The following is a 115,343-nucleotide window of genomic DNA, read 5'->3' as shown; positions in this document are numbered from 1 at the left end:
ATTTCGTTTCTAATATGAACAAAACAAAAGCTGGATTATACATTTCCGGCACAATTAATGATTTTAATTTTAAGGAAGATTGTACCTATTTTAAAGGCCATGCCGTTACACATTTCATCCCCATGTTTAATTTGTATGAATTGAATGAAACTCAAGAAAACCACTGTCATTTTTTAAAAAAAATTAGATCGGGAGAGATTGTATCTTTACTCGGTTTCAGAGAGCTTATTTTTTCAAACAAAGCCTTTATTCCTTATCTTATTGATTATGCGAAAGATTCGCTTGCAGCTAATGAGGCAAAAGAAATAGTGGCTCTCTTTCCGTCTAGTGAAGTATTAAACCCTTCGAATGTTGTCTTATTTCATGATGGTGATTTTGTACTTAAACCAGCAGAAGGATATGGTGGAAATGGCATTGTTTGTAGTTGGATGTGTCAACAGGAAGAATGGCTAAAAGCTTTAGACGATGCTTTATCTGACGATAATTTATGGGTCATCCAAGAAAGGATAATTGGTGAGTTATCGTATATGCAATCTGTTGATCGCAATGGTAAAGTAAAAGAAGGTCTGTCATCGGTCGTTCATGGATTAATAACATTTAATGGTAACTTGATAGGAAATCTTACTCGCGCTGCCATAGGGGTTCAGCAACCAGGAGTTATAAACGCTCATCAGGGAGCTGCATTCGGATTATCTGGCATTAACTTACACTTTGCAGCAGAGTATTTGTATGATTAAGTTAAAAAAAGTATGTGATATGTGTGGATGTATCAGCGATATTGATTCTATCGAAACTGAAATAGACATTATCAGTGCTGAATATATTGAAGGTGATGTACATTACAACTTGGACATTTGTAAACGGTGTTTTTTTTCAATTTTCAAAGTTTATGCTCGTCCGACATATTCAGCGTTGGCGCCATCATTAGAAAACACCTTCAGTAACATTAAATTCAGGCGCAAGAGGTAAGGCATGACTAAATTTAATAAAATAGTTCCAGACGACTTTAACGTCCCCATGTATGTAAATGGTGAATTTTTCATCCTTCGTCCCCTTAGCCCCGTCTATTCGAATTTAGATTACGATGCTGTAATCGCAAGTAAAGAAATATTAGGAGACATTTTCTCTGACAATTGGCCTGAAGGCATAAATAGTAGAGAAGACAATCTTCGTTATATATTAGAGGACTATCAAGACTTTCAAGATCGCATAGGATTTTCTTATATCATATTGGATGATGAAGAAAGCATCTGTATTGGGTGCGTTTATATTTTCCCATCTTTATATGAAGGTAGCGATGTCGCTATTTATTATTGGTTTAATGTAAAATTTGCTGGCACTTATCTTACTGTTAAAATAGAAAATTTTATTCGTAGCTGGGTTGTTGAATTTTGGGGCATAAAAAAACCTGCATATCCAGGTCGCGACATACCGTGGAGTGAGTGGTTAACACGCCCGAGAAAAAAATTCACTGATTGATTTGAATTTAAAGCCGTCTCCCCCTACGCTTTCTGCTTTTAGCATCTACCTGGCCTAACAGAACTGCCTTCTCATACTTTACTCGTTCTTCTGTAAGCATCCCGGTAAACTTTTCTCCTCAGCCTTTCTCTTTTCACAGGGATCGATGTTATTGGCAATTTGTTGTCTGGCTTCTGATAGTGAAACCTCTGGATAAACGCTCAGTGAGAGGGTTTTCTGTTTGCCACCGAAGCGATACTGAACACGCCAGTATTTTGAACCGCTTGCGGTGATCAATAGATGCATACCATTACCGTCTGTCATTTTGGCAGGCTTTTCAGCAGGCTTCGTATTTCTCACTTTTAACTCAGTGAGCGCCATATTAAAAACCCTCCGCTGATGGTATATGCATTATCGAACTAAACATACCAACATATGTACCAACAAAACAGCGTGGATTTCCAGGGGCCGTGATAAATCTGAGTAGGCTATAAAAAGGAGATAATTGTTTGAAAATAATGAGTTAACTAGACTATGAGATACTTCGGTAGGCTAACATTTGGCGTCCCCAGCAGGAATCGAACCTACAACTAGCCCTTAGGAGGGGCTCGTTATATCCATTTAACTATGGGGACTTATAGCGGGGGTATTATACTCATTTTTGTCGTGAGAATAAGCGCTTACCCGCGCGTTTGCTTAAACTGTCAGCAATCCGCCTCTTTTTCTCCTTCAGACTGTCGCATTTGCTTTTCCCGTTTTTCCGCTTCCATCTTGGCTTGTTCACTCATATCGCTACGGATCTGTGCATGGCTCATCAGTGCAAAAATAAACGTGCCGCCGATGATGTTGCCCGCCAGCGTAGGGAGGGCAAATGGCCAGACAAAGTCCTGCCAGGCGATTTCTCTGACAAATACCAGATAGAAGATCTCAGAAGCGCCAGCGACAATGTGGGTGAGGTTACTGAAAGCAATCATCCAGGTCATGATGATGATGACTGCAATCTTGGCCGCCCCCGCACGCGGAAGCATCCAGACCAGGGTGGCGATTACCCAACCTGAAACGATGGCGTTGGCGAACATCTCCTTTGGTGAGTTTTTCATGACTTTCATGGCGATATCGATTAGCGCTTTCCGAGTTTCGCCATCAAAAATCGGCATGCAGGTGAAGGACAGCGCGGCTAATGCGGTGCCAGCCAAATTGCCAATTAAGACAATGCTCCACAGCCTGAACAAGAGATAGAAATTGTGACCGACAAGCTTATGCATCACCGGCAGGACTGCCGTCACGGTGTTTTCGGTAAACAACTGCTGACGCGCCATAATCACGATGACAAAACCGATGGTATAGCCGAAACTTTCCAGCAAAAATCCACCGGGGACGCCAACCAGATTGATATGCAGCATGCCGATGGCCATAAAGGATGCCCCCATCGACAGGCCGGCAGCGAGGGCTGACCAGAATAAGGCCATCGCATCCCGTTGCAGCTCTTTTTGCCCTTCATGACGCAGTGCCTCATGAATGGCGGCGGCGGGAGAGGGCAAAATCTTCTCATTTACCTCAATCGCTTTGCCCTGCGTGTTTTCTTCGTTCTTGACTTCCCTGCTGTCACTATGGGGATGATTTTTTTCTTCATTAACCGTGTTTTTCTCATTGGGCTGATTCATAGACGTTCTCGCTAACTTCTCTTTTCTTATTATAAGCGTAGTTGCTTTCAAAACAGGCGTTAGCGTCTGTCACGTCACCCGTTTATGCTATGATCGAGTGATATCCGTAAGGTGTGCTGAGACAGCTCATTCAATCAGCCTATCGGGTCGGTTTCATCATTCCTTTCAGCTCTGAGAATAATCTGGTAAGCATCTGAAAAAGTAGGAATGCATAAGCCAAAGTAGAAGCGAAACCATAAAATGGTAAACTATCGGCTATATACCGCTCTGTATTGACATTCTCCTGGGCCGGCAGGGATTGGGGAATGGCTATTCTCAGCCGTGGGGCATAACGCAATATAATCAGGGAGAACAGATATGAATTACCGCCTGACTGGAGTGGTGTTTGCCAGCGTAATACTTATCGGCTGCGCCAGTTCCGGGGATCGCTCTCAAGAAGGGCGGGCTGATCCGCTTGAAGGCTTTAACCGTACCATGTTCAGCTTTAACTACGACATGCTGGACCCTTATCTGGTGCGGCCTGCGGCGGTCGTCTGGCGCGACTATGTGCCAAGACCGGCACGTAATGGCCTGAGCAACTTCTTTAGTAACCTGGAAGAACCCGCTTCTATGGTGAACTATTTTGTTGAGGGTAAGCCCTATAAAGCGATGATTCACTTTAATCGCTTCTTCCTGAATACCTTACTGGGTATGGGCGGCCTGATTGATGTGGCGTCCATGGCCAACCCCAAGCTGGCAAAAGAAGAGTCTCGTCGATTCGGCAGCACATTGGGCAACTACGGCATGGGCTACGGGCCTTATGTGGTGCTGCCGGCCTATGGCAGCGCGACGTTGCGTGAAGATGGCGGTGGCGTAGTGGATACGCTGTATCCGGTAATGAGCTACCTGACGTTCTGGATGTCCGCAGGAAAATGGGCGATAGAAGGGCTGGAAACTCGCGCTCAGTTGCTGGATTCCGATGGCATCCTGCGCAACTCTTCCGATCCGTACCTGATGATGCGTGAGGCGTATTTCCAGCGGCATGATTTCCTGGCCAGCGACGGTCAGATTACTCCGCAGGTCAATCCGAATGCAGCGGCGATTGAGGACTCACTCGACGAAATTGACGCCGAGTAACGTTTAAACCTCTTAATTGACTTTCCCTTCTTAACAATAAAGGTACCTTCGGGTGCCTTTAGGTTTTATAAAATGTTGCTAATATTACCTTTTACGTTGTTTCTGTTTTTTTTGTTTCAAAAAAGTTATTGCATTGTTGTTCATTTATTTATTTACTTACATAAATTTATTTTAATCCTTCAGATAATAATAATGTTGCGGCTTAGCGTATAGCCAGGATGTTTTGGTGCACATCTTATAAGTCAGCAAGCTGATTTTTTTGTTAAACACTGTTTAACAAAAAAAGATCATAACAATAATTTCTTGTTGTACAAGAAGGATCAATATCATTGTCAGCGAAGGGATAAGTCAATTTGTTACCTGCAATGATAAAAACCATAAATAGAGAGATAAGCATGAAGAAACTACTTGCTATGCTCTTTTGTCTGAGTGCATTGGGCATTTCCCAATCTGCTCTGGCTGAAGAGAACAAAACCGCAGAAAAAACCACCGATGTAGTGTTGATCGGCGGCGGGATTATGAGTTCTACACTGGGTGTTTATTTGCAAGAACTACAGCCGGACTGGTCGATCGACATGGTCGAGCGTATGGATAATGTGGCGGAAGAGAGCTCAAACGGCTGGAATAATGCCGGTACAGGCCATTCTGCTTTTATGGAACTGAACTACACGCCTGATAACGAAAATGGTCCTATTGACATCAGTAAAGCGGTGGAGATTAGTGAAGCATTCGAGGTTTCTCGCCAGTTTTGGTCCTATCAGGTGAAGAACGGTGTTCTTCACGATCCGAATTCATTTATTAACAGCGTACCGCATATCAGCTTCGTCTGGGGAGATGAAAACACCCGTTTCCTGAATCGCCGTTATCAGGCTATGCAGCACAGCACGCTGTTCCGCGGTATGGAATTTTCTGAAGATCCCAACATCATCAAAGAATGGGCGCCGTTGGTGATTGAAGGGCGCGATCCGGCGCAGAAAATCGCGGCGACCCGCATGCCGATCGGGACTGATGTCAACTATGGCGAGATCACCCGCCAAATGGTGGATTCTCTAAAGAAAAAGCAGAATTTCTCACTGCACCTTAATGCTGAAGTTCGCGATATTAAACGTAATGCGGACAATACCTGGAGCGTGACTTACGCTAATCTGAAGGACGGCGAGAAAGAAAGCGTTATCAAAGCCAAGTTTGTCTTCATCGGCGCGGGCGGCGCGGCATTGCAACTGTTACAGAAATCCGGCATTCCTGAAGCCGATCTGTACGGCGGTTTCCCAGTTGGCGGTGAATTCCTGGTGACGGAAAAACCTGAAATCGTGAAACGCCATATGGCCAAAGTCTATGGTAAAGCCTCTGTCGGTGCACCGCCGATGTCCGTTCCACATCTGGATACCCGCATTTTTGATGGTAAGCCGGTACTGTTGTTTGGGCCATTTGCCACATTTTCCAGTAAGTTCCTGAAGAATGGCTCACTTTGGGATCTGATTAGTTCGGTGACGCTGTCTAATATCATGCCGATGACTCACGTTGGTCTGGATAATATCGATCTGATTAAGTACCTGATTAGCCAGGTGATGATGAATGATGACGATCGCTTTGCCGCGTTGCAGGAATATTTCCCTAACGCGAAAAAAGAAGATTGGAGACTGGCCGTTGCCGGTCAGCGCGTACAGGTTATCAAGAAAGACGAAGATAAAGGCGGCGTGCTGAAATTGGGTACTGAGATTGTCAGCTCAAAAGATGGTTCGATTGCCGCGCTGCTGGGCGCTTCACCGGGCGCGTCGACCTCCGGGCCGATTATGTTGAGCCTGATGGAAAAAGTGTTTAAAGATAAGGTTGTCACCCCAGAATGGCAGGCCAAGCTGAAGGAAATCATTCCGTCTTATGGTCAGAAGCTGGATGGTAATATTGAGTTGACCAATAAAATCCGCAGTTATACCAGCAGTACCTTGGAGTTGAATTATATTGAAGTGAAACCGGAATAATGGTGAAGGAGGCCGCGAAAGCGGCCTTTTTTACCTCTGCCATTTGTGCCAATGGCAGAGGTAAAAAAGCAGGTAAGAGCGAATTACCTGCCTGTGCTGAAACCAACAGACGATGTCAGAACGCGTAGTTGACGTTCACGCCATATAGCCAGGCTTTGCCATTTGAACCGTATTCATAGGTGGCGTCGCCGAAAGGTGCCGGTTCAGTAATGCTGACTTTCTTTCCGTGCATGTAGGAGACGCCCACATCGACCGAGGCGTCTTTGTTGAAAGCATAGGTCGTCCCGGCGCTCAACCAGAAACGATCCTGATCCGGTATGGAAATAGAACGTTTGTCGGCGGGAACCGGGCTGTCATCAAAGGCGATACCGCCACGAAAAGTCCAGTTATCGTCATAATAATAGGTGGCGCCAAGCGCGAGACGGAACGCATCGCGGAAGCTTTCTTCTTTCTCGAACAGGGTCTGACCGTTATTGCCGGTCGCTTTCAACTCCTGGAATTGACTCCAACTGGTGTAAGCCAGGCTGTAGTGAACCGCCCATTTCGGGGCGACGCGGTGGTAGGCGGAAGCTTCCCACATTTCCGGCAGATTCAGCGTCAGCTTGCCGGGGATCGTTGCCCCCCCTGTTCCACCAGCAAAGGTTGGGATGTCATTACTGTAATCGCCATTAAAATCAACATCGACTTTAGACTTGTAGGTCAGGCCGAAACGGTTATTTTCATCCACTTCATACAGAATACCGGCGTTCCAGCCGTATCCCCACTCTTTGCCTTCCAGACGGGATATTTCAGATGACGGTTGTAAACCGAGGGCTGGCGGCAATGCTGAAGACAATTCACCCGCGTGGCGAACGATTTTTGCATCTGAATAAACGGCATTCACGCCCAAACCGAAGCTGAAGTGCTGATTCAGACGGTATGCGGCGCTAAGATTGACGTTGGAAGTCACCAGGTCGGTATCTCCGCCGATAGACCCTGCAACATAACTGTCGCTGAAATCGGTTGCCAGACCATAGTGGGTGACAGCCGAGGCGCCGATAGCCCATTGCTCATTGAGCGGCATAATAAAATGCAGGTTCGGAACCCAGGCATGGGGCGCAATATTGTTGGCGTCGGCGTTTTGGCCTGATGAACTCGAACCGTTCAGATCAATATCGGGATTGATATAGGTAACGCCACCGGAGAAAACAGGGCGATCAAACAGGGTCATGGTCGCTGGGTTACGGCTGCCAGAGGTTGCATTGTCAGCCACCGCACCTTCGCCTGAAAACGCACGTCCCAGTCCTGATGTTGAATATTCATTAAGTTGAAAACCCGCAGCGTACGCGTTTGCTGAAACCAGTGCCGCTGTAACCGCAATTGCGGATTTTTTTGACAGGTTTTTTGGGTTCATGACCAAAACCTCTTTATATATTTGTTATTTACTTTTTTGTTACACAGGTAACAAGGGACGCGCATTGTAGGGGGCGCATTCGGTCTGACAAATCAGACCAGTTGGCAAAGTAACAAGAGGTGGATATCAACATGCTTAAACTATGTATATAAAATGTTGATAAAAAGATGCATAAACAAATCTTGTTAACAGTTTGGTCGATTTCAATGAGGGGGTTTTATGAAAGTTTTACTCGGGTCTAACAAGGGGGTATGTGACGAATGTCATTCATTACCCCCGAGGACAGTAAATTCTAGTCCTGACGTAGCCCGACGAGTAAAATAGATGGGGATAGAAGATTTTTCACCGGATCAAATCGGCTGCTTATTGCCCGCAAGAGGAAAGAACGATGACAAATGCGATAAACAAATGTAGTGCTGAAGAAACTGCCGCCTGTTGCTGCGTCGATGTTGGCACGGTAATGGATAACACCGACTGTACCGCTTCTTACAGCAAAGTTTTCACTGAGCGTGCCGAGGCGGAATCCATGCTAGGTTTGTTAACCGAAAAAGCCCGTACTGTAGAGTCCGAGCCTTGCCTGATTGAAAGCAAGATTGAGGCTGTTGAAGGCGGGGTGAAACTGGATATTAATTTTACATTCAGTTGTCAGGCTGAAACGATGATTTTCCAACTCGGCCTTCGTTAATGCCTTTGACCCTATCGGGGGCTGAACGTCAGCCCCTGAAACGCGGTTCCTAAAACGCCGCTTCCTGAAAGGAAATGAGCACACCTTACTGTTGTCATTATCATATCGATGACGTCTAGAGAGATTTCTCTCCTCCTGCGCGTATCCCCGCTTTACCCTGTGGTTCCCCTGTTGATATTCACGTTTTTCTGCTGTACTGGTTTGCGGAATGTAACTATCTAGTAAACAATAAGTTCAGGTCCGACCTGTTGTGCATGGGCTGTATTCTCTGTCAAACAGGAGCATTTATGAACAAGGCGTTACCGCTGAAAACTTGTCATGGCGATCGCGTGGCGATTGTTAATGGGTTACGTACCCCATTTGCTCGTCAGGCGACAGCGTACCACGGTGTACCCGCGATGGATCTGGGGAAAATGGTGGTGAGCGAGCTACTCATCCGCACCGGAGTGAATCCTGAAAATGTGGATCAACTGGTGTTTGGTCAGGTGATTCAAATGCCGGAAGCGCCTAATATCGCCAGAGAAATTGTGTTGGGCACGGGCATGAGCGTCCACACCGATGCTTATAGCGTTTCCCGTGCTTGCGCCACCAGTTTTCAGGCCGTGGCCAACCTTGCCGAGAGCATTATGGCCGGCACGATTGAAGTTGGGATTGCCGGAGGGGCGGATTCTTCTTCCGTATTGCCGATTGGGATGAGTAAGCCGCTGGCCAGAATGCTGCTGGATCTGAGCAAAGCCCGCACCCTGGGCCGGCGACTTAAACTGCTGGCACGCTTGCGCCCCAGAGATTTGCTGCCTGTCGCGCCAGTCATCGCCGAGTATTCCACCGGGTTGCGAATGGGCGATACCGCCGAGCAGATGGCGAAAACCTACGGCATTACGCGTGAGGAGCAGGATGCCCTGGCGTATCGTTCACATCGTCTGGCCGCCCGTGCCTGGGAAGAAGGGAAACTGCTGGATGAGGTCATGACTGCCTATGTGCCTCCCTACCGGCAGGCGTTGCATGAGGACAATACTGTTCGCCACGATTCGTCCCCGGAACACTATGCCCGGCTACGGCCCGCTTTCGATAGCAAGCACGGCAGCGTCACCGCTGCTAACAGCACGCCTCTGACTGACGGGGCCGCCGCCATTTTGATGATGAGTGAATCTAAAGCCAAAAGTCTGGGTATCACGCCGTTGGGGTATCTGCGCAGTTACGCGTTTAGCGCCATTGATGTGTGGCAAGATATGCTGCTGGGGCCGGCGTATGCTTCCCCCCTGGCGCTGGAGAGAGCGGGGGTTACGCTCGCCGATCTGACACTGATCGATATGCATGAGGCATTTGCCGCTCAGACGCTGGCAAACTTGAAGATGTTTGCCAGTGAAGCGTTTGCCCGTTATAAACTGGGGCGAAATTCGCCGCTGGGTGAGGTGGATATGGAAAAGTTCAACGTACTTGGCGGCTCCCTTGCCTATGGACATCCGTTTGCTGCCACCGGCGCCCGGATGGTGACTCAGACGTTGAATGAACTGCGTCGTCGTGGCGGCGGACTAGGATTGACCACGACTTGCGCGGCGGGCGGACTGGGCGCCGCGATGGTACTGGAGGTGACGCCATGAACGAGCAGCAACCTTTATCGACCGTCTCTGCCGAAACCTCGGCTTTTTCTCTGACTATCCGGCCGGACAATATCGGTATTGTGACGATCGATGTGCCGGGAGAAAAAGTGAATACGCTGAAGCGCGAGTTTGTCGGGCAGATCACCCGCGTTTTTGAACGCGCTCAGCAACACGCGGCGCTCAGGGGGCTGATTTTGATTTCCGCCAAGCCTGATTCGTTTATCGCCGGGGCGAATATCGCCATGCTCGATAAATGCACCAGCGCCGGGGAGGGCGAAAATTTGGCAAAGCAGGGTCAGGAAATCTCTGCCCGTCTTTCATCATTTCCTTTCCCGGTTGTTTCTGCGATTCACGGCACCTGTCTGGGCGGCGGACTAGAGCTGGCGCTGGCCTGTGATTATCGTGTGTGTTCGCTGGATGAGAAAACCGAACTCGGTTTGCCGGAAGTTCAACTTGGCCTGTTACCCGGTTCAGGAGGGACGCAGCGTTTGCCTCGCTTGATCGGCGTGAACAAGGCGTTGGATATGATGCTGACCGGACGCCGCGTCCGCGCGAGTCAGGCATTGAGCATGGGGCTGGTTGACGACGCAGTGCCGCCCAGTATTTTGCTGGAGACGGCGATAACGCTTATCAGGAAAGGTAAACGCAAAGCGCCGGTGCTGGGATGGCGCGCCCGTTTATTGGCCAGTCCGGGGATTCGGCGTCTGCTGTTTAAAATTGTAAAGACGAAGATGCGGGCGAAAACACACGGTAATTATCCGGCGGTCGATCGGATCATTCAGGTGGTCCGACGCGGCATGGATAAAGGGATTGAGGAAGGTTACCGGCAGGAGGCCAGGGCGTTTGGCAAACTGGTTGTGACGCCGGAGTCTGCCGCGTTGCGTCACCTGTTTTTTGCCTCAACCTCCTTGAAAAAAGCGCTTAGCGTTTCGTCTGACGCTCAGCCGCTCCACCGGGTGGGCGTACTGGGCGGCGGACTGATGGGAGGCGGCATCGCCAGCGTGACGGCGGTTCGCGGCGAGTTACCGGTTCGGATTAAAGATATCAACGAGCAGGGAATTAACAACGCCCTGAATTATAGCTGGCAGTTGCTCACCAAACAGGTACAGCGCAAGCGGATGGAGCCCGCTGAGCGGCAGCGTCTGATGACATTGATTTCCGGTAGCACCGACTATCGGGGATTCGAGTACGCCGATATCGTGATTGAGGCGGTGTTTGAAGATCTGTCGCTGAAGCGGAAAATGGTTGCCGAGATTGAACAGCACGCGGCTCCCCATACCATCTTTGCCTCTAACACGTCGTCATTGCCTATCCACCAGATTGCGGCGCAGGCCAGTCGGCCCCAGCAGGTGATTGGTTTGCATTACTTCAGCCCGGTGGAAAAAATGCCGCTGGTTGAGGTGATTCCGCATACGCAAACCAGTGCGGAAACAATCGCCACGACAGTGTCGCTGGCGAAAAAACAGGGTAAAGCCGCCATTGTGGTTGCTGACCGCGCAGGATTTTACGTGAACCGTATTCTGGCTCCTTATATTAACGAAGCGGCCTATTGCCTGCTGGAAGGCGAACCGGTTGAGTCGATTGATGAGGCGCTGGTGCGTTTCGGTTTTCCTGTCGGTCCGCTGACCTTGCTGGATGAAGTGGGTATTGATATCGCCACCAAAATTGTCCCGGTATTGAGCGAGGCGCTGGGCGAGCGGTTTAAATCGCCGCCGGCGTTTGATGCCATTCTGAAAGATGGCCGCAAAGGGCGTAAAAACGCGAAAGGTTTTTACCGGTACAGCGAGAAACGCCGTTTCAGGCACGCAAAAAGAGAGGTGGACGACACGATTTATCCTTTGCTGGATGTGACGCCGAAGGCCCATATTGATCCCGCATTGATTAGCCAGCGCGGTGTCATGATGATGCTGAATGAAGCGGCTCGCTGTCTGGATGAAGAGGTGATCCAGTGCGCCCGTGACGGTGATATCGGCGTGGTCTTTGGCGTGGGCTTCCCTCCCTTCCTCGGCGGCCCGTTCCATTATATGGATCGCCTTGGTATGGCAACGGTAGTGAAAACCTTGCAACTGTTACAAAAGCAATACGGCGATCGCTTCGCGCCCTGCGAGCGTTTGCTGACCATGCTCGAAAATCAGCAAACTTTTTATCCCGCGGTGACGGATGAAGTGTCAGATGACGAGATGCCTGAACCAAACTGACGTTCCCTTCCTCTCCCGGGTAAAGTGATGCATTGATAATTGATATGTCGGCGATCAGGAGGCTTCTGTTAGTCTGAGCGTCACGCCGCGCGTAGCGGCGATTTGGAGAGCTAGGATAAAAACGCGCTTTAATTTCGGTTAAATTTACAGCAGTAATCTGTAATAATGGCGCCTTGCCTGGTCGGACGTAATAACCGGCGAAGAAGATAATTTAACTAACTTACTGATGATAAATGATTTTTATCAAAATTTTTCATCAACATAGCGGTGTGATATGCAAGTTTTGATAATGCGTCATGGTGATGCCGTACCTGACGCAACCAGTGATGCGCAGCGGCCACTGAGCGCTCGTGGTTGTGAGGAGTCGTGCCAAATGGCGTTTTGGTTGAATGATCAGCAGATAGACATTGATCATGTCCTGGTAAGTCCTTATTTACGAGCCAGGGAAACGCTGGACGTGGTACAGACCATTTTGTCCTTGCCTGAAGAGAATGAATGTTTATCTGAACTGACGCCGGGCGGCGACGCGCAGTTGGTCGCCGGTTATCTGCGAGCGCTGGCGAAAGAAGGGGCGGGGACGGCGCTGGTGGTGTCGCATCTTCCGATGGTCGGCTATCTGGTAGCGTCGTTATGTCCCGGTGAAACTGCGCCCATGTTTGCCACGTCCGCCATCGCCAGCGTCACTGTCGAGGCGCACGCTGGCAACGGCGTACTGGATTGGCTGGTCAGTCCGGCCCAACTGACGCTGAAATCTTAGCTGTCCCGCAGAGGCGCGCAAAGCGCCTCCGATCCCCGCTATTCCAGACTCGGTGCTTCCAACGCGACCAGCACCAATAACGCCGCATCGCCGCCAAATTCTTTGGGAGCCTGATGGAAAGCCAGCACGTCCGGGTGCTGTGCCAGCCATAACGGTGTTTGCTGTTTCAGAATGTGTTTGCCATGACCGTGCATGACGCAGGCACAATAAACATGTTCCCGGCGGCAGGCCGCAAGCAGAGCGCCCAACTCCTGCTTGGCCTGCAACTGAGTCAGACCGTGCAAATCCAGAAACAGTTCAGGGGAGTAATCGCCCCGGCGCAGTTTTTTCAGTTCGTAATGGTTGGCGCCGGGGCGCAGGTAACGTGTCGGCCCTTCGCTTTCCAACTGTGGCTGAAATTCGTCTGAAAAGTAAAAGCTGGCGTCAACCTGTTCCTGCAAGAGTCGTTTGGCTGGCGGTTCGCCGACCTTTCGGCGTTGTGGCTGATGGGTATAAGTATCCTGGCGCAATTTTTTAGTACCGGAAATTGACGTGCGGAAAAGTTGCAATTCCTCGTCATTCAGCGAATATTTATTATTCATCGGTTATTCACCCTGCATCAATATCCGGTCAGTTTACCTTGTCTCTGTTCCGCCGCTAAATAAAAGTCAGTATAACCATTAGTTCCACCCGTTATATCTGCTGATTTGTCGCGGGCTTCATGGCAAACTAAGCGCCGATTTTCTATTCCGATCTGTCTGCGGAGGCAAACTTGGACAAAATTTTCGTTGATGAAGCCGTCAGCGATCTTCATACCATTCAGGATATGTTGCGCTGGGCGGTCAGCCGGTTTAACGCAGCCAACGTTTATTACGGTCACGGTACGGATAATGCCTGGGATGAGGCTATACAGTTGGTGTTGCCCAGCCTGTTTCTGCCGCTCGATATCCCGGAAGATATTTATACTTCCCGCCTGACGTCCAGCGAGCGCCATCGCATTGTCGAGCGCGTTATCCGTCGCGTCAATGAGCGAATCCCGGTGGCGTATCTGACCAATAAAGCCTGGTTCTGCGGCCTCGAATTTTATGTTGATGAACGCGTTCTGGTGCCGCGTTCGCCTATCGGTGAATTAATTGACGATCATTTCGGCGATCTGCTGCCAACGTTGCCCAACGCCATTCTGGATATGTGTACCGGCAGCGGTTGCATCGCCATCGCCTGTGCGCAGGCATTCCCTGAAGCTGAAGTCGATGCGGTGGATATTTCCGGCGATGTGCTGGCGGTGGCCGAGCAGAATATCCAGCAGCATGGCATGGAGCACCGCGTTACCCCGATTCGTTCCGATCTGTTCCGTGAATTGCCCGCCATTCAATATGACCTGATCGTGACCAATCCTCCTTACGTTGATGAAGAGGACATGTCCGATCTGCCGCAGGAGTTCCGCCATGAACCAGAATTGGGGTTGGCGGCAGGTAATGACGGTTTGACGCTGGTCAGACGTATTTTGGCCAATGCGCCGGATTACCTCAGCGATGACGGCGTGCTGATTTGCGAAGTTGGCAACAGCATGGTGCATCTGATTGATCAATACCCGGATATTCCTTTCACCTGGCTGGAATTTGAAAACGGCGGAGACGGGGTATTTATGCTGAGCAAAGCGCAGTTAATTGACTGCAACGCGCATTTCAGCACTTATCGAGATTAAGCCGCGTGGCGAGCTACGCCTACGCTAAAACCCTATACGCATATGCTAAGGAGTCGTGATGGCAGGAAACAGTATTGGACAGTTTTTCCGCGTCACCACATTTGGTGAGTCCCACGGTATTGCCCTGGGATGCATTGTTGACGGCGTTCCGCCGGGAATTCCGCTGACGGAAGCGGATCTGCAACACGATCTGGATCGCCGTCGTCCGGGGACGTCACGTTACACGACCCAGCGTCGCGAGCCCGATCGGGTTCGTATCCTGTCAGGCGTGTTTGAAGGCGTAACCACCGGCACCAGCATTGGTTTACTGATTGAAAACACCGATCAGCGTTCGCAGGATTACAGCGAGATCAAAGACGTGTTCCGTCCCGGTCATGCAGATTATACCTATGAACAAAAATACGGTCTGCGTGATTATCGCGGCGGCGGTCGCTCGTCTGCCCGTGAAACCGCCATGCGCGTGGCCGCGGGCGCTATCGCCAAAAAGTATCTGCAACGGGAATATGGCGTAAAGATTCGTGGCTATCTGTCGCAGATCGGCGAAGTGACTTGCAAACTTAAAGATTGGGATCTGGTTGAACAGAACCCTTTTTTCTGCCCGGATGCCGATAAGCTGGACACGCTGGATGAGTTGATGCGCGGGCTGAAAAAGGAAGGGGATTCGATCGGGGCAAAAGTCAGCGTGGTGGCGGAGTCCGTCCCTGCGGGATTGGGTGAACCCGTCTTTGACCGGCTGGATGCGGATTTGGCCCATGCGCTCATGAGCATCAACGCGGTAAAAGGCGTTGAGATCGGCGACGGTTTCGGCGTGGTGACCCGGCGAGGCAGTGAGAACCGCGATGAAATCACGCCGGATGGTTTCCAGAGTAACCATGCGGGTGGCATTTTGGGGGGCATCAGCAGCGGACAGCATATTGTCGCGCATCTGGCGCTTAAACCGACATCGAGCATCATGGTACCTGGCAGGACGATCAATCGTCAGGGAGAAGCGACGGAAATAGTGACGCGCGGACGTCACGACCCGTGCGTCGGCATTCGCGCGGTGCCGATTGCCGAAGCGATGATGGCGATCGTGCTAATGGATCACCTGCTGCGTCAGCGTGCGCAGTGTGGGGATGTGGCGAGTCAGGTTCCCCGCTGGTAGAAAATGATGAGAAAAGGGTTGATTGGGGTTATCGCATTGACGTTTAGCCTGCCGCTGTTGGCGAAAACGGCGTGGGCGAAAACGCCCTGGCAGGAAATGACGCACCCGGTAACGGGTGCATCGCAGTCTATCGGCAGTTTTTCCAACGGTTGTATTATCGGTGCGCAGCCGCTGCCGTTACAGGCGCCGGATTATCAGGTGATGCGGGTCGATCAGCGGCGCTATTACGGCCACCCCGATTTGCTGGCGTTTATTCATCGTCTGAGCGTGAATGTGAAACGCCGCACCGCGGCCAATGTGTTGATTGGCGATATGGGGATGCCGGTTGGCGGACGCTTCAGCAGCGGCCATGCCAGTCATCAGTCCGGTCTGGATGTGGACATCTGGCTGCAATTGCCGAAACAGCGCTGGAGCCAGCAACAATTGCTGAATCCGCAACCGATAGATCTGGTGACGGCAAACGGTCGTCAGGTGAACCCGCGCGTCTGGCGGTCAGACATTACGACGCTGGTGAAGCTGGCCGCACAGGATAGCGGAGTCACCCGTATTTTTGTGAACCCGGCGATTAAGAAACAGTTATGCGCCGATGCAGGATTCGATCGTGACTGGTTGCGAAAAGTTCGCCCCTGGTTCGGACATCGTGCGCATATGCATGTTCGTCTACGCTGCCCGGCAGACAGCCTGGAATGTCAGGATCAGGATCAGCCGCCCGCGGGCGATGGATGCGGCGCCGAGCTGACCAGCTGGTTCCAGCTAAAACAACCGGGCAGCGAACCGCCGGCTAAAACCTCTCCCCCTCCTTTGCATCCCTCTTGCCAGGCGTTGGTCGACAAACATTTTGCTGCGGAATAATTCATGGACTGGTTTGCGGTTGGGCCCGAAATGTTGGGCATCTTGTTTTTGGTAGCAATACTGGCGGGTTTTATCGACTCCATCGCCGGCGGTGGCGGTTTACTGGGCGTCCCGGCATTGATGGCGGTTGGACTTTCTCCCGCGCAGGCGCTGGCGACCAACAAGCTTCAGGCCGTTGGCGGCTCCTTCTCCGCCAGCCTGTACTTTATCCGTCGCCGGGCGGTCAACTTAAGCGAACAAAAGCTGGCCATCGCGCTGACGTTTGCGGGATCAATGTTTGGCGCCTGGCTGATTCAGCAGATGCATGCTGACTTTCTGCGCCAACTGTTGCCGGTGTTAATCATCACCATCGGCCTTTATTTTCTGTTGTCGCCCAAAATTGGCGATACCGATCGGCAGCGCCGTCTTTCCGGCTTGCCTTTTGCGGTGGTCGCGGGCGGTTGTGTCGGGTTTTACGACGGTTTCTTCGGGCCGGGCGCGGGATCGTTTTACGCGCTGGCGTTTGTCGCACTGGGTGGTTTTAATCTGGCGAAGGCGACCGCGCATGCCAAAGTGCTCAATTTCACCTCGAATTTTGGCGGTCTGCTGTTTTTTATCCTTGGCGGAAAGGTGGTGTGGGGACTGGGCGCCGTGATGCTGCTCGGGCAATTTATTGGTGCCCGTATCGGTGCCAAAATGGTCCTGAACAAAGGGCAGAAGCTGATTCGCCCCATGCTGGTGATGGTTTCCGCCGTGATGAGCGGCAAGCTGATCTATGACAGTCACGGCACTGAGATCGGCGCCTGGTTGGGGCAATTTTTCTCATGACGATAAATAACGCGATGGAAACTCATCATTATCAGCAGTTAATCGAGATTTTCGATGGCTGTTTCAGCCGTGAATACAATACGCGCCTGATTAAAGGCGACGATGAACCTATCTATCTGCCCGCTGATGAACAGGTGCCGTATCATCGGGTTGTGTTTGCTCACGGCTTTTACGCCAGCGCGCTGCACGAAATTTCCCACTGGTGCGTCGCGGGGAAACAGCGTCGTTTGCTGGTTGATTTTGGTTACTGGTATTGCCCGGACGGGCGTGACGCGGCCACACAAAGCCAGTTTGAAGTGGTTGAAATTAAGCCGCAGGCTTTTGAGTGGCTATTCTGCGTGGCGGCGGATTTTCCGTTTAACGTCAGTTGCGATAATCTCAATGGCGACAGCGAGCCGGATCGCATTGATTTCCAGCGTCGCGTACACGCGCAGGTGATGACGTATTTACAGCAGGGAATCCCCCCGCGTCCCGCGCGCTTTATTCGTGCCTTACAATCGTTTTACAATACGCCGCCGCTGACGGCGGAATGCTTTCCGTATCCGGCCGATCTGAGCTGAATACGAAGGAACAGATTAACTGAGGGTAATAAATGATCGCAGAATTTGAAGCGCGCATTCTGGCGCTGATTGACGATATGGTGGAGCATGCCAGCGACGACGAACTGTTTGCCGGTGGCTACTTGCGCGGTCATTTGACTGTGTCCGTGGCGGAAGCCGAAGAAAACGGCGAGCATACGCTGGAAGCGTTAAATGTCCGCGTCAGCGAAAGTATTGATAAAGCGATAAAGAATGGCGAACTTTCTCCGCCGGATCAAATTCTGGTTAACCGTATGTGGGAAAACTTATTCCAGCAGGCGCAGAATTCACAAACGCACTAGGTGACGCGGCGCGGTGTTGGTCATGCCCGCGGGGGTGGGCATTCCTTCTTTAACGTTTCTGTCAGACCGGTCTGCCTTTCAACAATTTCCTGATCCAAAAGCGATTCGGGCTCAGCGCCGCCAGTGTTTCCCGGTCTAACGGCAGCGGTTCGCCATAAATCTGCGAGGCCAGTATTTCCGCTGACAACGGAGCAGAGCACAGTCCGCGCGACCCCAACGCGCCGATGATAAACAGGTTCGGATAGACGGGGGCGGACGGCAGATTTTGCGTGTCGCGCTGGCGGTGGAGCAGATCCTGATAAACGTCGAGCGTTCGGCGGTAATCAGGGACAGCGCCCAGTAACGGCAGGTGATCGCGCAATGCGCAGCGCACGCCCTGACGCGCCTTACGGCCACTGACATCGATTTGCGCCGTCCAGCCGGCGGCGGGCAGACAGCTCAACAGGCGTTGGCAATTTTCCTGCTGTTCCGCTTCCCGATAATCATTGCCGGTATCGCCGCGCCGGTAGCTGGCGCCGATACAATGCTCCTGATGCCGCGGACTGACGGGCGTCAGATAGCCGTCATAGCACAGCACCTGTTGCAGCCGCTGTAATGCCGGGGTGGTCGGGATATGACTGACCTGACCGCGTACCGGATAGCAGGGTAACCGGCGGGTTTGCGGCCAGTCGGAAAGCTGATGACCATTCGCCAGGATCAGCGCGGCATGGGTTGCCTGTTGCCCCTCGCCGAGCGTAAGTGTCCAGCCGTCATCCGTTGGTGCAATGGCGGCGACCGGGGTATTCATTCTGGCGATCAGCCCTTGTTTCTTAGCCAGCGTGATGGCCGAAGCGGTCAACTCCGCCGGACAAAGCCAGCCGCCGTCGGGGTAGGTCACGCCGCCCACGCCCAGAGCCAGACCGTTCTTTTCTTCCAACTGTCGCGCGGTGACGCCCAACACCAATTCCCTCGGCCATTTACCCCGCAGAATCTGTTCGATCTTGCGGGCGCTTTTTTCATCATAGGCGAGTTGACTGACGCCGCACCACTGATGTTCAAACGCCACGCCCTGCGCGGCCAGCGCAGCATACTGCCGGCGGGCGAAGGTGAAGGCGGTGGCGAAAAAGCGTGAAAGTGCATCATGCTTGTCGTTCAGCAATGGGTAGAGCGCGCCTTGTCGGTTGCCCGATGCGCCCATGGCGGGTTGCGCTTGCGCGCAGTAGAGCGTGATGGTGGCGCCGCGTCTTTGCAGGGCAAGAGCGGTTAATACGCTGGCGATACCGCCGCCAACGATCGCGATGTCATGGGTAGGCGTTGCCGCAGGACGCGCATACCACGGCATTGACGACGGGGCCGGGAGCGCGGCGGGAAGGATGCCACTCAGCATTTCGCGCTTCTGTCCAAATCCTTTGATTTTACTGACGCTGAACCCGGTTTGTTGTAACCCGCGCCGGACGAATCCCGCGGCGGTAAACGTGGCGAACGTGCCTTGTTCGCGGCACAGTCGCGCCATGGACTGGAACAGATTGTCCGTCCACATATCCGGGTTTTTCGCGGGGGCGAAACCATCCAGAAACCAGGCGTCAATCTGGTGATTTAATGAGTCATCTAAGGCGGGCAGCAGCGCATTCACATCGCCAAACCACAGATCAAGCGTGATTCGCCCCTCAGCCAGAATCAGCCGATGACAGCCCGGCAGCGGAAAAGGCCATTGCTGGCGTAGCGCGTCTGCGTAGCGAGCCAGTTCGGGCCACTGCGCGTGTGCGACGGCCAGATCTTGCTGCCGCAGGGGGAATTTTTCAAAACTGATGAAATGCAGACGCTGCAATGTCGTTTCTGACCATTGGGTTCTGAATTGGTCGAAGGCCTGCCACAGCGCCAGAAAATTAAGCCCGGTGCCGAAGCCGGTTTCCGCGATGACGCAACTGGCGCGCGGGTGCGTTAGAAATCGTTCAGGGAACTGATTGCCCTGTAAAAACACATATCGGGTTTCCGCTAACCCATCCTGATTGGAAAAATAGACGTCATCAAATTGTTGCGATACAGGTGTACCCTGTTCGTTCCAGTTTAATGATGCATGCTGGATGGGACGGTTGTTCACGGCAAATAACTCATTATTCAAGCGATGCGGCGATTCTAACGAGCAGAGTGCTAAGGCGCAAATTTAGCAAAAGTTCGGCTGATCGGACTTGTTCAGCTTACAACTGTACGCTAAAGTGCGATGCGAAATCCCAAATTTTATAAGTGGAAGAGGTATTGAATGAAACGTGCAGTGATTACTGGTCTGGGGATCGTATCAAGCATAGGTAATAACCAGCAGGAAGTTCTGGCGTCTTTGCGTGAAGGGCGTTCGGGTATTACTTTCTCTCAAGAGCTGAAAGATTCCGGCATGCGTAGTCACGTCTGGGGCAATGTCAAACTGGATACTGCCGGACTGATTGAGCGTAAGGTTGTACGTTTCATGAGTGATGCCTCTATCTACGCATACCTGTCAATGGAACAAGCCGTAGAAGATGCGGGTCTGGCTCCTGAAATGTATCAGTGCAACCCGCGTGTGGGGCTGATTGCCGGTTCCGGCGGCTCCGCCCGTAATCAGGTGTTAGGCGCTGACGCCATGCGCAGCTCGCGCGGCCTGAAAGCCGTTGGCCCCTATGTGGTCACCAAAGCCATGGGGTCCGGCGTTTCCGCGTGTCTGGCAACGCCGTTCAAAATTTTCGGCGTTAACTACTCCATCAGTTCCGCCTGCGCCACTTCCGCACACTGTATTGGCAATGCGGTCGAACAGATTCAGATGGGTAAACAGGATATTGTGTTTGCCGGCGGCGGTGAGGAACTGTGCTGGGAACTGGCCTGTGAATTTGATGCCATGGGCGCGCTCTCTACCAAATATAACGAAACGCCGGAAAAAGCGTCACGCACATACGATGCGGATCGTGATGGCTTTGTTATCGCCGGCGGCGGCGGTATGGTCGTGGTCGAAGAGCTGGAACACGCGCTGGCGCGCGGCGCGCATATCTATGCGGAAATTATCGGCTATGGCGCAACGTCTGATGGTTCCGAAATGGTTGCGCCGTCAGGTGAAGGCGCGGTGCGTTGCATGAAGATGGCGCTCCAGGACGTTAAAGCCCCGATCGATTACATCAATACGCACGGTACGTCGACGCCGGTGGGCGATGTGAAAGAACTGGGCGCGATCCGTGAAGTGTTCGGTGACAATGTGCCCGCGATTTCCGCCACCAAAGCGATGACCGGCCACTCACTGGGCGCCGCAGGTGTCCAGGAAGTGATTTATACGCTGCTGATGCTGGAACATGGTTTCATTGCGCCAAGCATCAACATCGATACGCTGGATGAACATGGGGTAGGGATGAATATCATCACCGAACCCACCGAGCGTAAGCTGACGACGGTGATGTCGAATGGCTTCGGCTTCGGCGGTACTAACGCCGCGCTGGTGATGAGCAAATTAGCGAAGTAATCGCGTTTGGCGCGGTTCCCCTTCACCCTGTAGACGTGATGTCGGCAGGGTGTTTTTGTTGGTGCCGCAGGCTGGCGACTAAACTAACACCCATAGCACAAAGACAGCGACGCAGACGCTGGCAATCACCAAAAACAGGGGTTTCTGGAACAGGGATTGCCAGTTAAGCGGCAGCGAAGCGATCAACGGATTAAACAGCGGTAGCGGATACAGCGGTAATGCCGTCTGCTCATTTTCCTGCGATCGCAGACGCTGTGTGAACAGGAACGTTAGAACGTCACTCATTTGCATGGGTGTGAGTGGCGTTTGTAATCCAACGTTGAAACGATTCTGCGTGTAATCCAGCAGCGTTTGCTGTTCGTCAGCCGCGAGGGGCGGTTGTAACACGCCTTGCAATACGGCGAGGTTGGATGCGGCAAACACCGCCGTCGTCTGCGCGCCGGGTTGTGATGTCGGCAGCGGCGCGTTGGCCGCTGTTTGCGAATTGCCAGGGGCGGCTTGCCCCGGTATGGCATTGTCCGCCGCGTTTGCCTGTGCGGGAGATTGCGGTAATGACGATGACGTTTGTAACAATGTACTCGTCTGCTGCAACGCCACTTGCGTTTGCAGAAACTGGGTCAGCAGTTGCAGATTTTTTAAGGGAATGGCGTCTCCCGCCTTTAAATTCTGCATGGTCATCAGCGTCGTCCAGATTTTGCCAGGCTGTTCTCCAGTTTGAGCCGCCAGGCGGTTCACCCACTGATTCAAACTGTTTTGCTCGGTGGGAAGCAACGGACGGTCAGACGCACTAAGCGCGGTCTGAGATACGTTTGCCGAGGTGGTCGATTGGACGATTTGCCCTTGTTGCACTAGCGTCACCACCTGTTGCAACTGCGCCTTGCTCAGTGAACCCAGTTCTGTATGACCGAACTGTTGGCGGATGAAATCACTGACGGCCTGACGATTATTCCCCTGCGGCAGCATGTCGGTCAGACGTTGCAGCAACTGCTGTCGTCCAGCGTTATCCTGAATTTGGGTTAATCGCGTTTGCAGCAGTTGCTCCGCGGGCTGATAGTGACGAGACTGAAGTTCACTGGTTTGCGTCAATCCCAGATCTTGCTTCACATTACTCCAGACTTCGTTGGCTTTTGCTGTCGTCAGCGCCGCCACTTTGAGCACCAGGTTTTCAAGCGTGATGCGCTGTGCCGGGGTCAGCGGCAGATCCCCGCCGCTGGAAGGGCCGACGGTGGATGGGGATGTCGTGGCGTTGACCGGGCGTTCGCCCGGCAGTGGGGCTCCCGGGCCGCTTACAGGTTGCATACTGGCTATCCTCACCGTTGGCGGTAAATGAAAGGGATCATAGCAAGCTCCATTCGGCTTCGATAGCCGCATTACGGCCAAAAAACGGCGTTAATCGCGAGGGGACCGCTTAAACAGAGGGCGCCGCAAACGCTGCGCCAGCACCACGCCCAGCAGCGTTATGCCGCCGCCAATCAAATGATAACCCTGCAATGATTCTCGCAAAAACATAATGGCGATGATTGCGGTGAATATCGGCGTCAGATTCATGAAGATAGCGGTGGTGCCGGCGCCCAGTCGCATCACGCCCTGAATCCACAGGTAAGGCGCCAGAATCGATGCCATGACCCCGGCGAAAATCACCAATGGCAAGTTCTGGCTGTTGAGCCGCACATTGTCGGTTAACAGGAAATTAGGGATCAGCAATATGACGCCAAAAGCGATTTGCACATAGAGCGACAACCAGTTGGGCAGTGGGATACTCCACCGTTTGGTCAACACGCCGTACAAGGCATAAGCGCTGGCCGCGCAGAACATCATGATTTCACCGGGACCGATACCCTGTTCGAGAATCTGTTCCGGGCGCCCCCCGCTGACAAGCCACACAATGCCCCCCAGTGACAATGCGCCGCCCAGCAAGATGCCGAGCGTAGGCGCAATGCGCAGTAGCGGAATACTGAGGATCACCGTCAGTAACGGCAGCAGCGACCCCATGATCCCCATCATCAATGCACTGATGGTTTGCGCCGCATAGTACGCCAGACTTTGATATAGCACCATGCCCAGCAGACCGAGTACCAGCAGTTTCCAGCCATATTGACGGATCGTGGCGATATGGCGCCGCACGCCCGGCAGCATGAAAGGGGTCATGACCGAAAAAGCCAGTAGCCAGCGATAAAAAGAGATCGCGGCAGGATCAATCACCGCAGCGGACAGTTTATTAACGATGATATTGATCGACCAGATCAGGACGGCAATGATGGGAAACGATGCGTTCAAATTAATACTTCTCATACAGCGCAGAAAAGCATCCAGTTTAACACCGCCGCTTTGAATGTGTTGAATGACTGCGTTTCCATCAGGCACTGATCAAACACATGACGGTTTATAGGGTCAATCATGATGCTTGTGAGGTATCGATCATCGCTTGCGGCGGGGGCGGTGAATAAGCCCTTGGGCATCCCCCTCATTCAGTGGCAAAATAGCCACCCTCTTTTTGACTGGGTAGCAGGTTACCGGGGAAACGAATGAAGATTCTGGTTGATGAAAATATGCCGTATGCCCTCGAGTTGTTTAGCCGTTTGGGTGAGGTGCGGGCTGTACCGGGGCGTCCTCTGCCGTCTGAAACCCTGAAAGGCGCCGATGCCTTGATGGTGCGTTCGGTAACGAAAGTCAATGCTGAACTGCTGGCCGGAACATCGGTGAAGTTTGTCGGCAGTGCAACGGCGGGCACCGACCATGTTGACCAGAGCTGGCTTGCCGCGAATGGCATCCGCTTTTCCGCCGCGCCGGGCTGTAACGCCATCGCGGTGGTGGAATATGTCCTCTCTTCCCTGCTAATGCTCGCCGAACGCGATGGTTTTCAACTGCGTGACAAAACGGTGGGGATCGTCGGCGTGGGAAATGTGGGCGGCAGGCTGAATACCAGGTTGCAAGCGTGGGGCGTCAAAACGCTGCTGTGCGATCCGCCCAGAGCGGATCGTGGCGATGATGAAGCTTTTTTGCCGCTGGCAACGCTGGTTCGGGATGCTGATATTCTGACTCTGCATACGCCCCTGTATGCGGAAGGCCCTTACCGGACAAAACATCTGGTTGATGCGGCCGTGCTGGATAACTTCGCCGACGGACGCATTCTGATTAACACCTGCCGCGGCCCGGTGGTGAATAATGAGGCGCTGCTGGATGCTCTGAAGCGCGGAAAAAAACTCAGCGTGATCCTTGATGTTTGGGAGCCGGAGCCCGCGCTGTCCAGCGAACTGCTGAAGCGGGTCGATATCGGTACGGCGCACATCGCGGGTTATACGCTCGAAGGCAAAGCCCGTGGCACGACTCAGGTTTTTGAAGCCTGGAGCCAGTTTGCCGGCAATCCGCAGCGGGTTGCCTTGTCCTCTTTACTTCCTGCGCCTGAATTCGCCGGCGTCACGCTGACGTCACCGCTGGATCAAGCGTTACTAAAGCGTCTGGCGCATCTGGTGTATGATGTGCGCCGTGATGATGCCCTGTTACGTCAGGCTGTTCATCAGGACGGCGGATTTGACCGCCTGCGTAAGCATTATCAGGAACGACGCGAATGGTCGTCACTCCATGTTATCTGCGCCGATGCCGCCAGCGCGGAATGCCTGACTAAGTTGGGATTCAATGCTAGCGCGGCGATCACACCGTAATCTCAATGGGTGTTGTATTCATAAATTGGGGAGAGAAACCACATGTTTGACGGCTGGAATATTGCTCTGCTTGGCGCAACGGGCGCTGTGGGTTCAGCGTTGCTGGAATTGCTACAGGAACGCGAATTTCCAGTGGGCGAACTGTATCCGCTGGCCAGTGAACGTAGCGTGGGCGAAATCTTACGTTTTAATGGGAAATCCTGCCCGGTCGAGGACGCTGCGGATTTCGACTGGTCGCAGGCACAACTGGCGTTCTTTGTCGCCGGTCAGGAAGCCAGCCAGCGTTATGCGGAAGAAGCCGGTAACGCTGGGTGTCTGGTGATTGACAGCAGCGGTCTGTTCGCGCTGGAGCCGGATGTGCCGCTGGTGGTGCCGGGGGTGAATAACCACGTACTGGCGGATTACCGCAATCGCAATATTGTCGCGGTGGCGGACAGCCTGACCAGTCAGTTGTTGGTGGCGATCAAACCGCTGACGGATATCGCGGGTCTGTCCCGTCTGCATGTTACCTCCATGCTGTCGGTTTCTGCGCGCGGCAAAGCGGCGGTGAGCGATTTGGCAGGACAAAGCGCGCGTCTGCTGAATGGTATTCCGCCGGAAACCGGCATTTTCCTGAAGCAATTGGCGTTCAATTTGTTGCCCCTGTTACCGGATAACGAAGGCAGTGTGCGTGAGGAGCGTCGTCTGGTGAACGAAGTGCGTAAAGTGTTGCAGGATGAAGGATTGCCGCTTTCCGTCACCTGCATTCAGTCACCGGTGTTTTACGGCCATGCTCAGGTCGTTCATCTGGAGGCCTTGCGTCCGCTATCTGCGGAAGAGGCGCGTAACGAACTGTTGACGGTGGATGAGGTTCAGATAAGCGATGAACAGGACTATCCGACCCAGGTGGAGGACGCCTCTGGCAATGTACAACTGAGCATCGGCTGTTTGCGCAATGATTATGGTATTCCTGAACAGCTTCAGTTCTGGTCGGTGGCTGATAACGTTCGTTTTGGCGGCGCGATAATGGCATTGGAAACGGCGGAATGTTTGGTGCGGGAGTATCTGGGGTAATGTCGGAACCGATGTTGGCGGCGGCGGTTCAGGGCGGTGATCGCGCCCCGCTGAAAATTGCGCTGGGAATTGAATATGATGGCAGCCGCTACTATGGTTGGCAGCGTCAGGCGGAAGTCGGCAGCGTGCAGGAATGCCTTGAGCAAGCCTTGAGTAAAGTGGCGAATGAGCCGATCGCCGTTTTCTGTGCCGGGCGTACCGATGCGGGCGTGCATGCAACAGGGCAGGTGGTGCATTTTGTGACGCGGGCGGTGCGTAAAGATGCCGCCTGGACGATGGGGGTGAACGCGAATCTGCCATCAGATATCGCGGTGCGCTGGGTGAAAAGGGTGGATGATGATTTTCATGCCCGTTTCAGCGCCACGGCGCGCCGCTATCGTTATGTGATTTATAATCATCGCTATCGTCCCGCGGTACTGGCGCGGGGCGTTACGCACTGTTATCTGCCGCTGGATGCCGAACGAATGGCGCGCGCGGGTCAAAGCCTGGTGGGGGAGAATGATTTTACCTCGTTTCGCGCGGTGCAGTGTCAGTCGCGTACTCCGTGGCGCAATGTAAATCATTTAAAGGTCACGCGTCATGGCGCTTATATCGTGGTAGATATTAAGGCCAATGCGTTTGTACATCATATGGTTCGCAACATTGTCGGCAGCCTGATGGAAATTGGCTGTGGCAACCAGTCGGAAAGGTGGATAGCGGAACTGCTGGCGGCAAAAGATCGCTCACTGGCGGCGGCCACGGCCAAAGCGGAAGGGTTGTATCTGGTCGCGGTGGACTATCCCAAGCGTTTTGCTTTGCCGCACCCCCCAATGGGGCCGCTATTTTTGCATGATGAATTCTGAATGAGAGTGGTGTGTATCATCATTTTCCATTAAAAGAGATGTTTTTATGGAATTTATACGGTTTATTATTGATTTTATTCTGCATATTGATGTGCATCTGGCGGAACTGGTCGCGCAATACGGTGTCTGGATTTATGCCATTTTGTTTCTGATCTTGTTTTGTGAAACCGGGCTGGTGGTGACGCCTTTTTTGCCGGGCGATTCATTGCTGTTTGTGGCGGGGGCGTTGGCTGCGTTGCCATCGAATGACCTGAATGTGCATACGATGGTTTTCCTGATGATTACCGCGGCGATTCTGGGGGATGCGGTAAACTACACCATTGGCCGTCTGTTCGGTGAAAAGTTGTTCAGTAACCCGGATTCAAAAATCTTCCGGCGCAGCTATTTGGATAAAACGCATCAGTTTTATGAACGTCACGGCGGAAAAACAATAATTCTGGCGCGCTTTGTCCCGATTGTGAGAACATTTGCGCCCTTTGTCGCCGGGATGGGGCATATGAGCTACCGTCATTTCGCGGCTTATAATGTTATCGGGGCGCTGCTGTGGGTTGTTTTGTTTACCTACGCCGGGTATCTGTTCGGTGATTTGCCGATCGTGCAGGAAAATCTGAAATTACTGATTGTCGCAATTATTTTTGTCTCTATCCTGCCGGGTATTATAGAGATTATTCGGCACCGCAGAGCGGCGGCGCGCGGCAATGCGGAATAAGTGAAAAGTCGTGTAACGTCCGATTTGACCAGTTTTTTATCCACAGTACCGGATCGTTATGGTTTAATGGGCGGCATTTATGGTCTGTTCTTGGAACAATCCTTGATGCCAATGCCTTAATATCGCTTTGACGTGCGTCTTGGGCATTTTTTAATTGGCAGTATTGTCAGGGAATAGTTGACGTATGAACAGCGGACTGGCATGTGCCAGGTTCAAGCAGAAAGGTTATCAATGAGCTGGATTGAACGAATTCTTAACAAAAGCAATATCACCCCGACTCGTAAAGCGAACATTCCAGAGGGCGTGTGGACCAAATGTGATAGTTGCGGTCAGGTACTGTATCGTGCGGAACTGGAGCGCAATCTGGAAGTTTGTCCGAAGTGCGACCACCATATGCGTCTTTCCGCTCGCGCTCGCCTGCAAGCTTTTCTGGATAAAGAAGGCTCGGTGGAGTTAGGTAGCGAACTGGAACCGAAAGATGTCTTGAAATTTCGGGATTCAAAAAAATATAAAGACCGTCTGGTCGCGGCGCAGAAGCAGTCTGATGAAAAAGATGCCCTGATCGTCATGAAAGGGACGTTATATGGTATGCCGGTCGTTGCCGCTTCCTTTGAGTTTGCTTTTATGGGCGGTTCGATGGCTTCTGTGGTTGGGGCGCGTTTCGTTCGCGCGGTCGAACAGGCGCTGGAAGAGGGTTGCCCGCTGGTCTGTTTCTCCGCCAGCGGCGGCGCCCGTATGCAGGAAGCCTTGATGTCGCTGATGCAGATGGCGAAAACCAGCGCGGCATTGGCTAAAATGCGTGAGCGCGGGCTGCCGTACATCTCGGTCCTGACCGATCCGACCATGGGCGGGGTATCTGCTAGTCTGGCGATGTTGGGCGATCTGAACATCGCTGAGCCCAAAGCCCTGATCGGTTTCGCGGGGCCGCGCGTCATTGAACAGACCGTGCGCGAAAAACTCCCGCCGGGCTTCCAGCGCAGTGAGTTCCTGATTGAAAAAGGCGCTATCGACATGATCGTTCGTCGCCCGGATATGCGTTATAAGCTGGCGACGATTCTCGCTAAGCTGACCAATCGGCCGGAACCAGGCAACGATATGGTTGAACACCGCGGCGATGCTACATCTGAATCACAGGATGAAGTGTAGCTGAATAGATGAACAGGAAGCGTGAGTCCGCCTCAGGCAGCATTCACGCTTCCTGTATAAAACGAACCGTAAGCCAGTGAACGGGACTCATGGATACTCTTCAAATACCCCAAGCCACGTCGCCTATGGTCACGTGGCTTCATTATCTGGAGCACCTGCACGCCCAGGCCATTGATTTGGGACTGGAGCGCATTAAGCAGGTTGCCGACCAGCTTCAATTATTACAGCCCGCCGAGGTTGTTTTTACCGTCGCAGGAACCAATGGCAAGGGCACGACCTGCTGTACTCTGGAATCGATACTGATCTCTGCCGGACTGCGCGTCGGTGTCTACAGCTCGCCTCATTTGCTGCGTTATACCGAGCGGGTACGGATTCAAGGGGCTGAACTGCCCGAATCACGTCACTGTCAGGCTTTCGCCGATATCGAAGCCGTAAGAGGGGCGGTTTCTCTAACCTATTTTGAGTTTGGTACGCTGGCGGCGTTGCAGCTATTCAAGCAGGCGAATCTGGACGTTGTGATTTTGGAAGTCGGTCTGGGCGGTCGTCTCGATGCGACCAATATCGTTGATGCGGATGTTGCGGTCGTAACAAGTATCGCGCTCGATCATACTGACTGGCTGGGTAACGAGCGTGAAAGTATCGGCAGGGAAAAAGCCGGGATATTCCGGCAGGATAATCCCGCCGTGGTGGGCGAGCCTGATATGCCGGTTTCAATGGCGGATGTCGCCGATGAAAAAGGGGCGGTGCTGCTATGTCGCGGCAGGGACTGGGATTTCTCTATCCAGCGCGATGGCTGGAGCTGGCAGAACAAGCAGCGCGAACTGTCAGGGCTACCCATGCCGAACATACCGTTGGCGAATGCGGCCACCGCGCTGGCCGCATTAAACTACTCACCGCTGAATATTGGCGAAGAGGCCATTCGTCAGGGGCTGAAACAGGCGGTATTGCCCGGTCGTTTCCAAATTGTCCGCCAAAGGCCGATGCTGATTCTGGATGTGGCGCACAACCCGCACGCCGCCGCGTATCTTGCCGGCCGATTGGCGGCCTTGCCGAAAACGGGGAAGATTCGCGCGGTGGTGGGTATGCTGGCGGACAAAGACATTCCAGGTACGCTGGGCCATTTGCGGCCGCTGGTGGATGAATGGTATTGCGCGCCGTTGGAAGGCCCGCGCGGCGCCACGGCTGAGCAGTTGGCCGGGTATTTGGATCGCTGTCAGTTATTCTCCGATGTTGCCAGCGCCTGGCGCCAGGCGATGACGGTATCGACGAAACAGGATACCGTGGTTGTGTGTGGATCTTTTCATACGGTAGCGCAAGTAATGGAAGCGCTGGATGAGGAGGAGTCGAATGGCGAGTAAATTTCAGAATCGCCTGGTAGGTACTATCATTCTTGTCGCATTAGGCGTGATTGTTTTGCCCGGCTTGCTGGATGGTAAAAAAAAGCACTATGAAGATGAGTTTGCGGCGATCCCGCTGAGCCCCAAACCGGGAGACAGTAATGAACTCGACTCCCTGCCTTCGCTGAATCAGCCTTTGATGAACCCGCCGCTGGAAGGGGCGGACGCGGCAACACAGGATGAGTCAGCGGCACCATCCGCGCAGAATCCGCCTCCCGCCGCGAATGCGCCCGCAGACGTGACGGCGCCGCCAACCGTGGTTGAACAACCGCCTGTTCAACCGCCGGTGGCATCGAGAGAACAACCTAAACCGGAGGAAAAGCCGGAACCGAAACCTGAAACCAAACCCGAGAAGAAACCGGAGACCAGAACCGAAATGCCGGCAAGGGAACAGGCGCCTGCCGGACAAGCCTATATCGTCCAGCTTGGCGCGCTGAAAAATGCAGACAAGGTAAATGAGATTGTCGCCAAGCTTCGTCTTTCCGGCTATCGGGCTTATACCGTCCCCGCGACGCCGGTGCCAGGGCAAATTACCCGTATTTATGTCGGCCCAGATGCCTCCAGGCAGAAGTTGCAGGCATCGTTGGGCGAACTGCAACAACTTAGCGGGCTGAGCGGGCAGGTGAGGTCGCACAGTGTGCGTTAAGGCGGGTGCGAGTCTTTAGTGTCTATTGCTGAAATCGGCGGAAATACGTTACGCAATCGTTTTCTTTTTCTGTTAGAATTCGCCGCAAACAGGATGTCGCAGTGCTTGCCGATAGCATCGTTTATTGATTAGGATCGTTCATGGTTTGGGTTGATTACGTCATTATTGGCATCATCGGATTTTCGGCTCTGGTTAGCCTGATTCGAGGATTTGTACGTGAAGCGTTGTCGCTGGTGACTTGGGGATGTGCGTTTTTTGTCGCCAGCAATTATTACGTCTACCTTGCGGTTTATTTCACCCGTTTTGACGACGAACTGGTCCGTAACGGTATCGCGATTGCCATTCTGTTTATTGCGACGTTGATTGTGGGGGCTATCGTCAACTATGTGATCGGTTCACTGGTTGATCGCACCGGATTATCGGGCACCGATCGTGTACTGGGCATTTGCTTCGGCGCACTGCGGGGGGTGTTGATTGTCTCCGCACTGCTATTCTTTCTGGATACCTTTACCGGTTTTTCACAGAGTGCCGACTGGCAGCAGTCCCAGTTAATTCCGCAGTTCAGTTATATTATCAGGTGGTTTTTTGACTACCTGCAAAGCACGTCAAGTTTCTTGCCGCAGCATGTCACGCTGCGGTAGCGCTGAGAGGAAAAAACACCATGTGCGGTATTGTCGGTATTGCCGGTTTTACGCCGGTCAACCAGTCGATTTATGACGCGTTAACGGTGTTGCAACACCGTGGGCAGGATGCCGCAGGCATCATCACCATTGATGCCTTAAACTGTTTTCGCCTACGCAAAGCCAACGGCCTGGTGAAAGATGTGTTTGAAGCACGACACATGCAACGTTTACAAGGAAACATGGGCATTGGCCATGTGCGTTATCCTACCGCGGGCAGCTCAAGCGCGTCGGAAGCGCAACCTTTTTACGTTAACTCGCCATTTGGGATCACGCTGGCGCATAACGGTAACCTGACTAATGCTCACGAACTGCGCAAAAAGCTGTTTGAGCAAGAGCGTCGCCATGTCAACACCACGTCTGATTCTGAAGTTCTGTTAAACATCTTTGCCAGAGAGCTGGATCGTTTTCAGCACTATCCTCTGGAGGCCGATAATATTTTTGCGGCAGTGGCGGCGACGCACCAGCAAATTCGTGGTGCTTATGCGTGTGTGAGCATGATTATCGGGCACGGGATGGTCGCCTTTCGCGATCCAAACGGTATCCGTCCTCTGGTGATCGGTAAACGCGATCTGGACGATGGACGCTGTGAATATATGGTGGCGTCGGAGAGCGTGGCGCTGGACACCCTGGGTTTTGAATTTTTGCGTGATGTCGCGCCAGGTGAAGCGATCTATATCACTGAAAAAGGGCAGTTGTTTACCCGCCAGTGCGCCGATAATCCAAAGAGCAACCCTTGCCTGTTCGAGTACGTCTACTTTGCGCGCCCTGACTCTTTCATCGACAAAATTTCCGTCTACAGCGCCCGAGTGCGTATGGGGCAAAAGCTCGGTGAGAAAATTGCGCGTCAATGGGAAGATTTGGATATCGATGTGGTTATTCCTATTCCTGAAACGTCCTGTGATATCGCGCTGGAAATTGCACGTATCATCAACAAACCCTATCGTCAGGGATTTGTGAAAAACCGCTATGTGGGTCGGACGTTTATCATGCCGGGCCAGCAGGCGCGACGTAAATCGGTACGCCGTAAGCTGAACGCCAACCGTGCGGAATTCCGTGACAAGAACGTGTTGCTGGTTGATGATTCCATCGTACGTGGTACAACGTCCGAGCAGATCGTTGAAATGGCGCGCGAAGCCGGAGCCAAGCGCGTGTATCTGGCCTCTGCCGCCCCGGAAATTCGCTTCCCTAACGTTTACGGTATTGATATGCCGAGCGTGAATGAGCTGATTGCCCACGGTCGCGAGGTTGACGAGATCTGCCAGCTTATTGGCGCGGATGCGCTGATTTTTCAGGACCTGGGCGATCTTATCGCGGCAGCTCGTGAAGATAACCCGGATATTGCCCAGTTTGAATGTTCTGTGTTTAACGGCGTGTATGTGACCAAAGATGTCGATCAGGGTTACCTCGACTATCTTGAAATGCTGCGTAATGATGATGCTAAAGCGTTGCGCAGCCAGAACGAAGTGGAAGATTTGGAGTTGCATAACGAAGGCTGAGCAGCAAACGCCTTTTTACCACGATGTAATGTTGTAAAGTAATGAGTGAAAAAGGGAGGACGTTCTGGCGTGCTCCCTTTTGTCTATTTCTTGCCTATCGTTAATCATGACGGCTATAACGTCAGCGCAGATCACCTATTTCGCGTCGGTTAATCGCACGCAACCAGTCAGAGGCAGTATTGATGAAACGACTCATTATTGGTATTTCCGGTGCCAGCGGTGTGATTTATGGCATTCGTTTGTTGCAGGTTTTGCAGGCTGTGGAAGGGATAGAAACGCACCTTATCATGAGCCAGGCGGCCCGGCAGACGCTGTCGCTGGAAACTGATTTGAGCTTGCGTGATGTCCAAATCCTGGCGGATGTCGTGCATGATACGCGCGATATTGCCGCCAGTATTTCCTCCGGTTCCTTTAAAACCGACGGAATGGTGATATTACCCTGCTCGATAAAAACGCTGTCAGGTATTGTGCACAGCTACAGCGATAATTTGCTGACGCGCGCGGCGGATGTTGTGCTGAAAGAACGTCGTCCGTTGGTGCTTTGCGTGCGTGAAACCCCGTTGCATCGGGGACATTTGCGGATGATGATGACGGCGGTAGAACTCGGCGCGATCATCATGCCGCCGGTGCCTGCTTTTTATCATCGCCCACAAAGTGTGCAGGATATCATCGATCAGACGGTGAACCGAGTGCTCGATCAGCTTGATATTACGCCGCCGGAAGATCTCTTTACTCGCTGGCAAGGGGCGTGAACACTGCATGTTTTTTACACGCAGGATAAAATAGCGCGACAAGACAAGAACGATAAGAGTATGCCCCAATATGGGGCTTTTTTATTATTGTGCACTTGTGTGTGGCATGTGTGCACTCTAATTGTGCATCGGTGCTGGCGGCGAGCATGCGCGGTGCCCCAATGTTGTTATGCCGCCTCAGTAATAACACGGCGAGAGCAACGGTAATCAAGTGATGAGTCTGCCCCCAGTTCGCTGGCCGTATCATCTTGTCTTTGTTGATACAAATGTCTTATTTTGGCATGAAAACTGCAATACACCGCAGTGTAAGACATACAGCAATGACGTTAGCCGTTTTTAAAGCCATAAACCGTTCTTAAAATCGATAATCCGTTCTGGCGTCCATAAGTGATTTTTGATTTTCAATCTCTCATTGATAAGGGTAGCGATATGAAAAAACTGATAAAAATTTTACCGTTAGCGTTCATTTTGGCGGCAGGGAATGCCATGGCGGATATTCCCAAGAATATTAGAATTGGTACTGATCCCAGCTACGCGCCTTTCGAATCGAAGAGCGCCAGCGGTGAACTGGTAGGGTTTGATATCGATCTGGCAAAAGAGCTGTGTAAGCGTATTGCTGTTAACTGTACGTTTGTCGAAAGTGATTTCGATGCATTAATTCCCTCGCTGAAAGCCAAAAAAATTGATGCCATCATCTCTTCACTTTCCATCACTGAAAAACGGTTACAGGAAATTGCTTTTACTGAAAAACTTTATGCGGCGAATGCCCGCCTGATTGCCAAGAAAGGTTCAGGCATTGAGCCAACACCAGAGTCGTTAAAGGGTAAACGTGTTGGCGTATTGCAGGCATCCACCCAGGAATCTTATGCCAACGCGCATTGGCAGCCCAAAGGGATTGAGATTATCGCTTACCCGAATCAGGAACTCATTTATGCCGATTTAACGGCTGGGCGCGTTGATGTTGCATTTCAGGATGAAGTCGCGGGCAGTGAAGGTTTTCTGAAACAGAATATCGGTAAAGGTTACGAATTCGCGGGGCCTGCGGTAAAGGATGACAAATTTTTCGGCGTAGGCACCGGCATGGGCCTGCGTAAAACGGATACCGAGCTGAAAGCCGCACTGGATAAGGCTTTTGATGAAATGCGTAAAGACGGCACCTACGACACCTTTGCGAAAAAATACTTTGATTTTGATGTCTACGGCGGTTAAACCTCCGGTATTGATTGCCGACTGCGGACACCACCCGTTATCAGAAACACTTGAGGTGAGGCTCCCTGAAGGGAATGCCTCACCGAAAAAACTGGGGGCGTTGAGTTCGCTGTAACTGACATTGTTATCACCGTCATCCCATTAAAAGCAGGAACAACGTATGTCGAATAACAAGCTGATGGTGACGGATCTGCATAAACGTTATGGTCAGCATGAAGTGCTGAAAGGCATTTCGTTACGGGCTAATGCCGGGGACGTAATTTCGATTATCGGATCATCCGGTTCCGGTAAAAGTACATTGCTGCGTTGCATCAACTTTCTGGAAAAACCCTGTGAGGGGACGATTCACGTCAACGATCAGGAGATTCGCATGGTGCAGGACGGCGATGGTCAGTTGAAAGTGTTTGATAAAAAACAACTCCAACTGTTGCGTACACGCCTGACTATGGTGTTTCAGCACTTTAATCTGTGGAGCTTTATGACCGCGTTGGAAAACGTGATGGAAGCGCCAATGCAGGTTCTGGGGCTGAGCAAAGCGGAAGCTAGGGAACGTGCCGTTTTTTATCTGGATAAGGTCGGTATCTCCGGGGCGGCGCAGGATAAATATCCGGTCAATCTCTCCGGCGGTCAGCAGCAGCGCGTATCGATTGCGCGGGCGTTGGCAATGGAGCCGGAAGTGTTGCTGTTTGATGAACCGACCTCGGCGCTTGACCCTGAATTGGTTGGCGAGGTGCTGCGTATTATGCAGAAGCTGGCTGAAGAAGGGAAAACGATGGTGGTAGTCACGCATGAAATGGAGTTTGCGCGCCACGTTTCCAGCCATGTAATTTTTCTTCACCAGGGTGTGATTGAAGAAGAAGGGCCGCCTGACGCCGTGTTCGGTAGTCCCAAAAGTCCGCGTTTACAGCAGTTTCTGTCTGGCGCGTTGAAGTGACCTCTCTCTGGCTGCCCTGTCGGTCAGCCAGCTTTCCTCTCGCTATCTTTCTGTGTAACGATCTCTTTCAAGGTTTCCTCCAGCTCAAAGAAACGAAAGCCGAACCCTGCCGCTTCCAACCGGTTTGGCAGCGCGCGCTGTCCACCCAGTACCAGCGTTGACGCTTCTCCCATCAGCAACTTGATGGCGAAAGCCGGCGCGCGCAGAAAACCGGGCCGGTTCAGTACCTGCGCCAGCGTAGCTGAAAACTGTTCGTTGCGTACCGGATAAGGGGAAACCATGTTAAATGGTCCGCTGAGTATTGGGTTGTCCAGCAGATAAAGAATCCCGTTTACCATGTCATCAATATGAATCCACGACATATACTGTTTCCCCGACCCCATTGGTCCGCCGAGTCCCAGCCGGAAAATGGACAGCATTTTTGCCAGCGCCCCCCCTTCGGCGGAAAGCACAATGCCGGTACGCAACAGGCAAACACGGGTTTTGTCGCTTTCCGCCGATTGCGCCAGTGCTTCCCAACGGGCGCACAGATGATGGGTAAACTCATTGACGGGCGTTTCATCTTCTGTGACCAGTGCGGAACCCTGATCGCCGTAATAGCCCACGGCAGAACCGGAGATAAGCACGGAAGGCGGCTCGCTACTGGCGCTGATCAGCTTGGCGAGCTGTTCGGTAATGTTCCAGCGGCTCTGGCTCAGGCGCTTTTTTTGCTGCGTCGTCCAACGCTTGTCGGCAATGGGCTCACCAGCCAGATTAATGACGCCATTGAAACCGTTAAGCGAGGTTTTGTTGTTTAGCGTGGACCAGTATTCCACTTGGTCGCCCAATACCCGCCTGGCGCGCTCGGGATCACGGGTCAAGACGGTGACATGATGAGAAAGCAAGAGTAAACGTTGAATCAGATGACGTCCGATAAGGCCGGTTCCACCGGTAATGAGTAATTGCATGCTTGGCCTCGCTTATCCCTTTATTGTCCAGTTGGCTTTTTGAGCACGGTGACGGGCCTACGCCTTGTAATAGCACATGGTCATGGAGACGGAATCGGCGTATCGCAAGGCAAACAGTTTATCCACTTCTACTTCAGCATAGGTGATCCAATCATGATCGCTGGCGATATTGAGCACATCCTGGGTTAATTTTTCCAGCAGAGCGAAGCGGTTTTCCTCGACATGGCGAATGATGTTTTTGGTGATGGTGCGGTAATTCAACGCATCGTCGATATTCTCGCTGTTGCGTGAACGTGCTGCCGGGTAATGGACCACAACGTTAATTACCACATCTTGTTTATTATTGATCTCCTCTTCCTTGATACCAATGAAGGTACGAAGCCGCAGGTTTTTTATGCGAATTATGGCATCGGTATTACGGTATGACATTCATTAACCCTCAATTTTCCTTTTTTGACCTGAAGTCGACGCGCTGAGCGTTGTCTCATACCGGGCGGATTTCAATCCGCGCCGAGGCGAATATTTCGCGCCTTGTCCCGTTTCGGCGCCGCTTCTCGTGTGTATCGGTAACATACCAGAAGAATAGCGGCAGGCCGGCGTAATGAAGAGAGAATGATGATTATTCTGCCAAATTATAAGCGCGTTCTGTAGCCGGACGTTCGCTAATACGTGCATACCAGTCTTTTACCGCCGGATAATCATCCAGTTCAATACGTTGACGCGCGTAAGAGACGACCCACGGATAGGTTGCGATATCGGCAATACTGTAGCGATCGCCGGCCAGCCAGGTATTTTTCTGAAGCTGCTTGTCCAGTACGCGATACAAACGCTGGGTTTCTTGTTGATAGCGTTCCATCGCATAGGGAACCGGTTGAGGCGCATAGTGATTGAAATGGTGGTTTTGCCCCAGCATGGGGCCAAATCCCGCGACTTGCCAGAACAGCCATTGCAGGGTTGCGGTGCGCTCGCGCAGATCTTTGCTGAGCAGCACGCTATGTTTTTCTGCCAGATACAGCAGGATAGCGCCAGACTCAAACAAACTGATAGCCTTGCCGCCGTCGGCTGGCTGGTGATCGACAATGGCCGGAATCTTGTTGTTAGGCGAAATAGCCAGAAACTCGGGTTTAAACTGCTCACCCGTACCAATGTTAACGCGGTGAAGCTGATAAGGCAGATCGGTTTCTTCAAGGAACAAGGTAATTTTGTGCCCGTTAGGTGTAGGGGCATAATAAAGATCGATCATGATTGGCGCCTCCGTTTCATTTCATAAAACGTTTACTTCATAAAACACAGTGGCATCGGGTGACGATGGCTCATGCCGATGTTCAGTGACCCATTTATATTGGGCCCAATTACTATGTTTGGTCAAAAGGCATTTCCAGAATCCACAAGATCACCCTTCCATTTTAGCATCTGAAATATCAGCAATAGATCAATTCATCACACTGTTTACGGTTTCGGGAACATTGCTCTTAAAGCACGCATAAGCTGCTGCATTACGGGGCAGTGTGTCTCAAAACGGCGCAGTGCAATGAGAAACGGATTTGGAAAGCGCCTGCGTTTGTGGTTTCTTTCCATCTGGTACACTCTTTGCACCACACCTTGAGATTAGGTTGGTATCAGGGGATGGCAAGATGGAAAACAAACAAGCAGAACCGGGGTTGAAACGGACACTGGGCAGTTTCCACTTGTGGGGCATTGCCGTAGGTCTGGTGATTTCGGGCGAGTATTTTGGCTGGAGTTATGGTTGGGCGCAGGCCGGCACATTAGGCTTTCTGATTACTGCGCTGGCGATTGCCGCGATGTATTGCGCGTTTATTTTCAGCTTCACTGAACTGAGCACTTCCATTCCACACGCCGGCGGCCCGTTCGCCTACGCCTATCGTGCGTTCGGCCCGGCAGGGGGCTTTATCGCCGGATTTGCCACGCTGATTGAATTTGTGTTTGCACCGCCTGCCATTTCGATGGCTATCGGCGCCTATCTGAATGTGCAGTTCCCGTCATTGGATCCCAAATGGGTGGCGGTCAGCGCTTACCTGATATTTATGGGACTCAATATTCTTGGCGTGGGTATCGCCGCAACATTTGAGCTATTGGTCACGCTGCTGGCCATATTCGAGTTGCTGGTGTTTATGGGCGTGGTTGCGCCAGGCTTTGAATGGAGCAATTTCGCCAGCGGCGGATGGGCGGGTTCCGACTTATTCAGCACGGTTGCGATATCCGGTATCTTTGCCGCTATCCCCTTTGCCATCTGGTTCTTTCTGGCGATTGAAGGGGCGGCGATGGCGGCCGAGGAAGCCAAAGATCCCCGCCGTACCATTCCGCGCGCTTTCATCTGCGGTATTCTGACCTTAACGATGCTGGCGATTGGCGTAATGTTGTTCGCAGGCGGCGTCGGCGACTGGCGACAGTTGTCTAACATCAACGACCCGTTACCTCAGGCGATGAAGCAGATTGTCGGCAGTAACAGCGGTTGGTTGCATATGCTGGTTTGGCTTGGGTTGTTTGGTCTGGTGGCGTCATTCCACGGCATTATCATGGGCTACTCGCGCCAGATCTTTGCGCTGGCCCGCGCCGGTTATCTGCCTAAGCCACTGGCTCGCGTGCATACTCGTTTCCGCACGCCGCATCGCGCTATTCTGGCGGGAGGCGTTGTCGGCATTGCCGCGATATTCTCTGATTCGCTGGTGACCCTCGGTGGTCAACCGTTAACCGCCAACATTGTGACGATGTCGGTATTTGGCGCGATTGTTATGTATATCACGTCAATGGCGTCGCTTTTCAAACTGCGCCGCAGCGAGCCGAATCTGGCGCGTCCGTTCCGTGCGCCGTGGTATCCGTTTGCCCCGGCGTTTGCGCTGGTAATGGCGGTGATCTGTCTGGCCGCTATGGTGTACTACAACCCGCTGCTGGCGATGATTTTTGCGGTCATGATGTTGCTGGGCTACGGCTGGTTCCGTCTGACCGGCACTTCGCGTGAGACGGCGGCGTTTGACCCGGAGTTAACGGTTTCCAAGTAACAAACGGTTTCCCATAGCGAAAATGACGGCTCGCTATCTGATCGCGGGCCGCTGCCGCATAACGATGGAGGCGAATGGATGTATCAGACAACGCTGAGTCTCCACAGCTATCGTTTTCACGATCTGCGTGAGCTGATGGCGAAAGCATCGCCTGCCCGTTCCGGTGATTTTCTGGCGGGCGTGGCGGCGCAAAGCGCCGAGGAACGCATGGCGGCACGCATGGCGCTGGCGGATTTGCCGCTGAAGACGTTCTTGCAGCAGGCGCTTATTCCTTACGAACAGGATGAGGTCACTCGGCTGATTGTCGATTCACACGATGAAGCGGCGTTCGCCCCAGTTTCTCACCTGACCGTGGGGGATTTCCGCGACTGGTTGTTAAGCGAACGCACGGACAGCGCGCTGCTCTCCCAGGTTGCTAAAGGCATTACGCCGGAAATGGCGGCCGCCGTCAGTAAACTGATGCGCAATCAGGATTTGATTTTGGTCGCGAAGAAATGCCAGGTGGTTACCCGGTTTCGCAATACCCTGGGGTTACCGGGCCATATCAGTGTGCGGCTACAGCCTAATCATCCGACGGACGATTTAAAGGGTATCGCCGCCAGCATGCTTGACGGGTTGTTGTACGGAAGCGGTGATGCGATGGTGGGAATCAATCCTGCCAGCGACAGCCTGCCGCTGTTGGAAAAACTCAATTACATGCTGGCCGATGTGATTGGCCGCTTTGAAATTCCGACCCAATCCTGTGTGCTGACACACGTCACTAATACGCTGCAACTGATGGAGCGCGGTGCGCCGGTTGATCTGGTTTTTCAATCAATCGCCGGTACGGAAGCGACCAACTGTAGTTTCGGTTTTAATCTGGCGACGCTGGAAGAGGCGTATCAGGCGGCGTTAAGCCTGAAACGCGGCACGCTGGGGCACAACGTGATGTATTTTGAAACCGGGCAGGGCAGTTGCCTGTCGGCCAATGCGAATCACGGAGTGGATCAGCAAACGTGTGAAGCGCGCGCCTACGCGGTTGCCCGCCGTTTCTCCCCGTTTTTGGTGAATACGGTGGTGGGCTTTATCGGCCCTGAATACCTGTATGACGGTAAACAAATTATCCGCGCCGGTCTGGAGGACCATTTTTGCGGCAAGCTGATGGGCGTCCCGCTCGGGTGCGATGTGTGCTATACCAACCACGCAGAGGCCGATCAGGATGACATGGATACGTTGCTGACGCTGCTCGCCAATGCCGGGTTGACATTCCTGATGGGGGTTCCGGGCGCGGATGACATCATGTTGAACTATCAGAGCACCTCTTTCCACGATGCGCTTTATGTTCGCGAACTACTGGGGCTGAAACATGCGCCTGAGTTTGGCGAATGGCTGGAGAAAATGCGCATCATTGACGCCCAGGGACGCTTGCGTGATACCGGCAGCCAGCACCCGCTATTGCAACATCAGCCTTATCTGGAGGGACGTGTATGAGCGAGGCGATCCACGACAATCCCTGGGAGACGCTGCGCGAATTTACGGCTGCGCGTATTGCCCTGGGGCGTACCGGAGCGAGTCTGCCGACCCGCGAACTGTTGAAATTCGGCATGGCCCATGCGCAGGCCAGGGATGCCGTTCATCAGGTTTTTGACAGTGAAGCGCTGGCGAATGAACTGGACGACGCCGGATTGAAAACGCTGACGGTTCACAGTGCGGCTCAAACGCGGGAGCAGTATCTGTGCCGGCCCGATTTAGGCCGTCGGCTGTCGGAGCCGAGCCGAGCACTGCTAATGAGTTCATCAGCCCGGCAACCTGATCTGCTTTTGGTTATCGGAGACGGTTTGTCTTCCAAAGCGGTGCACCGGCAGGCAGTGCCATTAATATTGGCGTTGCAGCCATACCTGGAACTGCTGGGGCTTTCTCTGGCGCCTATTGTGCTGGCTCATCAGTCTCGTGTCGCGCTGGGTGATGATATCGGTGAGTGCATACAGGCCAAAGCGGTTGCGATCCTGATTGGCGAACGCCCCGGCCTGTCGTCGCCGGATAGCCTGAGTGTCTATATGACCTGGGGACCGCACACCCGTCGGCTTGAGTCGGAGCGCAACTGTCTCTCTAACATTCGCCCGGAAGGGTTGGATTACCCTTTGGCGGCATTTAAGTTGGCCTGGTTGCTGGAGCAATCTTTCCAGCGCCGTTTGTCGGGTGTTCAACTTAAAGATGAAAGTGATAACCCGGCACTGCACGGACGGATTAAGCCGCCGTCGTTGCTGATGTCGCGTTGATGTTCGGCGTAGCCGCAAGTCTGGGATCGGGAACCGGTTACGGCGCTATTTATGTTGAATTCATAGTAAGACCGATCGCTCAACTTTGTTAAACTGATCCCATCATGGTTATGACGACACGTTGGGGGATAAAACGATGAAGTTGATGTTTGCATCTGACCTGCATGGTTCTTTGAGTGCGACTGAACAGGTGTTGCGTCTGTTCGAACAAAGTGGCGCAGACTGGCTGATTCTGTTAGGGGATTTTCTGAATCACGGGCCTCGCAATCCGTTGCCGGACAACTACCAGCCAGCGGAAGTGGCGACCCGGTTGAACGCCTATAACAAACGTATTATCGCGGTGCGCGGAAATTGTGATAGCGAAGTGGATCAGATGCTGCTGAATTTCCCTATCACCGCACCTTGGCAACATGTGCTATTGCCGAAGAATCGCCTTTTCCTTACGCATGGTCACCTTTATCATCCTGAAAACTTACCGCCAATGAATGTTGGCGATGTACTGGTTTATGGACATACTCATATTCCGGTCGCCGAACAACGGGGAGAGATCTACCATTTCAATCCGGGGTCCGTCAGTCTGCCTAAAGGTGGTTTCCCGGCGAGCTATGGAACGCTGGAAGATGATGTCTTGCGTGTTCTTCCTCTGTCTGCTGGCGAGCCTATTGCACAGGTGATAATTAGGCACTAGTTTAAGACAGTCAATAAAATCTATTATTTTAAACAGATGCGCGCTGCAATGCGCTAAGACTAAAGGGTTTTAAAGGATGGCGGAACAAAATCGGTCAGCAGGCACGGAGTGGGTGGATATTGTCGATGAGAACAATGAGGTCATTGCTCAGTCGAGTCGTCAGCAGATGCGTGCTCAAAGTCTTCGTCATCGAGCGACCTACATTGTTGTGCATAATGGCATGGGCAAAATTCTGGTGCAGCGCCGTACCGAAATCAAAGATTTCTATCCGGGATGGTTGGATGCGACGGCGGGCGGCGTGGTGCAAAGCGGCGAGCAGATGCTTGAGTCCGCACGGCGTGAAGCCGAAGAAGAGCTCGGTATTGCCGGTGTTCCGTTCGCTGAGCATGGGCTGTTTTATTACGAGGCGGAAAACTGTCGGGTGTGGGGCGGGCTGTTTAGTTGTGTCACGCATGGACCATTTGCGTTACAGGAATCCGAGGTTGATGAAGTCAGTTGGTTGTCGCCGGAAGAAATTACCGCTCGCTGTGACGAGTTTACGCCTGATTCACTTAAAGCCTTGTCGCTATGGTTAACGCGCTACAACGAACAGGATTACGGCAAACCGCTGCTCCATGAAGCGCAAACTAAAGTAGAGCTTGAAAGTCAGGGATTTTCCGGTGACGGCGAATCGGCTGAAACCGAGAAGTAAATCCGTCTCTTAACTTGTTTTCAGTGTATCTCATCGCTATCAAACACCGGCCTGATGGGGGATGTCGTCCCAAGTCGTACTCACGATTATGACGACGGGATATGAGTTAAAAAAAACGCCAGCCGAAGGGCTGTAATGCCAGTCAGTTAAGCAACTGACTGGCCCTTTTTCGGGGCTGAGGTGTATTTCCAGGGCCTCTCCTTTACCACTCTCGGGAAGGCCCTTTCCCTTCTTGTCGGTAACTTTACCAGTTGCCCCATACTTTCAAGATCACCCATCAACTCCGGGATTCGCCCCGGTGAAGCGCCCTGCAGGGTCATCAGCATTCTCATTACCATTCCGCATGACTCTGAGAAGCTCAGCTGATTCGGCCAGTATCCTTTCAGATGTCCCGCCATTTTTATCATCTGATATCTCACCAGATTATACGCCAGTAATACCCCCCACAGTTCCTGCTCCACAAGCTCCGGCTTTTTACTTCTCAGCGTCAGCCTGCTCAGCTGCATCGTCTGTTTTATCTCCCTGTATCCCAGTTCGATCTCCCAGCGATGACTGTACAGGTCTGCCATTTCTCCACCGGGGTAACGCATGGCGTCCGTCATCGACGTTAGCAGATGGACGACTTTTCCTTTGCGCGTCACGGTCAGCAAACGAGCTGTCATCTCATTTCCCAGACCCGGCCACTTTTTTCGTGCCTGTGGACTGGTTTTCAGCTTCACCAGATGGTCGCCTTTACCCAGTTTTCCGACCTCTTCATACTGAGCTCCCTTTCTGAGAGCAAGCATCCAGTGGCGGTGCTCTCCCGCCTGGCTCCAGGCATTTAACAGCCCCAGTGAGTAATAGCCTTTATCCATTAACGTCAGGGTGTTATCTCCGGTTTGCTCTATAAGTTGCTCAGCGAGCTCATTTTCGCTGTTTTTCATTGTGCCGAAGGCAGCTGCCGTCAGCAGATGGCTGGTCAGCTCCATCTGACAGACCATTTTTACCTGCGGGTAGAGTCCTGGTTTCCCGCCATGCGTCTGGCGGGGGAAGGCGATATCGTTTTCTGGCGTGTCCGGTGTTCGCCAGAACACACCATCGATGGCCAGCAGGGTCAGGCCGCACCAGTGCGGATGCGGCGTGGCGTTATGCCAGAGCTGCGCTGTTTGCGTGAACACGCGGCGGACGGCCTCGCTTCGCAGACGCTGACGGGCCTGGATCACAGCGCTGGGTGCGACAAAGGGACGACGGCCCGGCAGCATGATGTCCAGCCGATTAACGAGCTGATGGAGGGGTTCTTTACGTTCAAGGGCCATACCGACGATACACCAGACCATCATTTCCAGCGGCAGACGACGTTTGCGCAGGGTGACGGTGCCGGCTTCGGCAAGACAGCGGGAAATGAGTTCCGGGTTCAGATAATCACCCAGAGAAGTCAGCGGGTTACGCAGAGAATCGTAACGGGATACCAGATCAAGAGCCTGTCCAATGTGCATAAAAAAATCCGGAAACGGGTGAGCATTTCCGGATTCTTACACAGCCACTGGATCGGTCAACCGATCCTTAACTGATCGGCATTACAGCCGAAGGGCTGGCGTTTTAGTGACCAAGGGGGCATCAGTTAAAGCTGAGTCGCCTGGATCGCAGTCAGGGCAACGGTGTAAACGATATCGTCCACCAGTGCGCCGCGCGACAGGTCGTTAACCGGTTTGCGCATACCTTGCAACATCGGTCCGATGGAGATCAGATCTGCTGAACGCTGTACCGCTTTGTAGGTGGTGTTGCCAGTGTTCAGATCGGGGAAAATGAACACGGTTGCTTTACCTGCAACCGGCGAGTTCGGCGCTTTGGATTTTGCAACGTCCGCCATGATAGCCGCGTCATACTGCAACGGGCCGTCGATAATCAGGTCAGGGCGTTTTTCCTGAGCAATACGGGTTGCTTCACGAACTTTTTCCACATCGCTACCGGCGCCGGAGTTACCTGTAGAGTAGGAAATCATGGCAACGCGCGGATCGATACCGAAAGCGGTAGCGGAATCGGCGGATTGGATCGCGATTTCAGCTAACTGTTCAGCCGTGGGATCTGGATTGATGGCGCAGTCGCCGTAAACCAGAACCTGCTCAGGCAGCAGCATGAAGAACACGGAAGATACCAGAGAACTGCCCGGCGCAGTTTTAATCAACTGCAACGGCGGACGGATGGTATTGGCTGTGGTGTGAACCGCACCGGAAACCAGACCGTCAACTTCGCCTTGTTCCAGCATCAGCGTACCCAGAACGACGTTGTCTTCCAACTGCTCACGCGCAACGACTTCGGTCATACCTTTGCTTTTACGCAGTTCGACCAGACGTGGGACATAGCGTTCACGAACGGCAACCGGATCGATGATCTCGATACCTTTACCCAATTCTACGCCTTGAGCGGCGGCGACACGCTGGATTTCTTCCGGGTTACCCAACAGTACGCAATGCGCGATACCTCGTTCAGCACAGATGGACGCGGCTTTGACGGTACGTGGTTCATCACCCTCAGGCAGAACGATGCGTTTACCGGCCTTACGTGCCAGTTCGGTTAACTGATAGCGGAACGCTGGCGGCGACAGGCGGCGTGAACGCTCAGATTCGGCACTCAGTGAATCGATCCACTGGGTATCAATGTGGCGCGCCACGTATTCCTGAACTTTTTCCACGCGCTGATGATCGTCGGCCGGCACTTCAAGGTTGAAACTTTGCAGGCTGAGCGAAGTTTGCCAGGTGTTGGTTTTGACCATAAAGACAGGCAGGCCGGTCTGGAAAGCGCGTTCACAAAGTTTGCTGACGCTAGGGTCCATTTCATAGCCGCCGGTCAGCAGCAGAGCACCGATTTCCACGCCGTTCATTGCTGCCAGACAAGCGGCAACCAGCACGTCAGGGCGGTCTGCGGAGGTAACCAGCAGTGAGCCCGGACGGAAATGTTCCAGCATGTGAGGAATGCTGCGTGCGCAAAACGTCACGGATTTAACGCGGCGGGTCTGAATATCCCCGTTGTTGATAATACGGGCATTCAGGTGTTTCGCCATATCGATTGCACGAGTGGCGATCAGGTCAAAGCTCCACGGAATACAGCCCAGTATCGGCAATGGACTGTTGGCAAACAGCTGTTTCGGATCGATATTGGCAACGCTGGCCTTGGTGGAATCATCGAAAATTTCAGACAGGTCGGGACGAGTTCGCCCCTGCTCATCTACCGGGGCATTCAATTTGTTGATAATCACGCCGGTGATGCTTTTATTTTTGCTGCCGCCGAAGCTGGAACGTGCCAGTTCGATACGCTCTTTCAACTGTGCCGCCGAGTCGTTGCCGAGCGACAGTACGAAGACGATTTCCGCGTTCAGGGTTTTGGCGATTTCGTAGTTCAGCGCGTTAGCGAACTGATGTTTACGAGTTGGAACCAGACCTTCGACCAGCACCACTTCCGCATCTTTGGTATTTTCATGGTAGCGGGCGATAATGTCTTCCATCAGGATGTCCTGCTGGTTGGAGCTCAGCAGCGCTTCAACATGGCTTATCTGTAACGGTTCTGCCGCATTGATGGAGGAGTTGGCGCGAATGATGGTGGTGGTCTGGTCTGGCGAGTTGTCGCCGGCGCGGGGCTGGGCGATCGGTTTGAACACGCTCAGGCGCACGCCTTTTTGTTCCATGGAGCGGATGACACCCAGGCTGACGCTAGTCAGACCAACGCTGGTGCCGGTAGGGATCAACATGATTGTACGGGACACGGCTAAACCTCTTAACGGTTGCTCGTTAGTCAAAAACAACTCCGTCAGCCTGAGCTGACGGAGTTGGCGTTCATTTTACGCGGTCAGACGGAGGGCGTCTTGGGCGATAACCAATTCTTCATTGGTCGGAATGACTAGCGCCGGACGGGTGCCGTCTTTGGCGATGTTGCCGCCTTTGCCGAAACGTGCGGCCAGGTTGCGTTCGTGGTCGACGTCAAAACCCAGTAGGCCCAGTTTTTTCAGCGTCAGATCACGTACCATCGCCGCGTTTTCACCAATTCCGCCGGTGAAGATAACCGCATCCAGACGTCCTTCCATCAGGGCGCTGTAAGAACCGACGTATTTAGCCAGGCGGTGGCAATAAACATCCATTGCACGTTTGGCGTCTTCTTTAGTCGCATAGTTCTCTTCAACATAGCGGCAGTCGCTGGTGACTTCAGTCAGACCCAACAGACCGGACTCTTTGGTCAGCAGCTTATTGATGGCGTCCACGCTCATGCCCAGTGAGTCATGCAGGTGGAAAACGATCGCCGGATCGATATCGCCGCTGCGCGTACCCATCACCAGACCTTCCAGCGGAGTCAGACCCATTGAGGTGTCAACACATTTGCCGTTACGGACGGCAGTAACAGAACCGCCGTTGCCCAGATGACAGGTAATGACGTTCAGTTCATCGACCGACTTATTCAGGACTTTGGCCGCTTCCTGAGTCACATAGTAGTGGCTGGTGCCATGTGCGCCGTAACGACGAATGTGGTGATCTTTATACAGTTTGTACGGCAGGGCGTATAGATAGGACTCTTCCGGCATGGTCTGGTGGAAAGCGGTGTCGAAGACAGCCACGTTCTTATCAGCCAGGCTCGGGAAGGATTTCAGCGCTTCTTCTATGCCGATCAGGTGAGCCGGGTTATGCAGAGGTGCAAAAGGTATGGAATCTTTGATACCCTGAAGCACATCGTCGTTGATGATGGCGGACTGTGTGAATTTCTCACCGCCGTGAACGATACGGTGGCCGATAGCAACCAACTGAGCAGACAGTTCTGGTTTTTGAGCCAGAATGTTGCTGACGATGAAGTTCAGCGCTTCGCTGTGAGCTGCGCCGGCACCCAATTCGGCTTCTTGTTTGCCGCCGTCCATTTTCCACTTGATACGGGCTTCAGGAAGGTTGAAACATTCGGCTAAACCGGATAGGTATTCTTCCCCGTTAACAGCATCAATGATGGCAAACTTCAGGGATGAACTACCACAGTTAAGAACCAGTACTAACTTACTCGACATGAAAGTACCTACTTGTTATACATGGTTAAAAAAATGTCATACATGGGTTAGTCTATCGCATTCCGCTGTTGACATTTATGATTAACATCATGACTTGGTGCGATACACCTGACATGACAATGAGAAAGCGCCGATGTTACCCGAACGGGGATACTGAATGAACAGTATATTGAACAGGACGTCGGTGCTATGAAACCGCAGCTTATAAAAGCGATGAATAACCGCGTTGTGGCTGTTGGCAGCGCTTATTGTGCTGAGGGAATGTACTCCCTGCGTGTAGTCATACTACTTTTTTATGTATAGCGTATAGCGGCCCCAAATGGCCGTTCTAGAATACCGATAGCGTAAGGCAAACACAAAATATATTTTAGCCTTATCAACTTGAGTTGTTGATTTGTGCAAAAGTTTTATTTCTTATTTTTAAAGTTGAGGTGTGACTATGGCAACGAAGCCGAGCGGTAGAATCAGTTGGCTACAGTTACTCCAACGTGGGCAGCACTACATGAAAACGTGGCCTGCCGATAAACGTCTAGCTCCAGTTTTTCCTGAAAATCGAGTGGCGCGCGCCACTCGATTTGCCGTTCGTTTTATGCCGCCGCTGGCGGTGTTTAGCCTGACCTGGCAAATAGCGCTCGGGGGACAGTTAGGCCCCGCCATCGCCACCGCGTTGTTTGCCTGTAGCTTACCGATGCAGGGGCTGTGGTGGCTGGGACGCCGTTCTGTGACACCGCTGCCGCTTACGCTATTGAACTGGTTTCATGATATCCGTCATAAGCTGCTTGAGTCTGGTTTGGCGCTGGCTCCGCTGGAAGAAGCCCCGACCTACCAGTCGTTGGCCGATGTGCTAAAGCGTGCGTTTAGTCAGCTCGATAAAACGTTTTTGGACGATCTGTGATCTGTATCAGACTGGGCGCACAAGGTAGATGATTTTTCGCTTTCCTGCTGTTTAAATCAAAAAACTTTCCGTGACTGCGATGACGAAATTTAGTATGCAACTCAGCTTCAATAGCATCGTAATCAGCGACATGCCGGGATGAGGTTCAGGAGAGCACGATGGAAATGACAAACGCCCAGAGATTGATCCTTTCGAATCAATATAAAATGATGACCATGCTTGATCCGGAAAACGCTGAACGTTATGGCCGGCTGCAAACCATTATTGAGCGGGGCTATGGTTTGCAGATGCGCGAATTGGATCGTGAGTTTGGTGAACTGAGCGAAGAAGTATGCCGCACAATTATCAATATTATGGAAATGCACCACGCTTTACAGGTGTCATGGGACAACCTGAAACATAAACAGGATTTGGACCAACGCCGCCTGGCCTTTCTGGGGTTTGATGCGGCGACGGAAGCACGCTATCTGGGCTTTGTCCGTTTTATGGTGCATGTGGAAGGGCGCTATCCGCATTTTGACTCTGGTACGCATGGTTTTAATGCGCAGACTAAAATGTGGGACAAATACGACCGCATGCTGGCGACCTGGCAGTCTTGTCCACGCCAGTATCATTTGAGTGCGGTTGAAATCGCACAAATTATCAACGCCTGATAAATTTCAAAGGGGCTCTCTGTGGAGTGTAAAGGTTTTCTCTTTGACCTTGATGGTACGCTGGTTGCGTCATTACCCGCCGTTGAACGCGCCTGGATTAACTGGGCAAAAGTACACGATATCGATCCACAGGACGTTCTGAATTTTATTCACGGTAAGCAGGCGATCACTTCCCTGCGTCATTTCCTCCAGGGACAAAGCGAGGAGACGATCCAGCAAGAGTTTTATGCGCTGGAGGAAATCGAAGCGGCGGATACGCGGGGCGTTGTCGCTATGCCGGGAGCGAAAGCCCTGTTAGCGCGGCTGGATGAGTTGAATATCCCCTGGGCCATTGTCACGTCGGGCACGGTTCCCATTGCCAGCGCGCGTCATCGGGCCGCTGGATTGTCCGCGCCGCAAGCCTTTATTACCGCAGAACAGGTTGTTCAGGGTAAACCACATCCTGACGCTTACTTGCTCGGCGCGCAGCAACTGGGACTGAAACCGGCTGATTGTGTGGTGGTCGAAGATGCGCCGGCGGGCGTATTGTCCGGGTTAGCGGCAGGGTGTCAGGTTATTGCGGTCAACGCGGCGTCCGATATGCCGAAACGGGATCAGGTCGACCTGGTTTTAGATTCGCTGGATCAGATTCGGATTGAGAAATCCGGTAATGGCGTCACCGTCATTTATGGTCAATGAGTTTCAGTAATTGACTGATAAAAGCGCGACTAACTATGATCAAACCTCGTATCTGCGAGGTTTTTTTATGGCAAACTATCGCTGTCGACCATAAACATGTTCCTGTATTTTTAGGCATTCTGAAAGTACTCCCACCAATACGCTCTTTCCGTCAGGGGAACCGTTTTGAATAGCGAACTTCTCTGGGTCTTATCTCTGTTGCTGATCGCCGTTGTGTTGTTTACCACCAATAAATTACGTATGGATGTTGTTGCTTTATTGGTCATTATCGCATTTGTTTTGAGCGGAACGCTGACGTTGCCTCAGGCGCTGGTGGGTTTTAGCGATCCGAATGTAATTCTGATTGCTGCGCTGTTTGTTATTGGTGAAGGTTTGGTGCGTACCGGCGTTGCCTATCAGGTGGGAGACTGGTTGGTACGGGCCGCAGGCAGCAGTGAACTCAAAATGCTGTTATTGCTGATGGTGACTGTTGCCATATTGGGTGCATTTATGAGCTCAACTGGCGTGGTGGCTATTTTTATTCCTGTTGTGCTGAATGTCTCTGCACGAATGAAAACGTCGCCGGGCAGATTGATGATGCCGTTAAGCTTCGCCGGGCTTATCAGCGGAATGATGACGCTGGTGGCGACGCCGCCCAATATGGTCGTCAGCAGCGAGCTTATACGTGAAGGCATTGAGGGGTTCAGTTTTTTCAGCGTGACACCAATAGGCATGGTGGTGCTGTTGATTGGCGTTGCCTACATGACGGCGGCGCGCTATTGGCTCAGCAGCGCTGAAACGGAAGCCTCGAAAGATGTCTGGAAAAGGAAAACGTTTCGCGACCTGATACGAGATTACAAGCTGACGGGCAGGGCGCGGCGTTTGGCCATTCTCCCCGGTTCACCTTTGATTGGTCATCGCCTCGACGATCTTCGTCTGCGTCAGCGCTATGGCGCGAATATCGTCGGGATTGAACGCTGGCGAAAATTCCGTCGTGTGATGGTCAGCGTGGCGGGCAATACCGAGCTTTGTTTGAATGATGTTCTGCTGATTGATATGTCAGCGTCGGAAGTTGATCTGCGTGAGTTCTGTACTTCACAGCGTCTGGAACCCATGGTACTGCGCGGGGAGTATTTTTCAGAACAGGCGCGAGATGTCGGCATGGCGGAAGTGTCGCTGATTCCCGATTCCGAACTGTTGGGAAAAACGCTCTATGAGGTAGGATTCCGCAGCCGCTATGGGTTAAGCGTGGTCGGCATTCGCCGCAATGGTGAGGCGATGGAAGGGGTTTTGGCGGATGAGAAACTTCAGCTCGGCGATATTCTGCTGGTCATTGGCGACTGGCGAATGATCCGGCAGTTGCATACGCAGAAAAACAATTTTCTGTTGCTGAATTTGCCTGCGGAAGTGGACGCTGTCACGCCAGCGCTCAGCCAGGCTCCCCATGCGTTATTCTGTCTGGCGTTAATGGTCGCCATGATGCTGACGGATGAAATTCCCAATGCGATCGCCGCGTTGATCGCCTGTTTATTGATGGGCAAATTTCGCTGCATTGATATGGAAGGGGCTTACCGGGCGATTCACTGGCCAAGCATTATCCTGATTGTGGGGATGATGCCGTTTGCGCTCGCCTTGCAGCAAACAGGCGGCGTGACATTGATTGTCAATGCGTTAATGGATGTCGCCGGGGGGGCCGGGCCTCATGTCATGCTGGTTTGTATATTCGTGTTATGCGCGGTTATCGGGCTGTTTATCTCAAATACAGCAACCGCGGTGTTAATGGCGCCGATTGCGATAGCCGCGGCAAAGCAAATGGGCGTATCACCTTATCCCTTCGCCATGATCATTGCCATTGCCGCTTCCGCAGCGTTCATGACACCCGTTTCATCACCAGTGAATACGCTGGTGTTAGTCGCGGGGGGATATAAGTTCAGCGACTTTATCCGAATCGGTGTGCCATTCACCCTGCTGGTGATGGTCGTCAGCGTAATGATGGTGCCGTGGCTGTACCCTTTCTGATTGCAAACGTGGGCTGTTAATCAGCAAACATTACAGCGGAGAGTCCTGGCTGATTTCATCCAATGACAGGCTAAAACTTGGAATAAAGACCTCCATAAAATAGTCCATTTCCGGGCTATTCCGTAGCTGTAACGTTTTCTCCAACCGGGCTTTAGCCAATGTAAACTCCGTGTTGCCCGCAGACAACTCTTCCAAACATTTCAGGTAGGCGCAAAGCGCATCGGCCTGTTTGACAATCGCTCGTTCGTCCTCGCTGGTATATTGCCCATCCAGAAGCGAACGGTAGTCCTGCTGCAATTCATCAGGAAGCATCGCGATCAGTTTTTGCTGGGCGATCTTCTCAATTTTTTTGTACTCATGAGCAATTTGCGCATTGTAATACTTGATCGGGGTAGGCATATCGCCCGTCAACACTTCGCTGGCATCATGGTACATGGCCAGTAGCGCAATGCGTTCTGCATTCATATCGCCATTGAATTTTCGGTTTTTAATCACGGCTAGAGCATGGGCGACAAAAGCCACCTGCAAACTGTGCTCAGAGACATTTTCTGTGCGAACGTTTCGCATCAGCGGCCAGCGGCTAATCAGTTTCAGACGGGATAAGTGAGCAAAAAAGTGACTCTGATTCATAACATCTCTCAGACAGCGGCGCGGTGGAAATCTATTGTGAGCACTTGGGCGGGATTATGCAAATCAGACAGATTATCGCCGGACAGAGAATTACCCGGCAATAAACGGCATCGGCTATTGGTGATAACCCTCAAGAAAACGTCCGAGTTTGAGGACGGCCATATCAAGTTCGTCGATGCGTGGCAGTGTCACAATACGGACGTGATCCGGATGGGGCCAGTTAAATGCGGTTCCTTGTACCAGCAACACTTTTTCCTGCAACAGCAGATCCAGCACCAGCTTCTGGTCGTCATGGATATTGAAGCGTTTGGCATCAATACGCGGGAACATATAGAGCGCACCGCTGGGTTTGACGCAGGATACGCCGGGGATTTGATTGATCAGTTCCCAGGCGCGGTTACGCTGTTCATACAAACGCCCGCCGGGCTGGATAAATTCGTTGATACTTTGATAGCCGCCAATCGCAGTTTGAATGGCGTGCTGCATTGGCACATTTGCACACAGGCGCATTGACGCCAGCATTTCCAACCCTTCGATATAGCCCGTGGCATGCTGCTTAGGCCCATTCAAGACCATCCAGCCCTGTCGGAAACCGGCAACGCGGTAAGTTTTTGATAAACCGTTGAAGGTGACGGTCAGCAGGTCAGGCGCCAGCGCCGCAATAGAATGGTGCTGGGCATCATCGTAGAGAATTTTGTCATAAATTTCGTCGGCGAAAATAATCAGGTTATGTTCGCGGGCGATTGCCACGATTTCCAGCAACAGCGCTTTGCTATACACCGCGCCTGTCGGGTTATTAGGATTGATGATGACAATACCGCGGGTACGCGGCGTGATTTTTTTACGGATGTCATTCAGATCGGGGAACCAACCGGCTTCTTCGTCGCAGAGATAATGTACGGCATTCCCGTTAGAAAGTGACACGGCAGCCGTCCACAGCGGATAATCCGGCGCGGGGACCAGCATTTCGTCGCCGCTGTTCAGCAGAGCTTGCATTGATTGCACAATCAGTTCGGAAACACCGTTGCCAATATAGACATCTTCAACGGTAATATCGCGCATATCTCGGGCCTGGTAGTGCTGGACAATGGCCTTACGCGCGGAATACAGTCCTTTGGAGTCACAGTACCCTTGCGCTGTCGGTAAATTGCGGATAACGTCAACGAGGATTTCGTCTGGGGCTTCAAAGCCGAAAGGCGCTGGGTTACCAATGTTTAGCTTGAGTACTTTATTACCTTCTTCTTCAAGACGTTTGGCTTCTTTCAGAACTGGACCACGAATGTCATAACAAACGTTCTCCAGCTTCTTGGATTTTTCAATTGGAGACATAAAATTACAAACCTTTTGCGGGAAAAGCATATTCCTGGGTGGAATAGCATAACCTGCTTAATGTACTCCTCCCGTGGTGTCTTTTGAAGAATGTTCATCGCTTTATCTGAGAATGTCAGCGTTGTCACCCTATGGTAGAGTCTACTAGTACACTAGTGCCAGAGGTGTAGGTTTGATGGAGGGGGGGCGTCAGTTTGTAAGTGTTTTCTCTACAACAATCGGTATCAGGTTATTTTAAATAACTGAGAATTTTTATTTTTCAGGGTGAAAAAAAGGAAGCGCTTTTTTATTCCGGCAAGGATTAAGTTTGGTGAATCATTTAAGGCAAAGAGATTCATCAATTGAAATGACGATAGTGGTAACGAAATATAAGTATTTTTTTGCCCTTATCGTGCGTCTGCGATAATGTCTTCAGATGTATGGGTTGTTCCCACTACATGTAATAAAACACCAGGAATGCTTTTGTTAAAAATTAAAATAGATAAGTGAAAAAATCGTATGACCAATGCAAATCGACCAGTACTTAATCTCGATCTCGATCTATTGAGAACGTTTGTCGCTGTTGCAGATTTAAACACTTTTGCAGCCGCAGCTGTTGCTGTATGCCGGACCCAATCGGCTGTCAGCCAGCAAATGCAACGTTTAGAGCAGCTCATCGGAAAAGAGTTGTTTGCCCGTCATGGGCGCAATAAGCAGTTAACCGAACACGGTATCCAGTTTCTGGGGTATGCGAGAAAAATATTGCAATTCAATGATGAGGCTTGTATTTCATTAATGTATAGCGATATTCAGGGGACACTGACAATCGGTGCTTCTGATGATACCGTGGATACCCTTCTCCCTTATATTTTACACCGGATAACTTCTGTTTTTCCGAAATTATCGATAGCGGTAAGCGTAAAGCGCAGTGCGGAAATGTTGGAAATGCTACAAGACGGAAAGATTGATCTGGTGATTACCACGATGAATAGCGCTGGCTTTCCCCATGTTTTATTACGTAGTTCACCAACGTTATGGTATTGCGCGGCAGATTATCAATTCAGACCCGAAGAACCGGTTTCGCTTGTCGTATTGGATGAACCGAGTCCTTTCCGTACATTAGCCATGGAAAGACTGAAAGCGGCGGGGATTCCGTGGAAGGTTTCTTATGTGGCCTCAACGTTGTCGGCAGTACGTGCTGCGGTTAAGGCCGGCCTTGGGGTAACGGTTCGTTCGGTTGAGATGATGAGCCCGGAGTTGAAGGTGCTCGGCGCAACGGACGGTTTACCCATACTGCCTGAAACCCGTTATTTTCTGTGCAAAAGTCCGCACCATGAAAAAGATCTGGCAACGGCAATCTTTAATGTAATTGAGTCAGGGAATACATCACATGTGATTCCTGTTGCAACTGCACAGGAGGAACGGGGGTGAAGGGTATCTCTTCGAGCTCGATGTAATTTTATTTCAAGCTGACATCATTCGGGGAGCAAGGATATCCCCCGATTGATCACGGGCTACTGATAATGTGTGTGTAAAGAACGTCATACCTCGCTCCGTCGACTTCTCTCGGCAGAAATCAAAAGCGCTGTAATGCCGATCCGGATTAAATTTCTTTTATGAAATGATGGTTTGTTTTTTTTAAAATGCCATCATGAAAAATCATTTCCCACCTAAAATCTACCCTGCTAATTTTTTTAGTAACTAAATTGGCAAAAATGTGTGCTGGATCAAAAAATATCCCTAATAACTCTATGGGGGAACAGGCATTTCTCGTGAAAATGGTATAGTGGGCTTCGCAAATCCGTAGTCTTAGTAATGGAGTAATTTTCCATTTGTTAACATTGCTGACTCGATTTACCTACAAATTTAGACACAAAGTGTTAACAATGCCACGTGAATGTAAAGTAAAGTACTATTATTCTTAGTAAGGTTTAAAAAGTTAAAAAATCAGGGGGAATCACGCAGATTGCTTTTACTTGATACGTTTCCGCAATATTTGTGTGGTTTAATCCTTTCTTTTAATTGATGTGGCGAGTTAATGGTAACTGCCGGAAAAAGAGCAGAATGTACCCGCTACTTTTGATGAGTAAGCAAAGAGTATGTCAACAACTACTGAAATCCTCGCTCACCATTGGGCATTTGCACTATTCATTATCGTTGCTGTGGGCCTGTGCGGTCTGATGCTGACAGGAGGGTTCTTGCTGGGTGGGAGAGCGAGGGCCAGAGCTAAAAACACGCCTTACGAGTCTGGTATTGATGCGGTGGGTTCAGCGCGTTTACGCTTGTCCGCTAAATTTTATCTGGTCGCTATGTTTTTCGTTATCTTCGACGTTGAAGCCCTGTATCTCTACGCCTGGGCTGTCTCTATCAGGGAGAGTGGCTGGGTTGGTTTCATCGAAGCTACCATTTTCATTTTGGTGCTGTTGGCAGGTTTGATTTATCTGGCTCGCATCGGAGCGCTGGACTGGATTCCCGCTCGTTCCAAAAGACAAGTCGTTAAATCGGACATGCCCGACATTACCAACACTCATCAGCAGTAATAGCGAGGCATTTTAATATGGACTATACGCTCACCCGCATAGAGCCGGACGGCGATAATGACCGTTATCCCCTGCAACGGCAGGAGATCGTTTCCGACCCTCTGGAGCAGCATGTTCACCGTAGCGTCTATATGGGCAAACTCGAACATGCATTACACGATACCGTCAACTGGGGTCGTCAAAACTCTTTATGGCCGTATAACTTCGGTCTTTCCTGCTGTTACGTTGAAATGGTGACGTCGTTTACTGCCGTTCATGACGTAGCGCGTTTCGGTTCTGAAGTATTACGCGCTTCACCGCGCCAGGCCGACTTTATGGTCGTAGCCGGAACCTGTTTTACCAAAATGGCGCCTGTTATCCAGCGTTTGTATGAACAGATGCTTGAACCTAAATGGGTGATCTCCATGGGTGCCTGCGCTAACTCTGGCGGTATGTACGATATCTATTCCGTTGTTCAGGGCGTTGATAAATTCCTGCCGGTTGATGTGTATATTCCTGGCTGTCCACCGCGTCCTGAAGCTTATATGCAAGCCCTGCTCTTGTTAAAAGAGTCCATTGGTAAAGAACGCCGCCCTCTGTCATGGGTGGTGGGGGAGCAGGGCGTTTACCGCGCCAATATGCAATCCGAACGGGAACGCAAACGCGGTGAACGTATCGCAGTGACCAACCTGCGTTCGCCCGATGAGATTTGATCTGTAAATGATGAATAGGATGGCCGCGCAATATCACGATAACAGTGTGCGGCCAAGATCAGATACAGCAATAGCACATTTAATGTGGTGACATATTTATGACAGATTTAACGACACACGATCTCGCGCTGCCGGCCTGGCAAACCCGCGATCACCTTGACGATCCGGTCATTGGCGAACTGTGTAACCGTTTTGGGCCAAATTCATTTACTGTACAGGCAACCCGCACGGGCGTTCCGGTCGTATGGGTCAAGCGTGAGAAATTACTGGAAGTCGTATCTTTCCTCAAAAAACAGCCGAAACCGTATGTCATGCTGTTTGATTTACATGGCATGGACGAACGTTTGCGCACGCATCGTGAAGGTTTACCTGCCGCTGATTTTTCAGTTTTTTATCACCTGATTTCCATTGAACGTAACCGCGACATCATGCTGAAAGTCGCGCTGGTCGAAAGTGATATGCATTTACCGACCATGACCAGGCTGTTCCCCAACGCCAACTGGTATGAGCGGGAAACCTGGGAAATGTTCGGCGTAACCTTCGACGGCCATCCTCATTTGACGCGCATCATGATGCCGCATACCTGGGAAGGTCATCCGTTGCGTAAAGACTATCCGGCCCGCGCCACTGAATTCGATCCTTTCGTGCTGACCAAGCAGAAAGAAGATCTGGAAATGGAGTCGCTGACCTTCAAACCCGAAGAATGGGGCATGAAGCGCGGCACTGAAAACGAGGATTTTATGTTCCTCAACATGGGGCCCAACCATCCTTCGTCGCACGGCGCTTTCCGTATCATCCTGCAACTGGATGGCGAAGAAGTGCTCGACTGCGTTCCCGATGTGGGTTATCACCATCGCGGCGCGGAAAAAATGGGTGAACGTCAGTCCTGGCATAGCTACATTCCTTATACTGATCGCATCGAATATCTGGGCGGCTGTGTCAATGAGATGCCGTATGTTCTGGCTGTCGAGAAGCTGGCGGGTATTGAGGTGCCGGATCGCGTTAAGACGATTCGCGTCATGCTGTCGGAGCTATTCCGCATCAACAGCCATTTGCTCTACATCAGTACCTTTATCCAGGACGTTGGGGCGATGACGCCGGTGTTCTTTGCCTTTACCGACCGTCAAAAAATCTACGATCTGGTTGAAGCGATTACCGGTTTTCGCATGCACCCGGCGTGGTTCCGTATCGGCGGGGTGGCGCACGATCTGCCGCGCGGCTGGGAACGTCTGTTGCGTGAATTCCTCGACTGGATGCCAACCCGTCTGGACACCTATGTCAAAGCCGCCTTGCAGAACACCATCTTGAAGGGCCGTACCCAAGGGGTTGCCGCCTACAATGCCAAGGAAGCGTTGGAATGGGGGGTGACGGGCGCGGGCCTACGCGCAACCGGCATTGATTTTGACATACGTAAGCGCCGCCCCTATTCCGGCTACGAAAATTTTGACTTTGACGTGCCGGTCGGCGATGGCATCAGCGATTGCTACAGCCGGGTGATGCTCAAAGTTGAAGAGTTGCGTCAGAGTCTGCGGATTTTGGAGCAATGTCTTAAAAACATGCCGGAAGGGCCGTTCAAGGCGGATCATCCGCTGACCACGCCGCCGCCGAAAGAGCGCACGTTGCAGCACATTGACACCCTGATTAATCATTTCCTACAGGTTTCGTGGGGACCGGTTATGCCTGCCAATGAGTCATTCCAAATGATTGAGGCAACCAAAGGTATCAACAGCTACTACCTGACCAGCGATGGCGGCACCATGAGCTACCGCACCCGTATTCGCACGCCGAGTTACGCGCATCTACAGCAGATTCCGTCTGTCATCCGAGGATGTCTGGTATCCGATTTGATCGTTTACCTCGGCAGTATTGATTTTGTCATGTCAGATGTGGACCGCTAACTATGCATGATTATAACAAACACGATCATATCGACGCGCAGGGGCAACCCGCCGCCGACTCGCTGACGAAAGAAAATGTTTTTGTGTTGAGTGACGCCGAGCGTAACGCGATTGAACACGAAAAACACCATTATGAAGATGCTCGGGCGGCCTCCATTGAAGCACTGAAAATCGTGCAGAAGGAACGTGGCTGGGTAACGGATGGCGCGATCTATGCAATTGCCGATGTTCTGGGCATTCCTGCCAGCGATGTTGAAGGTGTTGCGACGTTTTATAGCCAGATTTTCCGTCAACCGGTTGGACGTCACATTATTCGCTATTGCGACAGCGTGGTGTGCCACATCAATGGTTATCAAGGCGTCCAGGCGGCGCTGGAGCGTAAGCTCAGCATCAAGCCTGGTCAGACAACCTTTGACGGGCGTTTCACGTTACTGCCGACCTGCTGCTTGGGAAACTGTGACAAGGGGCCGTCAATGATGATTGACGAAGATACCCATACTCACGTGAAGCCTGAAGATATTGAATCGTTATTGGAGCAGTATCAATGAGTAAAAACATTGTCCTGACTGCTGAGCAACATCCTCTGACCTGGCGTTTGCGTGAAGATAACCAACCAGTATGGCTGGACGAATATCGCAGCAAAAACGGCTATGCCGGCGCGGAAAAAGCATTAAACGGCATGGCGCAGGATGAGGTGGTTTCTCTGGTCAAAGATGCCGGGCTGAAAGGGCGCGGCGGTGCCGGCTTTTCGACAGGGCTGAAATGGAGCCTGATGCCGAAAGACGAGAGCATGAACATTCGTTATCTGCTGTGCAACGCGGATGAAATGGAGCCCGGGACTTACAAAGACCGCCTTTTGATGGAGCAACTTCCGCACCTGCTGGTGGAAGGCATGTTGATCAGCGCTTTTGCGCTAAAAGCCTACCGTGGCTACATCTTCCTGCGTGGTGAATATATCGAGGCGGCCGTGAATTTACGCCGCGCGATTGATGAAGCAAACGCTGCGGGGTTGCTGGGTAAGAATATTCTGGGCAGCGGATTTGATTTTGAGCTGTTTGTTCACACCGGAGCGGGCCGTTATATCTGTGGTGAAGAAACTGCGCTGATCAACTCGCTGGAAGGCCGCCGAGCCAACCCGCGTTCCAAGCCGCCTTTCCCGGCGTCTGCCGGTGCGTGGGGAAAACCGACCTGTGTGAACAACGTCGAAACGCTGTGTAACGTACCTGCAATTATTGAATATGGCGCGGCGTGGTATCAGGGGCTGTCTGCGGGCAAGAGTAAAGATGCCGGTACGAAACTGATGGGGTTTTCCGGCCGCGTCAAAAATCCGGGATTATGGGAGTTGCCGTTCGGTACTACCGCCCGTGAAATTCTTGAAGATTATGCCGGCGGCATGCGTGACGGGCTGAAACTGAAGGCCTGGCAACCAGGTGGGGCGGGGACAGACTTCTTGACGGCCAGTCATCTTGATTTGCCGATGGATTTTGAGCATATCGCGAAAGCGGGTAGCCGGTTAGGTACGGCGCTGGCGATGGCTGTCGATCACGAAATCAACATGGTTTCGCTGACACGAAATCTGGAAGAGTTTTTCTCGCGCGAATCCTGCGGGTGGTGTACGCCTTGCCGTGACGGTCTGCCGTGGAGCGTCAAACTGCTGCGTGCCCTGGAGCGTGGGGAAGGACAACCGGGCGATATTGAAACGCTGGAGCAGCTTTGCCGTTTCCTCGGGCCGGGCAATACCTTCTGCGCACACGCGCCGGGCGCCGTTGAACCACTGCAAAGCGCGATCAAATATTTCCGGGAAGAATTCGAGGCGGGCGTTTCTCAACAGTATTTAGGCAATGTTAAAGCGATTGGCGGTATTCAGCCTAACCTGTTGAAAGCGCGCTGGTAAAACATCGCCGGATAAGCGCGAGATGCAGTCAATGTATCCGCCGGGTGGCGCGAATAAGCCGCCCCGGCAACAGAATTTTTGATTAGCGCCCGTGGCGACACGGGCCATTATGGAAGCATGCTGACTATGGCTACTATTCATGTAGACGGCAAAGAATATGAAGTTAACGGCGCAGACAACCTGCTTGAAGCTTGCCTGTCCCTGGGACTTGATATTCCTTACTTTTGCTGGCACCCGGCGCTGGGTAGCGTTGGTTCCTGCCGCCTTTGTGCGGTAAAGCAATATCAAAACGCGGAGGATACTCGAGGTCGTCTGGTGATGTCCTGTATGGCGCCTGCTACAGAAGGCACGTTCATTGCGATTGAGGATGAAGAAGCGAAGCTATTCCGCAAGACGATAGTTGAGTTTCTGATGACCAATCACCCACACGATTGCCCGGTGTGTGAGGAAGGCGGTAACTGTCATTTACAAGATATGACGGTGATGACGGGGCAGAGCTTCCGTCGCTATCGCTTTACCAAACGGACTCATCACAATCAGGATCTCGGCCCCTTTATTTCTCATGAAATGAACCGCTGTATCGCCTGCTATCGCTGCGTGCGCTACTACAAGGATTACGCGGATGGCAAAGATCTCGGCGTATATGGCGCGCATGACAACGTTTATTTCGGTCGTCCCGAAGACGGTACGTTGGAAAGCGAATTCTCCGGCAACCTGGTTGAAGTTTGTCCTACCGGCGTGTTCACCGACAAAACGCATTCCGAGCGTTACAACCGTAAATGGGATATGCAGTTTGCGCCGAGTATTTGCCAGCAGTGCAGCATTGGTTGCAATACTAGCCCCGGTGAGCGCTATGGCGAACTGCGTCGTATTGAAAATCGCTTCAACGGCAGCGTGAACCACTACTTCTTATGTGACCGTGGCCGCTTTGGGTATGGTTACGTTAACCTGAAAGATCGTCCTCAACAGCCATTGCAGCGCCGAGGCAGCGACTGGATCGCGTTGAATGCCGATCAGGCACTGCAAGGCGCCGCTGATGTTCTGCGTCAGGCGAAGAAGACCATCGGTATTGGCTCATCACGCGCCAGTATCGAAAGTAACTTTGCGCTGCGCGAGCTGGTGGGGGCCGAAAATTTCTATACCGGCATTGCTCAGGACGAACAAAACCGTCTGCAACTGATACTGAAAGTATTACGCGAAAGCGGCGTGCGAACCCCGGCGCTGCGTGAAATTGAAAGCTGCGATGCGGTCCTGATACTGGGTGAAGATTTGACGCAGACCGGCGCGCGGATTGCACTGGCCGTGCGTCAGGCGGTAAAAGGCAAGGCGCGTGAAATGGCCGCCGCGCAGAAAGTGGCTGACTGGCAAATCGCGGCTATCATGAATATCGGCCAGCATGCCAAACACCCGCTTTTTATCACCAACGTGGATAATACCCGTCTGGATGACATTGCGGCCTGGAATTATCGTGCGCCCGTGGCCGATCAAGCCCGTCTGGGTTTCGCTATTGCACATGCTCTGGATGAAAGTGCGCCGGCCGTGACCGATCTGGCGTCCGGCCTGGATCAAAAGGTCGATATTATTGTGCAGGCTCTGGCCGGCGCGAAGAAACCGTTGATCATTTCAGGCACCAACGCCGGTAGCGAGGCGATCATCCGAGCGGCGGCAAACGTGGCTAATGCACTGAAAAATCGCGGTTCTGACGTCGCGATTACTTTTGTCGCGCCCGCGGCAAACAGCCTTGGTCTGTCAATGATTGGCGGTGGTTCGCTGGATGAGGCGCTGGCACAGTTGGAAAACGGCGAAGCCGACAGCGTTGTCGTGCTGGAGAACGATCTTTATCGCCAAGCCTCTGCGACACGTGTTGATGCCGCTCTGGAAAAAGCGGTTAATCTGGTGGTATTGGATCACCAGCGAACCCGGATTATGGAGAAAGCGACGCTTATTCTCTCATCGGCCAGTTTCGCGGAAAGTGACGGGACGTTAGTCAATCAGGAAGGCCGCGCTCAGCGCTTCTTCCAGGTTTACGATCCTACTTACTACAACGATAAGGTGGTCATGCTGGAAAGCTGGCGCTGGCTGCATTCCCTGTTTATCACCTATAACCGCCGTCAGGTCGACTGGACGCAGCTCGATCATGTGATTGATGCCTGTGTCGCCGCGCTACCGCAATTATCAGCGATCAAGCAGGCCGCGCCGGATGCATCATTCCGCATTCGCGGGCAAAAGCTGGCTCGTTCGCCGAACCGCGCCAGCGGGCGTACCGCAATGCGCGCCAATATCAGCGTGCATGAACCGCGTCAGCCGCAGGATCAAGACACGATGTTTGCTTTCTCGATGGAAGGGAACAATAGCCCGCTCGCCGATCGTCAGCAAATTCCCTTTGCCTGGGCGCCAGGTTGGAACTCACCGCAGGCATGGAACAAATTCCAGGATGAAGTCGGCGGACATCTGCGCCATGGCGATCCTGGTGTGCGTATTATTGAGGCTGGCGAAGGCACGTTGGGCTATTTCGATGACATTCCATCCGCGTTTGTCGCACAAGCGGGGCGTTGGCAGGTTGCGCCGTATTATCACTTGTTCGGCAGTGATGAAATGTCACAGCGTTCGGCGGTAATTCAACAGCGTATGCCAGAACCTTATGTGATGGTTAACCCTGCTGATGCGGCGGCGTTGGGCGTCAATGCTGGCGCATTGCTGGAACTGACCTGTGATGGTCAGACGTTGCGTTTGCCGCTGCGTTTGAGTGTCGAACTGAGTCAGGGACAGGTTGGTTTACCGCTTGGACTCCCGGGAATTGCCCCGGTTCTGGTGGGTGCGACCGTTGAAAATCTGCGGGAGGCTGCGCAATGAGTTGGTTAACACCGGAAATTCTTGAGATTCTGAGCTCAGTGGGAAAATCGATCGTGATCCTGTTGGTCGTCGTGACCTGCGGCGCGTTCATGAGTATGGGCGAACGCAAGCTGCTGGGGTTGTTCCAGGGGCGGTACGGGCCGAACCGAGTAGGTTGGGGCGGTTCGTTGCAGCTTGTCGCCGATATGATCAAAATGTTCTTCAAAGAAGACTGGGTGCCGAAGTTTACTGACAAAGTCATCTTCACGCTGGCGCCGATGATCGCGTTTACTTCACTGTTATTGGCTTTCGCCATTGTCCCGGTCAGCCCTACCTGGGGCGTCTCCGACCTGAACATCGGTCTGCTGTTTTTCCTTATGATGGCGGGACTGGCGGTTTATGCGGTGTTGTTTGCCGGCTGGTCGAGCAACAACAAATACTCGTTATTGGGCGCCGTTCGTGCATCTGCGCAAACGCTGAGTTATGAAGTGTTTCTGGGACTTTCCCTGATGGGCGTGGCTGCTCAGGCTGGCTCGTTCAACATGCGCGACATTGTGGATTCGCAAGCGCATCTGTGGAATGTGATCCCGCAATTCTTCGGTTTCGTGACTTTCGCTATCGCAGGCGTTGCGGTATGTCACCGCCATCCGTTCGACCAGCCGGAAGCAGAGCAGGAACTGGCCGATGGTTACCACATTGAATATTCCGGCATGAAATTCGGTTTGTTCTTTGTGGGGGAATATATCGGTATCGTAACGGTTTCCGCGCTGATTGTGACCCTGTTCTTCGGGGGCTGGCATGGTCCGCTGTTACCGCCATTTATCTGGTTTGCATTGAAAACGGCATTCTTCATGATGATGTTCATTCTGATTCGTGCTGCGTTGCCCCGTCCGCGTTATGACCAGGTGATGGCTTTCGGCTGGAAAGTCTGTCTGCCGATAACCTTACTGAACCTGCTGGCGACAGCCGCGGTCATTTTGTACAACGCTCAATAAGGGGTGAATAAACCATGACATTAAAAGATTTAGTGGTTGGTTTCGGCACCCAGGTACGCAGTATCTGTATGGTGGGATCGAACGCGTTTAAAAAGCGTGAAACCAAGATGTATCCTGAAGAGCCTGTGAACCCGCCGCCACGCTATCGTGGACGGATCGTACTGACGCGCGATCCCGATGGTGAGGAGCGTTGCGTGGCTTGCAACCTCTGTGCGGTGGCCTGTCCGGTTGGCTGCATCTCTTTACAGAAAGCCGAAACTAAAGACGGACGCTGGTATCCCGAGTTTTTCCGTATCAACTTCTCGCGTTGTATTTTCTGCGGCTTTTGTGAAGAAGCCTGCCCGACCACAGCCATTCAGTTGACGCCGGATTTTGAAATGGGGGATTACAAACGTCAGGATCTGGTTTACGAAAAAGAAGATTTGCTGATATCGGGGCCGGGTAAATATCCGGAATACAACTTTTACCGGTTGGCCGGTATGGCGATCGATGGGAAAGACAAAGGCGAAGCTGAAAACGAAGCCAAACCCATTGATGTCAAAGGCCTGTTGCCCTAAGGAGCTCGCATGGAATTCGCTTTTTATGTCACGGGTTTGATTGCGGTATTGGCGACATTACGCGTCATTACCCATACCAACCCAGTGCATGCATTGTTATATCTGATTGTCTCCCTGCTGGCTGTCGCGGGCGTGTTCTTTTCGCTGGGCGCCTACTTTGCCGGCGCATTGGAAATCATCGTTTACGCGGGCGCCATTATGGTGCTGTTTGTGTTCGTCGTCATGATGCTTAATCTAGGCGACGCGGTGGTAGAGCAGGAGCGTATCTGGCTGAAGCCGGGCGTCTGGATCGGTCCTGGCCTGTTGTCGCTTGTTTTGCTGGCGGTGATTGTGAAGGGGATTCTTAGCCTGAGCGATCAGGGCATGAGTGGTGAAGCGGTGGACGCGAAAGCCGTAGGGATTAGTCTGTTCGGGCCTTATGTTTTGGCTGTTGAGCTCGCCTCAATGTTGCTGCTGGCCGGGTTGGTCGTCGCTTTCCATATTGGTCGTGAAGACAAACGTGGCGAGGTTATCAGCAAAGAAAGCGCGGACCAGGATGTGGAGAAAAAAATAGCGGGGGAACGCGCATGATTCCGTTACAACATGGCTTGATTTTAGCTGCCGCGCTGTTTGTTTTGGGGCTGACTGGGCTGCTGATTCGCCGTAACTTATTGTTTATGTTGATCAGTCTTGAAATTATGATCAACGCCGCCGCACTGGCATTTGTGGTGGCCGGCAGTTACTGGCAGCAACCGGACGGTCAGGTGATGTACATTCTGGCGATTACGCTGGCGGCGGCCGAGGCCAGTATCGGCCTGGCGCTGCTGCTACAGATGTATCGACGTCGTCAGACCCTGAATATTGATACAGTCAGTGAGATGCGCGGATGAACTTACTCTATTTAACAATATTATTTCCGCTGCTCGGATTTCTGTTGTTGGCTTTTTCCCGCGGTCGCTGGTCAGAGAATACCTCTGCGGCCGTAGGGGTTGGCTCGATTGGTCTGGCAGCGTTGGTTACGGCCTGGGTAGTGGTTGATTTTATGGGCGGGCAGAATGGCGGCGTGACCCTCTTCAACCAGCATTTGTGGACATGGATGGCGGTTGGGAATTTTGACATCGGCGTGACATTAACGCTGGATGGCCTGTCGTTAACCATGCTGTCCGTGGTGACTGGCGTCGGTTTCTTTATCCACCTGTTTGCCTCCTGGTACATGCGTGGAGAAGAGGGGTATTCCCGTTTTTTTGCCTACACCAACCTGTTTATTGCGAGCATGGTGGTGCTGGTTCTGGCGGATAACCTGCTGTTGATGTACCTCGGATGGGAGGGCGTGGGGCTGTGCAGTTATCTGCTGATCGGTTTCTATTACACCAATCCGAAGAACGGCGCGGCAGCGATGAAAGCATTTGTGGTAACCCGCGTGGGTGACGTGTTCCTGGCATTCGCCTTGTTCATTCTCTACAACGAACTGGGTACGCTGAACTTCCGTGAACTGATGGTTCTGGCGCCGCAACAACTGGCGGAAGGCTCCCCGGCGATTACCTGGGCTACTCTGATGCTGCTCGGCGGGGCGGTAGGTAAATCCGCACAGTTGCCATTGCAGACCTGGCTGGCTGACGCGATGGCCGGTCCAACCCCGGTTTCGGCCTTGATCCACGCTGCAACCATGGTTACCGCGGGCGTCTATCTGATTGCCCGTACGCATGGCCTGTTCCTGATGGCGCCGGATGTTTTGCATCTGGTCGGCATCATTGGGGCGGTCACGCTGGTATTGGCGGGATTCGCTGCGCTGGTTCAGACCGATATCAAACGCGTTCTGGCCTATTCCACCATGAGCCAGATTGGTTACATGTTTCTGGCGCTTGGCGTTCAGGCGTGGGATGCGGCCATATTCCACCTGATGACGCACGCGTTTTTCAAAGCGTTGCTGTTCCTCTCCTCCGGTTCGGTCATCCTTGCCTGTCATCACGAACAGAATATTTTCAAAATGGGCGGCCTGCGTAAAACCATCCCGTTGGTGTATGTCTGCTTCCTGGTCGGTGGCGCGGCGCTGGCGGCGTTGCCGTTGCTGACGGCAGGCTTTTTCAGTAAGGACGAAATTCTGGCCGGGGCGTGGGCGAATGGTCATATCAACCTGATGGTGGCGGGATTGGCCGGCGCCTTCATGACCTCGCTGTACACCTTCCGTATGATCTTTATCGTATTCCACGGCGAAGCGAAAACCAACGCGCACCCGGGTAAGGGCATCTCCCATCATTTACCACTGATTGTGTTAATGGTGCTGTCGACCTTTATCGGCGCGATGATTGTTCCTCCTTTGCAGGGCGTATTGCCGCAAACAACGGAACTTGAGCATAGCCAGGTCATGACGCTGGAAATCGCCTCCGGCGTGGTTGCCATTGCGGGAATTTTGCTGGCCGCGCTGCTGTGGCTGGGCAAACGTCAGGCGGTTAAGCGTATTGCGAACAGCGCGCCCGGGCGTTTCTTCTCGACATGGTGGTTCCATGCCTGGGGCTTTGACTGGGTATACGACAAAGTCTTTATCAGACCTTATCTGGCTATAGCGAAGCTGTTGCAGCGTGATCCGCTGAACTCACTGATGAATATTCCGGCTTTGATTACCCGTTGGGGAAACCGTGGGTTGACAGTAAGCGAAAATGGTCAAGTGCGCTGGTACGTTGCCTCGATGAGTTTAGGCGCCGTCGTGGTGCTGGGCTTGTTATTGCTGGTTTAAGGCGCTATCCGGTAACGTGCGAAGGGCAGGGCATTTCCTGGGGGGAGTGCCTGCCACGGCAAAGTTTTCAGATTTCTTTAATTTAGGGACACCAAACGCCATGCTACTACCTTGGCTAATTCTTATCCCCTTTATCGGCGGTCTACTGTGTTGGCAGTGCGAGCGTTTTGGTACGAAAGTACCGCGCTGGATCGCGTTGATTGCTATGGGGCTGACTCTGACGCTATCTCTGCAACTGTGGTTGCAAGGTGGCTATTCTCTGGCAACCCCCGATGGGCTGCCGCAATGGCAGGCCGAGTTCAATGTGCCGTGGATACCTCGTTTTGGTATCAATATCCATCTTGCGTTGGATGGGCTGTCGATATTGATGGTGGTGTTGACCGGTTTGCTGGGTGTTCTGGCGATCCTTTGCTCGTGGAATGAAATTCAACGCTATCAGGGTTTTTTCCATTTGAATCTGTTGTGGATACTGGGCGCCGTCATCGGGGTTTTCGTCGCTATCGACATGTTCCTGTTCTTCTTCTTCTGGGAAATGATGTTGGTGCCGATGTATTTCCTGATTGCGTTGTGGGGACACAAAGGCTCGGACGGTAAAACCCGTATTACCGCCGCGACCAAGTTTTTCATCTACACCCAGGCCAGCGGACTGGTGATGCTGATTGCGATTCTGGGGCTGGTATTCGTGCACTATAACGCGACCGGTGAGTGGACGTTCGACTATGAGAAACTGATCGACACACCGATGTCACGCAGTGTCGAATATCTGTTGATGCTTGGCTTCTTCGTCGCCTTCGCGGTAAAAATGCCGGTCGTGCCTCTGCATGGCTGGTTGCCCGACGCGCACAGTCAGGCGCCGACCGCAGGTTCTGTCGATCTGGCGGGCATTTTGCTGAAAACGGCGGCCTATGGTCTGCTTCGATTCAGCCTGCCGCTGTTCCCGAATGCGTCACATGAATTTGCGCCTATCGCCATGTGGCTCGGCGTGATTGGGATTTTCTACGGCGCATGGATGGCCTTTAATCAAACTGATATCAAGCGTTTGATTGCCTACACCTCTGTTTCCCACATGGGGTTCGTGATGATTGCCATTTATTCCGGCAGTCAACTGGCTTATCAGGGGGCGGTCATTCAGATGATTGCGCACGGTCTGTCCGCCGCCGGACTGTTTATTCTGTGCGGCCAGTTGTACGAACGGCTGCATACCCGCGATATGCGCGAGATGGGCGGCCTGTGGGCGCGTCTGAAATATCTGCCCGCGCTGTCGCTGTTTTTTGCCGTGGCCACGTTGGGCATGCCGGGTACGGGTAACTTTGTCGGCGAATTCATGATTCTGTTCGGCAGCTATCAGGTGGTGCCGACGATCACGGTGATTTCAACATTTGGGCTGGTATTCGCGTCGGTGTATTCACTGATCATGATGCAGCGCGCTTACTACGGCGCGCCGAAATCCGATCGGTCGTTACAGAGTATGTCGATGCGTGAATTATCCATCGTGATGCTATTGGTGGTATTGCTGGTGTTGTTAGGGGTGTTCCCGCAGCCGATTCTGGATACCTCCGGTGCCGCGATGTTAAATATCCAGCAGTGGTTTATGTCATCTGCTCCAGATTCCATAATTTCAACAACAAGGCCGTAATTCGCCATGACAATAACTCCTCAACAACTAATCGCGCTATCGCCGCTGTTGATCGTCGGATTGACGGTAGTGGTTGTGATGCTGTGCATTGCGTGGCGACGCAACCATTTTGTTAACGCAACCATGACGGTTGTCGGCCTGAATATTGCGCTGCTGTCGCTTTACTTTGTCGGCCAGGCAGGGGCAATGGATATCACGCCGCTACTGCGTGTCGATGGATTCTCCATGTTTTATGCCGGGCTGGTATTGTTAGCCAGCCTGGCGACCAGCACCTTTGCCTATCCCTGGCTGGAAGGTTACCCGGATAACCGTGATGAGTTCTATTTACTGGTTCTTATCGCGGCGTTAGGGGGCATTTTGCTGGCGAGCGCGAATCACCTTGCTGCGTTGTTCATCGGTATTGAATTGATTTCTTTGCCGCTGTTCGGTCTGATTGGTTACGCATTCCGTCAGAAACGTTCGCTGGAGGCGAGTATCAAATACATGCTGCTCTCGGCTGCCGCATCCTCGTTCTTGCTGTTTGGCATGGCGCTGGTCTATGCGGAGTCCGGCGATCTGAGCTTTGCCAGTCTGGGTAATCGCCTGAGCGATCGGCAGATTCACGAACCGTTGCTGTTGGCGGGGCTGGGGATGATGCTCGTGGGGCTGGGCTTTAAGCTGTCTCTGGTTCCTTTCCAACTGTGGACCCCGGACGTTTACCAGGGGGCGCCGGCGCCGGTATCGACCTTTCTGGCTACCGCCAGTAAAATCGCCATCTTTGGCGCGGTCATGCGTTTGTTCCTCTACGCGCCGATGGTCGATAGCGATTCTGTCAGAATGGCGTTGGGGGTCATTGCCTTTGCCTCCATCCTGTTTGGTAACGTGATGGCGGTATCGCAGAGCAATATCAAGCGTTTGCTGGGGTATTCGTCCATTGCTCATCTCGGTTACCTGTTGGTTGCACTGATTGCGGTGCAAAGTCATCAGATGGCGCTGGAAACGGTGGGCGTGTATCTGCTGGGCTATCTGTTCAGTAGCCTGGGCGCGTTCGGTGTGGTCAGCCTGATGTCCAGCCCGTATCGCGGCCCGGACGCCGATTCACTGTTCTCTTATCGCGGTCTGTTCTGGCATAAACCGATTCTTTCCGCGGTGATGACGGTGATGATGCTGTCGCTGGCGGGGATTCCGATGACGCTGGGCTTCTTTGGTAAATTCTATGTTCTGGCCGTTGGTGTGAATGCCGGTCTGTGGTGGTTAACCGGTACGGTTGTGCTAGGTAGCGCCATTGGTCTGTATTACTATCTGCGCGTCATGGTAAGTCTGTATCTGAGCGCGCCGCAAGTGTTGCAGCGTGATACGCCAAGCAATTGGGCATTGACGGCGGGCGGCGTGGTGGTATTGATATCATCGGTGGTCGTATTGCTGCTGGGGGTTTATCCGCAGCCGCTGATCTCACTGGTACAGTTTGCACAGCCCATGATGTAATTGCTATCGATGTAGGGTTGTTTCGTCTTTGAAAACCGCTGCCGGCGCATCCCGTGGCGGTTTTTTTATCCTGTCGGTTTGGTCACTTCGTCCATTTTAGGAATGCTCTGTTCCCGTCATTCGCTACTTCATCCCAGAATTGTCTATAGTTAACTGACAATGATTTTTCATAAGAAAGAAGAGGGAAATTTTATGGCAGCAAAGCAACAGCCTGGAGACATTCGTATTGATGACGATTTAAAGCTCTTGTCGGATACGCTGGATGAGTTACTGCGCTACTCTGGCGATCAGGCTGATAAAGCCTATCTTGACCTGAAGAAGAGTGCGGAGAAAGCGCTGCTGGGAGTGAAAGAGCGTATCGGTGCAACCGATAGTTACTACGCACGGGCCAAAAAGGTTGCGGATAAAGCGGACGGCTATGTACACGACAAACCCTGGCATGGCGTCGGTATCGGCGCAACTATTGGATTGGTGATCGGATTGTTACTGGTCAGACGCTAGCCAGTATGATGAGACGATATGCTGAACGGGGGGCTTTTCTCAAGCTGAGCGGTTCAATGTAGCAAACATTCTGTAGTGGGATGCTCACTATGGAATGTTTGTTATTATTGCAAGATCCTGGCGTCGTTCACCTTTTCCCCGCTTGATCATCCTGCTTGGACGCTCACACTCTATCCTCTTTTTCCGGTATGCCTTGCGTCCAGTAAATCGCTTCGAAGGGACGCAGCGTCATCATGCCGGGCTGTACCGCCGCATCGGGGTAGTTACTCAAAAGCAGCGTCCAACGGCGCAAATCGGCAGTTTGAACGTATTGCCAGCGTTGGGGATGCGCACTGAGATTGGCTAACACCAGCAATTTTTGTCCACGCCAGCATCTTTGGTAGTTCCATAGAGAAGGGTGATCGGGCAGCAAATCCTGGTAATCCCCATAAGTTAGCAGCGGGAGTGCTTTGCGCAGCAGGATCAAATGCTGATAGGTATAGAAGACCGAGTTTTGATCGGCCAGCGCCTGCTCGGTATTGATGTGAGAATAATTGGCGCAGGGCTGCAGCCAGGGCGTGCCTGTGGTGAAACCTGCGTTTTCAGCATTGCTCCACTGCATTGGCGTCCGACCGTTATCGCGCGAGCGAACGGAGAGGATTGCCAACAACTGTTCTTCTGACTGACTGGCGCGGCGTTCCGCGAACATGTTGAGACTTTCCACGTCCCGGTATTGGCTGAGCGCGGTATAACCGGGGTTGGTCATGCCGATTTCTTCTCCCTGATAGATATAAGGCGTGCCCTGCATGCCATGCAGCACCATCGCCAACATTTTGGCGGACTGAACCCGGAACGTCCCCTCATCGCCGAAGCGTGAAACGATGCGGGGCTGGTCGTGATTACACCAGAAAAGCGCGTTCCAGGCATGGTTATGCATTTCCTGCTGCCACTGCTTCATTATCTGTTTTAACTGGATGAAATCCGGTTTTTCTTGGGTCCACTTTTCACCATTGAGATAATCAACTTTCAGATGATGGAAATTGAAGGTCATGGACAGTTCGTTGCCATCTAATGCCGCGTAACGGCGGCAGTGCTCAAGCGAGGTGGATGACATTTCTCCAGCGGTCATCAACCTGCGAGGTTGAAAAATCTCTCGGCTGAACTCCTGAAGATAGTCATGGATGCGCGGGCCGTCCGTATAGAAACGCCGCCCGTCACCGTGTTCGTCGTCGTGGAAATCCTGCTGTTTGGAAACCAGATTGATCACATCCAGCCGCAACCCGTCGACCCCCTTTTCTGCCCAAAATTCACAGACCATTTTCAACGCTTCGCGTACCCGTGGATGTTCCCAATTAAGATCGGCCTGTTCGGTGGCAAAAATATGCAGATAATATTGCTGGCTTTCGTCATGCCATTGCCAGGCCGAACCGCCGAATCTGGAACGCCAGTTGTTCGGCGGCGCCTCACCGTTGCCATCCCGCCAGATATAAAAATGACGGTAGGCGCTGCGGCGTTCCTGAGCAGCCAGAAACCAGCGGTGCTGTGTCGAGGTATGGTTAAAAACCATATCCATCACGATACGGATACGGCGCTGATGAGCTTCGGCAATCAAGGTTTCCATTTCTTCCATCGACCCGTAGGCGGGATCGATAACACAGTAGTCGGCGACATCGTAGCCGTTATCGACCTGTGGAGAGAGGTAAACCGGGGTAAGCCAGATAGCGTCGACGCCCAGCAGTTGCAGGTAATCAAGACGCGAGATAATGCCGTTGATATCGCCCACGCCATTACCCGTGCTGTCCTGAAAGCTCTTCGGGTAGATTTGATAAATCACGCCGTTTTTCCACCAGGGCAGGGACGTAGTCATGACGCTCTCCTCTTTAACCAAGGTTCGAAAGCGGCTCGATGTCTGCCGCTTGCAGCCAACATGTCATACGAGTTGCAGCGTACCGTAGCGCAACTTGCGTTTATAGATCAGCACGGTGAGTACCATCGGAACAATCGTGGCGACCGTCATCGCCAGAAAGAATACGCTCCAGAATTGCAGTTTGATAGAGAGTATTCCGGGTAGCCCGCCAATGCCGATGCCATTGGCCGTCACACCGTACAAACCGCAAATCAGAGACGCGGCCGCGGAACCTGTCATGGCGCATAGCATTGGGAAACGATATTTCAAATTAATACCGTACATCGCCGGTTCGGTGACGCTAAGAAAGGCGGAAATTGCCGCCGGAACGGAGATCTCTCGTTCATTCTCTTTACGGCTGACAATAATAATGCCGACCACGGCGGCGGCCTGGGCGATGTTTGAAATGGCGATCAATGGCCAAACGGGGGTTCCGCCCGTACTTTGGATCATCTGCATATCAATGGCCAGCGTAGTTTGGTGTACGCCGGTGATGACCAGCGGTGCATACAGAAAACCAAATAGCGCGGCGCCAATCGGCGCGAAACTGCCGGTCATGACGGATTTCACTGCCCAGGCGACGCCATCACCGATCATGCGTCCAAGCGGACCGATCAGCGTGTGCGACAGGAAAACGGCCAGAATGAGCGAGGTAACGGGCACCACGACCAGATAGAGGTAGTCAGGGGTCCATTTTTTCAGACGGGTTTCAATGATGGCGAGCGACATGCCCGCCAGCACGGAAGGAATCACCTGCGCCTGATAACCGATTTTTTCAATGGCAAACCAGCCGAAATTCCATACTTCGGGCGTTTGCTGACCAATGAGGTAGGCATTCATCAACTGTGGGGAGACCAGCGTAATTCCCAGTACAATACCGAGGATTGGCGTGCCGCCCATTTTTCTGACGGTTGACCAGCAGACCGCGACCGGCAGATAGAAGAAGATCGCTTCACCTATCAGCCAGAGAAAATCGGAAAGGGTTTGCCAGAAAGGATAGATCTGCGCCAGGGTTTGGCCGTCGCGCACAGGAATGTCGCCGATAATGTTGCGGAAGCCGAGAATCAAACCGCCGCTGATCAACGCAGGCAGCAATGGAAAGAAAATCTCGGCAATGTGGGAAATGCTGCGTTCAAACCAGCTCATATTCTGGCGGGCAGCGACTTTGGCTTCCTCTTTGTTGATCGCGTTTTGCCCGGAACTGATCAACAGCGCTTTGTAATATTCATCCACATCCGTTCCGATAACGATCTGAAACTGCCCGGCATTGGTGAAGCAGCCTTTGACCATGCGCAGTTCTTCAATGTTTCTAGGTTGGGCTTTTGAAGCGTCGTTCAACACAAAACGAAGCCGGGTAATACAGTGGCTGACGGCGGCAATGTTTTCACGTCCGCCGACCAGTTCAATAAGACGATCAATGTCCTGTTGATTAATCTTGCTCATATCAATGTCCTTAATGTATGAATCACAAACCGGATGGGGTTCCTATCCCATAGATTCCAAATTGAAGAGGGGGGAATTGAGAGCCCCAAGGAAATAATAGAGCATTTTGCTGTTTTTTAAAGGGAATTTGAGCTTCAAGGTAACCATTATCAATCTGGCGTATTGTTACGCTGGGGAGACGGGAAGAAGGTAAGGCCGGCATTCGGGCACCCAAAGCCGCCTATTGTTGAGGCGGCCTTATTGATTGGCAGTAAATTCGTAGTCAGGCTGGATAGTGATAAACGTTCTGGTCGACATTACGATTGCAAATTCTTTCCGCATCCTTGTCGATCCGTTGAAAATGAAAGCCGATCCGTTTCGCTACGGCGTTACTGCGCTCGTTCTCAACCGACGCCCTAATGACACAACGTTCGATGATGCCGGCGGAGATATACGCCTTGACCATGGTGCTCACGGCCAGAGAAGCGATGCCTTTACCTTCATATGCTCCCGCCACCCAATAACCAATTTCCCCGGTTTTATTCTGGATGTCATTGAATGAAGAGATACCGACGATGGCATCATCCCAGCGAATGGCATACACCGCCGACGTTCCTGCGATGAATGCATCCCGGTTCGCCTTAATTGTATACAGTGAGTGCTCCATGCGGATCTCGTAATCAGGCCAGGGCATGGAACGCTCGAGTCGGTGTTTCTCTTGCTGAACCAGGTTAAAAATGGCGGCGGCATCGTTCTCATCCTGAATGCTTAAACACAAATGAGGCGGATGGTATAGCTCAGACAGTGTTTCCATCGTGGTTCCTTTGATCACGGTTTTTATCTCCTACTTGTATGAAGTTTACGTTTGCAACGTACCGTCGATAATCGTCACGCTATGCCCGCCGACCCAGGGTTCATCGTTCAGATAGGTCATGAAAAGCCGTCCGTCACACTGGCGCCTGATGCCTTGCCGGACGCTGTAACCCAATTTATCGGCGATATTATCCGGGTATTGCTGATGTCGCAGCAGCACGGCCATGCAAGCATTGGCGCTGCCGGTGACCGGATCTTCCTTTAGCACGCCCAGCTCAATATAAAACGTGCGGACTTCATAATCCGCTGGCGCGGCACTATCGTGCGGGCCGTAGATGGCGATGCCATCCGTGTTGCAAGCTTGCTGCAACATCGCCAGCGATAGCGCATCGGGCGTGATATCCAGACAGGTAGCGGCGTTGTCCAGACGAATAACCAGCCAGCTTATTCCCATGTGGACGCTCGCGGGCGGATAATGTTTATCTATGTTGCCGCTGCCGAGCGTTCGTTCCAACAGGGGATACAATTCGGTATCAAACGGGACGATGGTGGCCTGCGGTACACGAAAAGCCAGCATGCCGTCATCAGCGATATGGATAGGCACCAGACCGACGCCGCATTGCTGGACAATCTGGCCAGGCGTTTTAGTCTGCAATCCGGATTCCAGCAGGGCGTGTGCCGAGCCGAGTGTGGGATGACCGGCAAACGGCAGCTCGAACGCCGGGGTGAAGATCCTCACGCGATAATCCGCCTCAGGATCGGCAGGCGGAAATAAAAAAGTGGTTTCCGAAAGGTTGGTCCAGCGGGCGATATGTTGCATTTGCTTCTCACTCAGCCCGTCGGCCTCCATGATGACCGCCAGCGGATTACCTTTGAAAGGGTGCCGGGTGAAAACATCCACTTGTTTAAAACGGCGTGGTAATGGCATGCATTGTTCATCCTGTATTGGCTGTTGCTTAAAAGAGCGCTCGAAACTCGCCGCGACCTTGCCGCGTGCTTGTGGCATAATGTGCGCTATATCACATTCTGACTTGAGTAAGTGCTGTGTTAAGTACCAACAATATCACCATGCAGTTTGGCAGTAAGCCGTTGTTTGAGAACATTTCCGTTAAATTTGGCGGCGGTAACCGTTATGGTTTGATTGGCGCGAATGGCTGCGGCAAATCAACGTTTATGAAGATCCTCGGCGGCGATTTGGCGCCGAGTTCCGGTAACGTGTTCCTCGATCCCAATGAACGTCTGGGGAAATTACGTCAGGATCAGTTCGCATTTGAAAAATTCAGCGTGCTGGATACCGTCATCATGGGCCACGCGGAGCTGTGGGCGGTAAAAGAGGAACGCGATCGTATCTATTCATCGGTTGATATGAGCGAAGCGGACGGCTATAAAGTGGCCGAACTGGAAGTGCAGTATGGTGAGATGGATGGTTACAGCGCTGAAGCCCGCGCCGGTGAACTGTTGCTGGGCGTGGGGATACCTGTGGAGCAACACTACGGTCCGATGAGTGAAGTGGCCCCCGGCTGGAAACTGCGGGTGTTGCTGGCGCAGGCGCTGTTTGCCGACCCGGACATCCTGTTACTGGATGAACCCACCAACAACCTGGATATTGACACCATCCGCTGGCTGGAGCAGGTGCTGAACGAGCGTAATAGCACCATGATCATCATTTCCCACGACCGTCACTTCCTGAATATGGTCTGTACGCATATGGCGGATCTGGACTACGGCGAACTGCGTATTTACCCCGGCAATTATGATGAATACATGACGGCGGCTACTCAGGCGCGTGAACGCCTGCTGGCGGATAACGCCAAGAAGAAAGCCCAGATTTCCGAATTGCAATCGTTCGTCAGCCGTTTTAGCGCCAACGCGTCCAAATCCAAGCAGGCGACATCGCGCGCCCGTCAAATAGATAAAATTCAGTTGGAAGAGGTGAAGGCGTCCAGCAGGCAGAACCCATTTATTCGCTTTGAACAGGATAAAAAACTGTTCCGTAACGCGCTGGAAGTGCATGAGCTGACAAAAGGCTTTGATAATGGCCCGTTGTTCAGCAAATTAAACCTGATGGTTGAAGTGGGTGAAAAAGTCGCTGTTTTGGGCACCAATGGCATCGGTAAATCGACGCTTATGAAAACCCTGGTCGGCGATATGCAGCCTGACAGCGGCAGCGTGAAATGGTCAGAAAACGTCAAAATCGGCTATTATGCTCAGGATCATGAATATGAATTCGATGACGCCCTGACGGTGTTTGACTGGATGAGCCAGTGGAAACAGGAAAAAGACGACGAACAGGCTGTTCGCAGTATTCTGGGCCGTTTATTGTTCAGCCAGGATGACATCAAGAAGAAAGTGAAAGTCCTGTCCGGTGGCGAAAAAGGCCGTATGCTGTTTGGCAAACTGATGATGCAGCGACCGAATATTCTGGTGATGGATGAACCCACTAACCACCTGGATATGGAATCGATTGAATCGCTGAACATGGCGTTGGAAATGTACGAAGGGACGCTGCTGTTTGTCTCTCACGACCGTGAGTTCGTCAGTTCTCTGGCCACGCGTATCCTGGAAATCACGCCGAATAAAGTGATCGATTTCACTGGCAATTACGAAGATTATCTGCGCAGTCAGGGCATTCAGTAATAGATCCCTGGGAACGTACGGCTTCGTCATTTGAGGCAGCGTGGTTGATACCGCCGCTGCCTTTTTATTTGCCCGTCAGCCACCCTTGGCATTGCGCACCGCCATTTCTTATTCTGTATTCAGTCACCCATTTTACCTTGAATGGTTTGTTTGCGCGTAATTTCGGATTAATAAATAACATTCATTGCTTCAGGAATAATTAAATATCGACATAATAAGCTTTACTAAAAAACATTGTATATCAAATGGTTGAATTAGATAATTAATCGATTTTGCTCATTCAGAATAAATACGATGATAATTTATGGTTATTATTGCGATTATTTCTCATTTAAATACTAGCAATATTCCTCTAAATAGAATCTATGTGTATAGCGTCACAGTTACAAAAGAAATAAGAAATCTATTGTCCAGACGATTGATAGAGATCAAGTCTGTTAACTTAAATTACTCCTTACCATACCCCTACACATTGTGCATGTTACTCCTTTGAGTCGCGGGAGAATAATAAAAATGAGTGGGGAAAATTTAATGCTTTCCCATCATGGCGTGAATCGCCGTGATTTTATGAAGTTATGTTCAGCACTCGCCGCGTCAATGGGGTTGGCGGCTCCCGCGGTGGCGGAAATTGCCCGGTCAATCAGCGCGCCACAGCGCCCGTCGGTTATCTGGATTGGCGCGCAGGAGTGTACCGGGTGTACGGAAAGCCTGTTGCGGGCCACTCACCCAACCATTGAGAATCTGTTGTTAAATACCCTCTCGCTGGAATATCACGAAGTGCTTTCCGCGGCTTTCGGTGAGCAGGCGGAAGAAAACAAGCACCGTGCCATTGCGCAATATAAAGGGAAATTTGTTCTGGTGGTCGATGGCTCGATACCGATGAAAGACGACGGAATTTATTGCATGGTGGCGGGAAAACCGATTGTGGCGCATATCCGCGACGCGGCCGAACACGCCGCCGCCATCATCGCCCTCGGCTCCTGTTCCGCCTGGGGGGGCGTTCCGGCGGCGGGCAGTAACCCGACCGGGGCGGTCAGCCTACAGGATGTCCTGCCGGGGAAAACGGTGATTAATATTCCGGGTTGTCCGCCGAATCCACACAATTTTCTTGCCACCGTTGCCCATCTCATCACCTATCAACGTCCGCCCGCGCTGGATAGCGAGGGGCGGCCAACCTTTGCCTATGGCCGCTTGATTCACGAAAACTGCGAGCGGCGCCCGCACTTTGACGCCGGACGTTTTGCGAAAGCGTTTGGCGATGAAGGGCATCGTCAGGGCTGGTGCCTCTACCATCTGGGCTGTAAAGGGCCGGAAACCTATGGTAACTGCCCGACGCTGGAGTTTTGTGATGTGGGCGGCGGCATCTGGCCGGTGGGGATCGGGCATCCTTGCTACGGCTGCAACGAGAAAGGCATCGGTTTCACTAAAGGTATCTTCCAACTGTCCAGCGTGGAAAATCCGACGCCGCGGGTGGAAAAACCGGCAATCCATAGCCCGGAGGGCGGGCAGATGTCTACGACGGCGGTTGGCTTGATCGGCGGTGTGCTCGGCGTGGTTGGCGGGGTGAGTTTGATGACCGTGCGCGAACTGGGGCGTCAACAAAAGCAAAGCCAGCAGGACGCCGGAAACGCATCCCGGGAGGGTTAAGCCGTGAACAGACGCCATTTTTTCAAACTGGCTTCCGCTGGCGCGTTAATGGCCGGTACGCCTGTGGCGGCGCAGGGCGCTGCTGAAAACAAACCGCCGATCCCCGGTGCGTTGGGTATGCTCTACGACTCAACGCTGTGCGTCGGCTGTCAGGCGTGCGTTACCGAATGTCAGCGGCTCAATAAGCTGGCGTATAACCCGGCCAGCAAGATTTACGCCGGCGGCGACGCCATCTGGTCGAACAACGACAAACTCAGCCCTTACACCAATAACATCATTCAGGTGTGGCGTGCCGGCGACGGAACCAACAAGGATCAGCTCGACAACGGTTACGCGTATATTAAAAAGCAGTGCATGCACTGTATCGATCCCAACTGTGTGTCGGTCTGTCCGGTTTCGGCTTTGACGAAAAACGCCAAAACCGGCGTGGTGCACTATGACGCCAGCGTGTGTACCGGCTGCCGCTACTGCATGGTGGCCTGCCCCTTCAATATTCCCAAGTACGACTACGAACACCCGTTCGGCAAACTGTACAAATGCGAACTGTGCAATCAGCCGGGACTGGCGCGCTTAGACAAAGGCGGTCTGCCGGGCTGCGTGGATGTCTGTCCGACCGGCGCGGTGATTTTCGGCACCCGTGAAGAACTGTTATCCGAAGCGAAGCGCCGTTTATCGTTGCCGGCGGGGGAGGCGAACCACTACCCGCGGCAGACGCTGGCGAAAAAGGACACCTATCTCCATACCGTGCCGAGATACGATCCGCATCTTTACGGAGAAAAAGAAGCCGGCGGCACGCAGGTGTTGGTGCTGGCGGGCGTGCCTTATCAGAATCTGGATTTGCCGGCGTTGGCCGAGCTTTCCACCGGGGCGCGATCCGAATATGTCCAGCACACGCTCTACAAAGGCATGGTGCTGCCGCTGGCGGTGCTGGTCGGGCTATCCGTACTGGTGCATCGCAACACCCGGGCCGACCGGTTGGATCACGATGACCGCCCTACGGATGCCGACAAGAAACAGGAGAACAACTATGACGGCGCATCATAAAGCGAGTCCATTAGGCGGCCGTCTGGTCAGTTGGCCGGTGATGTCGCTGGCGCCGTTTGTCATTCTGTGCGCGCTGCTGATTGTCAAACGTCTGGTGTTCGGCATCGGCGCGGTCGCGGCGCTTAACGGCGGTTACCCGTGGGGGATCTGGATTGCGTTCGATCTGCTGGTGGGCACCGGCTTTGCCTGCGGCGGCTGGGCGCTGGCCTGGGCGGTCTATGTGTTTAACCGCGGCGAATACCATCCGCTGGTGCGTCCGGCGCTGCTAGCCAGCCTGTTTGGTTACTCATTGGGGGGGCTGTCGATCACCATTGACGTCGGGCGTTACTGGAATATTCCGTACTTCTTTATTCCGGGCTATTTCAATACGTCATCCGTCCTGTTTGAGACGGCGGTCTGTATGATGATTTACATCGGCGTGATGGCGCTGGAGTTCGCGCCGGTCATATGTGAGCGCATGGGATGGAAGGTTTCTCTCAGGCGTTTGAACAAAGTGATGTTTCTTATTATCGCGTTAGGGGCGCTACTGCCGACCATGCATCAGTCATCCATGGGGTCGCTGATGATTTCCGCCGGTTATAAAGTTCATCCGCTGTGGCAAAGCTATGAGTTATTGCCGCTGTTATCGCTGCTGACGGCCTTTATCATGGGTTTCTCTATCGTCATGTTTGAAGGTTCGCTGGTGCAGGCCGGGCTGAAAGGCCGCGGGCCGGATGAAAAGCACCTTTTTGCCCGTTTGACGCAAATCATTCAGGTACTGCTGCTGCTGTTTGTGGCGTTGCGCTTCGGCGAAATTATCTGGCACGACAAAACGGGCTATCTGTTCAGGGGCGATCGCCTGGCGTTGACGTTCTGGTGCGAAGCCGCGCTGATGCTCTTCCCGCTGCTGATGTTCCGTTTCAAACGCTACCGCCATGATTCACGCCTGCTGTTTGTGGGCGCGCTGAGCATGTTGTTCGGGGCGGCCTTATGGCGGCTGAGCTATTCCTTGCTGGCTTTCGACCCCGGTGGCGGCTATCACTACTTCCCATCCGCATCGGAAGTGCTGATCTCTATCGGTTTTGTCGCGATTGAAGTCTGCGCATACATCTTGTTAATCCGGCTGCTGCCGGTACTTCCCGCGCGGGAAGGCGTCCAGAAGAATCATCAGGCCGAGGTAAAGCATGAGCCAACGCATCACCATTGATCCTATTACCCGTATCGAGGGGCATCTGCGCATTGACTGCGAGATCGAACAGGGGAAAGTCACCAAGGCCTGGTCGTCCGGCACCATGTGGCGCGGCATGGAAGAAATTGTCACCGGTCAGGACCCGCGCGATGCGTGGATGATTGTGCAGCGTATCTGCGGCGTCTGTACCACGGTGCACGCCATTGCCTCCGTGCGGGCGGTGGAAAATGCCCTGCAACTGCATGTGCCTGTCAACGCGCAGTATATCCGCAACCTGATACTGGCTGCGCACAGCGTTCACGACCACATTGTCCATTTCTATCAGCTCTCCGCGCTGGACTGGGTGGATGTGACGTCTGCGCTTAACGCCTCCCCGCAACAAGCGGAAGCATTGCTGAAAGGGCTGTCTGACTGGCCGTTGAACAACGCTTCCGAATTCACCCGGGTGCAGCAGAAGCTGAAAGATCTGGTCGCCAGCGGTCAACTGGGCATTTTTGCCAACGGCTATTGGGGACACCCGGCGATGGCGCTGCCGCCGGAAGTTAACCTGATTGCGGTCGCGCACTACCTACAGGCGCTGGAGTGTCAGCGTGACGCCAACCGTATTGTGGCGATCCTCGGCGGCAAAACGCCGCATATCCAGAATCTGGCGGTAGGGGGCGTGGCCAACCCGATCAACCTGGATGCGCCCAGCGTGCTGAATCTTGAACGCCTGATGTATGTGAAAGCGTTTATCGATCGGCTAAGCGATTTCATTGAGCAGGTGTATAAAGTGGACTGTGCGGTCATTGCCGCCCACTATCCAGACTGGCTGCATTTGGGCAAAGGGGCGGATCATTATCTCAGCGTCCCTGAACTGCCGACTGACAGTCAAAGCGGCGGTTTCCTGCTGGCCGGCGGCTATCTGGAAAACGGCGATTTTGCCAAGTATCGCCCGATTACCAGCCACAGCGACAAATTCCTGATCGACGGAATCAAAGAGAGCGGCAAGCACGCCTGGTATCAGGATGATGAGCCGCTGGCGCCGTGGGAAGGGCTGACGCGTCCTGACTACACCGGCTGGCAGGAAGACGGTAAATACTCCTGGGTAAAAGCGCCGACCTTCTACGGCAAGACCGTTGAAGTAGGCCCGCTGGCGTGGCTGCTGTGCAGTCTGGCCGCCAGACACCCGCTGACCGAAACGCATTATGCGCAGGTCGCGGCGGCATACCGGAAACTGACGGGACAGGCGTTGGACGTGGCGCGCCTGCATTCCACATTGGGCCGGGTGATCGGCCGTACGGTGCACTGCTGCGTGCTCAAGGATACGCTGGATCAGCAATGGCAGGCGCTGGTTGCCAATATCGGTAAAGGCGATTACCAGACGTTTATCAAACCGGACTTATCGCCGGATACCGAGTTCCGCGGTGTGGGATTCGGCGAAATGCCGCGCGGGATGCTGTCGCACTGGATCGTATTCAAACACGGCAAAATCACCAACTATCAGGCGGTGGTTCCGTCAACCTGGACATCCGGGCCGCGTAACGTCGAGGGAACGCCCGGCCCTTACGAACAGTCGCTGGTCGGCACGCCGATAGCCGATCCGCATAAACCGCTGGAGGTGGTGCGAACCATTCACTCGTTTGACCCGTGCATGTCCTGCGCGGTGCATATCGTGGATACGGTGAGCGGCAGTGAAGTGACGCGGGTCAGGGTGCTGTGATGAATATACTGGTGTTGGGGGTCGGCAACCTGCTTTTAAGTGATGAAGCCGTCGGGGTGCGTATCATTGAGGCGCTGGCGCAGCGCTACAGATTCTCGCCGACGATAGACATTGTTGACGGCGGCACCTGCGGGTTGGCACTGATGGACGCGATGGCCGGGCGCGATCATCTGATCGTTGCCGATGCGCTGCTGACCGGACAAGCGCCGGGGACGGTGACGGTACTGCGCGACAGGGAAGTGCCCGCGCTGTTTACCCGCAAGATTTCCCCGCACCAGTTGGGTTTATCCGATGTGCTGATGGCGCTGCAACTCACGGATGAATTTCCGCAGAAACTGACGCTGATTGGCGTCGAACCCGCTTCACTGGAGGTCCATATCGGTCTAACGGAGACGGTGAGGCAGGCGATGGCGTCTGCGGTACAACAAGTGGTAGCCGCGCTGCGGCAAAGCGGCGTCACGGTGAGTGAACGGTGCGAGGTGAGTAATGAACAACGCATCTGACGTGAACAATGTGCGCAAGATAGCGGGTGAGCGCAAAGAATCGCTATCGACGCGCCGGCATGATGAACATCCGGCGGCGTGGCTGGAACAGCGGTTTACGCGGATTGCCGATGAAAAAATGCGGTCGTTGCCCTTTTTTCATGAAGACATTCCGGTCCGCGCCTGCGGGTTTACCCTGTTTGAACAGCAGTGGGTCGGTTGTCTGTTGACGCCCTGGATGATGAGTTTATTGGTGCTGCCGGGGCCGGGACAAGTCTGGCCGATCAGAACGCCGGCCGGCCGTCAGGGGCTGGCGCTGCCGTGCGGGAACGTCACGTTTATCGTTGGCGAGATGTCGGGAAGACAGTATCTGTCCTGTTCGCTCATGTCGCCGATTGACCGCCATCTGCGCGGCGAACAGGCCGTTTTGCTGGCCGAGCAAAGTGTCAGGATGGCGCTTTCGTTGCCGGTGGCGGATGGCCATGTTCCGCGAAATAGCCGTTTACGGGCGCTTTTCAGTGGTAACCGGAGTGGACGACATGCATGAAATTTCTATGTGCTACAACGCGCTGGAATTGATTGAACAGCAGGCTCGCCGGCATCAGGCCCGGCGGGTGACCGGGGTGTGGCTGGAAATAGGGGCGCTATCCTGCATTGAAGAGCGCGCGCTGCGTTTTTGTTTTGAATCGGTCTGTCGGCAAACGCTGGCGGAGGGGTGTCAGCTACATGTCGACATCCGACCGGCAAAAGCGTGGTGTTGGGCATGCAGCGCCCTAGTGGAAGTTCTGAACCATCATGAAGGATGTCCGCAGTGCGGCAGCCACCACCTGCGGGTCGATGACGGCGACAGTCTGCAAATCAAACAACTGGCGATTGAATGACCGGTAAACCGGGAAATTTTTTTAATAAGCACGTTTGAATCGGGAGGAGATCCCTATGTGTACCACATGCGGTTGCGGTGAAGGGGAGCGCAGAATCGAAGGTGACGAGCATCCTGACGCCCACGATCATGACCACCATCACCCTGACCACGCGCAGCATCACGGACGACACGGTCGCCATTCTCACAAACACCAAGACATCTATCATACGCATGCGCATGACCAGCACGACGCAAGTGAAAACACGCCGCGCGACGTGGTGATTCACCATCATCATTACCACCATCAGGGCGATGTTCATCATCATTATTATGGCGGGGCGCCGTTGGGCAATCCGGCGCACGAGGGTCATCGCCACCCCAGTCATGATCAGCGCAAGGGTGCCGAAGCGCCGTTTCAGCCGGCGGTTAATCAGCAGGATCTGCATTATGGGCAAGGGGCTGCCGGCACCCATGCACCAGGTATGGGACAGCAACGGTTGTTGCAGGTTGAAATGGATGTGCTGAGCAAGAATAACCAACTGGCGGAACATAACCGGGAACATTTCAAGGCGCAGAACATTCTGGCGCTGAATCTGGTTTCCAGCCCCGGTTCGGGTAAAACCACGCTGTTGACGACGACGCTGAATCATATCCGTCAGCAGGTGCCGTGTGCGGTGATCGAAGGCGATCAGCAAACCACCCATGATGCGGAACGCATTCGTGCAACGGGCGTGGCCGCGATCCAGGTGAATACCGGCAAGGGCTGTCATCTGGATGCGCAGATGGTGCACGATGCCGCGCACCGCTTATCACTGCCGGATAACAGTCTGCTGTTTATCGAGAATGTCGGCAACCTGGTCTGTCCGGCCGGGTTCGATCTGGGCGAGCGCGCCAAAGTAGCGGTACTGTCAGTGACGGAGGGGGACGATAAACCGCTGAAATATCCTCATATGTTCGCGGCCGCGTCGCTGGTGATTATCAATAAACTCGATCTGCTGCCTTATGTGGATTTTAATCTGGAAGCGTGCGTCGCCAATGCCCGGCGCGTCAACCCGGACATTCAGGTTATCGCCTTGTCCGCCCGCACCGGCGAGGGCATGGACGAATGGCTTGGCTGGCTGGAGGCGCGACGATGTGCCTAGGCATTCCGGGTAAGGTCGTGTCCGTCGGGGACGATATTCATCAGCCTGCGGATGTTGACGTCTGTGGTGTACGCCGCGCGGTGAATATTGCGCTGGTGTGCGAGGATTCGCCCGCCGATCTGGTGGGGCAATGGGTCCTGGTGCATGTCGGTTTTGCCATGAGTCTGCTGGATGAACAGGAGGCGCGGGATACGCTGGAAGCGCTGCAATCCATGCGCGCCGTCGGACTGGAACTGGACGAAATGCGCCAGCGCGGGGAGGACTATGCAATACGTTGATGAATTCCGCGATCCTGAACTGGCCAAAGCGTTACTGCAACGCATTCGGGCGCTGGTGGCGGAGATGCCGCAACTGCGGGAACATCCGCTGCAATTGATGGAAGTGTGCGGCGGGCATACCCACGCTATCTTCAAGTTCGGACTGGATCGGCTGTTGCCGCCGGAAATTGAATTTGTGCATGGTCCGGGCTGTCCGGTATGCGTGTTGCCGATGGGACGTATTGATGCGTGTCTGGAAATCGCCGCGCACCCTGAAGTGATCTTCTGTACCTTCGGCGACGCCATGCGCGTACCGGGACGCAATGGTTCGTTGCAGGATGCGCGTCGTCATGGCGCCGATGTGCGCATGGTCTATTCGCCGCTGGACGCGTTGCAACTGGCCGAGAAAAACCCGGATCGTCAGGTGGTGTTTTTCGGCCTGGGATTTGAAACCACCATGCCGAGCACCGCCCTGACGCTGCAACAGGCCAGACGCCGCAACATCGCCAACTTTACCTTGTTCTGTCAGCACATCACCATTGTTCCGACGCTGCGCAGTTTGCTGATGCAGCCCGATCTGCGCATTGACGGTTTTCTGGCGCCGGGGCATGTGAGCATGGTGATTGGCGCCTATCCTTATCAGGAACTGTGCGATCGGTTCCACAAGCCGTTCGTGGTCACCGGGTTCGAGCCGCTGGATATTTTGCAGGCGCTGCTGATGCTGGTCGGCCAGATCCATGCCGCGCGTTGTGAGGTAGAGAACCAGTATCGGCGTATTGTCCCCGATAGCGGTAACCGGCTGGCTCAGCAGGCGATGGCGGCGGTATTTGAAGCCAAATCCAGCAGCGAATGGCGCGGTCTGGGCGAGATCGCGGATTCCGGTATGCAACTGCGGGAAGCCTATGCCGCTTTTGACGCCGAGCGGCGTTTCAAACCACGACAGCAGTGCGTGGCGGATGATCCGGGATCGCGCTGTGGCGACGTTTTAACCGGGCGTTGCAAACCGGCGGATTGTCCGCTGTTCGCCCGGCGCTGCACGCCGCAGAATGCGATCGGGGCGCTGATGGTTTCCTCCGAAGGGGCGTGTGCGGCTTATTATCAGTATCGGCGGGAGTGTGCCTGAATGAGCGGTGAGACACAGCCAACGGCCTTTTGTTTAAAAGAAACGTTGCCTAAAGAGATTACGCTGGCGCATGGCAGCGGCGGCCGGGCGATGCAGCAGTTGATTGAACAACTGTTTTTACGAGCGTTTGATAATCCGCTGCTGGGGCAGCGTGAAGATCAGGCCAGATTGCCGCTGGCGCTGTTGACGCAGTTGGGCGATCGGCTGGCTTTTACCACCGACAGCTATGTTATCGACCCCATTTTTTTCCCCGGCGGGGATATCGGCAAGCTGGCGGTTTGCGGTACGGCGAACGATATCGCCGTCAGCGGCGCTCAGCCGCGCTATCTTTCCTGCGGTTTTATCATTGAAGAGGGTTTCCCCGGCGCCGATTTGCTGCGCATTGTTGAATCTATGGCCCGAACCGCGCGGGATGCCGGTATTGAGATCGTGACCGGTGATACCAAAGTGGTGCCGCGCGGCGCGGCCGACAAGATTTTTATCAATACGTCCGGGATTGGCGTTATCCCGACCGCGGTGCGCTGGGGCAGTGGCGAGATCCGCCCCGGCGATAAAATTATCGTCAGCGGTACGTTGGGCGATCATGGCGCGACGATCCTTAACCAGCGCGAGCAACTCGGGCTTGAGGCCGAACTGTCGAGCGATTGCGCGGTACTGACGCCGTTGATCGCGCCGCTGCGTGAGATAGCAGGCGTGCGGGCGCTGCGGGATGCGACGCGCGGCGGCGTGACTGCGATCCTGCATGAATATGCGCTGGCCAGCGGCTGGGGTATGGACGTCAATGAAAGCGATTTGCCGCTGAAGCAGACGGTGCGCGGCATCTGCGAAATTCTGGGGCTGGAGGCGCTGAATTTCGCCAACGAAGGCAAACTGGTGCTGGTGGTTTCCGCCGAGTCGGAAGCCCCGGTGCTGACGGCGCTGCGGGCGCACCCGCTGGGTCGCGACGCTGCGACGATTGGCGAGGTCACGGCTGCGCCACAGGTACGGCTGTGCGGGGTTTTTGGGGCGTCGAGGCTGTTGGATCTGCCGCATAATGAACCGATGCCGCGGATATGCTGACCCGGTGGGGTCGCTCGCTATGACGTTATTGCGTCAGTTTATCGCGCCCCCAAAGTACACTTTTTTTCGCATAAAATGAGATGCAGTTCGCGTGAACATGACAAAAACCGGCATTGAGATCCGCGTAACAGGCAAAGTGCAGGGGGTAGGGTTTCGGCCTTATGTCTGGCAACTGGCCCATCGGTTCAGTCTGCGCGGTAATGTCTGTAATGACGGCGCGGGCGTGCTGATTCATCTCTATCCGTCAGAAAACGTCGCGCGTTTTCTGACGGAACTGCCCGCCAGGTGTCCGCCGCTCGCGCACATCGACGGCATAACCTGCCAGCCGTGGCGATGGGCGACCCCACCCACCGCATTTGTGATTGAGCACAGCGGCGCCGGGCGGATGGATACGCAGGTGGCGCCGGATGCGGCCACCTGTGAAACCTGTCGGCAAGAACTCAACGATCCCGCTAATCGCCGTTATCACTATCCGTTTATCAACTGCACCCACTGTGGCCCGCGCTTTACCATTATTCGCCAAATGCCCTATGACCGGCCGTTGACTTCAATGGCGGCTTTTCCGCTGTGCAGCCAATGCCTGGCGGAGTATCAACATCCGGCGGACAGACGTTTTCATGCTCAGCCGAACGCCTGCCCGCAGTGTGGCCCGCAAGTCTGGTTGGTGGAGGATGTTGCAAACCGGCGGGCAGAAGGGCATGAGGCTATCCGGCTGGCCGCCAACGCGTTGCTGGCGGGAAAAATCGTCGCGATTAAGGGGCTGGGCGGTTTTCATCTGGCGTGCGATGCCACCTGTTCGCGGGCGGTACAGCGTCTGCGTCGGCGCAAACATCGTCCCGGCAAGCCGCTGGCGGTGATGCTGCCGGCGATGGGCTGGCTCAAGGCATGCGCCGCCGTGGAGGATATTTCCGCCGCGCAGCGGTTGCTGAAAAGCTCGGCGGCGCCCATTGTCTTACTGCCGTTACGTCAGAACGGGCCGTTGTCTGAGTGGGTGGCGCCCGGCCTATCGGAAGTCGGGGTGATGCTGCCCGCGAATCCCTTACAGCATCTGTTAATGGCGCAGGTTAACCGGCCGTTGGTCATGACGTCCGGTAACGCCGGCGGCAAACCGCCGGCGTTGACGAATATACAGGCGACGGAGCAGCTTGGCGGCATTGCCGATCTGTGGCTACTGCATAACCGGGATATTGTGCAACGCGCCGATGATTCGCTGGTCAGGCTGCATCCGCACAAAACGGAGATGCTACGCCGCGCCCGCGGCTATGTGCCGGATGCCTTGCCGTTGCCGCCGGGATTTGCCGGGCAGGACGCGTTGCTGGCGATGGGAGCGGACCTGAAGAATACGTTTTGCTTGCTGCGTAAGGAAAACGCGATCCTCAGCCAGCATCTTGGCGATCTGGCGGACAGCGACATAGAGGAGCAATTTCGCCAGTCCGTCGCGCTGTTTGAAGATATTTACCATTTTGTTCCGCGGGCGATAGTGGTGGATGCACATCCAGGTTATATCAGCCATCAATGGGGAAAGGCGTTGGCGCGGCAGCGGCAGATCCCCTGTATCGAGGTGTTACACCATCACGCGCACATTGTGGCCTGTATGGGCGAGCATCAGTGGCCGCGCGATGCCGGGCCGGTTGTCGGGCTGGCGCTGGACGGCATCGGGTTTGGCGCCGACGGCGCGTGGTGGGGCGGGGAGTGTCTGCTGGCGGATTATGCGCAATGTCAGCCTATCGGCGGCCTCCCGGCGGTGGCTTTGCCCGGCGGCGATCTGGCGGCGCGTCAGCCGTGGCGCAATCTGCTGGCGCAATGGCTGCGGTTTGTGCCCGACTGGTCTTCATTACCCGAAGCCGCCGCCATTCCTGAACGTTCGTCGGTCTTACTCCGCAAGGCGATTGAACGCGGCATTAATGCGCCATCGGCGTCGTCAGCCGGGCGGCTGTTTGACGCTGTTGCGGCGGCGTGCGGATTTGCTTCCCTCAGTCAGAGTTGGGAAGGCGAGGCTGCCTGCTGGCTGGAATCCCTGGCCTGGCGGAGTCGGCAGCGACAACCGCCGGTAACGTTGCCCCTACAGGCGGACGGCGGACTGGATCTGACTACTTTCTGGCGGGAGTGGCTGGCCTATCGCGCCACTCCCGCCGATAAAGCGTATGCGTTCCATTATGCACTGGCTCAGGGTTTCGCAGCGTTGGCCTGGCGTACGGCGGAACAGCATGGCATCAAGACCGTGGCGTTGTCCGGCGGGGTGATGCACAACCGCCTGCTCTCGTTACTACTGCATCGGCAACTGAAGGGGTTAACCGTATTACAACCACAATGCTTGCCCGCCGGCGACGGCGGTTTGTCGCTGGGACAGGCGCTGATAGCGGCGGCGCGATGCGTGGGCTAAGCGGAATGCATTCAGCGAACGCCGATCGTTTCATATAGCGTTATCAATCGGAGTGAATAGTCGTTATACGATGATGTAACAAATAATTTTCAGAATGATTATTTGATTTTGGGCGTTTTTTCAGGTGAAAAATATTACGCCCTAATCACTATTACAGAATGGCGTCCGCAGTCTATGCGATATTGTTTTACGCCTTCCGATGTGAAGATTTGTTTTTCTACGCACGGGTTATATTTTTATGTTTAGTGGGTTGTTTTTGAAATATTTTTTATTGGTGTCTGAAATATAATTCTGATTTATTTATTGTCGTCAGGAAAGCTATTTCATATCATTTAAAATTATTTTTAGTAGAAATATATTGATTTGAATAAAATATAGAAAATAATAATAATGTTCGGAAATAATGAAAATTTGTGATCCCTTTAACAAAATAAATATGTTATGTTTATTTTGTTATGGAATGGTCTTTATATTGGGTAGGGCTAAAAAAACTCAAAAATTAGAAGATGTTTTTATTCATTGTTTCAATTTTTTTGTTTTCTCTCAGGGCCAACGGAATAGATAAAGACTACGACAGGGAGTGATCGCATTATGCCATCTTCAGGGCACGATTATAAAACGGGATACATACTGAGTATCTGTAGTATCGCAGCGCTTGGCGGTATCTTGTTCGGTTATGACACTGCGGTAATATCCGGCGCCATAGGTTCCCTAACGGCTTATTTCCACTTGACGCCTGGAGAAATCGGATGGGCGGTTTCTTCTGTTATCGCGGGATGCGTTATCGGCGCCTTTTGGGCCAGTTCGCTGACGAAACGATACGGACGCAAAAAGTCACTGATGCTGTCCGCGCTGCTGTTTACGATATCGGCGATAGGCGCCTCTCTCGCAATGGCGTTCAGTCATTTCGTGATCTTTCGTATTATTGGCGGGGTTGCCGTGGGGCTGGCGGCGACGGTATCTCCCATGTATATGTCGGAAATCTCACCTAAGAATATGCGGGGACGGGCGCTGAGTATGCAGCAGTTCGCCATCGTTTTCGGTCAAATTTTAATCTTTTTTGTCAACTACAAGATCGCCAGTATTGCAACGGAGGCATGGCTGGTTGAACTGGGGTGGCGCTATATGTTTGCCGCCGGCATCCTGCCTTGCCTCTTGTTTTGTATCCTTGTGTTTTTAATTCCTGAGTCTCCCCGCTGGTGCATGCTGGTCGGGAGAGAGAAAGAGGCGTTGGCTATCTTGACGCGTCTCTCAAATGCCGAACATGCGCAAAATCTGATGCAGGAAATCAAGGATTCCATGATAGATGACGATAAGAAACACCGTCAGAAATTCGATCTGAAAGATAAAAAAATACGTTATATCCTGATGCTGGGCTGCATGATCGCAGTGTTGCAACAGGTCACCGGGGTCAACGTCATGATGTATTATGCCCCGATGGTGCTGCGGGAAGTCACGGGCAACGCCCAGGAAGCTTTGTTCCAGACGATCTGGATCGGGGTTATCCAATTGGTTGGCTCCATTATCGGCGCTATGATCATGGATAAAATGGGGCGTCTGACGTTAATGAAGCTGGGAACCTTGGGCGCAATAATCGGATTATTGATCACGTCTAATGCCTTATACACCCAGTCCACCGGTTATTTCGCGCTGTTCGGCATGCTTTTCTTTATGATTTTCTACGCGTTGTCGTGGGGCGTCGGCGCCTGGGTATTGATTTCAGAAGTTTTCCCTAATCATATGCGTTCTCAGGGGATGAGTATCTCCGTTGGCTGCATGTGGATAGCGAATTTCGTGGTATCACAGGGGTTCCCGATGATTAACGAAAATCCTTATCTCTACTCCACTTTCCATGGGGCCTTCCCAATGTGGATTTTCGCAGGATGCTGTGTTGTCTGCTACTGGTTCATCTGCCGTTATATTCCTGAAACCAAAGGCGTATCTCTGGAGAAAATGGAACAGGTGGTGCTGGAAAAATATTACCGGCGTCAAACGGCACAGGGACAAATAACGAAACGCCGAATGGAAGACAAAGCCTGAAGAATCAATCCCCGAAAAATATTGTTTGAAGGGAATATCGGTCTGCAACCCTGCGATCGGCGTTTTTTGTCGTCATCGACGGATCAAACTGGATGATAAAACAATTCATGACTAAAGCGCTGCTCGTTTTTTCAATGAGACTCGAAAGCGTTATTCCGTCTACCGGCAGAAAGTCTAGGTCATTCTGAGCGGAGCGGGTTATAACCGGGCCCGGTTGAATAACGACCGGGCATATAGAGTGAATAGAGAACTTCACTATCTGCCGATTTACAGCCTGAATCTGAACGCGATAGAACGCTTATGGAAAGTGATGAATGAGCACGCGCGAAATAATCGCTATCTTTCGAAAAATAACCGGGAATTTCGGGATGGCATAGTTAATTTCTTTGCGACCACGCTGCCGGAAATAGCGGACTCATCGACAACCCAAATTTACGATCGTTTTCAGGGGCTCAATTTGCATCTTAAGGTTTATTGGATATGAAATATTATCAACAGGAGTGATTAAACATGTATAGCGTAAGAAATGATATTCAATGGGCGATTGCGCCAATTGGCTGGCGTAATGATGATCTCCCTGAGATTGGCAAGGAAAATACGTATAAGCAGATTTTGAGTGATGCGAAAATTGCGGGTTTTTCAGGTACGGAAGTCGGGGGATGTTATCCGAATGATCCGGCGGAGCTGAATAAAGAACTGGCTTTGCGCGAAATGCGGATCGCCGCGCAATGGTTCTCTTCTTATATCATTCGCGACGGAGTCGAGACGGCCAAACAAGAATTTGAAAAACATTGCGCCTACCTGGAAGCGGTCGGTGCCGCGGTAGCGGTTGTTTCTGAGCAAACCTACAGTATCCAGGGCACGGATAAATGTGTCTATACCGACAAACCGGATTTTTCGGACAATGAATGGGCGCAGCTCTGCCAGGGACTGAATGAACTGGGTAATGTGGCGCGGAGTCATGGAATGAAGCTGGCGTATCACCACCATATGGGAACGGGCGTGCAGACTCAGGAAGAGGTGGATCGCCTGATGAAGGAAACCGATCCGCGCAGTGTCCATCTGTTATTTGATACCGGCCATATCTATGTATCCGATGGCGTAGTTATGCCCCTGCTACAGAAACATATTGATCGTATCGCGCATGTACATTTCAAAGATGTGCGTAATGAAAATCTGCGACTTTGCATTGAAAGCCATAAATCTTTTCTGAATTCTTTCCTGAACGGCATGTTTACTGTCCCTGGCGATGGGGACATCGATTTTAAAGACGTGTTGAGTTTCCTGATAAGTCAGCAATATCGCGGTTGGATAGTTGTAGAGGCGGAACAGGATCCGAAAATTTACAACCCGCTGGAATATGCCATTAAAGGGCGTCAGCACATTAGCGCGTTATTGCAAGCATATATTTAATTCAATTAATGAGGTAAATCATCATGACTTTAAAAGCAGGTATTGTCGGTATTGGCAAAATCGGCAGCGATCATTTAAGAAGACTGGCTTACACCATTTCCGGCGTTGATGTGGCGGCGGTGAGCGATGTTGTGCCGGGACGCGCGAAGGTCGCGCTGGATGCATTCAACATTAACGCCAAAGATTATAACGATTACCGGGATCTTATTAACGATAAAGACGTTGAGGTGGTGGTGATTACCGCCTCCAATGAATCTCATGCCGATATCGCGGTGGCGGCGTTGAATGCCAATAAATATGTGTTCTGTGAAAAACCGCTGGCCGTCACAGCGCGGGATTGCCAGCGCGTGATAGAAGCGGAACGCATGGCGGGCAAACGGATGCTGCAAGTCGGCTTTATGCGCCGCTACGACGCCGGTTATGTACAACTGAAGAATATTATCGACAGTCAGGCGATCGGTCTGCCGCTCATGGTGCATGGCCGTCACTACAACGCCAGCACCGTACCGGAATATAAAACGCCGCAGGCGATTTATGAAACGCTTATCCATGAAATCGATGTCATGCACTGGCTGCTGGATGACGATTATAAAAGCGTCAAGGTCTACTTCCCGCGCCAATCCAGTCTGGTGACCAGCGACAATGGCAAGCTGCGTGATCCGCAAGTCGTGGTGATGGAAACCACGAAAGGGATCACCATCGTGGTTGAAGTCTTTGTCAACTCACAATATGGCTACGATATTCATTGCGACGTCACCTGTGAAAAAGGAATGGCGGAATTGCCGACCGTCGCCAGCGTCGCCGTGCGCAGTGCGGCCAAGTACAGCACCGACATTCTGGTTGATTGGAAAGAACGCTTTATCGAAGCGTATGACATTCAATTCCAGGACTTCTTTGATCGTCTTAACGCCCAGCAACCCCCAGCCGGTCCGACTGCTTGGGATGGTTATCTCGCCGCTGTCACGGCCGATGCCTGTGTGAAATCACAGGAGACGGGCCATACGGAACGGATTGAATTACCGGAAAAAATCGCTTTCTATAAATGAGTTGTTCGAAAGGATGGGTGAATACCCATCCTGTTTCTTCATCATCAACCAGAGTATTCCTCCCTATAAATGGCGGATGTATTATCACAAGGTCGCCGAGCAATGGTTTTTTGTCGAACGAGAGATGACCAGATGTGTGATGACCTGAAACAACAGGTGTTGCAGGGTTACTTCGGGAGGGGGGAGTATCACAACAATCTGGCTTTTATTTACTCGTGTTTTTTATATTTCAAAAATATGCAGATTCAGACTATTAACAATATTTAATAATCCATATTCTGGTATCAATTTTATAACAACAAAGATATTTTTATTTTCAATGTATTGAAATTAAATACTATAAATTATTCTGCCTGGCGATTTTTAGCGCTTAATCCTGATGGGCAGGTTAACAAAAATAAGTTTTTTTGCTACCCATTAATTCAGTTTTCCATTATTCATATTAGCTTATTGATAATTAAAAGTGGCTGTCATTTAATTCGCTATATTGTTTTTGATGGGGCCCGTTAATGAATATCGATCTGACGCCATACTATGCTCAGCCAGGCGAACAACCCTTTGTTTCGCGCCGTATGGCTATGCCCTGGCGCAATCATGTGCCGCTTTCACCTGAACAGATTCCTGCCAGTTGGCAGGCATTGAAACAGCAAATTTTACCTGCTCGTAAGCGCTTGCTGTATTTGCATATTCCTTTCTGCGCGACACACTGTACGTTCTGCGGTTTCTATCAAAATAAATTGCGTGCCGACAGCACCGAAATCTATACCCGCTACCTGTTGCAGGAGCTGGCGATGGAAGCGGACAGCCCGCTGCATCAGTCGGCGCCGATTCATGCCGTCTATTTTGGCGGCGGCACGCCAACCGCGTTGGCGGCCAAAGAGTTGGCGCAGATAATTAGCGCCATTCGTACATCGTTGCCGCTGGCGCCTGACTGTGAGATTACGGTGGAGGGCAGGGCGCTGGATTTTGATGATGAGCGGATCGATGCCTGTCTGGACGCGGGAGCCAACCGTTTTTCCATTGGCATCCAGACGTTTGATAGCCGTATTCGCCAGCGCATGGCGCGCACCTCGAATAAACAGCAGTCAATCCGCTTTCTGGAGCGGCTCTGCCGGCACGATCGCGCGGCGGTAGTGTGCGACCTGATGTTCGGTCTACCGGGACAGACACCGGAACTCTGGCGGGAAGATCTGGCGATCGTCAGCAGTCTGCCGCTGGATGGCGTAGATCTTTATGCCCTGAATCTGCTTCCCACCACGCCGTTGGCAAAGGCGGCGGAAAAGCAGCGGGTCGAACTGCCGGATGTCATCGCCCGGCGCGATTTTTATCGTACCGGCGCGGCGTTTCTGGCTGACTCAGGCTGGCATCAACTCAGTAACAGTCATTGGGCCAGAACGACGCGGGAGCGTAATTTGTACAACCTGTTGATTAAGCAAGGTGCGGATTGTCTGGCGATGGGCTGCGGCGCGGGGGGCAACCTGAACGGTCAGGCTTATATGATGGAACGCAATCTGGACCGTTATTACCAGACGTTGGAGCAGGGACAGAAACCCATCATGATGATGACCCCCGCCAACCCAATTGGCCCGTGGCATCACCAGCTTCAGGCGGGAATTGAAGTGGGACGGATCGTATTGCCGCAGCTAACGCGCCGCGCCGATGAACTTCAGCCGTTGCTGAGCCAATGGCACCGCGCGGGATTGGTCCGCGACGACTCCACCTGCCTGCGCTTGACCGATGATGGCCGCTTCTGGGCGAATAATCTGATGCAGGCGCTACAACAAATTATTCCGCAACTGAATGCTGAAAAATCCACTCACTAGAGGAAACTTGCCCATGACATTGCAGGATTTACTCGCCGCCAACCCGGATGGCACGCTGGAAGAGATTGCCAGCCAGTATGAGACCTCGCTGCTCGACGTGGTTAAGGCGCTGCCGGCGGCGCAGCGCACGCTTGTCGCGGGCGATCGGTTTGACCACGTGTGGGAAGCCATTGCCGGGTGGGGCGAAGTCACGTTAATCAGCCATACGGTCGATGCGATTCTGGAATTCAAAAGCGCGTTGCCAACGGGAACGCACCGCCACGGCTATTTCAACCTGCGCGGTAAAAATGGACTCAGCGGACATATTCGCGCCGTTAACTGCCGGCACATTGCCTTCATAACGCGTAAGTTCATGGGGGTGGACACCGCTTCTGTGGTGTTTTTTAATACCGAAGGCGCGGCGATGTTTAAAATCTTTCTCGGCCGGGATAGTCATCGCCAGCTGTTAACCTCGCAGCTTGATGCCTTCCATGCGTTGGCGAGTGAATAACATTGGCAGTGGAATAACAATAGGAGCGAATATGGCGTGGCTACTTTTTGGAGCAGGTCAAGGGGTGGGAGCCTGTTTATTACAGCGCGCCATTGAGTGTGAACAGCAGGTCGTGTTGGTGCTGCGCAATGCTCAACAGGCCGAGCACTGGCGCGGGCAGGGAATCAATGTCGTGCAGGGGGATGCCTGTGATGCTGACGTCGTGGCGCAAGCCTGCCGACAGGCGGGGGAGTCCGCGATTGTGATCTCGACGATGGGAGGCGGCGACGTCAATTATCAGGGACACCGGACGGTAATTGACGGTGCGGAGCTGGCGGGCATCAAGCGCATGTTGCTGGTGACGTCACTGGGCTGCGGCGACAGTTGGCCGCAATTATCGGCGCGCGCGAAAGCGGCATTCGGTTTGGCCGTGCGTGAAAAATCACTGGCGGAATGCTGGTTGCAGACCAGTACGCTGGATCACTGCATTGTACGGCCCGGCGGCCTGCTGGATGTGGTTGCCACGCATAATGCCAAACTGACACAAGGGGCGGCCACGCTGGGTCTGGTGTCGCGACAGGACGTGGCGCTGGTGATCGATCGGCTTTTGCAGCAGCCGGTATTCGGCAATCAAATTTATAACCTCATCGATCCTGAACTAGAACTTCCCGCTATGGCATAACCCGCTTGGCGCCCTGCGAGCCAAATCCGATGATCATGCGGGGAAAGCAGGGTGGCCACGGTCTGAAAAGTTCGTACCAGAAACAAGACTACCAGGTCAACGCGGTAGCCGACGATCCGCCATCGCGGGTGCGGGATGTGAAGATGGATTCACCCGCAGCGGTAATGTTCCGTTCCGTTTTTTGCCAGGCGGTGACGTTATTCTCACAAAGTATCAAAAGATTTTGTGTCATAGCCATCGGTGTAGTGGGTACTGGGATCGGTGGAGACTCTGGCATCAAAGAGTTTATGGGATTGGGTCGCATAGATATGTGAAACCAGATCGTTCCCAATAGTCGGCAAGTGCTGTTTAGCCAATTTATGGTTAATGGTATCGGTATCCATTGGCTTAATCTTACTCAATCTATTGCGGTCACTGCTGCTAACCTCGCGCGCTTTGTACTCTTCGCTGCGGTAATGCGCAACCACGTCCTGTAATGGGGTTTGTTGTCCCGTTCTGGCGTCTTGTAGAAATGCCTGATCAAAGGTGCTTGCACTGGGTTTATGCGGCCAAGGGTCCACCACGACGGTGTTGCTGTCACCCCACTGTGAGGAGCGGCGATCGCCGAGCAGTATGAATTCATGGTTGCCGCCCTGCGGGAGACTGGTGCGCAGGCGGTATATCGGCGCGTCGGTGCGTCCTTGCAGCGCCACCGCCGCGACGCTGGCGCTCACCGGACAGTTGCCGCCCTGAAATTTCTGGGCGCGTTTTAACTGGTTGATGGTCGCGCCCCCGGAATAGGCATCGGAAGCCAGATGGTTCCGCGCCCAGCTTTCGCCATATGACTCGCTGATGTCCTGGATTTGGTTGCCCGCGCCGGCATGCAACACGTTTTTCACAACCTTATTGGCCCAGGCTGCGTCGGCTAACGCATCCATTGTGCTCGATTTGACCTGAACCGTTCGATACTGATATTGACTCAGCCCCAGGCTTTGAGCCGAGTAACTCTGGTGAATTTTAGTAGACGAATGGTTATCTGCCTCCAGCGCGTTCCATGTATGAGAACTTGATGAGGAACTTCCGCTGGAAAATAGACTGCTGAACCGGTTCATTTTTACTCCTGTATGATCGAATTTTTGCGATTGAAATTGAGTAGGGGATGGATATTGTCTGGGATAAGGTTTTTGGCATCCGGCTTTCTGAGCTTTTTCTGACTTCTGTCAGCCAGCCAAGCACGCAGCGATGTGGCTTCTTCAATAAAGGCTTCAACGAGTTTGAAGCTATCCGCGCTATTCAACTCAGCTAAAGGTTGGCGCGTGGAAAGCACGACGCTATGGGTGTCCTTATCCAGACCAATGACTAATACCGGATGGACGCGGTTAAATGAATTGGACGCCAGCAGGGTATAAAGCGTTTGTTTATCAATGTCCCGATCCAACTCACTGACGGCGCAAACGATATTGAGGTATCCCGCCTGGCTGCCAATGAAATGGATATCAATATCGTCTTCAACAGTCATGATATATACCTCATGGCCTGTTGCTTCAGCCGATGACGCGTCGATACCGTATTGTTGCAACAGCGCACGCATGACCCGGTGGAACATATTGCCGACTTTCATTTTTCCCCTCCATTGATAAGTAAGTGGCAGGAGATCAAAAAGCGTTCCATAAAAATAGGATGAACAACCGGCCGGCCGGATAAGCGTTATCCGTCACGATGGCGCGTCAATAGCACGAACGAGCCGATTGACAGCGCGTAACAGATCACAATCGCCAGCGTCATGGACAGCGTTGACGTTCCATTCAATCCGGTCAGCGGCACGCTTATCGCTCCCAGCGTAAACATACTGACGCCAAGCAATGCGGAGGCGCTGCCCGCCTTATTTCCCTGGAGCTGCATGGCCAGCGACGATGCGGTGGGGCCGACAATCCCGATAATGATAATCGAGAAGAACAACGGCGCCAGCAGCCAGACCAGCGGCGCTTGCAGATAACCCGCCAGCAGTAACAGCAGGGAGGATATCGCCGCAATCGCCAAACCCAGCTTAAGCACCCGGATTTCTCCCCATTGCTGGCTCAGACGCGCCGAAATCTGGGCGGATATGATCAATCCCACGCCGTTAATGGCGAAGCACAGGCTGAACATTTGCGGGCTGAGCTGATAAATATTCTGTAGGACAAAAGGGGATGCGCCGATATAGGCAAACATGCCGGCACCGGCGAACCCCTGTACCAGACAGAGCCCCATAAACTGACGTTCGGACAGCAGACTGCCCAGGGAAGAGAGTAATGCGCCCACCCCGCCCACGGCCCGTCGCTGCGGGGGAAGGGTTTCGTGCAAACGCAAGGCGGAAAGCGTGAGTAATAAGATGGCAATGGCAGCCAGCGTAATAAAAATACCCCGCCAGTCCATGATAGTAAGTAGTGTGCCGCCGAGAACGGGCGCAAGGATCGGCGCAAGGCCATTGATCAGCATCAGCAGAGCGAAAAAGCGGGTTAATTCATGACCTGAGTAGAGATCGCGGGCGATAGCTCTGGATAATACCGCGCCGCCCGCACCCGCCATACCTTGAAAAAAACGCGCCGCAATCAGTTGATTAATGTTTGGCGCCAGCGCGCACCAGACGGAGGCGGCCAGAAACAGCAGCAGCGAACAGAGCAGCGGACGCCTGCGGCCCAGCTTGTCGCTCAACGGCCCAAAGACCAATTGCCCGGCCCCAAGCCCCAGCAGACCGGCCGTCAGGCTGAGTTGAGATGCGGAGGTAGACGTCGATAGTTCGTGAGCCAGTTCCGGCAAGGCGGGAAGATAAAGGTCGGTACAAAGCGGGCCGAGGGCGGCCAAAAGCCCTAAAACGAGTGCGTAGCCCAGATGGGAGGGTGAAGTCATCGCATTAGCCATTGGATATGGGTTCAGAAAAAACGTGGTTAAAAATGCGCTGATAGCGCTGGCGTAATCCCTCTGGCTGCGTTTTCTGCGCGGCTACCGCGCGGAAATGAGCACCCTCCGGCAATACCGTCATCAGCTTACCTTGTGCGGCGATTTGACCTGACGAACCCGTGCGGTTAACCCTTTCAGAAAGTAGCGCAGGATTTGATCGCCACAGGCGCGGTAATTTTTATGATCCGGCGAGCGCATCATGGCCGTCAGTTCCGGCTGAGAGACTCTGAAATTCTGGGCGGCCAGTATTTCCTGAATATCCGTGGTTTTCAGCGAGAACGCGACGCGCAGTTTTTTCAGGATGATGTTATTGGTGATTTTACGCTCGACCTGGAGCGCGGGCTGGTTTTCGCTTTTGCCGCGTTTTTGCAGAATCAGGCCGTTGAGAAAATAGCTCATCACAATGTCGGGACACGGCTGGTAGCCAGGTTCATCTTCTTTTTTCACATAGCTTGCCAGTTGCTGGGCCGGCACGGTCATTTCCACCAGCGCCAGGATCGCCAGCAGGTGATCGTTATTTAAGTTCAGCATATAGCGTACGCTACGCAGCACATCGTTGTTCATCATTGTGACTCTTCAAGGTGGGGTAATGGAAAATGAGGGTGGACTATAATCATAGATAGGCAAAGTAACTCTCTGAAACTGGAATAGTTAACTGGGTTATGTTTAATGTATCACGCTTTTTGCGACAGGATCGCCGCCAGCAATCCCGGAAAGCGCGCTTCCATTTCAACGTGGCGTAATTGGTTCATATGGGTCGTGCCGACATTGGTGGTGTGAATCAGGCCCGCGTCACGCAGTACCCGAAAGTGGTGAGAAACGCTGGATTTGGGGCGGCCGCCATCCAGCTCGCCACAGGTGGCTTCGCCGAGCAGCGCCAGATGCCGGACGATCTCCATGCGCACGGGATCGCTCAAGGCGTAAAGTACGCGTTCAAGGATGAACTCGTCGGTCGTCGGGTGCTTAAAAGGTCTCATGCAGGAATTATAATGAGTCGGTTGTTTAAAATCCATTGTTCGATTAATATCGAAGTATAGAAGTAACCCAACCCTTGAGGAAATATCATGTCAGCACTATTTCAACCCTTCAAACTGAAAGACGTTGCGCTGCGTAACCGTATCGCGGTTCCTCCGATGTGCATGTATTCCGCTAATGAAGGCCTGATCAACGACTGGCATCAGACGCATTACACCTCTCTGGCGCGAGGCGGCGCCGGACTGGTGATTGTTGAAGCCACTGCCGTCGCGCCTGAAGGCCGTATCACGCCACGCTGTGCCGGTATCTGGAATGATGAACTGGCACAGGCATTTGTGCCCGTGGTCAGCGCCATCAAAGCCGCCGGTTCAGTGCCGGGTATTCAGATTGCTCACGCAGGTCGTAAAGCCAGCGCCAACATTCCGTGGGAAGGCGATGATCATATCGCCGCCGGGGATGCACACGGCTGGCCGACGATCTCTCCTTCCGCAATCCCTTTCGGCGGCAATCTGTCCAAAACGCCACGGGAAATGACGCTGGAAGATATTACGCGGGTGCGTCAGGACTTTGTGGCGGCGGCGCGGCGGGCGCGTGAGGCCGGGTTTGAATGGCTTGAACTGCATTTTGCCCACGGCTATCTGGGTCAGAGCTTCTTCTCGGTACATGCCAACCAGCGCAGCGATCAATATGGCGGCAGCTTCGATAACCGCTGCCGTTTTCTGCTGGAAACGCTGGCTGCGGTACGTGAAGTCTGGCCGGAACATTTACCGCTGACCGCGCGCTTTGGCGTGATTGAGTTCGATGGGCGTGATGAGGAAACCTTGCGGGAGTCCATTGAGCTGACGCGCCGTTTCAAACAGAACGGGCTTGATATGCTCAGCGTCAGCATTGGTTTTTCTACGCCGGACGCCAACATCCCCTGGGCTCCCGCTTTTCTGGGGCCGATTGCCCAGCAGGTTCGCCGGGAGGCGGCGATTCCGGTGTCCTCAGCCTGGGGATTCGGCACCCCTGAACTCGCTGAACAGGCGGTAAAATCCGGTCAGTTGGATCTGGTGATGGTGGGGAAATCACATCTGGCCAATCCGCACTGGAGCTATTATGCCGCCCGCGAACTGGGGATCGAACGCGCCTCATGGACGCTGCCGGCGCCTTACGCGCATTGGCTTGAAAGGTATTAATTCTGATGGTCTGTTATCGGCAATGTATTGATAACGTCGTAAGGTCGCGAGTGAACGACTGTCCATAGGCAATCATCCTCTCGGCAGGTCATTGGCTTGAGCCGCATCCGTGCGGCTCATCCTGAAGTCTCTCCCGACCCCGCCTCTTTTGCGCCCAGGGAAAAATAGCGGGTTTACGTGTGTTATGCGTTTCCTTCAGGCATTCAGCGCCTGACCTAAATCCTCGATCAGATCCTGCACGTTCTCGATGCCGACGGATAAACGTAATAGCTGCGGCGTGATGCCTTTTTGTAACCGTTTTTCCAGCGGAACTGAGGCGTGTGTCATGGCAAACGGCTGACTAATCAGGCTTTCAACCCCGCCCAGACTTTCTGCCAGCGTAAACAGGCGCGTTCGTTTAATGACCTCGCGGGCAAAATATTCATCCCCTTTAAGCCGGACGGAAATCATGCCGCCAAAGCCGCTCATTTGTTTTTGCGCCAGCCTGTATTGTGGATGCGACGGCAGGCCGGGGTAATAAACCTGTTCCACCTGTGGCTGTTGTTCGAGCCATTGCGCAATCTCTCCAGCGCTTTCGCTGTGTCGCGCACTCCGCAATGCCAGTGTCCGAATGCCGCGCAGGGTCAGGAAACTGCTGAACGGATCGAGAATTCCCCCAACGGCATTTTGCAGATAGGCGAGTTGCGCCGCCAGTTCCCGGTCGCGACCGATGACCGCCAGACCCGCAATCACGTCCGAATGTCCATTAAGATATTTGGTCGCGGAATGGATAACGATATCGAACCCCAGATCCAACGGCCGCTGGAGAGCAGGGGAGGCAAAGGTGTTATCCGCGACGCTGATCAACCGGTGCTTTCTGGCGAGGTCTGCGATAGCCGCCAAATCCGCCAGTTTCAGCAGCGGATTGGTTGGCGTTTCCACCCAGATCAGACGGGTTTTCGGGGTAATGGCCTGCTCCACAGCGTGGAGGTCAGCGGGGTTGGCATAGGTAACCTGTAGTCCGGCAGTACGTTTGCGCACGTTTTCCAGCAGACGCCAGGTGCCGCCATAGAGGTCGTCCACCGCCACGATATGACTGCCCTGATCGAGCAGTTCGAGGATGGTGGCGCTGGCCGCCAGCCCGGAGGCGAAGGCAAAACCTTGCAGGCCGCCTTCCAGTTCGGCGATAGCCGCTTCAAGAGCAGCACGAGTAGGGTTGCCGCTACGCGAATACTCATAGCCGGTAGGTTCGCCCGGCGCTGGCTGAGCAAACGTGGAGGTTGCGTAAATGGCGGGCATTACCGCGCCGGTGCTGTCCGGGGTGTAACCGGCGTGAACCGTCTGGGTATCAAATTGCGGCATACAGAACTCCTTATACAAAATCGAAAAAAGGCGGGCGGGAGCGGGAATATCATTAACGTAGCGTTTGCCGCCAATGATTCAGGATATCGGTTCGGGTAATCAGACCGAGAAAACGCTCGCCATCGAGAATAACCGCCACATAACCGCGATCGAAAATAGCGAGTAACGCCTCGTGCGACGCCTCTTTAGGCAGGGTTTCGACCTGCCGGGACATGGCCTCACGGGCGGTGAGCGAGAAATGTTGCCGATTGTTCTTCAGGCTATTAAGCAGGTCCCATTCGTCAATCACGCCGACCACGCGCTGATCCTCCAGCACCGGCAACTGGGAGATGTCGTATAAGCGCATACGGGCATGAACGATACTGAGCGTATCATCGGGCGCGACGGAAACCGTGGCGCCCTCGTCGTGACGGTAGGCAATCAAATCACGCAGATCGCCGTGCGGGGGGCGTTTAATCAGCCCCTGCTCAATCATCCAGTAATCGTTGAACATCTTTGACAGGTATTTATTGCCGCTATCGCAGATCAACGTCGCCACTCGCTTCGGTTCCGTCTGTTCGCGGCAATAGCGCAGCGCGGCCGCCAGCAGCGTGCCGCTGGAGGAACCGGCCAACACGCCCTCTTTACGCAGCAGTTCGCGGGCGGTATGGAAAGATTCGGCGTCTCCGATGGCGTAAGCGTGTTGAATCCGACTGAAATCGGCCAGTTCGGGAACGAAATCCTCCCCGATGCCTTCCACCAGCCAGCTTCCGGCTTCGCCATAGCTGCCGCGCTGCACGTGGTCGGAGAGGATCGAACCGGCCGGATCTGCCAGTATAAACGCGGTCTGCGGTGAGACTTCGGCAAAGTAGCGGCTGAGACCGCCCAGCGTGCCGCCGGAACCGACGCCAACCGTAATCGCGTCGATTTGACGATCCATTTGCCGCCACAGTTCCGGGGCCGTGGTGTGGTAATGCGCCGCCAGATTAGCCGGGTTATTGAACTGGTCGATGTAATAGGCGCCTGGCGTTTCGCTAGCCAGACGGCGGGCATAATCCTGATAATAGTCCGGGTGTCCTTTGGCGACATCGGAACGAGTCAGCCGTACTTCCGCGCCCAGCGCCCGCAGGTGAAATATTTTCTCCCGGCTCATCTTATCCGGCACCACCAACACCAGCCGGTAGCCTTTCAGCGCGGCCACCAGCGCCAGCCCCAGACCAGTATTGCCGGCGGTTGCTTCAATGATGGTTCCGCCGGGTTGCAGCCAGCCCTGACGTTCAGCATGTTCAATCATGGACAAGGCCACCCGATCTTTAATCGAACCGCCGGGATTCTGGTTTTCCAGTTTTACGAACAGGCGGCACGGTCCGGTATCAAAATGGGTAAGTTCCAACAGCGGTGTATGGCCTATGAAGTCGAGAACGGAGGTATGGGATTCCATCTATCTTTCACTTTTCGGCGAGAATCGTAGGGCTATATTAGATCTGCGAAAATGGCATATGAACGAAATAAATCACCAATAGATATGCGATTATTTAATATAATATTCTAATTGCCGTAAAAATGTATGGAAGCGTAGCGGTGTGGACGTATATCCCTCTGACGAAAAAGGCACCACCTATTCGTACAAATAGAGTGGTGCCCGATGAATTGACGCATGGAACAGCTTACTTAAGCTTTCCGCTATCCGTTTTGCTGTGCGGACAGTTCGGCATCCAGCCGGATCAGCGCGATGACGTATATTGGCATGCCAGCCAGCAACGTCGGCAGGTGGACCATTTCGTTAGCGACGTGGGGAAGGCTATTCCCGGCAGGCGGCGAGTCCGGGATTTTCGTCTCGCTAGGCGGAAAGATAGGGCCGAAAGTGATAGCGCGCGGCAGTACTTTGGAATGGGTGACGCCGCCCATGGAATAGGCGGGGTCGCTGCGTCCGGTGACGTCATGCCAAGCCTGTTGCAGCACCTGACGGGCCTTATCATCTTCCGGCAGATAAAATGGCGGGATATCTCGCCAATTGGGAAGCAGTTCAATGCCGGCGGCGAGCTGCGCGAGGTGGTCACCTAGCGTTGTCATAATGGTTTGCCCGTTCAGTGTCACCGGATAGCGGATGTCGCCGGTAATGGTCAGCGTACCGGAGGTATCGGACTGCCAGATGCCTGCGTTCAGCGTCAGCTTGCCGGACGGCACGTCTTCCAGCCCAATCCCGGCTCCCTCGCCGTAAGGGGAGGCGAACAACTGTTGCAGGTTTTTCGCAAGTGTTCGTTCCGGTTCCGGCAGGAGGTTCAGTTCAAGCAGAGCATCCAGCAGGACGACAGCGGCGCTGAGCGTGCCCTCGGGGAACGCGGCATGACCGGCAATCCCCTGAGCCTGCAAGGTCAGGCCGCGTTCGTCACGGGTAAACGTGACGCGTCCTGCACCGAGACCGCTCAGCGTATCGCCATTCAGATCGCCCTCTACGCCGGTGAGGGTGATTTGCGCCGTCGCCGGAATCGTGTTGCCCGCATTACCGGCGCTGAAGGCAGAGAGCTTACCAGCATCCGCAACGTTCATGCGAAACGCGATTTGTCCTTTTTGCGCATAGTTCACCGGAAACGAACCGTCGGTGACGAGAGAGAGGCGAGGCACCGGTCCATTTTTAGCGAACCAGATGAGATCGGCCATATCGGTTTCTTCCGCCATTCCGTAAACGAGACGCAGATTGTGTTGCAACGGTATCGCCAGATCACGGAACAGTTTCAGCAAATACAGGTTCATGATAGCAGAACCTTTATTGTCGAATACGCCGCGGCCAATCAGAAAATCATCTTGGCGGGTCAGCGTAAACGGCGGATAAGACCAGTTCTCGCCTGCCGGCACCACGTCAAGATGATTGATCAAGCCAATATCTTCACAATGGTTGCCATAAATCACAGATCCTGCATAGCCCTCATGCTGCTCTGTGCGGAATCCGGACTGTTCGGCCAGCGACAGGGCCACTTGCAGCATTTTGGCGCAGTCGGGACCGAAAGGCGCTCCCGGCTGTGCGAGATCGGGACGGCTGACGCTGGGGACCTCAACCCACTTCGCCAGTTCGTCGATCATCGATTCGCGATGGGCGGCGAGCCAACATTCGATTTTGGGTAATAGGGCCTTTTCCAGTGTGGTAAGGGATGTGGACATCAGTTCCTCCTTGAAATGAAAAGATAATATTAATCCCCGGACTGAATATATTAGCTTGCTTAAAGCTAGGGATAGGCGTAGCAGCAGCGAGTCTTATATAAATTTCGAGTTTTGACAAATAATTACAACATTTTTTTTTCGTATCGCTTCAATTATATATAATAACTCTTAAATATTATTAATATGTTACTTGTTTTTTTTGGCGCGCAACGCATTTCGTTCAGGAGAATAGAGGGAAAAAACCTGCCGTTATCGGCCCGGCCTCCGGCATAAACGCCGCTCTACAGCGGATACATAACACCTGAGACGGCGGATTTATTTCTTCATATAGACATGAAAGGTTGTCGCTACCTTGACGATTGGGATTGCTTGGTGTAAAACTAAACCGTACGGTTTATTAATAAACTCGCTTCGATTAATACTTGCCAAGTCCCAGGAGATGATATGAAAAGCGTTTATCTGATTAGCTGCATTGTGTCGGCGTTTATGCTAACTGGCTGCGTTTCGTTGTTTTAACCCATTTCTTCGTCAACTTTCCGGTATCCGCGATACCTCAGGAGATGTTATGAAAAAATTATTTTTGCTGTGCTGCGTGGTGTCTGCATTTATGTTAAGTGGTTGTATTTCATTAGGCAGTCATCTCACCTGATTTTGGCGTCTTGCCAAAACATTTCGCCTTCTTCGTGATGGATAATGCAATGTTCACCGGTTGCGATAAGTCCGAAGAAGGCATCTATCACACGATGGGTGTATCCGCGATGCCTCACCCAATAAAGTATTCGGCTACCACTCCCTGTTTTTGATACGCTCTATATGACAAAAAATACGTGTGACAGGAAATATTTTTCTTTTTATTTGCGTCAGATTTGACGCGCAGGAGATGTGATGAAGGTACGAACGAAAGCGCGCCGTGATGCCATCGTGCAGACCGCCGCTCAACTTTTTCAGGAGATGGGTTATGAACGTGCATCCATGAATGAGCTGGCGAAACGGGTGGGTGGTTCTAAAGCGACGCTGTATGGCTATTTTTCCACCAAGGAAGAACTGTTTATTGCCGTTGTTAGGGAACATGCAACGATGCATCTTTCTGAAGCGACGCAAGAACTGATTGCTGAGGATCGTTCAACTGAAACGCTTAAGGATTTACTCACCCGCTTTGGTGAGCGAATTTTATTTGTATTGACCAATGAAAGCAGCGCAATGGCGATTTACCGCATGGTGGTGGCGGAGGCAGGGCATTCAGATATCGGTACGCTGTTTTATGAAGCCGGGCCAAAAGAGAATATTGAGAAACTGTCTGAACTGATGGCGGAGGCGATGGAAAAGAAAACGTTGCGCAAAGACGATCCCTCCCTGAAGGCGGTACAGTTCCTGTCACTTTTAACTGCGGAGATCGACGGCCGCGTCTTTCAGCGTCATCTTGAACCGATTAGCCTGCCACGGATTCGTGAAATGGTGAGTAACGCGGTTGATATGTTTATCGCCGGTGCCGGGCCCCGTCCCTAATCAACGGGATTTTGTACAACACTTTATCGAATAGCTGTTTTTAAACAGCGGCGTTTTGAAGATCTGATCCGCCGCGAGGCCGACATTGTGGGTTCCGAGGGGGCTGGCGTATTAGCACCCGCAGGCAGCAACCGACCGATGCTAATACGCCGTACCCATTTATCGTGTTTACAAGTTACAGCGTTCCTTGCCGTCATTTGCCCACTGGCGTGCTGTTAAGGCAATTAGGGGATCACCCGTTGCTGGGCAATAAACAGGTTGGTGTTGCCACCAGGCGTATTCTCAGTGAGTTGGCTGCGGCATAAACAGCCGCGCGTGTTTTTCACCGTCCATCAGGTTCAGGCTCCAGTCTGCTTCAAATTTAACAAACCGACCCGGCCAGGTATCAAAGCGCCGAAGCTGAACCAAAATTCTGATTACCGGTATTTCCTCTGTTCGCGCCAGCCCGGAGACATACTGAGTGTCCAGCCGTTTAATCAACTCTGTGGATAATGACGTTCGGATTCCATCGTTCAGCGGACTTAACCCGCGTTCATTATCCACAACGATAGCGCCGCTTGTATCACGATTTGCGGTATGTCGAGCTGTGCAGGCACGTCGGCAGGCCGCGGAATAACCTGTAGAAAGCCGGAAAGCGTCATTGCCGCCATCAGAAAACCCAATATCCCGATATCGGTCATGATCCAGGGGCGCAGCCACATAAGCAGTTTCATTTTGCAGATAAAGCCTGGCTCGCATTGGTCGTTTGGCGCGAAAAATGCTACCCACCCGAAGAGGATAATCTGCAAAAAGGGGGGGGGAATCAGCAAAAATACCCGGCATATCGCCAACGGGAACGTCGCCCCGTCCGCATGGGCCATCGCCGCCTGCCACACCGTCGCGGCGTGCTGTACTGAATGAAAGCTAACGCTGGTATCCGGGTAAACGTTAGCCATAAAAAAAACAACAGCGGCCGTTAACGTTTATGGTCAGAGCAAGTACTCGGTGTCAAACCGGCCTGAACGATACAGAACCGCCAGACAACATTCGCAACGCGCGGCTTCCCCCGCGTTGTGCACCCGGTATCGGTATAGCGGTCACAGTGCGAGCAGACCACCAGATGGGGACATGTTTTCATCGTGTCAATCTGAGAAAGTCTTAATAAGAAAAGAACAGCAGGCAACCAGTATGGGTAACTGGTTACCTGCCACGGTTGTTATGCGCTAACAAGGCTAAGCTTTTCTATTTGTGTCGCATATTTGCGTCGCATGATGTGATGCGTATCACCAGCGGCTGACTTATTTCAGCATCTCGACCAGTTCTTCGGCTCCTTTATCGAGTCCCACTTCCGCAGCGCTCAGTGATCCAATGGTAGCGCCAACGTTCATGGCGTTCGGATACTGTTTGGCTACATAGGCATTAAGCAACTGGTTGCTTGCGGCATCATAAATTTCAACAGCATAGTTTACAGAACCGTCAAGCAACCCTTCTTTTCCACGGATTGACTGCACGATGTTGTAGGGGCCGCCAGCCAGATCGAATTTAGTAAAGGTGCCAGCAAACTGGGTTGTGGTTTCAGCCCCGGTAAGCGTCAGCTTCAGCCGGAGCGTGTCTGGCGAGGCGGTACTGACCTCCTTGAAACGCGGGCTTAGATTTTTACTGAACGTCTCTCTCATGTAGGTTGCCAGTGCCTGCCGATCTTCCTGTGGGATGTCGCCAAACTGGTTATCAGCCCCTTGATAGATCGTTACGGGTTCAATGATGATGTTGGTGTATTTCTTCCAGTCCACGGCGGTGGAATAACGGTAAGGAATACGATCTGATTTGTCGTCTGTGTTCGGTTTCAATTGAGTTGAGGAGCTGATGCCTGAATAGTGCGCAGGGGGCGTTCCGGCACAGCCTGCCAACGCCACAACCGCCAGAGTCAGAACCACAGAACGAGAGACCTGAGAGAATGTGAACATGTGAAATATCCTGTATGAAGAAAAAAACACCGATATCAATATAAAACCCTGTGTCATCGAAATTATTTCATCATCTACTGGGGAGAAAATCATATGCCTACGGTAGATGAGTACATAAAAACAACAAAACAGGACTGTACGGTTTAGTTTTGCATTGATATCCATCAGGTGTCAAGGAAATGTATTATTTTGTTTAATTCCCCCCTTCCGGCAGGGTAGTTGACACCCACACTAAAAATTCCAATAGGGGCCGGAGCCTGATATGAAAGGTTATTCACCGGAATGTAAGGGCGCTGTATTGGCTAAATTACCTCCTCCTTAAAACATGACCGTTACCGCACTTGCACTCAGGGAAGGGATTTCGGAAGCTACCCTTTATCATTGGCCAAACCAAGATGAGGGGAAGGCTGGTGCCAGGAGCCATTAAAAACACCGACCAATGGTCGACTGAAGCCCGCTTTGCGGTCATCGTTGAAACCGCCACACGCAGTGAGTATTGCCGTCGCAAAGGGCTTTACCCTGAACAAATAGCCCAGTGGAAACAGGATTTTCTCCAGACACCACAAACCGATACAAGGCAATCGCAAAAACAGGTTCAAAAGACATCAAAGGGCTGAAACGGGAACTGGTCCGCAAGGAAAAAGCCCTGGCGGAGGCGCAGCCTTGCTGATCCTGAGAAAAAAGCTGAATCGGTTTTACGGCGAGGAGGACGGGGGCGACTGACCCCCGCTCACGAACGCGTGCAACTGATGCGGTGGATACGTGAAGCCATGAGCGCCGGTACACGTCTGCTTCCCGCCTGTCGCAAGGTGGGGTTAAGCCTGTGCACCTGGCGGCGCTGGAATGACCAGGTTGAAGACCGTCGCCCCCCGGCAGTACGCCCGGTACCGGCCAATAAACTGAGCGCCGAAGAAGAGCATCAGATAGTCACGGTCTATCACGAGCCGGAATATGCCAGCCTGCCGCCGGCGCAGATCGTGCCACGGCTGGGGGACAAGGGCCTCTATCTGGCCAATGAATCGACGTTTTACCGGGTACTGCGGCGACAGGATCAAGTGCATCACCGGGGCCGTAGCCGCGCACCGCTAAAGGGGAATAAACCCACCCGCTATCAGGCTGTTAAACGATGCCAGGTGTAGACGTGGGACATCACCTGGCTGGCCTCCAGGGTTCGTGGCCGCTAGTTTTATCTGTATCTGACAGAAGATATTTTCAGCCGAGAATCGTCGGTTACGAGGTTTATGAAGAGGAAAACGACGAGCAGGGCGCCGCGCTGCTGCACCGCACCGTATTGGGCGAACGGTGTTAACGACACCCGTTAGTGCTTTATGCTGACAATGGCAACGGGTCGATGTAGTGATGTTGAATCCAGACAAGCCAGTATTCAAACAAGCCAAATACCGAGCTTGAATCTGTAGCGTAAAAACGAATCAGGGTGTCAACTTCGTTGACAGCTACCGTGCTCACACACAACGGTGCTCAGCCTCAGCCTCAGCCTCAGCCTCAGCCTCAGCCTCAGCCTCAGCCATGACGTTTTTACGTTTCAGAAAATAGCTGGCTACCACTGCTCCATACTCGAAGGACAAATTCAACCCACAATCGGGCAGCATTATTAATCTGTCTTTTCTAAAGAATATTCTCTGGCGTTTTTCCTTCATTAAAAATAGCATTTTTATACTGTTTTTGTATTTCACAAGGCAGGAGAGGGATTATTCTTTCCTCCAGAAATGGAGCCAGCGCACAACATACAGGATCTTTTGAAAATAACCCATTGCTATAAGAAACACTATTTCCTCTGCATCCGCCATGTGCAATGAATTTATATCTGCAATCTTTGCAGGGAAGATCATGTATCGTTATTTTCGAGAAGATTTTAAATTCTTCGTTCTCATTATATGAAACACGGGTTATCTCTTTTTCTTCATTATTGAAAATGACATCACCTTTATATCTGAGTGACGGGCAAAATCTGACCTTGCTTCCACCTTCAACAATTATGCTTCCGAATTGATATGAACAGGGATGATAGGCATCGCTGGAGATAATTTTAAAACCATTATTCAGTATTGAAGATCGAAAAAGCTGAACGATCTCAAGACGCATTTTTGTATGACGAGGGTAAGTAGCAAGATAATCCCTTATAATTTGGTAATATGATTCTTTGGCAATATCAAGCCATTCTTCTTTATCCTGCACTGCGTGGCTTGTAGTGCTTCTCCCGCTCATGAACACTTGGTCAACCTGCCATCTGTCAACTTTAAGTTCCAGTAGTTTTCTATATAACGAATATAATTCTTTTGCTGTCACTGCATTGCAGATTGTTGTGTTTACAGTCACGTATAACCCATATTGAGTGGCAAGTTTTATTTTTTCTAAAATTTTTTCATGGCTGACGGATTTACCATTTTTATATTTTCTGATTAGGGCATTACCCTCAAGTCCATCAAGACTAATTCCTAGTCCAATTGTCAGAGGACTCGTTTTGCCTGTTATGGTCCGGAACAGGGATTTTAGGGTTTCTTTAACTTTCAAATG

General features: G+C 52.8%; 104 protein-coding genes, 1 tRNA gene and 2 pseudogenes (2 of these 107 cut by a window edge). 75 read left to right on the top strand and 32 right to left on the bottom strand.

The window, feature by feature from the left end:
- Both EH207_RS12070 and EH207_RS12065 read left to right on the top strand, forming a co-directional pair.
- On the top strand, nt 1-737 hold the 3' portion of the coding sequence (locus EH207_RS12070; RefSeq protein WP_137714211.1) for a hypothetical protein. The gene continues 571 nt to the left of window position 1, outside the view; the window shows 737 of its 1,308 coding nt (coding positions 572-1,308); its start codon lies off the left edge, out of view; the stop codon is at nt 735-737.
- Nucleotides 738-972: 235 nt separating this feature from the next.
- Nucleotides 973-1,479 (top strand): GNAT family N-acetyltransferase, encoded by a 507-nt coding sequence (locus EH207_RS12065; RefSeq protein WP_137714210.1) that lies wholly within the window; start codon nt 973-975, stop codon nt 1,477-1,479.
- Nucleotides 1,480-1,572: 93 nt separating this feature from the next.
- On the opposite strand, the pseudogene EH207_RS12060 reads toward EH207_RS12065, so the two are convergent.
- The 3 genes and pseudogenes from EH207_RS12060 to EH207_RS12050 all read right to left on the bottom strand — a co-directional run.
- Nucleotides 1,573-1,839, bottom strand: a pseudogene (locus EH207_RS12060) (Arm DNA-binding domain-containing protein); the annotation flags it as partial.
- A gap of 179 nt (nt 1,840-2,018) precedes the next feature.
- A tRNA-Arg gene (locus EH207_RS12055) sits at nt 2,019-2,093 on the bottom strand.
- 69 nt (nt 2,094-2,162) lie between these two features.
- Entirely contained in the window at nt 2,163-3,122 is a 960-nt protein-coding gene (locus EH207_RS12050) for a formate/nitrite transporter family protein (RefSeq protein WP_137714209.1), read from the bottom strand.
- A 357-nt stretch (nt 3,123-3,479) separates the two neighbouring features.
- Here EH207_RS12050 and mlaA point away from each other — a divergent pair, with 357 nt between their 5' ends.
- Nucleotides 3,480-4,238 carry a phospholipid-binding lipoprotein MlaA gene (gene mlaA, locus EH207_RS12045; RefSeq protein ID WP_137714208.1) on the top strand — a complete coding sequence of 253 codons (759 nt, stop codon included), beginning with the start codon at nt 3,480-3,482 and terminating at the stop codon, nt 4,236-4,238.
- A 395-nt stretch (nt 4,239-4,633) separates the two neighbouring features.
- Entirely contained in the window at nt 4,634-6,217 is a 1,584-nt protein-coding gene (gene mqo / locus EH207_RS12040; RefSeq protein WP_137714207.1) for a malate dehydrogenase (quinone), read from the top strand.
- A 115-nt stretch (nt 6,218-6,332) separates the two neighbouring features.
- Here mqo and fadL read toward each other — a convergent pair whose 3' ends face one another.
- Nucleotides 6,333-7,610, bottom strand: coding sequence for a long-chain fatty acid transporter FadL (gene fadL / locus EH207_RS12035; RefSeq protein WP_137714206.1), 1,278 nt, complete (start codon nt 7,608-7,610; stop codon nt 6,333-6,335).
- A gap of 388 nt (nt 7,611-7,998) precedes the next feature.
- Between fadL and EH207_RS12030 the strand changes: the two genes are divergently transcribed.
- From EH207_RS12030 to sixA, 4 genes are all read left to right on the top strand, one after another.
- Nucleotides 7,999-8,295 carry a YfcZ/YiiS family protein gene (locus tag EH207_RS12030; RefSeq protein ID WP_137714205.1) on the top strand — a complete coding sequence of 99 codons (297 nt, stop codon included), beginning with the start codon at nt 7,999-8,001 and terminating at the stop codon, nt 8,293-8,295.
- Nucleotides 8,296-8,582: 287 nt separating this feature from the next.
- Nucleotides 8,583-9,896 (top strand): acetyl-CoA C-acyltransferase FadI, encoded by a 1,314-nt coding sequence (gene fadI / locus EH207_RS12025; protein ID WP_137714204.1) that lies wholly within the window; start codon nt 8,583-8,585, stop codon nt 9,894-9,896.
- Entirely contained in the window at nt 9,893-12,094 is a 2,202-nt protein-coding gene (gene fadJ / locus EH207_RS12020; protein WP_137714203.1) for a fatty acid oxidation complex subunit alpha FadJ, read from the top strand. Before fadI ends, fadJ begins: the two co-directional genes overlap by 4 nt.
- A gap of 274 nt (nt 12,095-12,368) precedes the next feature.
- The gene (gene sixA / locus EH207_RS12015; protein WP_137714202.1) at nt 12,369-12,851 is read left to right on the top strand and encodes a phosphohistidine phosphatase SixA; all 483 of its coding nucleotides are present in this window, start codon (nt 12,369-12,371) and stop codon (nt 12,849-12,851) included.
- Nucleotides 12,852-12,889: 38 nt separating this feature from the next.
- Here sixA and smrB read toward each other — a convergent pair whose 3' ends face one another.
- Nucleotides 12,890-13,432, bottom strand: a complete 543-nt coding sequence (gene smrB / locus EH207_RS12010) for an endonuclease SmrB (protein WP_137714201.1) — start codon at nt 13,430-13,432, stop codon at nt 12,890-12,892.
- Between the two features lie 170 nt (nt 13,433-13,602).
- Here smrB and prmB point away from each other — a divergent pair, with 170 nt between their 5' ends.
- From prmB to EH207_RS11980, 6 genes are read left to right on the top strand one after another with little or no spacing between them, the layout of a single operon-like run.
- The gene (prmB, locus tag EH207_RS12005; RefSeq protein ID WP_137714200.1) at nt 13,603-14,535 is read left to right on the top strand and encodes a 50S ribosomal protein L3 N(5)-glutamine methyltransferase; all 933 of its coding nucleotides are present in this window, start codon (nt 13,603-13,605) and stop codon (nt 14,533-14,535) included.
- Between the two features lie 58 nt (nt 14,536-14,593).
- Entirely contained in the window at nt 14,594-15,679 is a 1,086-nt protein-coding gene (gene aroC / locus EH207_RS12000) for a chorismate synthase (protein WP_137714199.1), read from the top strand.
- 6 nt (nt 15,680-15,685) lie between these two features.
- Nucleotides 15,686-16,531 carry a penicillin-insensitive murein endopeptidase gene (gene mepA / locus EH207_RS11995; protein ID WP_137715339.1) on the top strand — a complete coding sequence of 282 codons (846 nt, stop codon included), beginning with the start codon at nt 15,686-15,688 and terminating at the stop codon, nt 16,529-16,531.
- A 3-nt stretch (nt 16,532-16,534) separates the two neighbouring features.
- Nucleotides 16,535-17,338: a sulfite exporter TauE/SafE family protein gene (locus EH207_RS11990; RefSeq protein ID WP_137714198.1), complete on the top strand. Its 804-nt coding sequence runs from the start codon at nt 16,535-16,537 to the stop codon at nt 17,336-17,338.
- Nucleotides 17,339-17,352: 14 nt separating this feature from the next.
- Complete coding sequence (locus tag EH207_RS11985) at nt 17,353-17,898, top strand: elongation factor P hydroxylase (RefSeq protein ID WP_377805052.1); 546 nt, start codon at nt 17,353-17,355, stop codon at nt 17,896-17,898.
- Nucleotides 17,899-17,930: 32 nt separating this feature from the next.
- Nucleotides 17,931-18,218, top strand: coding sequence for a YfcL family protein (locus EH207_RS11980; protein WP_137714197.1), 288 nt, complete (start codon nt 17,931-17,933; stop codon nt 18,216-18,218).
- 61 nt (nt 18,219-18,279) lie between these two features.
- On the opposite strand, the gene mnmC is transcribed toward EH207_RS11980, so the two are convergent.
- Entirely contained in the window at nt 18,280-20,298 is a 2,019-nt protein-coding gene (gene mnmC / locus EH207_RS11975; protein WP_137714196.1) for a bifunctional tRNA (5-methylaminomethyl-2-thiouridine)(34)-methyltransferase MnmC2/FAD-dependent 5-carboxymethylaminomethyl-2-thiouridine(34) oxidoreductase MnmC1, read from the bottom strand.
- A gap of 159 nt (nt 20,299-20,457) precedes the next feature.
- Between mnmC and fabB the strand changes: the two genes are divergently transcribed.
- A complete protein-coding gene (gene fabB, locus EH207_RS11970; protein ID WP_137714195.1) occupies nt 20,458-21,675 on the top strand; it encodes a beta-ketoacyl-ACP synthase I in 1,218 nt (405 codons plus the stop codon).
- A gap of 78 nt (nt 21,676-21,753) precedes the next feature.
- Here fabB and flk read toward each other — a convergent pair whose 3' ends face one another.
- Together flk and EH207_RS11960 are read right to left on the bottom strand one after the other, a co-directional pair.
- Entirely contained in the window at nt 21,754-22,974 is a 1,221-nt protein-coding gene (gene flk, locus EH207_RS11965; protein WP_137714194.1) for a flagella biosynthesis regulator Flk, read from the bottom strand.
- A gap of 90 nt (nt 22,975-23,064) precedes the next feature.
- Nucleotides 23,065-23,952, bottom strand: coding sequence for a DMT family transporter (locus EH207_RS11960; protein WP_425456709.1), 888 nt, complete (start codon nt 23,950-23,952; stop codon nt 23,065-23,067).
- Between the two features lie 248 nt (nt 23,953-24,200).
- Between EH207_RS11960 and pdxB the strand changes: the two genes are divergently transcribed.
- The 12 genes from pdxB to hisP all read left to right on the top strand — a co-directional run bounded on the left by pdxB (nt 24,201) and on the right by hisP (nt 36,204).
- Nucleotides 24,201-25,337, top strand: a complete 1,137-nt coding sequence (pdxB, locus tag EH207_RS11955; protein ID WP_137714193.1) for a 4-phosphoerythronate dehydrogenase PdxB — start codon at nt 24,201-24,203, stop codon at nt 25,335-25,337.
- 42 nt (nt 25,338-25,379) lie between these two features.
- Nucleotides 25,380-26,390, top strand: coding sequence for an aspartate-semialdehyde dehydrogenase (locus EH207_RS11950; RefSeq protein ID WP_137714192.1), 1,011 nt, complete (start codon nt 25,380-25,382; stop codon nt 26,388-26,390).
- On the top strand, nt 26,390-27,232 hold the full coding sequence (gene truA / locus EH207_RS11945) for a tRNA pseudouridine(38-40) synthase TruA (protein ID WP_175413672.1): 843 nt from the start codon (nt 26,390-26,392) through the stop codon (nt 27,230-27,232). Before EH207_RS11950 ends, truA begins: the two co-directional genes overlap by 1 nt.
- A 46-nt stretch (nt 27,233-27,278) precedes the next feature.
- On the top strand, nt 27,279-27,941 hold the full coding sequence (locus EH207_RS11940; RefSeq protein ID WP_137714191.1) for a DedA family protein: 663 nt from the start codon (nt 27,279-27,281) through the stop codon (nt 27,939-27,941).
- A 231-nt stretch (nt 27,942-28,172) separates the two neighbouring features.
- Entirely contained in the window at nt 28,173-29,087 is a 915-nt protein-coding gene (gene accD, locus EH207_RS11930) for an acetyl-CoA carboxylase, carboxyltransferase subunit beta (protein WP_137714190.1), read from the top strand.
- A gap of 89 nt (nt 29,088-29,176) precedes the next feature.
- A complete protein-coding gene (folC, locus tag EH207_RS11925) occupies nt 29,177-30,445 on the top strand; it encodes a bifunctional tetrahydrofolate synthase/dihydrofolate synthase (RefSeq protein ID WP_137714189.1) in 1,269 nt (422 codons plus the stop codon).
- On the top strand, nt 30,435-31,130 hold the full coding sequence (gene dedD, locus EH207_RS11920) for a cell division protein DedD (protein WP_137714188.1): 696 nt from the start codon (nt 30,435-30,437) through the stop codon (nt 31,128-31,130). The genes folC and dedD overlap by 11 nt, the downstream gene beginning before the upstream one ends.
- A 140-nt stretch (nt 31,131-31,270) precedes the next feature.
- Nucleotides 31,271-31,771, top strand: a complete 501-nt coding sequence (gene cvpA, locus EH207_RS11915; RefSeq protein WP_137714187.1) for a colicin V production protein — start codon at nt 31,271-31,273, stop codon at nt 31,769-31,771.
- 20 nt (nt 31,772-31,791) lie between these two features.
- Nucleotides 31,792-33,309 carry an amidophosphoribosyltransferase gene (gene purF, locus EH207_RS11910; protein ID WP_137714186.1) on the top strand — a complete coding sequence of 506 codons (1,518 nt, stop codon included), beginning with the start codon at nt 31,792-31,794 and terminating at the stop codon, nt 33,307-33,309.
- 182 nt (nt 33,310-33,491) lie between these two features.
- Nucleotides 33,492-34,061 (top strand): UbiX family flavin prenyltransferase, encoded by a 570-nt coding sequence (locus EH207_RS11905; RefSeq protein ID WP_137714185.1) that lies wholly within the window; start codon nt 33,492-33,494, stop codon nt 34,059-34,061.
- A 429-nt stretch (nt 34,062-34,490) separates the two neighbouring features.
- Nucleotides 34,491-35,270, top strand: a complete 780-nt coding sequence (locus EH207_RS11900; RefSeq protein WP_137714184.1) for a lysine/arginine/ornithine ABC transporter substrate-binding protein — start codon at nt 34,491-34,493, stop codon at nt 35,268-35,270.
- 160 nt (nt 35,271-35,430) lie between these two features.
- Nucleotides 35,431-36,204: a histidine ABC transporter ATP-binding protein HisP gene (hisP, locus tag EH207_RS11895; protein WP_137714183.1), complete on the top strand. Its 774-nt coding sequence runs from the start codon at nt 35,431-35,433 to the stop codon at nt 36,202-36,204.
- A 23-nt stretch (nt 36,205-36,227) separates the two neighbouring features.
- Here hisP and EH207_RS11890 read toward each other — a convergent pair whose 3' ends face one another.
- The 3 genes from EH207_RS11890 to yfcG all read right to left on the bottom strand — a co-directional run bounded on the left by EH207_RS11890 (nt 36,228) and on the right by yfcG (nt 38,394).
- Entirely contained in the window at nt 36,228-37,151 is a 924-nt protein-coding gene (locus EH207_RS11890; protein ID WP_137714182.1) for a TIGR01777 family oxidoreductase, read from the bottom strand.
- Nucleotides 37,152-37,208: 57 nt separating this feature from the next.
- Nucleotides 37,209-37,580 carry a dihydroneopterin triphosphate 2'-epimerase gene (folX, locus tag EH207_RS11885; RefSeq protein WP_137714181.1) on the bottom strand — a complete coding sequence of 124 codons (372 nt, stop codon included), beginning with the start codon at nt 37,578-37,580 and terminating at the stop codon, nt 37,209-37,211.
- Nucleotides 37,581-37,770: 190 nt separating this feature from the next.
- A complete protein-coding gene (gene yfcG / locus EH207_RS11880; protein ID WP_137714180.1) occupies nt 37,771-38,394 on the bottom strand; it encodes a GSH-dependent disulfide bond oxidoreductase in 624 nt (207 codons plus the stop codon).
- 391 nt (nt 38,395-38,785) lie between these two features.
- Here yfcG and eat point away from each other — a divergent pair, with 391 nt between their 5' ends.
- The 5 genes from eat (at nt 38,786) to yfcD (ending at nt 43,808) form a co-directional block, all read left to right on the top strand.
- Entirely contained in the window at nt 38,786-40,171 is a 1,386-nt protein-coding gene (eat, locus tag EH207_RS11875; RefSeq protein ID WP_137714179.1) for an ethanolamine permease, read from the top strand.
- A gap of 78 nt (nt 40,172-40,249) precedes the next feature.
- Complete coding sequence (locus tag EH207_RS11870; protein WP_137714178.1) at nt 40,250-41,641, top strand: ethanolamine ammonia-lyase subunit EutB; 1,392 nt, start codon at nt 40,250-40,252, stop codon at nt 41,639-41,641.
- A complete protein-coding gene (eutC, locus tag EH207_RS11865) occupies nt 41,638-42,429 on the top strand; it encodes an ethanolamine ammonia-lyase subunit EutC (RefSeq protein WP_137714177.1) in 792 nt (263 codons plus the stop codon). The genes EH207_RS11870 and eutC overlap by 4 nt, the downstream gene beginning before the upstream one ends.
- A 136-nt stretch (nt 42,430-42,565) precedes the next feature.
- Entirely contained in the window at nt 42,566-43,117 is a 552-nt protein-coding gene (yfcE, locus tag EH207_RS11860) for a phosphodiesterase (protein WP_137714176.1), read from the top strand.
- Between the two features lie 76 nt (nt 43,118-43,193).
- Nucleotides 43,194-43,808 (top strand): NUDIX hydrolase YfcD, encoded by a 615-nt coding sequence (gene yfcD / locus EH207_RS11855; protein ID WP_137714175.1) that lies wholly within the window; start codon nt 43,194-43,196, stop codon nt 43,806-43,808.
- Nucleotides 43,809-43,954: 146 nt separating this feature from the next.
- Here yfcD and EH207_RS11850 read toward each other — a convergent pair whose 3' ends face one another.
- From EH207_RS11850 to ackA, 3 genes are all read right to left on the bottom strand, one after another.
- Complete coding sequence (locus EH207_RS11850) at nt 43,955-45,283, bottom strand: IS4 family transposase (protein ID WP_137714174.1); 1,329 nt, start codon at nt 45,281-45,283, stop codon at nt 43,955-43,957.
- A 125-nt stretch (nt 45,284-45,408) separates the two neighbouring features.
- A complete protein-coding gene (gene pta, locus EH207_RS11845; RefSeq protein WP_137714173.1) occupies nt 45,409-47,547 on the bottom strand; it encodes a phosphate acetyltransferase in 2,139 nt (712 codons plus the stop codon).
- A 75-nt stretch (nt 47,548-47,622) separates the two neighbouring features.
- Nucleotides 47,623-48,825: an acetate kinase gene (gene ackA, locus EH207_RS11840; RefSeq protein WP_137714172.1), complete on the bottom strand. Its 1,203-nt coding sequence runs from the start codon at nt 48,823-48,825 to the stop codon at nt 47,623-47,625.
- A 439-nt stretch (nt 48,826-49,264) separates the two neighbouring features.
- On the opposite strand from ackA, the gene yfbV reads away from it, so the two are divergent.
- The 4 genes from yfbV to EH207_RS11820 all read left to right on the top strand — a co-directional run bounded on the left by yfbV (nt 49,265) and on the right by EH207_RS11820 (nt 53,049).
- Nucleotides 49,265-49,720, top strand: a complete 456-nt coding sequence (gene yfbV, locus EH207_RS11835) for a terminus macrodomain insulation protein YfbV (RefSeq protein WP_137714171.1) — start codon at nt 49,265-49,267, stop codon at nt 49,718-49,720.
- A 158-nt stretch (nt 49,721-49,878) separates the two neighbouring features.
- A complete protein-coding gene (locus EH207_RS11830) occupies nt 49,879-50,373 on the top strand; it encodes a YfbU family protein (protein ID WP_137714170.1) in 495 nt (164 codons plus the stop codon).
- A gap of 21 nt (nt 50,374-50,394) precedes the next feature.
- Nucleotides 50,395-51,051, top strand: coding sequence for a sugar phosphatase (locus tag EH207_RS11825; RefSeq protein WP_137714169.1), 657 nt, complete (start codon nt 50,395-50,397; stop codon nt 51,049-51,051).
- 165 nt (nt 51,052-51,216) lie between these two features.
- Nucleotides 51,217-53,049 carry an SLC13 family permease gene (locus EH207_RS11820; protein ID WP_137714168.1) on the top strand — a complete coding sequence of 611 codons (1,833 nt, stop codon included), beginning with the start codon at nt 51,217-51,219 and terminating at the stop codon, nt 53,047-53,049.
- A gap of 30 nt (nt 53,050-53,079) precedes the next feature.
- Here the strand turns inward: EH207_RS11820 and yfbR are convergent, their stop codons facing one another.
- Together yfbR and EH207_RS11810 are read right to left on the bottom strand one after the other, a co-directional pair.
- Nucleotides 53,080-53,679, bottom strand: a complete 600-nt coding sequence (gene yfbR / locus EH207_RS11815) for a 5'-deoxynucleotidase (protein ID WP_137714167.1) — start codon at nt 53,677-53,679, stop codon at nt 53,080-53,082.
- 114 nt (nt 53,680-53,793) lie between these two features.
- Nucleotides 53,794-55,008 (bottom strand): pyridoxal phosphate-dependent aminotransferase, encoded by a 1,215-nt coding sequence (locus EH207_RS11810; RefSeq protein WP_137714166.1) that lies wholly within the window; start codon nt 55,006-55,008, stop codon nt 53,794-53,796.
- A 498-nt stretch (nt 55,009-55,506) separates the two neighbouring features.
- Between EH207_RS11810 and lrhA the strand changes: the two genes are divergently transcribed.
- The 15 genes from lrhA (at nt 55,507) to elaB (ending at nt 72,709) form a co-directional block, all read left to right on the top strand.
- Nucleotides 55,507-56,418 (top strand): transcriptional regulator LrhA, encoded by a 912-nt coding sequence (lrhA, locus tag EH207_RS11805; RefSeq protein WP_137714165.1) that lies wholly within the window; start codon nt 55,507-55,509, stop codon nt 56,416-56,418.
- Between the two features lie 668 nt (nt 56,419-57,086).
- The gene (locus tag EH207_RS11800) at nt 57,087-57,527 is read left to right on the top strand and encodes an NADH-quinone oxidoreductase subunit A (RefSeq protein WP_137714164.1); all 441 of its coding nucleotides are present in this window, start codon (nt 57,087-57,089) and stop codon (nt 57,525-57,527) included.
- A gap of 17 nt (nt 57,528-57,544) precedes the next feature.
- On the top strand, nt 57,545-58,219 hold the full coding sequence (locus tag EH207_RS11795; protein ID WP_137714163.1) for a NuoB/complex I 20 kDa subunit family protein: 675 nt from the start codon (nt 57,545-57,547) through the stop codon (nt 58,217-58,219).
- Nucleotides 58,220-58,317: 98 nt separating this feature from the next.
- Entirely contained in the window at nt 58,318-60,117 is a 1,800-nt protein-coding gene (gene nuoC, locus EH207_RS11790) for an NADH-quinone oxidoreductase subunit C/D (protein ID WP_137714162.1), read from the top strand.
- A gap of 2 nt (nt 60,118-60,119) precedes the next feature.
- Nucleotides 60,120-60,665, top strand: a complete 546-nt coding sequence (nuoE, locus tag EH207_RS11785; RefSeq protein ID WP_137714161.1) for an NADH-quinone oxidoreductase subunit NuoE — start codon at nt 60,120-60,122, stop codon at nt 60,663-60,665.
- Entirely contained in the window at nt 60,662-62,011 is a 1,350-nt protein-coding gene (gene nuoF / locus EH207_RS11780; protein ID WP_137714160.1) for an NADH-quinone oxidoreductase subunit NuoF, read from the top strand. Before nuoE ends, nuoF begins: the two co-directional genes overlap by 4 nt.
- 126 nt (nt 62,012-62,137) lie before the next feature.
- Nucleotides 62,138-64,864, top strand: a complete 2,727-nt coding sequence (gene nuoG / locus EH207_RS11775; protein ID WP_137714159.1) for an NADH-quinone oxidoreductase subunit NuoG — start codon at nt 62,138-62,140, stop codon at nt 64,862-64,864.
- Nucleotides 64,861-65,838, top strand: coding sequence for an NADH-quinone oxidoreductase subunit NuoH (nuoH, locus tag EH207_RS11770; protein ID WP_137714158.1), 978 nt, complete (start codon nt 64,861-64,863; stop codon nt 65,836-65,838). The genes nuoG and nuoH overlap by 4 nt, the downstream gene beginning before the upstream one ends.
- Before the next feature lie 14 nt (nt 65,839-65,852).
- Nucleotides 65,853-66,395, top strand: coding sequence for an NADH-quinone oxidoreductase subunit NuoI (nuoI, locus tag EH207_RS11765; protein WP_137714157.1), 543 nt, complete (start codon nt 65,853-65,855; stop codon nt 66,393-66,395).
- 9 nt (nt 66,396-66,404) lie between these two features.
- The gene (nuoJ, locus tag EH207_RS11760) at nt 66,405-66,965 is read left to right on the top strand and encodes an NADH-quinone oxidoreductase subunit J (RefSeq protein WP_137714156.1); all 561 of its coding nucleotides are present in this window, start codon (nt 66,405-66,407) and stop codon (nt 66,963-66,965) included.
- Nucleotides 66,962-67,264 (top strand): NADH-quinone oxidoreductase subunit NuoK, encoded by a 303-nt coding sequence (gene nuoK, locus EH207_RS11755; RefSeq protein ID WP_137714155.1) that lies wholly within the window; start codon nt 66,962-66,964, stop codon nt 67,262-67,264. The genes nuoJ and nuoK overlap by 4 nt, the downstream gene beginning before the upstream one ends.
- Entirely contained in the window at nt 67,261-69,108 is a 1,848-nt protein-coding gene (gene nuoL, locus EH207_RS11750) for an NADH-quinone oxidoreductase subunit L (protein ID WP_137714154.1), read from the top strand. The genes nuoK and nuoL overlap by 4 nt, the downstream gene beginning before the upstream one ends.
- A 100-nt stretch (nt 69,109-69,208) precedes the next feature.
- Entirely contained in the window at nt 69,209-70,744 is a 1,536-nt protein-coding gene (nuoM, locus tag EH207_RS11745) for an NADH-quinone oxidoreductase subunit M (protein WP_137714153.1), read from the top strand.
- Nucleotides 70,745-70,750: 6 nt separating this feature from the next.
- The gene (gene nuoN, locus EH207_RS11740) at nt 70,751-72,208 is read left to right on the top strand and encodes an NADH-quinone oxidoreductase subunit NuoN (RefSeq protein WP_137714152.1); all 1,458 of its coding nucleotides are present in this window, start codon (nt 70,751-70,753) and stop codon (nt 72,206-72,208) included.
- Nucleotides 72,209-72,400: 192 nt separating this feature from the next.
- Nucleotides 72,401-72,709: a stress response protein ElaB gene (gene elaB, locus EH207_RS11735; protein ID WP_137714151.1), complete on the top strand. Its 309-nt coding sequence runs from the start codon at nt 72,401-72,403 to the stop codon at nt 72,707-72,709.
- Nucleotides 72,710-72,872: 163 nt separating this feature from the next.
- On the opposite strand, the gene treC is transcribed toward elaB, so the two are convergent.
- The 4 genes from treC to EH207_RS11715 form a co-directional block, all read right to left on the bottom strand.
- Entirely contained in the window at nt 72,873-74,555 is a 1,683-nt protein-coding gene (gene treC, locus EH207_RS11730; protein ID WP_137714150.1) for an alpha,alpha-phosphotrehalase, read from the bottom strand.
- Nucleotides 74,556-74,618: 63 nt separating this feature from the next.
- Nucleotides 74,619-76,037 carry a PTS trehalose transporter subunit IIBC gene (gene treB / locus EH207_RS11725; RefSeq protein WP_137714149.1) on the bottom strand — a complete coding sequence of 473 codons (1,419 nt, stop codon included), beginning with the start codon at nt 76,035-76,037 and terminating at the stop codon, nt 74,619-74,621.
- A 262-nt stretch (nt 76,038-76,299) separates the two neighbouring features.
- Nucleotides 76,300-76,830, bottom strand: coding sequence for a GNAT family N-acetyltransferase (locus EH207_RS11720; RefSeq protein WP_137714148.1), 531 nt, complete (start codon nt 76,828-76,830; stop codon nt 76,300-76,302).
- Nucleotides 76,831-76,875: 45 nt separating this feature from the next.
- Entirely contained in the window at nt 76,876-77,757 is an 882-nt protein-coding gene (locus EH207_RS11715; protein WP_137715335.1) for a PhzF family phenazine biosynthesis protein, read from the bottom strand.
- Nucleotides 77,758-77,897: 140 nt separating this feature from the next.
- Here EH207_RS11715 and EH207_RS11710 point away from each other — a divergent pair, with 140 nt between their 5' ends.
- The 20 genes and pseudogenes from EH207_RS11710 to EH207_RS11615 all read left to right on the top strand — a co-directional run bounded on the left by EH207_RS11710 (nt 77,898) and on the right by EH207_RS11615 (nt 99,808).
- Nucleotides 77,898-79,466 carry an ABC-F family ATPase gene (locus EH207_RS11710; protein ID WP_425456728.1) on the top strand — a complete coding sequence of 523 codons (1,569 nt, stop codon included), beginning with the start codon at nt 77,898-77,900 and terminating at the stop codon, nt 79,464-79,466.
- 513 nt (nt 79,467-79,979) lie between these two features.
- Entirely contained in the window at nt 79,980-81,113 is a 1,134-nt protein-coding gene (gene hybO / locus EH207_RS11705; protein ID WP_137714146.1) for a hydrogenase 2 small subunit, read from the top strand.
- 3 nt (nt 81,114-81,116) lie between these two features.
- Nucleotides 81,117-82,157, top strand: coding sequence for a hydrogenase 2 operon protein HybA (gene hybA, locus EH207_RS11700; RefSeq protein WP_137714145.1), 1,041 nt, complete (start codon nt 81,117-81,119; stop codon nt 82,155-82,157).
- Nucleotides 82,141-83,343, top strand: coding sequence for a Ni/Fe-hydrogenase cytochrome b subunit (gene hybB, locus EH207_RS11695; RefSeq protein ID WP_137714144.1), 1,203 nt, complete (start codon nt 82,141-82,143; stop codon nt 83,341-83,343). The genes hybA and hybB overlap by 17 nt, the downstream gene beginning before the upstream one ends.
- Nucleotides 83,321-85,027: a hydrogenase 2 large subunit gene (hybC, locus tag EH207_RS11690; RefSeq protein WP_137714143.1), complete on the top strand. Its 1,707-nt coding sequence runs from the start codon at nt 83,321-83,323 to the stop codon at nt 85,025-85,027. The genes hybB and hybC overlap by 23 nt, the downstream gene beginning before the upstream one ends.
- The gene (locus EH207_RS11685) at nt 85,027-85,530 is read left to right on the top strand and encodes a HyaD/HybD family hydrogenase maturation endopeptidase (RefSeq protein ID WP_137714142.1); all 504 of its coding nucleotides are present in this window, start codon (nt 85,027-85,029) and stop codon (nt 85,528-85,530) included. The genes hybC and EH207_RS11685 overlap by 1 nt, the downstream gene beginning before the upstream one ends.
- Entirely contained in the window at nt 85,514-86,056 is a 543-nt protein-coding gene (gene hybE / locus EH207_RS11680) for a hydrogenase-2 assembly chaperone (RefSeq protein WP_137714141.1), read from the top strand. Before EH207_RS11685 ends, hybE begins: the two co-directional genes overlap by 17 nt.
- Nucleotides 86,049-86,390 (top strand): hydrogenase maturation nickel metallochaperone HypA, encoded by a 342-nt coding sequence (gene hypA, locus EH207_RS11675; protein ID WP_137714140.1) that lies wholly within the window; start codon nt 86,049-86,051, stop codon nt 86,388-86,390. Before hybE ends, hypA begins: the two co-directional genes overlap by 8 nt.
- 55 nt (nt 86,391-86,445) lie before the next feature.
- The gene (gene hypB, locus EH207_RS11670) at nt 86,446-87,513 is read left to right on the top strand and encodes a hydrogenase nickel incorporation protein HypB (RefSeq protein ID WP_137714139.1); all 1,068 of its coding nucleotides are present in this window, start codon (nt 86,446-86,448) and stop codon (nt 87,511-87,513) included.
- The gene (gene hybG / locus EH207_RS11665; RefSeq protein ID WP_137714138.1) at nt 87,504-87,791 is read left to right on the top strand and encodes a hydrogenase maturation factor HybG; all 288 of its coding nucleotides are present in this window, start codon (nt 87,504-87,506) and stop codon (nt 87,789-87,791) included. Before hypB ends, hybG begins: the two co-directional genes overlap by 10 nt.
- Nucleotides 87,778-88,893 carry a hydrogenase formation protein HypD gene (gene hypD / locus EH207_RS11660; RefSeq protein ID WP_137714137.1) on the top strand — a complete coding sequence of 372 codons (1,116 nt, stop codon included), beginning with the start codon at nt 87,778-87,780 and terminating at the stop codon, nt 88,891-88,893. The genes hybG and hypD overlap by 14 nt, the downstream gene beginning before the upstream one ends.
- Nucleotides 88,894-89,952: a hydrogenase expression/formation protein HypE gene (gene hypE / locus EH207_RS11655; RefSeq protein WP_137714136.1), complete on the top strand. Its 1,059-nt coding sequence runs from the start codon at nt 88,894-88,896 to the stop codon at nt 89,950-89,952.
- Between the two features lie 97 nt (nt 89,953-90,049).
- On the top strand, nt 90,050-92,335 hold the full coding sequence (gene hypF / locus EH207_RS11650; protein WP_137715334.1) for a carbamoyltransferase HypF: 2,286 nt from the start codon (nt 90,050-90,052) through the stop codon (nt 92,333-92,335).
- Nucleotides 92,336-92,926: 591 nt separating this feature from the next.
- On the top strand, nt 92,927-94,375 hold the full coding sequence (locus EH207_RS11645; protein WP_137714135.1) for a sugar porter family MFS transporter: 1,449 nt from the start codon (nt 92,927-92,929) through the stop codon (nt 94,373-94,375).
- Nucleotides 94,376-94,502: 127 nt separating this feature from the next.
- Nucleotides 94,503-94,859: pseudogene (locus EH207_RS18405) on the top strand (transposase); the annotation flags it as partial.
- Between the two features lie 26 nt (nt 94,860-94,885).
- Nucleotides 94,886-95,788, top strand: coding sequence for a myo-inosose-2 dehydratase (iolE, locus tag EH207_RS11635; protein WP_137714133.1), 903 nt, complete (start codon nt 94,886-94,888; stop codon nt 95,786-95,788).
- 23 nt (nt 95,789-95,811) lie between these two features.
- The gene (gene iolG1, locus EH207_RS11630) at nt 95,812-96,834 is read left to right on the top strand and encodes an inositol 2-dehydrogenase IolG1 (protein ID WP_137714132.1); all 1,023 of its coding nucleotides are present in this window, start codon (nt 95,812-95,814) and stop codon (nt 96,832-96,834) included.
- Nucleotides 96,835-97,343: 509 nt separating this feature from the next.
- Complete coding sequence (gene hutW / locus EH207_RS11625; RefSeq protein ID WP_137714131.1) at nt 97,344-98,657, top strand: heme anaerobic degradation radical SAM methyltransferase ChuW/HutW; 1,314 nt, start codon at nt 97,344-97,346, stop codon at nt 98,655-98,657.
- A gap of 13 nt (nt 98,658-98,670) precedes the next feature.
- On the top strand, nt 98,671-99,147 hold the full coding sequence (gene hutX, locus EH207_RS11620) for a heme utilization cystosolic carrier protein HutX (protein WP_246048885.1): 477 nt from the start codon (nt 98,671-98,673) through the stop codon (nt 99,145-99,147).
- Between the two features lie 31 nt (nt 99,148-99,178).
- A complete protein-coding gene (locus EH207_RS11615) occupies nt 99,179-99,808 on the top strand; it encodes an NAD(P)H-binding protein (RefSeq protein ID WP_137714129.1) in 630 nt (209 codons plus the stop codon).
- Nucleotides 99,809-100,011: 203 nt separating this feature from the next.
- On the opposite strand, the gene EH207_RS11610 is transcribed toward EH207_RS11615, so the two are convergent.
- The 5 genes from EH207_RS11610 to EH207_RS11590 form a co-directional block, all read right to left on the bottom strand.
- Nucleotides 100,012-100,899 carry a hypothetical protein gene (locus EH207_RS11610; protein WP_137714128.1) on the bottom strand — a complete coding sequence of 296 codons (888 nt, stop codon included), beginning with the start codon at nt 100,897-100,899 and terminating at the stop codon, nt 100,012-100,014.
- Between the two features lie 2 nt (nt 100,900-100,901).
- Nucleotides 100,902-101,408 carry a CesT family type III secretion system chaperone gene (locus EH207_RS11605; RefSeq protein WP_137714127.1) on the bottom strand — a complete coding sequence of 169 codons (507 nt, stop codon included), beginning with the start codon at nt 101,406-101,408 and terminating at the stop codon, nt 100,902-100,904.
- An 86-nt stretch (nt 101,409-101,494) separates the two neighbouring features.
- Nucleotides 101,495-102,676 (bottom strand): multidrug effflux MFS transporter, encoded by a 1,182-nt coding sequence (locus EH207_RS11600; RefSeq protein WP_246048884.1) that lies wholly within the window; start codon nt 102,674-102,676, stop codon nt 101,495-101,497.
- A gap of 132 nt (nt 102,677-102,808) precedes the next feature.
- Nucleotides 102,809-103,294: a YehS family protein gene (locus tag EH207_RS11595; RefSeq protein WP_137714125.1), complete on the bottom strand. Its 486-nt coding sequence runs from the start codon at nt 103,292-103,294 to the stop codon at nt 102,809-102,811.
- 107 nt (nt 103,295-103,401) lie between these two features.
- Nucleotides 103,402-103,704 carry an ArsR/SmtB family transcription factor gene (locus tag EH207_RS11590; RefSeq protein ID WP_137714124.1) on the bottom strand — a complete coding sequence of 101 codons (303 nt, stop codon included), beginning with the start codon at nt 103,702-103,704 and terminating at the stop codon, nt 103,402-103,404.
- 87 nt (nt 103,705-103,791) lie between these two features.
- Between EH207_RS11590 and EH207_RS11585 the strand changes: the two genes are divergently transcribed.
- Nucleotides 103,792-104,880: an NADH:flavin oxidoreductase/NADH oxidase gene (locus tag EH207_RS11585; RefSeq protein ID WP_137714123.1), complete on the top strand. Its 1,089-nt coding sequence runs from the start codon at nt 103,792-103,794 to the stop codon at nt 104,878-104,880.
- A 195-nt stretch (nt 104,881-105,075) separates the two neighbouring features.
- Here the strand turns inward: EH207_RS11585 and EH207_RS11580 are convergent, their stop codons facing one another.
- From EH207_RS11580 to EH207_RS11570, 3 genes are all read right to left on the bottom strand, one after another.
- Complete coding sequence (locus EH207_RS11580; protein WP_137714122.1) at nt 105,076-106,221, bottom strand: trans-sulfuration enzyme family protein; 1,146 nt, start codon at nt 106,219-106,221, stop codon at nt 105,076-105,078.
- Nucleotides 106,222-106,273: 52 nt separating this feature from the next.
- Complete coding sequence (locus EH207_RS11575; protein ID WP_137714121.1) at nt 106,274-107,641, bottom strand: pyridoxal-phosphate dependent enzyme; 1,368 nt, start codon at nt 107,639-107,641, stop codon at nt 106,274-106,276.
- A 242-nt stretch (nt 107,642-107,883) separates the two neighbouring features.
- Nucleotides 107,884-109,359, bottom strand: coding sequence for a Sapep family Mn(2+)-dependent dipeptidase (locus tag EH207_RS11570; protein WP_137714120.1), 1,476 nt, complete (start codon nt 109,357-109,359; stop codon nt 107,884-107,886).
- An 885-nt stretch (nt 109,360-110,244) separates the two neighbouring features.
- On the opposite strand from EH207_RS11570, the gene EH207_RS11565 reads away from it, so the two are divergent.
- Complete coding sequence (locus tag EH207_RS11565; protein ID WP_137714119.1) at nt 110,245-110,865, top strand: TetR/AcrR family transcriptional regulator; 621 nt, start codon at nt 110,245-110,247, stop codon at nt 110,863-110,865.
- A gap of 282 nt (nt 110,866-111,147) precedes the next feature.
- Here the strand turns inward: EH207_RS11565 and EH207_RS18150 are convergent, their stop codons facing one another.
- The 3 genes from EH207_RS18150 to EH207_RS11550 form a co-directional block, all read right to left on the bottom strand.
- The gene (locus tag EH207_RS18150; RefSeq protein ID WP_175413670.1) at nt 111,148-111,408 is read right to left on the bottom strand and encodes an ABC-type transport auxiliary lipoprotein family protein; all 261 of its coding nucleotides are present in this window, start codon (nt 111,406-111,408) and stop codon (nt 111,148-111,150) included.
- Nucleotides 111,387-111,800, bottom strand: coding sequence for a paraquat-inducible protein A (locus EH207_RS11555; protein ID WP_137714117.1), 414 nt, complete (start codon nt 111,798-111,800; stop codon nt 111,387-111,389). The genes EH207_RS18150 and EH207_RS11555 overlap by 22 nt, the downstream gene beginning before the upstream one ends.
- Before the next feature lie 342 nt (nt 111,801-112,142).
- A complete protein-coding gene (locus EH207_RS11550) occupies nt 112,143-112,808 on the bottom strand; it encodes a DUF3313 domain-containing protein (RefSeq protein WP_137714116.1) in 666 nt (221 codons plus the stop codon).
- 410 nt (nt 112,809-113,218) lie between these two features.
- Here EH207_RS11550 and EH207_RS11545 point away from each other — a divergent pair, with 410 nt between their 5' ends.
- Nucleotides 113,219-113,425, top strand: coding sequence for a transposase (locus tag EH207_RS11545; protein WP_137714115.1), 207 nt, complete (start codon nt 113,219-113,221; stop codon nt 113,423-113,425).
- Nucleotides 113,426-113,557: 132 nt separating this feature from the next.
- Nucleotides 113,558-113,947: a hypothetical protein gene (locus tag EH207_RS11540; RefSeq protein WP_217496086.1), complete on the top strand. Its 390-nt coding sequence runs from the start codon at nt 113,558-113,560 to the stop codon at nt 113,945-113,947.
- 487 nt (nt 113,948-114,434) lie between these two features.
- Here the strand turns inward: EH207_RS11540 and EH207_RS11535 are convergent, their stop codons facing one another.
- A protein-coding gene (locus tag EH207_RS11535; protein WP_137714113.1) for a radical SAM protein crosses the window boundary here: on the bottom strand, nt 114,435-115,343 show its 3' portion. It continues 315 nt past the right edge of the window; the window shows 909 of its 1,224 coding nt (coding positions 316-1,224); its start codon lies off the right edge, out of view; it ends in the stop codon at nt 114,435-114,437.

The sequence above is a fragment of the Brenneria rubrifaciens genome (assembly GCF_005484945.1).
Taxonomy (GTDB): Bacteria; Pseudomonadota; Gammaproteobacteria; order Enterobacterales; family Enterobacteriaceae; genus Brenneria; species Brenneria rubrifaciens.
Note: the sequence above shows the minus strand (reverse complement) of the source record. Positions and strands in the feature narration are given on the sequence as shown.

Excerpts from the sequence above, each read along its gene's own strand:
- EH207_RS12030 (WP_137714205.1), top strand. The coding sequence starts at position 7,999 with ATGACAAATGCGATAAACAAATGTAGTGCTGAAGAAACTGCCGCCTGT.
- EH207_RS11850 (WP_137714174.1), bottom strand. The coding sequence starts at position 45,283 with ATGCACATTGGACAGGCTCTTGATCTGGTATCCCGTTACGATTCTCTG.
- nuoG (WP_137714159.1), top strand. The coding sequence starts at position 62,138 with ATGGCTACTATTCATGTAGACGGCAAAGAATATGAAGTTAACGGCGCA.
- EH207_RS11595 (WP_137714125.1), bottom strand. The coding sequence starts at position 103,294 with ATGATGAACAACGATGTGCTGCGTAGCGTACGCTATATGCTGAACTTA.
- cvpA (WP_137714187.1), top strand. The coding sequence starts at position 31,271 with ATGGTTTGGGTTGATTACGTCATTATTGGCATCATCGGATTTTCGGCT.
- mepA (WP_137715339.1), top strand. The coding sequence starts at position 15,686 with ATGAGAAAAGGGTTGATTGGGGTTATCGCATTGACGTTTAGCCTGCCG.
- fadL (WP_137714206.1), bottom strand. The coding sequence starts at position 7,610 with ATGAACCCAAAAAACCTGTCAAAAAAATCCGCAATTGCGGTTACAGCG.
- EH207_RS11600 (WP_246048884.1), bottom strand. The coding sequence starts at position 102,676 with ATGACTTCACCCTCCCATCTGGGCTACGCACTCGTTTTAGGGCTTTTG.
- fabB (WP_137714195.1), top strand. The coding sequence starts at position 20,458 with ATGAAACGTGCAGTGATTACTGGTCTGGGGATCGTATCAAGCATAGGT.
- EH207_RS11580 (WP_137714122.1), bottom strand. The coding sequence starts at position 106,221 with ATGCCGCAATTTGATACCCAGACGGTTCACGCCGGTTACACCCCGGAC.
- EH207_RS11715 (WP_137715335.1), bottom strand. The coding sequence starts at position 77,757 with ATGCCATTACCACGCCGTTTTAAACAAGTGGATGTTTTCACCCGGCAC.
- nuoL (WP_137714154.1), top strand. The coding sequence starts at position 67,261 with ATGAACTTACTCTATTTAACAATATTATTTCCGCTGCTCGGATTTCTG.
- EH207_RS11940 (WP_137714191.1), top strand. The coding sequence starts at position 27,279 with ATGGAATTTATACGGTTTATTATTGATTTTATTCTGCATATTGATGTG.
- EH207_RS11590 (WP_137714124.1), bottom strand. The coding sequence starts at position 103,704 with ATGAGACCTTTTAAGCACCCGACGACCGACGAGTTCATCCTTGAACGC.
- hybO (WP_137714146.1), top strand. The coding sequence starts at position 79,980 with ATGAGTGGGGAAAATTTAATGCTTTCCCATCATGGCGTGAATCGCCGT.
- folX (WP_137714181.1), bottom strand. The coding sequence starts at position 37,580 with ATGTCATACCGTAATACCGATGCCATAATTCGCATAAAAAACCTGCGG.
- treB (WP_137714149.1), bottom strand. The coding sequence starts at position 76,037 with ATGAGCAAGATTAATCAACAGGACATTGATCGTCTTATTGAACTGGTC.
- nuoJ (WP_137714156.1), top strand. The coding sequence starts at position 66,405 with ATGGAATTCGCTTTTTATGTCACGGGTTTGATTGCGGTATTGGCGACA.
- truA (WP_175413672.1), top strand. The coding sequence starts at position 26,390 with ATGTCGGAACCGATGTTGGCGGCGGCGGTTCAGGGCGGTGATCGCGCC.
- EH207_RS11575 (WP_137714121.1), bottom strand. The coding sequence starts at position 107,641 with ATGGAATCCCATACCTCCGTTCTCGACTTCATAGGCCATACACCGCTG.
- hypF (WP_137715334.1), top strand. The coding sequence starts at position 90,050 with ATGACAAAAACCGGCATTGAGATCCGCGTAACAGGCAAAGTGCAGGGG.
- smrB (WP_137714201.1), bottom strand. The coding sequence starts at position 13,432 with ATGAATAATAAATATTCGCTGAATGACGAGGAATTGCAACTTTTCCGC.
- EH207_RS11800 (WP_137714164.1), top strand. The coding sequence starts at position 57,087 with ATGTCAACAACTACTGAAATCCTCGCTCACCATTGGGCATTTGCACTA.
- EH207_RS11615 (WP_137714129.1), top strand. The coding sequence starts at position 99,179 with ATGGCGTGGCTACTTTTTGGAGCAGGTCAAGGGGTGGGAGCCTGTTTA.
- hybG (WP_137714138.1), top strand. The coding sequence starts at position 87,504 with ATGTGCCTAGGCATTCCGGGTAAGGTCGTGTCCGTCGGGGACGATATT.
- EH207_RS11555 (WP_137714117.1), bottom strand. The coding sequence starts at position 111,800 with ATGGCTAACGTTTACCCGGATACCAGCGTTAGCTTTCATTCAGTACAG.
- hisP (WP_137714183.1), top strand. The coding sequence starts at position 35,431 with ATGTCGAATAACAAGCTGATGGTGACGGATCTGCATAAACGTTATGGT.
- EH207_RS11950 (WP_137714192.1), top strand. The coding sequence starts at position 25,380 with ATGTTTGACGGCTGGAATATTGCTCTGCTTGGCGCAACGGGCGCTGTG.
- yfbR (WP_137714167.1), bottom strand. The coding sequence starts at position 53,679 with ATGAATCAGAGTCACTTTTTTGCTCACTTATCCCGTCTGAAACTGATT.
- yfcD (WP_137714175.1), top strand. The coding sequence starts at position 43,194 with ATGGCGGAACAAAATCGGTCAGCAGGCACGGAGTGGGTGGATATTGTC.
- accD (WP_137714190.1), top strand. The coding sequence starts at position 28,173 with ATGAGCTGGATTGAACGAATTCTTAACAAAAGCAATATCACCCCGACT.
- EH207_RS11990 (WP_137714198.1), top strand. The coding sequence starts at position 16,535 with ATGGACTGGTTTGCGGTTGGGCCCGAAATGTTGGGCATCTTGTTTTTG.
- eutC (WP_137714177.1), top strand. The coding sequence starts at position 41,638 with ATGAGCGAGGCGATCCACGACAATCCCTGGGAGACGCTGCGCGAATTT.
- yfbV (WP_137714171.1), top strand. The coding sequence starts at position 49,265 with ATGGCAACGAAGCCGAGCGGTAGAATCAGTTGGCTACAGTTACTCCAA.
- EH207_RS11795 (WP_137714163.1), top strand. The coding sequence starts at position 57,545 with ATGGACTATACGCTCACCCGCATAGAGCCGGACGGCGATAATGACCGT.
- hypE (WP_137714136.1), top strand. The coding sequence starts at position 88,894 with ATGAGCGGTGAGACACAGCCAACGGCCTTTTGTTTAAAAGAAACGTTG.
- EH207_RS11980 (WP_137714197.1), top strand. The coding sequence starts at position 17,931 with ATGATCGCAGAATTTGAAGCGCGCATTCTGGCGCTGATTGACGATATG.
- mlaA (WP_137714208.1), top strand. The coding sequence starts at position 3,480 with ATGAATTACCGCCTGACTGGAGTGGTGTTTGCCAGCGTAATACTTATC.
- folC (WP_137714189.1), top strand. The coding sequence starts at position 29,177 with ATGGATACTCTTCAAATACCCCAAGCCACGTCGCCTATGGTCACGTGG.
- lrhA (WP_137714165.1), top strand. The coding sequence starts at position 55,507 with ATGACCAATGCAAATCGACCAGTACTTAATCTCGATCTCGATCTATTG.
- EH207_RS11645 (WP_137714135.1), top strand. The coding sequence starts at position 92,927 with ATGCCATCTTCAGGGCACGATTATAAAACGGGATACATACTGAGTATC.
- sixA (WP_137714202.1), top strand. The coding sequence starts at position 12,369 with ATGCAAGTTTTGATAATGCGTCATGGTGATGCCGTACCTGACGCAACC.
- hypB (WP_137714139.1), top strand. The coding sequence starts at position 86,446 with ATGTGTACCACATGCGGTTGCGGTGAAGGGGAGCGCAGAATCGAAGGT.
- EH207_RS11710 (WP_425456728.1), top strand. The coding sequence starts at position 77,898 with ATGCAGTTTGGCAGTAAGCCGTTGTTTGAGAACATTTCCGTTAAATTT.
- hybE (WP_137714141.1), top strand. The coding sequence starts at position 85,514 with ATGAACAACGCATCTGACGTGAACAATGTGCGCAAGATAGCGGGTGAG.
- fadI (WP_137714204.1), top strand. The coding sequence starts at position 8,583 with ATGAACAAGGCGTTACCGCTGAAAACTTGTCATGGCGATCGCGTGGCG.
- elaB (WP_137714151.1), top strand. The coding sequence starts at position 72,401 with ATGGCAGCAAAGCAACAGCCTGGAGACATTCGTATTGATGACGATTTA.
- eat (WP_137714179.1), top strand. The coding sequence starts at position 38,786 with ATGGAAAACAAACAAGCAGAACCGGGGTTGAAACGGACACTGGGCAGT.
- iolG1 (WP_137714132.1), top strand. The coding sequence starts at position 95,812 with ATGACTTTAAAAGCAGGTATTGTCGGTATTGGCAAAATCGGCAGCGAT.
- hypD (WP_137714137.1), top strand. The coding sequence starts at position 87,778 with ATGCAATACGTTGATGAATTCCGCGATCCTGAACTGGCCAAAGCGTTA.
- nuoM (WP_137714153.1), top strand. The coding sequence starts at position 69,209 with ATGCTACTACCTTGGCTAATTCTTATCCCCTTTATCGGCGGTCTACTG.
- mqo (WP_137714207.1), top strand. The coding sequence starts at position 4,634 with ATGAAGAAACTACTTGCTATGCTCTTTTGTCTGAGTGCATTGGGCATT.
- hypA (WP_137714140.1), top strand. The coding sequence starts at position 86,049 with ATGCATGAAATTTCTATGTGCTACAACGCGCTGGAATTGATTGAACAG.
- pdxB (WP_137714193.1), top strand. The coding sequence starts at position 24,201 with ATGAAGATTCTGGTTGATGAAAATATGCCGTATGCCCTCGAGTTGTTT.
- nuoC (WP_137714162.1), top strand. The coding sequence starts at position 58,318 with ATGACAGATTTAACGACACACGATCTCGCGCTGCCGGCCTGGCAAACC.
- EH207_RS11540 (WP_217496086.1), top strand. The coding sequence starts at position 113,558 with ATGCGGTGGATACGTGAAGCCATGAGCGCCGGTACACGTCTGCTTCCC.
- EH207_RS12050 (WP_137714209.1), bottom strand. The coding sequence starts at position 3,122 with ATGAATCAGCCCAATGAGAAAAACACGGTTAATGAAGAAAAAAATCAT.
- nuoF (WP_137714160.1), top strand. The coding sequence starts at position 60,662 with ATGAGTAAAAACATTGTCCTGACTGCTGAGCAACATCCTCTGACCTGG.
- EH207_RS11565 (WP_137714119.1), top strand. The coding sequence starts at position 110,245 with ATGAAGGTACGAACGAAAGCGCGCCGTGATGCCATCGTGCAGACCGCC.
- EH207_RS11810 (WP_137714166.1), bottom strand. The coding sequence starts at position 55,008 with ATGTCTCCAATTGAAAAATCCAAGAAGCTGGAGAACGTTTGTTATGAC.
- flk (WP_137714194.1), bottom strand. The coding sequence starts at position 22,974 with ATGCAACCTGTAAGCGGCCCGGGAGCCCCACTGCCGGGCGAACGCCCG.
- fadJ (WP_137714203.1), top strand. The coding sequence starts at position 9,893 with ATGAACGAGCAGCAACCTTTATCGACCGTCTCTGCCGAAACCTCGGCT.
- EH207_RS11585 (WP_137714123.1), top strand. The coding sequence starts at position 103,792 with ATGTCAGCACTATTTCAACCCTTCAAACTGAAAGACGTTGCGCTGCGT.
- ackA (WP_137714172.1), bottom strand. The coding sequence starts at position 48,825 with ATGTCGAGTAAGTTAGTACTGGTTCTTAACTGTGGTAGTTCATCCCTG.
- EH207_RS11550 (WP_137714116.1), bottom strand. The coding sequence starts at position 112,808 with ATGTTCACATTCTCTCAGGTCTCTCGTTCTGTGGTTCTGACTCTGGCG.
- iolE (WP_137714133.1), top strand. The coding sequence starts at position 94,886 with ATGTATAGCGTAAGAAATGATATTCAATGGGCGATTGCGCCAATTGGC.
- aroC (WP_137714199.1), top strand. The coding sequence starts at position 14,594 with ATGGCAGGAAACAGTATTGGACAGTTTTTCCGCGTCACCACATTTGGT.
- hutX (WP_246048885.1), top strand. The coding sequence starts at position 98,671 with ATGACATTGCAGGATTTACTCGCCGCCAACCCGGATGGCACGCTGGAA.
- yfcE (WP_137714176.1), top strand. The coding sequence starts at position 42,566 with ATGAAGTTGATGTTTGCATCTGACCTGCATGGTTCTTTGAGTGCGACT.
- hybC (WP_137714143.1), top strand. The coding sequence starts at position 83,321 with ATGAGCCAACGCATCACCATTGATCCTATTACCCGTATCGAGGGGCAT.
- EH207_RS11610 (WP_137714128.1), bottom strand. The coding sequence starts at position 100,899 with ATGAACCGGTTCAGCAGTCTATTTTCCAGCGGAAGTTCCTCATCAAGT.
- EH207_RS11720 (WP_137714148.1), bottom strand. The coding sequence starts at position 76,830 with ATGGAAACACTGTCTGAGCTATACCATCCGCCTCATTTGTGTTTAAGC.
- EH207_RS11890 (WP_137714182.1), bottom strand. The coding sequence starts at position 37,151 with ATGCAATTACTCATTACCGGTGGAACCGGCCTTATCGGACGTCATCTG.
- treC (WP_137714150.1), bottom strand. The coding sequence starts at position 74,555 with ATGACTACGTCCCTGCCCTGGTGGAAAAACGGCGTGATTTATCAAATC.
- nuoH (WP_137714158.1), top strand. The coding sequence starts at position 64,861 with ATGAGTTGGTTAACACCGGAAATTCTTGAGATTCTGAGCTCAGTGGGA.
- EH207_RS12065 (WP_137714210.1), top strand. The coding sequence starts at position 973 with ATGACTAAATTTAATAAAATAGTTCCAGACGACTTTAACGTCCCCATG.
- EH207_RS11685 (WP_137714142.1), top strand. The coding sequence starts at position 85,027 with ATGAATATACTGGTGTTGGGGGTCGGCAACCTGCTTTTAAGTGATGAA.
- EH207_RS11870 (WP_137714178.1), top strand. The coding sequence starts at position 40,250 with ATGTATCAGACAACGCTGAGTCTCCACAGCTATCGTTTTCACGATCTG.
- nuoE (WP_137714161.1), top strand. The coding sequence starts at position 60,120 with ATGCATGATTATAACAAACACGATCATATCGACGCGCAGGGGCAACCC.
- purF (WP_137714186.1), top strand. The coding sequence starts at position 31,792 with ATGTGCGGTATTGTCGGTATTGCCGGTTTTACGCCGGTCAACCAGTCG.
- EH207_RS11830 (WP_137714170.1), top strand. The coding sequence starts at position 49,879 with ATGGAAATGACAAACGCCCAGAGATTGATCCTTTCGAATCAATATAAA.
- EH207_RS11985 (WP_377805052.1), top strand. The coding sequence starts at position 17,353 with ATGGAAACTCATCATTATCAGCAGTTAATCGAGATTTTCGATGGCTGT.
- EH207_RS11570 (WP_137714120.1), bottom strand. The coding sequence starts at position 109,359 with ATGTCCACATCCCTTACCACACTGGAAAAGGCCCTATTACCCAAAATC.
- nuoK (WP_137714155.1), top strand. The coding sequence starts at position 66,962 with ATGATTCCGTTACAACATGGCTTGATTTTAGCTGCCGCGCTGTTTGTT.
- EH207_RS11605 (WP_137714127.1), bottom strand. The coding sequence starts at position 101,408 with ATGAAAGTCGGCAATATGTTCCACCGGGTCATGCGTGCGCTGTTGCAA.
- dedD (WP_137714188.1), top strand. The coding sequence starts at position 30,435 with ATGGCGAGTAAATTTCAGAATCGCCTGGTAGGTACTATCATTCTTGTC.
- EH207_RS11905 (WP_137714185.1), top strand. The coding sequence starts at position 33,492 with ATGAAACGACTCATTATTGGTATTTCCGGTGCCAGCGGTGTGATTTAT.
- hybB (WP_137714144.1), top strand. The coding sequence starts at position 82,141 with ATGACGGCGCATCATAAAGCGAGTCCATTAGGCGGCCGTCTGGTCAGT.
- EH207_RS11900 (WP_137714184.1), top strand. The coding sequence starts at position 34,491 with ATGAAAAAACTGATAAAAATTTTACCGTTAGCGTTCATTTTGGCGGCA.
- nuoN (WP_137714152.1), top strand. The coding sequence starts at position 70,751 with ATGACAATAACTCCTCAACAACTAATCGCGCTATCGCCGCTGTTGATC.
- hutW (WP_137714131.1), top strand. The coding sequence starts at position 97,344 with ATGAATATCGATCTGACGCCATACTATGCTCAGCCAGGCGAACAACCC.
- yfcG (WP_137714180.1), bottom strand. The coding sequence starts at position 38,394 with ATGATCGATCTTTATTATGCCCCTACACCTAACGGGCACAAAATTACC.
- nuoI (WP_137714157.1), top strand. The coding sequence starts at position 65,853 with ATGACATTAAAAGATTTAGTGGTTGGTTTCGGCACCCAGGTACGCAGT.